At 70.8% G+C, this 115,343-nt stretch carries 81 protein-coding genes and 2 pseudogenes (2 of these 83 cut by a window edge); 47 read left to right on the forward strand and 36 right to left on the reverse strand.

The features are described 5' to 3' along the window. A protein-coding gene (locus WME98_RS24200; protein WP_437953407.1) for a hypothetical protein crosses the window boundary here: on the reverse strand, positions 1-161 show its 5' end (the start). The gene continues 1,288 nt to the left of window position 1, outside the view; only the first 161 of its 1,449 coding nucleotides appear in the window; it begins with the start codon at positions 159-161; its stop codon lies off the left edge, out of view. A gap of 215 nt (positions 162-376) precedes the next feature. Then, positions 377-1,489: a hypothetical protein gene (locus WME98_RS24205; protein ID WP_437953408.1), complete on the reverse strand. Its 1,113-nt coding sequence runs from the start codon at positions 1,487-1,489 to the stop codon at positions 377-379. Positions 1,490-1,710: 221 nt separating this feature from the next. Here WME98_RS24205 and WME98_RS24210 point away from each other — a divergent pair, with 221 nt between their 5' ends. From WME98_RS24210 to WME98_RS24225, 4 genes are all read left to right on the forward strand, one after another. Continuing rightward, positions 1,711-2,778: an RNA polymerase sigma factor gene (locus WME98_RS24210; protein WP_437953409.1), complete on the forward strand. Its 1,068-nt coding sequence runs from the start codon at positions 1,711-1,713 to the stop codon at positions 2,776-2,778. 119 nt (positions 2,779-2,897) lie between these two features. Continuing rightward, positions 2,898-3,791, forward strand: a complete 894-nt coding sequence (locus tag WME98_RS24215; protein ID WP_437953411.1) for a helix-turn-helix transcriptional regulator — start codon at positions 2,898-2,900, stop codon at positions 3,789-3,791. Continuing rightward, positions 3,784-4,416, forward strand: a complete 633-nt coding sequence (locus tag WME98_RS24220) for an RNA polymerase sigma factor (RefSeq protein ID WP_437953412.1) — start codon at positions 3,784-3,786, stop codon at positions 4,414-4,416. Before WME98_RS24215 ends, WME98_RS24220 begins: the two co-directional genes overlap by 8 nt. A 174-nt stretch (positions 4,417-4,590) precedes the next feature. After that, positions 4,591-5,070 (forward strand): sigma-70 family RNA polymerase sigma factor, encoded by a 480-nt coding sequence (locus WME98_RS24225; protein WP_437953413.1) that lies wholly within the window; start codon positions 4,591-4,593, stop codon positions 5,068-5,070. Positions 5,071-6,085: 1,015 nt separating this feature from the next. Here WME98_RS24225 and WME98_RS24230 read toward each other — a convergent pair. Then, the gene (locus tag WME98_RS24230) at positions 6,086-6,382 is read right to left on the reverse strand and encodes a sigma factor-like helix-turn-helix DNA-binding protein (RefSeq protein WP_437953414.1); all 297 of its coding nucleotides are present in this window, start codon (positions 6,380-6,382) and stop codon (positions 6,086-6,088) included. Positions 6,383-6,537: 155 nt separating this feature from the next. Between WME98_RS24230 and WME98_RS24235 the strand changes: the two genes are divergently transcribed. The 3 genes and pseudogenes from WME98_RS24235 (at position 6,538) to istB (ending at position 10,427) form a co-directional block, all read left to right on the forward strand. Then, positions 6,538-7,830: a hypothetical protein gene (locus WME98_RS24235; RefSeq protein WP_437953415.1), complete on the forward strand. Its 1,293-nt coding sequence runs from the start codon at positions 6,538-6,540 to the stop codon at positions 7,828-7,830. Between the two features lie 292 nt (positions 7,831-8,122). After that, positions 8,123-9,655 (forward strand): annotated as a pseudogene (istA, locus tag WME98_RS24240) (IS21 family transposase); the annotation flags it as partial. 19 nt (positions 9,656-9,674) lie between these two features. Continuing rightward, positions 9,675-10,427 (forward strand): IS21-like element helper ATPase IstB, encoded by a 753-nt coding sequence (istB, locus tag WME98_RS24245; RefSeq protein ID WP_437953416.1) that lies wholly within the window; start codon positions 9,675-9,677, stop codon positions 10,425-10,427. A 239-nt stretch (positions 10,428-10,666) separates the two neighbouring features. On the opposite strand, the gene WME98_RS24250 is transcribed toward istB, so the two are convergent. Both WME98_RS24250 and WME98_RS24255 read right to left on the reverse strand, forming a co-directional pair. Further along, on the reverse strand, positions 10,667-14,617 hold the full coding sequence (locus WME98_RS24250; protein WP_437953417.1) for an NACHT domain-containing protein: 3,951 nt from the start codon (positions 14,615-14,617) through the stop codon (positions 10,667-10,669). A gap of 725 nt (positions 14,618-15,342) precedes the next feature. Beyond that, complete coding sequence (locus tag WME98_RS24255; protein WP_437953418.1) at positions 15,343-15,819, reverse strand: hypothetical protein; 477 nt, start codon at positions 15,817-15,819, stop codon at positions 15,343-15,345. Positions 15,820-15,870: 51 nt separating this feature from the next. Between WME98_RS24255 and istA (WME98_RS24260) the strand changes: the two genes are divergently transcribed. Together istA (WME98_RS24260) and WME98_RS24265 are read left to right on the forward strand one after the other, a co-directional pair. Further along, positions 15,871-17,358: an IS21 family transposase gene (istA, locus tag WME98_RS24260; protein WP_437953419.1), complete on the forward strand. Its 1,488-nt coding sequence runs from the start codon at positions 15,871-15,873 to the stop codon at positions 17,356-17,358. Then, entirely contained in the window at positions 17,355-18,116 is a 762-nt protein-coding gene (locus WME98_RS24265; RefSeq protein WP_437953420.1) for an ATP-binding protein, read from the forward strand. Before istA (WME98_RS24260) ends, WME98_RS24265 begins: the two co-directional genes overlap by 4 nt. Positions 18,117-19,098: 982 nt before the next feature. Here the strand turns inward: WME98_RS24265 and WME98_RS24270 are convergent. Then, complete coding sequence (locus tag WME98_RS24270; RefSeq protein WP_437953421.1) at positions 19,099-25,044, reverse strand: AAA family ATPase; 5,946 nt, start codon at positions 25,042-25,044, stop codon at positions 19,099-19,101. Positions 25,045-25,942: 898 nt separating this feature from the next. Here WME98_RS24270 and WME98_RS24275 point away from each other — a divergent pair. After that, positions 25,943-26,194 (forward strand): MerR family transcriptional regulator, encoded by a 252-nt coding sequence (locus WME98_RS24275; protein WP_437953422.1) that lies wholly within the window; start codon positions 25,943-25,945, stop codon positions 26,192-26,194. 74 nt (positions 26,195-26,268) lie between these two features. Next, positions 26,269-26,478, forward strand: a complete 210-nt coding sequence (locus WME98_RS24280) for a hypothetical protein (RefSeq protein WP_437953423.1) — start codon at positions 26,269-26,271, stop codon at positions 26,476-26,478. 464 nt (positions 26,479-26,942) lie between these two features. Here the strand turns inward: WME98_RS24280 and WME98_RS24285 are convergent, their stop codons facing one another. Beyond that, entirely contained in the window at positions 26,943-27,221 is a 279-nt protein-coding gene (locus WME98_RS24285) for a hypothetical protein (RefSeq protein WP_437953424.1), read from the reverse strand. A 244-nt stretch (positions 27,222-27,465) separates the two neighbouring features. Here WME98_RS24285 and WME98_RS24290 point away from each other — a divergent pair, with 244 nt between their 5' ends. The 5 genes from WME98_RS24290 (at position 27,466) to WME98_RS24310 (ending at position 34,333) form a co-directional block, all read left to right on the forward strand. Beyond that, positions 27,466-27,681, forward strand: coding sequence for an addiction module protein (locus tag WME98_RS24290; RefSeq protein ID WP_437953425.1), 216 nt, complete (start codon positions 27,466-27,468; stop codon positions 27,679-27,681). A 249-nt stretch (positions 27,682-27,930) separates the two neighbouring features. Beyond that, the gene (locus tag WME98_RS24295) at positions 27,931-29,076 is read left to right on the forward strand and encodes a hypothetical protein (RefSeq protein ID WP_437953426.1); all 1,146 of its coding nucleotides are present in this window, start codon (positions 27,931-27,933) and stop codon (positions 29,074-29,076) included. Further along, entirely contained in the window at positions 29,073-31,289 is a 2,217-nt protein-coding gene (locus WME98_RS24300; RefSeq protein WP_437953427.1) for an ATP-binding protein, read from the forward strand. Before WME98_RS24295 ends, WME98_RS24300 begins: the two co-directional genes overlap by 4 nt. After that, complete coding sequence (locus WME98_RS24305) at positions 31,286-33,808, forward strand: helicase HerA-like domain-containing protein (RefSeq protein ID WP_437953428.1); 2,523 nt, start codon at positions 31,286-31,288, stop codon at positions 33,806-33,808. The genes WME98_RS24300 and WME98_RS24305 overlap by 4 nt, the downstream gene beginning before the upstream one ends. Before the next feature lie 42 nt (positions 33,809-33,850). Beyond that, a complete protein-coding gene (locus WME98_RS24310; RefSeq protein ID WP_437953429.1) occupies positions 33,851-34,333 on the forward strand; it encodes a PspA/IM30 family protein in 483 nt (160 codons plus the stop codon). A gap of 468 nt (positions 34,334-34,801) precedes the next feature. Here the strand turns inward: WME98_RS24310 and WME98_RS24315 are convergent, their stop codons facing one another. The 5 genes from WME98_RS24315 to WME98_RS24335 all read right to left on the reverse strand — a co-directional run bounded on the left by WME98_RS24315 (position 34,802) and on the right by WME98_RS24335 (position 42,256). After that, on the reverse strand, positions 34,802-36,238 hold the full coding sequence (locus WME98_RS24315) for a hypothetical protein (protein ID WP_437953430.1): 1,437 nt from the start codon (positions 36,236-36,238) through the stop codon (positions 34,802-34,804). A 221-nt stretch (positions 36,239-36,459) separates the two neighbouring features. Next, positions 36,460-37,440 carry an ABC transporter substrate-binding protein gene (locus WME98_RS24320; protein WP_437953431.1) on the reverse strand — a complete coding sequence of 327 codons (981 nt, stop codon included), beginning with the start codon at positions 37,438-37,440 and terminating at the stop codon, positions 36,460-36,462. Positions 37,441-37,600: 160 nt separating this feature from the next. After that, positions 37,601-39,682 carry a methionine--tRNA ligase gene (metG, locus tag WME98_RS24325; RefSeq protein WP_437953432.1) on the reverse strand — a complete coding sequence of 694 codons (2,082 nt, stop codon included), beginning with the start codon at positions 39,680-39,682 and terminating at the stop codon, positions 37,601-37,603. 209 nt (positions 39,683-39,891) lie between these two features. Beyond that, the gene (locus tag WME98_RS24330; protein WP_437953433.1) at positions 39,892-40,755 is read right to left on the reverse strand and encodes a DUF6209 family protein; all 864 of its coding nucleotides are present in this window, start codon (positions 40,753-40,755) and stop codon (positions 39,892-39,894) included. Positions 40,756-40,846: 91 nt separating this feature from the next. Further along, positions 40,847-42,256, reverse strand: a complete 1,410-nt coding sequence (locus tag WME98_RS24335) for a serine/threonine protein kinase (RefSeq protein ID WP_437953434.1) — start codon at positions 42,254-42,256, stop codon at positions 40,847-40,849. A gap of 238 nt (positions 42,257-42,494) precedes the next feature. Between WME98_RS24335 and WME98_RS24340 the strand changes: the two genes are divergently transcribed. The 9 genes and pseudogenes from WME98_RS24340 (at position 42,495) to WME98_RS24380 (ending at position 54,729) form a co-directional block, all read left to right on the forward strand. Beyond that, positions 42,495-43,385, forward strand: coding sequence for a hypothetical protein (locus WME98_RS24340; protein ID WP_437953435.1), 891 nt, complete (start codon positions 42,495-42,497; stop codon positions 43,383-43,385). 8 nt (positions 43,386-43,393) lie between these two features. Next, a complete protein-coding gene (locus tag WME98_RS24345) occupies positions 43,394-47,401 on the forward strand; it encodes a serine/threonine-protein kinase (protein WP_437953436.1) in 4,008 nt (1,335 codons plus the stop codon). A gap of 234 nt (positions 47,402-47,635) precedes the next feature. Continuing rightward, the gene (locus WME98_RS24350; RefSeq protein ID WP_437953437.1) at positions 47,636-48,892 is read left to right on the forward strand and encodes a carotenoid oxygenase family protein; all 1,257 of its coding nucleotides are present in this window, start codon (positions 47,636-47,638) and stop codon (positions 48,890-48,892) included. Positions 48,893-49,229: 337 nt separating this feature from the next. Then, complete coding sequence (locus WME98_RS24355) at positions 49,230-50,417, forward strand: hypothetical protein (protein WP_437953438.1); 1,188 nt, start codon at positions 49,230-49,232, stop codon at positions 50,415-50,417. Beyond that, positions 50,414-51,517, forward strand: a complete 1,104-nt coding sequence (locus tag WME98_RS24360; protein WP_437953439.1) for a metallophosphoesterase family protein — start codon at positions 50,414-50,416, stop codon at positions 51,515-51,517. Before WME98_RS24355 ends, WME98_RS24360 begins: the two co-directional genes overlap by 4 nt. Positions 51,518-51,617: 100 nt before the next feature. Next, positions 51,618-52,754, forward strand: a complete 1,137-nt coding sequence (locus tag WME98_RS24365) for a trans-sulfuration enzyme family protein (RefSeq protein WP_437953440.1) — start codon at positions 51,618-51,620, stop codon at positions 52,752-52,754. A 173-nt stretch (positions 52,755-52,927) separates the two neighbouring features. Next, a pseudogene (locus WME98_RS24370) lies at positions 52,928-53,546 on the forward strand (alcohol dehydrogenase catalytic domain-containing protein). Positions 53,547-53,665: 119 nt separating this feature from the next. Continuing rightward, positions 53,666-54,064, forward strand: a complete 399-nt coding sequence (locus WME98_RS24375) for a hypothetical protein (protein WP_061624030.1) — start codon at positions 53,666-53,668, stop codon at positions 54,062-54,064. 260 nt (positions 54,065-54,324) lie between these two features. After that, complete coding sequence (locus tag WME98_RS24380) at positions 54,325-54,729, forward strand: hypothetical protein (RefSeq protein WP_437953441.1); 405 nt, start codon at positions 54,325-54,327, stop codon at positions 54,727-54,729. Positions 54,730-54,774: 45 nt separating this feature from the next. Here the strand turns inward: WME98_RS24380 and WME98_RS24385 are convergent, their stop codons facing one another. The 6 genes from WME98_RS24385 to WME98_RS24410 form a co-directional block, all read right to left on the reverse strand. Then, on the reverse strand, positions 54,775-56,688 hold the full coding sequence (locus WME98_RS24385; RefSeq protein ID WP_437953442.1) for a hypothetical protein: 1,914 nt from the start codon (positions 56,686-56,688) through the stop codon (positions 54,775-54,777). 81 nt (positions 56,689-56,769) lie between these two features. Continuing rightward, a complete protein-coding gene (locus tag WME98_RS24390) occupies positions 56,770-57,858 on the reverse strand; it encodes a hypothetical protein (RefSeq protein WP_437953443.1) in 1,089 nt (362 codons plus the stop codon). 147 nt (positions 57,859-58,005) lie between these two features. Further along, positions 58,006-58,959 (reverse strand): STAS domain-containing protein, encoded by a 954-nt coding sequence (locus tag WME98_RS24395; protein ID WP_437953444.1) that lies wholly within the window; start codon positions 58,957-58,959, stop codon positions 58,006-58,008. 429 nt (positions 58,960-59,388) lie between these two features. Further along, positions 59,389-59,976, reverse strand: a complete 588-nt coding sequence (locus WME98_RS24400; protein WP_437953445.1) for a hypothetical protein — start codon at positions 59,974-59,976, stop codon at positions 59,389-59,391. Between the two features lies 1 nt (position 59,977). Further along, positions 59,978-60,232: a YdeI/OmpD-associated family protein gene (locus WME98_RS24405; protein WP_437953446.1), complete on the reverse strand. Its 255-nt coding sequence runs from the start codon at positions 60,230-60,232 to the stop codon at positions 59,978-59,980. 241 nt (positions 60,233-60,473) lie between these two features. Continuing rightward, positions 60,474-60,917: a hypothetical protein gene (locus WME98_RS24410; RefSeq protein ID WP_437335348.1), complete on the reverse strand. Its 444-nt coding sequence runs from the start codon at positions 60,915-60,917 to the stop codon at positions 60,474-60,476. Between the two features lie 360 nt (positions 60,918-61,277). Between WME98_RS24410 and WME98_RS24415 the strand changes: the two genes are divergently transcribed. The 4 genes from WME98_RS24415 to WME98_RS24430 are packed head-to-tail and all read left to right on the forward strand — an operon-like array spanning position 61,278 to position 64,397. Next, on the forward strand, positions 61,278-62,198 hold the full coding sequence (locus WME98_RS24415; RefSeq protein ID WP_437953447.1) for a hypothetical protein: 921 nt from the start codon (positions 61,278-61,280) through the stop codon (positions 62,196-62,198). Positions 62,199-62,200: 2 nt separating this feature from the next. Then, complete coding sequence (locus WME98_RS24420) at positions 62,201-62,974, forward strand: hypothetical protein (RefSeq protein WP_437953448.1); 774 nt, start codon at positions 62,201-62,203, stop codon at positions 62,972-62,974. After that, entirely contained in the window at positions 62,971-63,873 is a 903-nt protein-coding gene (locus tag WME98_RS24425; protein WP_437953449.1) for a DUF692 domain-containing protein, read from the forward strand. Before WME98_RS24420 ends, WME98_RS24425 begins: the two co-directional genes overlap by 4 nt. Beyond that, positions 63,870-64,397, forward strand: a complete 528-nt coding sequence (locus WME98_RS24430) for a hypothetical protein (protein ID WP_437953450.1) — start codon at positions 63,870-63,872, stop codon at positions 64,395-64,397. Before WME98_RS24425 ends, WME98_RS24430 begins: the two co-directional genes overlap by 4 nt. Before the next feature lie 78 nt (positions 64,398-64,475). On the opposite strand, the gene WME98_RS24435 is transcribed toward WME98_RS24430, so the two are convergent. Together WME98_RS24435 and WME98_RS24440 are read right to left on the reverse strand one after the other, a co-directional pair. Then, complete coding sequence (locus WME98_RS24435; protein ID WP_437953451.1) at positions 64,476-65,024, reverse strand: hypothetical protein; 549 nt, start codon at positions 65,022-65,024, stop codon at positions 64,476-64,478. A gap of 675 nt (positions 65,025-65,699) precedes the next feature. Beyond that, a complete protein-coding gene (locus WME98_RS24440) occupies positions 65,700-66,233 on the reverse strand; it encodes a hypothetical protein (protein ID WP_437953452.1) in 534 nt (177 codons plus the stop codon). Positions 66,234-66,518: 285 nt separating this feature from the next. On the opposite strand from WME98_RS24440, the gene WME98_RS24445 reads away from it, so the two are divergent. Then, complete coding sequence (locus WME98_RS24445) at positions 66,519-68,498, forward strand: hypothetical protein (protein WP_437953453.1); 1,980 nt, start codon at positions 66,519-66,521, stop codon at positions 68,496-68,498. A gap of 168 nt (positions 68,499-68,666) precedes the next feature. Here WME98_RS24445 and WME98_RS24450 read toward each other — a convergent pair whose 3' ends face one another. Then, a complete protein-coding gene (locus WME98_RS24450) occupies positions 68,667-69,293 on the reverse strand; it encodes a TetR/AcrR family transcriptional regulator (protein WP_437953454.1) in 627 nt (208 codons plus the stop codon). A 68-nt stretch (positions 69,294-69,361) separates the two neighbouring features. On the opposite strand from WME98_RS24450, the gene WME98_RS24455 reads away from it, so the two are divergent. After that, complete coding sequence (locus tag WME98_RS24455) at positions 69,362-70,798, forward strand: FAD-dependent monooxygenase (protein ID WP_437953455.1); 1,437 nt, start codon at positions 69,362-69,364, stop codon at positions 70,796-70,798. A gap of 241 nt (positions 70,799-71,039) precedes the next feature. Here WME98_RS24455 and WME98_RS24460 read toward each other — a convergent pair whose 3' ends face one another. Beyond that, positions 71,040-71,435 carry a hypothetical protein gene (locus WME98_RS24460; RefSeq protein ID WP_437953456.1) on the reverse strand — a complete coding sequence of 132 codons (396 nt, stop codon included), beginning with the start codon at positions 71,433-71,435 and terminating at the stop codon, positions 71,040-71,042. After that, positions 71,371-71,994, reverse strand: coding sequence for a discoidin domain-containing protein (locus tag WME98_RS24465; protein ID WP_437953457.1), 624 nt, complete (start codon positions 71,992-71,994; stop codon positions 71,371-71,373). Before WME98_RS24465 ends, WME98_RS24460 begins: the two co-directional genes overlap by 65 nt. A 452-nt stretch (positions 71,995-72,446) precedes the next feature. On the opposite strand from WME98_RS24465, the gene WME98_RS24470 reads away from it, so the two are divergent. Both WME98_RS24470 and WME98_RS24475 read left to right on the forward strand, forming a co-directional pair. Further along, a complete protein-coding gene (locus tag WME98_RS24470) occupies positions 72,447-73,280 on the forward strand; it encodes a GNAT family N-acetyltransferase (RefSeq protein ID WP_437953458.1) in 834 nt (277 codons plus the stop codon). A gap of 19 nt (positions 73,281-73,299) precedes the next feature. Further along, positions 73,300-73,596, forward strand: a complete 297-nt coding sequence (locus tag WME98_RS24475; protein WP_437953459.1) for a hypothetical protein — start codon at positions 73,300-73,302, stop codon at positions 73,594-73,596. Between the two features lie 29 nt (positions 73,597-73,625). Here WME98_RS24475 and WME98_RS24480 read toward each other — a convergent pair whose 3' ends face one another. Further along, the gene (locus WME98_RS24480) at positions 73,626-74,447 is read right to left on the reverse strand and encodes an IS630 family transposase (RefSeq protein WP_437948501.1); all 822 of its coding nucleotides are present in this window, start codon (positions 74,445-74,447) and stop codon (positions 73,626-73,628) included. A 378-nt stretch (positions 74,448-74,825) separates the two neighbouring features. Between WME98_RS24480 and WME98_RS24485 the strand changes: the two genes are divergently transcribed. Then, positions 74,826-76,466 (forward strand): amino acid adenylation domain-containing protein, encoded by a 1,641-nt coding sequence (locus tag WME98_RS24485; RefSeq protein ID WP_437953460.1) that lies wholly within the window; start codon positions 74,826-74,828, stop codon positions 76,464-76,466. After that, positions 76,450-77,730 (forward strand): aminotransferase class I/II-fold pyridoxal phosphate-dependent enzyme, encoded by a 1,281-nt coding sequence (locus WME98_RS24490; protein ID WP_437953461.1) that lies wholly within the window; start codon positions 76,450-76,452, stop codon positions 77,728-77,730. Before WME98_RS24485 ends, WME98_RS24490 begins: the two co-directional genes overlap by 17 nt. 57 nt (positions 77,731-77,787) lie before the next feature. Here the strand turns inward: WME98_RS24490 and WME98_RS24495 are convergent, their stop codons facing one another. Continuing rightward, entirely contained in the window at positions 77,788-78,768 is a 981-nt protein-coding gene (locus tag WME98_RS24495; RefSeq protein ID WP_437953462.1) for an SGNH/GDSL hydrolase family protein, read from the reverse strand. A 383-nt stretch (positions 78,769-79,151) separates the two neighbouring features. Between WME98_RS24495 and WME98_RS24500 the strand changes: the two genes are divergently transcribed. Continuing rightward, positions 79,152-79,946 (forward strand): helix-turn-helix domain-containing protein, encoded by a 795-nt coding sequence (locus WME98_RS24500; RefSeq protein ID WP_437953463.1) that lies wholly within the window; start codon positions 79,152-79,154, stop codon positions 79,944-79,946. A gap of 208 nt (positions 79,947-80,154) precedes the next feature. Further along, complete coding sequence (locus tag WME98_RS24505; protein WP_437953464.1) at positions 80,155-80,769, forward strand: NAD(P)H-dependent oxidoreductase; 615 nt, start codon at positions 80,155-80,157, stop codon at positions 80,767-80,769. 60 nt (positions 80,770-80,829) lie between these two features. Here WME98_RS24505 and WME98_RS24510 read toward each other — a convergent pair whose 3' ends face one another. Beyond that, positions 80,830-81,840 (reverse strand): hypothetical protein, encoded by a 1,011-nt coding sequence (locus WME98_RS24510; protein ID WP_437953465.1) that lies wholly within the window; start codon positions 81,838-81,840, stop codon positions 80,830-80,832. A 218-nt stretch (positions 81,841-82,058) separates the two neighbouring features. Here WME98_RS24510 and WME98_RS24515 point away from each other — a divergent pair, with 218 nt between their 5' ends. After that, a complete protein-coding gene (locus WME98_RS24515; RefSeq protein ID WP_437953466.1) occupies positions 82,059-84,032 on the forward strand; it encodes an FG-GAP-like repeat-containing protein in 1,974 nt (657 codons plus the stop codon). 187 nt (positions 84,033-84,219) lie between these two features. Here the strand turns inward: WME98_RS24515 and WME98_RS24520 are convergent, their stop codons facing one another. Further along, positions 84,220-84,882, reverse strand: a complete 663-nt coding sequence (locus WME98_RS24520) for a lamin tail domain-containing protein (protein ID WP_437953467.1) — start codon at positions 84,880-84,882, stop codon at positions 84,220-84,222. Between the two features lie 307 nt (positions 84,883-85,189). Here WME98_RS24520 and WME98_RS24525 point away from each other — a divergent pair, with 307 nt between their 5' ends. Continuing rightward, positions 85,190-86,350, forward strand: coding sequence for a hypothetical protein (locus WME98_RS24525; protein WP_437953468.1), 1,161 nt, complete (start codon positions 85,190-85,192; stop codon positions 86,348-86,350). Between the two features lie 68 nt (positions 86,351-86,418). After that, positions 86,419-86,859 carry a hypothetical protein gene (locus WME98_RS24530; RefSeq protein ID WP_437953469.1) on the forward strand — a complete coding sequence of 147 codons (441 nt, stop codon included), beginning with the start codon at positions 86,419-86,421 and terminating at the stop codon, positions 86,857-86,859. A gap of 57 nt (positions 86,860-86,916) precedes the next feature. Here WME98_RS24530 and WME98_RS24535 read toward each other — a convergent pair whose 3' ends face one another. Both WME98_RS24535 and WME98_RS24540 read right to left on the reverse strand, forming a co-directional pair. Continuing rightward, positions 86,917-90,273, reverse strand: a complete 3,357-nt coding sequence (locus WME98_RS24535) for a carbamoyltransferase N-terminal domain-containing protein (RefSeq protein WP_437953470.1) — start codon at positions 90,271-90,273, stop codon at positions 86,917-86,919. A gap of 504 nt (positions 90,274-90,777) precedes the next feature. Continuing rightward, positions 90,778-92,886: a radical SAM protein gene (locus tag WME98_RS24540; protein ID WP_437953471.1), complete on the reverse strand. Its 2,109-nt coding sequence runs from the start codon at positions 92,884-92,886 to the stop codon at positions 90,778-90,780. Between the two features lie 406 nt (positions 92,887-93,292). On the opposite strand from WME98_RS24540, the gene WME98_RS24545 reads away from it, so the two are divergent. Next, the gene (locus WME98_RS24545) at positions 93,293-94,543 is read left to right on the forward strand and encodes a glycosyltransferase family 4 protein (protein WP_437953472.1); all 1,251 of its coding nucleotides are present in this window, start codon (positions 93,293-93,295) and stop codon (positions 94,541-94,543) included. A 40-nt stretch (positions 94,544-94,583) separates the two neighbouring features. On the opposite strand, the gene WME98_RS24550 is transcribed toward WME98_RS24545, so the two are convergent. After that, positions 94,584-94,799, reverse strand: a complete 216-nt coding sequence (locus WME98_RS24550; protein WP_437953473.1) for a hypothetical protein — start codon at positions 94,797-94,799, stop codon at positions 94,584-94,586. A gap of 322 nt (positions 94,800-95,121) precedes the next feature. Between WME98_RS24550 and WME98_RS24555 the strand changes: the two genes are divergently transcribed. Together WME98_RS24555 and WME98_RS24560 are read left to right on the forward strand one after the other, a co-directional pair. Continuing rightward, complete coding sequence (locus WME98_RS24555; RefSeq protein WP_437953474.1) at positions 95,122-96,963, forward strand: vanadium-dependent haloperoxidase; 1,842 nt, start codon at positions 95,122-95,124, stop codon at positions 96,961-96,963. 212 nt (positions 96,964-97,175) lie between these two features. Next, complete coding sequence (locus WME98_RS24560; protein ID WP_437953475.1) at positions 97,176-99,833, forward strand: ATP-binding protein; 2,658 nt, start codon at positions 97,176-97,178, stop codon at positions 99,831-99,833. A gap of 33 nt (positions 99,834-99,866) precedes the next feature. On the opposite strand, the gene WME98_RS24565 is transcribed toward WME98_RS24560, so the two are convergent. The 5 genes from WME98_RS24565 to WME98_RS24585 form a co-directional block, all read right to left on the reverse strand. Beyond that, positions 99,867-101,291 carry a M20 family metallopeptidase gene (locus WME98_RS24565; RefSeq protein WP_437953476.1) on the reverse strand — a complete coding sequence of 475 codons (1,425 nt, stop codon included), beginning with the start codon at positions 101,289-101,291 and terminating at the stop codon, positions 99,867-99,869. A gap of 214 nt (positions 101,292-101,505) precedes the next feature. After that, the gene (locus tag WME98_RS24570; RefSeq protein WP_437953477.1) at positions 101,506-102,708 is read right to left on the reverse strand and encodes a lanthionine synthetase C family protein; all 1,203 of its coding nucleotides are present in this window, start codon (positions 102,706-102,708) and stop codon (positions 101,506-101,508) included. 182 nt (positions 102,709-102,890) lie between these two features. Next, positions 102,891-103,514 carry a hypothetical protein gene (locus tag WME98_RS24575; protein WP_437953478.1) on the reverse strand — a complete coding sequence of 208 codons (624 nt, stop codon included), beginning with the start codon at positions 103,512-103,514 and terminating at the stop codon, positions 102,891-102,893. A 150-nt stretch (positions 103,515-103,664) separates the two neighbouring features. After that, on the reverse strand, positions 103,665-104,948 hold the full coding sequence (locus WME98_RS24580; RefSeq protein WP_437953479.1) for a hypothetical protein: 1,284 nt from the start codon (positions 104,946-104,948) through the stop codon (positions 103,665-103,667). Further along, the gene (locus WME98_RS24585; protein ID WP_437953480.1) at positions 104,945-105,607 is read right to left on the reverse strand and encodes an RNA polymerase sigma factor; all 663 of its coding nucleotides are present in this window, start codon (positions 105,605-105,607) and stop codon (positions 104,945-104,947) included. Before WME98_RS24585 ends, WME98_RS24580 begins: the two co-directional genes overlap by 4 nt. Before the next feature lie 316 nt (positions 105,608-105,923). Here WME98_RS24585 and WME98_RS24590 point away from each other — a divergent pair, with 316 nt between their 5' ends. Then, complete coding sequence (locus tag WME98_RS24590; protein WP_437953481.1) at positions 105,924-106,817, forward strand: STAS domain-containing protein; 894 nt, start codon at positions 105,924-105,926, stop codon at positions 106,815-106,817. 133 nt (positions 106,818-106,950) lie between these two features. Here the strand turns inward: WME98_RS24590 and WME98_RS24595 are convergent, their stop codons facing one another. Further along, entirely contained in the window at positions 106,951-107,814 is an 864-nt protein-coding gene (locus WME98_RS24595; protein ID WP_437953482.1) for a sialidase family protein, read from the reverse strand. Between the two features lie 740 nt (positions 107,815-108,554). On the opposite strand from WME98_RS24595, the gene WME98_RS24600 reads away from it, so the two are divergent. The 3 genes from WME98_RS24600 to WME98_RS24610 form a co-directional block, all read left to right on the forward strand. Further along, positions 108,555-111,554, forward strand: coding sequence for a PEP/pyruvate-binding domain-containing protein (locus WME98_RS24600; protein ID WP_437953483.1), 3,000 nt, complete (start codon positions 108,555-108,557; stop codon positions 111,552-111,554). A gap of 524 nt (positions 111,555-112,078) precedes the next feature. Beyond that, positions 112,079-112,420 (forward strand): hypothetical protein, encoded by a 342-nt coding sequence (locus tag WME98_RS24605; protein WP_437335383.1) that lies wholly within the window; start codon positions 112,079-112,081, stop codon positions 112,418-112,420. Positions 112,421-112,588: 168 nt separating this feature from the next. Further along, a protein-coding gene (locus WME98_RS24610) for an ATP-binding protein (protein ID WP_437953484.1) crosses the window boundary here: on the forward strand, positions 112,589-115,343 show its 5' portion. 611 nt of this gene lie beyond the right edge of the window; the window shows 2,755 of its 3,366 coding nt (coding positions 1-2,755); its start codon is at positions 112,589-112,591; its stop codon lies beyond the right edge, outside the window.

A 115,343-nucleotide genomic window follows, 5' to 3' on the forward strand; every position in this document is an offset into this window, starting at 1 on the left:
GCGAACTCCCCGCCGCACGCGTACACGCGCCGGGTCGCTGCCTCGCCGTGGCCTCGCCCGTGCGCGGCGAGCCCGATCGCGTGTTGCAGGGTCTTCACCGGAGCGTCCTTCGTTCCGGGGTGGTTGTCGTCGCCGTGCTCGCTGACGAACACCCCGCACATGTCGAGCGCTGCCGCCGACGCCGGGCTGCCATCACAAGGAGATGGCTTTGGAGGAGAGATCTCGCACAGATAGCCCTCTGCACAGCTCTCGGAATAGCAGCCGGAGACGCCGGCGACGCCCGTTGAGCTCAACGCAAGGAGTGCGAGGCAACGCGCAATCCCGCGATATCGACCATCAGAACCACCACCCATGAGCTGCCCTCCGCCCCTCCGCCTCACCACGAGCCCCAAAGGCTCAGTCCCGCTTGCTCGGTGGTCGCCACTGGCGCAGCGCGGAGGCCCCCCGCTGCCGGCTTGGTCCTGAAGAGCGCGATCTCGGTGAAAAAGGATGCGGCTGTCGCTATGCCGAACACGGCGCTCGTCGCCAGTGACACCTTGCCGAGGGTGGCGAGCAGATTCCGCTCCTTGATCTGGCCATGGATGTCGGCGCAGGCCGCGGGCGCGCTCGGCTCCCGGCACGTCGACGACGTCCACCCCTGCGCGCGACGCCGGACATCCCCCTCGCGAAGATTGCCATGCACGACATTGGCCCGCAGGAGAAAGATCGCGCCTGCCGCCGCCGTCGCCGTCGCCACGGCGATGCCGCCGACTCGCACCTTTCCTGGCCAAGAAGCCGACGGCGCCGGAGCCTGCGTGGAGGTCCTCGTCGCCTGCGCGTCCGTGGCCGCTTTCTTCGCCGGGGCCCCCAGTTCGGCCTCGCCCGTACTCCTCACCGCGGCGCGCGGTAACTCTATCGTCATCCTCGGCTCCGTCCCCGCCTGCGCGTCCAGCGTCTGGAAGCCTTCCTCACGGCCCGGTGCTCTGGCCCGCACCATGTGCATGCCAGGCTCGAAGAACAGTGTGTAGGTTCGCCTGGGTCGGCCGATGAGCTTGCCATCAACGAGCACCTCAGCATCCGGCGGATCCACCGACAGATAGAGCGTCGCGACGAACGGAACGGCCTTAGCCAGTCCATCGGCGAATCTTTTTTGCTGCTCAGGAGAGAGCGCCTTGCGCCGCTCAAGGCTCCAAGCCAGGTGCTCCGCCGCGTCACGGAACTTGCGCAGCTTGAGCTCGCAGAGGCCCAGCTCGCCAGCGATCTCAGCGGATTCTCTCTCTGTGACAGATGTCGAATCGATCGCCTCGAAGGCCGCCTTGTAGGCGGCGTGTGCCTCGGTCCACCGTCCCTTTGCCTGAGCGCTCCGGGCGCGGCGAAGATGGTCCTTTACAATCGAACCGTCGCTTGGTGCGGGTGCCGGATTGCGGTCCTCCGCACGGACCGGGTGCGTAGTGGCGGTGGCGACGCCAAGCATCAGGCATATCCAGAGCGATTGCGCAACGATACGCATGCATGAACGGTACTTACGCCAGCCGCGCGGCGTCAACGGCTAGGAAAACGTCGTGATGTGAACGGTTGGACGACAAAATCCCGTCGGACGGCGGAATGTGGCCATCTACGATTTATGAGCATGTGCGTCAATGTCGCATATGTCGCACACTGTGCGGCCGGCGCTGGCGCCGCCGTGCGTTTTTTTGAAGCCCTCCAGGCGACTCAGGTGTTTTACCGGTTATGGGCGAGCCAGCCTTGAGTCCCACCGGCTTCGAGTTCCTCCGGCGCCTCGCGCGGCGTTTCGGTGTCCCTGCGCGAGATGCCGAGGACCTTGCGCAGGACGCCTTGCTGCGGGCACTGGAAGCCGATCAGCGGATCGATCTCGGGGAGGCTCGAGCCTCCTACGGTGCCACCATCGTCCTGAACCAGGCGCGGAACCACGTCCGGAACGCACGCCGTCGGGGGGAGGTCCTGACCTCGTTCGACGACCACGAGCTTCGGGCGGAGGGCCCGACGCCGGAAGAGGTGCTCCGCAGGCAGCAGCGGGAGGCGCTCATCCGCTACCTGATCAACCAGGTCGACCCCAAGTACCGCGACGTCTTGATCAAGCACGGGATCGAGGAGGTGCCGCTCGTCGAGATCGCCTCCGAGCTGGGGCTCAACCCGAAGACGGTGAGGACGCAGTATCGCCGAGCGCTCGAGGACCTCGCCGCGGCCGTGGAACGCTGGAGGGCGCGGCAACGCTCGCGCGGATGGGACGACGCTGCATGCGTCCCGTTCGCCTTCGATCTGCGCGGCCGCGACGGGTGGGTGAGCAAGCTGGGCCGCCTGGGCTTCAAGCTCGTGGTGCAGGGGGCGGTCGTCGTGCTGACCGGCGCCGTCATCGCGACGTTCCCCGACTCGTTCAGCCCGGAGTCGTGGTTGGGGTCGGCGGTGGTGCGCGCTCCTGCGCCCGCACTGGCCGTGGAGGAGATCGCGCAGCCACCGGCTCAACTCCCGATGCGCGCGCCGGCCGCGACGGCCGAGAGAGCGGCGCTGGAGTTCGCGCAGCCGGATGAAAATGGAGACGCACGCGTACCAGCTCCGTCAGGCGCGCCGGCTCGTCGTACCTCGCTGCACGCCCGCGCCGTATTCCCAGCCGTCAGCGAGCGCGAGCGGAGCCTCATCGACCAGGCCCGCAGAGCCATCGAGGCCCACAGCGCAGTCGCAGATGCCGAGGCGCGACAATTGCTCGAGACGCATGCGCGGGAGTTCCCGCAAGGGCAGCTCGCCGCGGAGCGCGAAGGGCTCCTGATACAGATTCGCTGAATCGTCGGCTGTCCGTCGACGGCGAAGCAATTGGTGAGGACGGTGCTGTCGTCGGGCGGCACAAGGCCGAGATCCGCCTTACGCCGGACAGGATTGCTCACGTCGAGGAGGAGAAACTCATGGAGGACATGCTAACTGCGATGTGGCTCGTCTCGCCGCTCGGGCTCGCGATGATATGCTGCGTCGCGATCGGTTTCGCGGTCACGGCGCGCGAAGCGCTGGGACGCGAGCGCGGGCTTCGCGAGGCGCGCGAGCATGCGCACGATGACGAGACGTCGGCCCTGATCGATGCGAAGGAGCAGGCAGCGGAGGAGCGGGACCGATACCGGCGCCTTCTGGACTGTCACGTCGACGCGCTCGCCGAGCAGACAGACGCGCGCGCGCGCCCGGTACCCTGGCCCGGCAGGGTCCTCGAGTCGCTCTGCGCGACGATTCCTTCGTGGGAGCGAAAGCTGGCCGAGTGCACAGGGCTGGAACCGGGGGAAGTGGAGCGACTGCTGCGGAGCGACCTGTCGATAACGCCCGGCCTCGCGCGGAAGCTGGAGGCCTTCACCGGCGCGCCGGCGCGGTACTGGGAGCGCCTCTGGCGGCTGCACGACGACTACCGGACGGAAGCCGAGGAGACCGTCGTGATCCAGGTCGGCGAGCCCATCACCAGGCGCGAGAGCTCAGCGCGTCCCGCGTCGTCACCGGCGCCGAGCTCGGTGCCGCCGACGCCGCCCACGATACCCCCTCGCGCGCTCGACATTCCTCCGCCCGTGGTGCCGTCTCCCGAGCTTGCGGACAGGAGCCCGCGGGCGAAGCTCCCGCCGCCTCCGCAGCCGCGGCGTCGTTCGCCGCTTCCTGTCCGCGGCGCCACCGGGGCAGAGCTCGCCCTTCGCGCTGCCACGCTGACGAGCTTCCCGCTACAGCGCGACGAAGGGGGGGCGAGCTCGGCAATCGCGTCCGATTGGGAGGAAGCGGAGCGCTCTCCGCTGAACACGACACTTCCGGGAGTAGGGAGTTATGGGTGAGCGCATCCGTGCCTCGCATTCGGTGGACGTGGGCAAGCGACCGGAGGTGCGCAGTTCATTCGATGCCATCGTGCAGCACAGGTCCATGATCATGGACAGCCTGCGCCGGCTCAAGGTTCCAGAGTGCGACCGCGCAGACGTGTTGCAGGACATCCTGCTCTCTGCATGGAGGACCGTCGAGGCAGGGGGATTCCATGCGCCCGAGCACCTGTCGATGAAGGATGCTTTGAGACGCTGGCTGCATGTGGTCGCTTGGCATCACACGACACACTACAGGGCGAACCAGGAACGGTGGGAGAGAGGTCGCGATTCGTATACGCGTTCGGCGATGGATGGCCACGCGCCGCCGCCGTCTGCACAGGTGGAGGCGCGGCTCGACCTCCGCCACTTGGATCGGATAGATCCTGCGCTGCGCGACACCGTGGTGGACGCCGCTCTGGGACGCACCGCGGAGGAGATAGCGGCCGAGCGTGGTCAGAACCCCAACACGATCCAGGGGCGCCTGGCGCGCGGTAGAGATCAACTCCGGAGGGCGCTGCGCTTGAACGATGCCCCGACGCTGCTCGCCCTAAGGAGCAGGCTGGCCAGGATGGCACCGCTCCGGCCGCTGAAGAGCTACAGCTGACGCCTCCGTTTGGTAGCGGACCATCTGGGGGGAGGACCAGACCGATGCCGCACAGATGCGCTGGCGAGCCACGATCATAGGACGGGAGATTGCCCCGGGGGGCGTGAATCTATGTGTCGTCCGCCGAATGAAGACGAGCGCGCTGCCGCGCGTGCGCGCCTGTTTTGCCCGACGATGGTTCGTGCCGTGCTACGCTGGCTGGAGAGGCTAGGGGTCCCACGGTGCCATCGTGGCGACGTCGCAGGTCAAGTTTGGCTCACCGCCTGGGAGAGCTGGACCAGGTTCGATCCGAAGCGCGGCAGGCCGGAACGCTGGTTGAACGCGATCACCGTACACGTTGCCTCGCACTACCACGAGCGTGCGCAGCTCCGGAGGGAGGAGTTGGTCGACTTGATCGAGGTGCTCGATCCGGCGCCGGACGTTGCTGCTTTGATGGAGTGCGACATCATCAGGAACAGCGCCATCGACGCGGTGAACGAGCTCGATCCGGAGCTGCGATTTGTGCTCGTAGCACACGATCTAAACGGAGTCCCTATGGCCAAGGTGGCCAAAGACGAAGGGCTACCTCTCTCTACGCTCTACAAGCGACGCACAAAGGCCATCAGCGCGCTACGTGACGCCGTCAGGCTTCGTGAGGCCAGGCAAATAGTTTAGATTTGTTAAGATTTCCGCGGAGCGGTTCCTTGACGTGAGCGAGCCCCGCGCCGCCCTCCTCGCGGGGTCGGAGCGGGGTTCGCCCGCGATCCGCTTGGCCGGTCCGCGCGATCCGATGGGGCGGTCTGTGACAGCTCGCCCATGCACCCAACGGCAGATCTTGTTTCATGTTCGTCAGAGAGTGACTTCCAGGATAAGGGTGCTCTCCGACTCGTTCTTTCGGCTTAGCGACTGGGGAGCTCAGCGTTCCAATCTGGAATCGGGAAAGCCGTCAGCTCGGAGTCCACGCTTGAACGGTCTACTGGCCAGTGTGGAATTGCTGTACTATCTTCGACTCATGTTGCGCGGCGGCAGTGAAGGGCCGTCTGGCAAGGCGTACGCCCCGTCCGATCTCATGCCGAACGTGTAGTACGCCGGTAGAAGTTGGCGTCCCATTGCGTACCACCTGCCAGCGTCTTCGAACATGGCCTTGACGATCGGACCGAAGTCCAGGTTTAAGCGATGCACGCGCGTGCCAGCCTGTTCGTTTACCGTGACGTTTGGCAGCCGCACTGCGAGCCCTTCCTCGCCGTCGCGCCGCGGAGGCAGACCTGGAACACCTGCCGCGCGACACTCCGCGATCGACGCCTCCTTCCACCCAAGGTTCACCACTAAGTACCGGCCAGAAGGCAGTTCAGGAAGTGCCATCCACTCTTCGACTGTCGTAGGCAGCTTGACCATATAGCGGTAACTACCACACCGCCGCCGGTGGGAGAAGCTGGCGGTTGGGACCGAAGGGCGCGGGTATCGGTGATCCTTGCGTCCCGCGTCCGAACGGTGAGGACGTGAGGAGATCTAGTGCCGACGCGGCGTATCCGAGGCCGCGTCTGGGCGAAGCTCCGCCTTGACGCCGCGGCCACGCGCGGGAGGTTCCTCCGCCGCGCCACTGCGCGCGGATGATCCGCTCGCGTTCTCGGTTCTGCGCGTAGAGCGAGACCTGGGCGGGATCTGTGCTCTGCGGGACACGACGTCAGATTCAACGACCCCAGCGCGCGAGCACGGCGGCGAGGCGCCTGCGCCCACGTCGCAGCCGCGTGAAGGCGGTCCCGACCGGCACCCCCAGGACGCGGGCAACCTCCGTCACAGCCTCGCCGGTCCCGACGAGGACGAGCACCGCGCGCTCTCGGGGTCCACCAGCCGCAGCACCTCCAGAACGGGGCGAGCCTCGCCGGGACCATGAGGGAAGGCTCCTCGCCCGTGACGAGTGGCAGCGGATCGGCGACGGGCGACCTCCCTGCGGCGGTACGTCTTCTCGTGGTCCGAAGACCCGCATGCGCCTGCACTGCCGCTCGTTGTATGCTCTCGCGACATGAAAGCAGCCCGGCGTAAGGGTAGAGGGCGGCCACTGCTCAGTACGTACGCCGATACGGGCCCCTGCGACGGCTTCGGTGCGCTGCGCCAATTACAGCAGGGGCGGAATACCAGACGATGAAGCGAAGCGACAAGAAGCGACGGACGCGAGCGCTACCAGCGGCCGAGTTGCGGCTCCCGAAGGCCCTCTACACGAGCGGCTGGAGCGAGATCGTCGAGCTCTGGCACAAGAAGGCGGCGCCGGAGCCCCCGGGCACGCTTGAGGCCGTGCGGATGGCGATGGCCATTGAGGGACTACGCACCGCGGAGGCGCTGGTGATCTCCCCGGCCGTCTGCAACCACGTCTACGGTGAGAACGTCGTGCTCTGCCGCCTCATTGATGGGTTCGGGATCGCGGGCGTCGAGCAACTCCTTGAGGAGGGCGCGCTTCAGTTCCTCTTGTGGAGGCCGATGATCCTCTACTGGAACAAGGGTCAGCTGATCGACGCGCAGATCGACCCGTTGACGTCCGGCAACTTCGAGACCCCGGCCCACAGTGATCCTCAGGCGTCCGTCGAGATGGGGCTTAAGGGCGGCTGGCTCGACCAGGCTTGGCCAAAGGTCGAGCGACTGGCGAAACTAGCGATCGAGCGCACGCACCTGCCTGCGCAGAACGTGTCCCACGACGCCGTGGCCGCGGTGCGCGTAGCCTACGACAGCGGGGCGCTGCGTCGGCACGGCTTCGACCCGAGTCGCCCGCGATGGGAGCTCGACGACGACGAGCGCGCGCGGCTTGTACGGATCGCGGAGGACATCGCGAAAGGCGTGGTGCTGTACGATTGCGAGTTCGACTTCCACGAGAGCGGCGCGAGTTGGGAGCAACTCTTGCGCTTCCGCGAGATCGTTCGGGCGCCGAACGCTGCACGGGCGGTAGAACGCGGTCTGATGCTCGAAGGCGTGCCGAGCGTTCCGGCACTCATCACAAGCGGCGCGATAGGAATAAAAGAAATCGCGAAGCTCCGCAACCACCCTGCAACACAGGAGCTCCGCAAGTGGCTCTGGTCTCAGCCCGACCCGCGCGACGCAGAGTCGGTCGCCCGCGCGTGGCTCTCGCAGATGACGACGACGCCGCTCAAGGACCGCAAGTGGTTCAAGGCGGTGCGGTTGACGACGTTCAGCGTTCTTGGCGGAGTGCTCGGCGCCGTCGTCGGCGGTCCGCCTGCTATCCTCGCGGGGACGGCCGTCGGCACCGGGCTGAACCAAGCGCTCGGCATGCTCGACAGCTACGGCCTCGAGAAGCTGCTGACGCGACCGGGGCCGCGGCGGTTCGCGGAGCTCGTGCGTGCGCAGGCCGCGCAGCACGCCCAAGGCAGGCAGACTGGCAATCGGAAAGCGCGTCGCGCGACCGCGGCGAAAGCAGGCCGTCAGTAACCTGTCGGACAAGGCACCTTGTGAACGCGGTGTCCGCGACGTTGTTGCGTATTCCGGGCTGACGTGACGGCCGATTCCGAGAGCACGTGACGGCTCGTTCCGACGGGACGTGACGGGGCGTTCCGGGCCACCCGACGGGGGGTTCCGACACACCCGACGGCTCGTTCCGACGCACGTGACGGGCCGTTCCGAGGGACGTGACGGGCCGTTCCGACGGGGGTGACGGCCCGCAGGCGGCGCTCGCGGTCGCAGCCTCATCGCGTACATGGGCGCGATGTCGGAGCGGCTATCGATGCGGAAGGTTCGAGAGATTTTGAGGCTCAAGTTTGAGTGCAAGCGCAGCCGAGCGGAGATCGCGGCGGCGGCCTGCGTCGGCGAGAGCACGGTCAGCGGCTACCTGGCGCGCGCGGAGAAGGCGGGGCTGACGTGGGAGGTCGCCCGAGAGATGACCGAGGCCGAGATCGAGTCGCGGCTGTTCCGCGACGTCGGTCGCAACGAGCCGCCCGCGCGCGTGCCGATCGACTTCTCCTGGGTGCACCGCGAGCTGTCGAAGCCGTGCGTAACGCTGCAGACGCTCTGGCTCGAGTACCGCGAAGCGAGCGCAGCACAGGCTCCGCTGAAGCCCTACGAGTACAGCCGGTTCTGCGACCTGTACGCGGGCTGGAAGAAGAAGCTCGGCGTCGTGATGCGTCAGGTTCACCGCGCCGGCGAGAAGGTCTTCATCGACTACTCGGGCAGGAAGCCGCACCTCGTCGATCGGACGACCGGCGAGGTGATCGAGGTCGAGCTGTTCGTCGCGGTGCTCGGCGCGAGCAACTACACATACGCCGAGGCGACGCGCTCGCAGAAGCTCGCCGACTTCGTCGGGTCGACGGTGCGGATGTTCGAGTACTTCGGTGGCGTGCCCGAGGTGCTCGTCCCGGACCAGCTCCGCAGCGCGGTCTCCGGGCCGGATCGGTACGAGCCGGACATCAACCCGACCTACCTCGAGATGGCGCGCCACTACGGCGTGACGGTGATCCCGGCTCGGCCCCGGAAGCCGCGCGACAAGGCGAAGGTCGAGGGCGGCGTGCTCATCGCGCAGCGCTGGATCCTCGCCTCGCTGCGACACCGGACCTTCTTCAGCCTCGCCGAGCTCAACGAGGCGATCGCGTCGCTGCTCGAGCGGCTGAATGCGCGGCCGTTCCAGCGGCTCGACGGCTGCCGGCGCACGGCGTTCGAGACCATCGACAAGCCCGTGATGCGGCCGCTGCCGGCGCGGCGGTACGAGCTCGCCGACTGGAAGCACGCCAAGGTCAACATCGACTACTGCGTCTGCTACGACGACCGGCTCTACAGCGTGCCGTACACGCTGGTCGGTGCGCGCGTCGAGATCCGAGCGACGGCCTCGGTCGTGGAGCTGTTCCATGACAGCGTGCGCGTCGCGTCGCACGCGCGCAGCTACGGCCGGAAGGGGTCGGCCGTGATCGTCGACGAGCATCGCCCCAGAGCCCATCGCGACTACGGCAAGTGGCCGCCGGAGCGCGTGGTGGCATGGGCCGAGACGATCGGCCCGAACGTCGGCGAGCTCGCGCGTGCGGTCATGCGCCACCGCACCCACCCGGAGACGGGCTACCGGACGTGCCTGGGCGTGATCCGGCTCGCGGACAAGTACGGTCGCGAGCGCGTCGACGCTGCGTGCGCGCGTGCGCTCCGCATCGGCAGCCCCACCGCCAAGAGCGTGACCGCGATCCTGAGGAACGGCCTCGACCGCGCGCCGCTGGTCGAGCCGCCGCCCCGGGGGGCGCTGGCTCACGAGAACATCCGCGGTGCTGAGTACTTCGACAAGGAGGAGAGGAGTGATCTTGGAAGAGACGATTCAGAAGCTGGTCGAGATGAAGCTGAACGCGATGGCGGTGCTGTTGAGAGAGAGGGCGGCAGCGCCGTCGACGGAGCCGCTCTCCACTGAGGAGGTGATCGGGCTGCTCGTCGACCGCGAGTGGACGGCGCGTGAGAACAAGCGACTCCATCGCCTGCTGAAGGATGCGCGGGTGCCGGGTGGCGCGTGTATGGAGGACTTCTCCTGCGAGGCAGGGCGCGGCGTGGACAGGCCCTTCGCTCGGGTGCTGGGCTCCTGCCAGTGGGTCCGCGCGAAGCAGAACGTGATCGTGCTGGGAGCGACCGGAGCCGGGAAGAGCTTCCTCGGCGGCGCGCTCGCGCAGGCCGCCTGCAGGCAGGGCTTCCGCGCCCTCGTCATCCGCACCCCGCGCCTGCTCCAGCAGCTCGCGGTCGCGCGTGCCGACGGGACCTACGCGAACGCCCTCGCGCGCCTCGCCAAGGTCGCCGTGCTGGTCCTCGACGACTTCCTGCTCGCACCCATGACCGACGTCGAGAGGCGCGATCTGCTCGAGGTCCTCGAGGATAGATATGACAGGTCGTCAACGGTGATCACTTCGCAGATCCCGACGAAAAGTTGGCATCAAGCCATCGGAGAGGCGAGTATTGCCGACGCGATCTGCGACCGCGTCGTCCACAACGCGCACCTGGTGACGCTCCGCGGCGGGTCGATGCGGAAGAAGAAGGCGGTGGCTCCCGAGGTGACCGAGACGAAGACCTGACCGCGCTCGTCGCTGCGCTCCGGTCCACGTCACGCCGGACTGGGCCGTCGCGTCGCTCCGGAACGAGCCGTCACGTCCGTCGGAATACGCAACGTTGTCCCTGATGTCTGCTCCTGCACATCGGTCGCGCGACTGGATACATCGGAGGAGTTTCCTCCTCGTGAGGTGAGCGAGGCACCGTTGATGCGCGGGCGGTGGGCGCCACTACATCGATGGGACGCGCGGTGGTCACAGGCGGCTCAGGAGCCGCGGGAGCGGCGCGTCGACGCCCCCTCACGCGGCTGGGAGGCCCGCGTGGTCTTCGACGCTGCCCGAGTCTTCCCGGCAACTCGGGTAGCGCCTTCGCGCGCCTTCGTCTTGGGCGTACGGCGCTCGCGCTCGTCCTTAAGTACCTTCCGCTGGCCACGCCAGCGCGTGGTCATGTCGAGCACGTAGGACGCGAGCGTGACTTGGCGCTTCTCCCCCACACTTCGCCGCCTCTCTTCGAGCGCCGCCGCAAAAGCCGCCTTGTCGCTCCAGGCAGCGGGGTAGTCGTACCGATCGCACTTGAACCAGAGGACGATGAACGCGCCGTGGCGCGCCCCGGTCGGGAGCATGTACTTCTCGACGAGCTGCTCTTCTAGGCGATCGATCAGCTCGCGCTCTCCGTAGCCTTCGTGTGCGACCTTCAGCTCCAGGACGACGCGGAACGGCGGACCTTCGCCCATGGGGCGCTGGATCAACAGATCGCAGTAGCCCTCTCGGATCGGAATTTCGTCGTCGATGGTGGCAACAAGCCCGGCGCTCTGGAGCTCCTTCCTTAACAGGGGCCAGAGGACGTTCTGGCAGTCCGTCTCCTGTTTCGGGCGCTGGTCGTTCCAGAAGCCTGCGACCGCCTCGGCGCGCTTCTCGAATCCTTCGGCCAGGCGGTCGAGGGCGTCGCAGGTCCACTCGAAGAGGTCGCGCTCGGTGTGCACAGCGCCGACGCGCTCTCGATTGATGAAGTCGAGCAGGTCTCCGGCCGACCAAGCCGACATCGACAGGCGGCTCTCGACGTCCTCGCTGACGTGGCTCAGCCAGCGGGCATCCACGTAGTCGGCGGCTGCGCGCAGGCGCGCCAGCTCGCTGATAGTGCATGCGCGATCGATGGCCTCCATGATGCGGAGGAGGAACGCTTGCAGCGAGTCCGACCGAGGCCAGCGGCTCGTAGTCGGGGTCGCTCGAACGAGGGCGTACCAATCGGCGAGCATGCGCACGGCGTTCGCCGAGGCGCCGGCAGCGGCCGACATGAAGAACGACGCACCGCCTTTCTGCGAATGGCATCTTGGAAAGAGAATGTCGTCATCCAGCAGCGGGACGCGTCCTTGCGAGATCCGCTCCTCCAACTCGGACCAGGCCCAGGCGTCGCCAGCCTCCAGCAGGAGGAGCAACGTCAAAAAAGTGACGGCGTTGTGATGACGCGGGTCCATCTCATCGCTGCGGATGACCTCGCGACGATAGTGCTGTTTCAGCGCCCCTTCATACCCGGAGGGCTTGAAGCGCTCCAGATAGGACACCATCTCGTGATCTCCAAGGGGCCGGACGTCTCCTCGCTCCAGCCGCTCCAGGCATCGGTGCACATAGAGATCGCTTCCGAGATCGCGCAGGTAGGTGAGCACGGTGCCGGGCATGAAGAAGTAGTCCTCGCCTTCGAGGATGTGGAAGATACATCGGCGCCATAGATCCGGGTCGGCCTCCCGCAAGTCGTCGAGGACCACGGCCCGATTCTGACCGCTACCGCTGGATAGGAGCTTTCGACATATATTTTTGATCTTCGTTCGCTCGTTCGCATTGGCTCGAACCACCTTCGCGAGCTGTGCTCGCCATTCGAGCAACTTTTGCTCCGATGACCGCGTGACATGCTGCGGGATCAACCGGAAGTGTGACGAAAACGCGGGCGCACGAGAGCGAGCAAGGCTTACGGCCTCCGCGGTTCGGTGATCCTCCAGCCATCGATAGATCGCATGAAACAAAAAACTATCCTGAGCTTCTGTGAGCCCATCGCAGGAGCCCGGCAGCAGCTCGACCAGGGCATCGCCGGCCGCATCGGCGAGCCTCGACGATACCTTGTAGACCTCGAACGAGGCGCTCCCCGTCGAAAGGGATTGCATCGCATGATCCCACACGCGGCGAAGTAAGGCCGGGTTTGCTTGAAGAAGCCGGCTCGCGGTCGCGTCACCGAACTCGGAGCCGTAGTCTGCCTGAGACCAGTCCTTTAGGATCAGGTCTATAGGCACGTCGTAGAAGTCGATGTTCTGAGCGCATCGGTACAGTCCTTGGAGGGCGCGCCGCCACAAGTCGCCCATTCGCTCCTGAACGGAGGGCATGACGGAGAGCGCTTCTGTTAGCGCTTCGCGCGTGAGCCGCAAGCAGTAGCGGTAGATCTCTCCTTCCAGCGGACCGTGAGTCGTCGTATCTCTTCTTCCGCGGCGAATCTTCGAGAAGTAATCAGCAGGCGAGGGCGCCTCCACGAGAGCATACGCCTCGAGAGCCGTGGCGCGGATGTCATCGGAGTCGTCGTCGAACAAGCCGTGCAGCCGACGCACCGACGCAATGTCCCTCGTCGCGGCGACCACCCGGAGCGCTCTGTTTCGTACGTTGACGTTCTGCGTCGTGTCGAGCGCGAGTTTCACCATGATCGGGTTCAGATCCAGTGCCCCACCCCACGTTTCCGCGACGGCCACGCCCCAATCTCGCGCTCGGGGATCATCGCTGCTCAGGTAAGGTGCGAGCAACGCGGCAACATCATGCGGCCGGAACTTTCGAAGAGCATCTTGAGGCGATCGACCATGAGGTCGCACGCCGGCCCAGGGGATGAGATCCTGGGCTATGCCCCGATCGATGATCTTCTTCGCCAGGGTGTCACGCACCTCTTGAGGTAGAGCCGCGGGCTCTGCGAGGCCTGCAATGAGAGGCTCGTCTTCAAGCAGATGGTCACGGTAGCGGTCATTGCGCTCCGCCAGCGCCATCGCGACGCCCCGAAGATTGACATGCACGCGATCCGGGCCGTCCGCCGGGACGCGCAGGAGTTGCCGCTGCTTGCGCAACGGCATCTCGTTCAGCGCTTCGGCGGTTAGGTGCTCGCGATAGAGCTGGTGCGCGAATCGGCATCGCCCGTCCTGCTGCACGAAGAGGGGCTGCTGGACCAGCGCACTCACCGCCTCCGCCGACGGTCGGTGCCGGTGCTCTCCGAGAGAGCGCGAGTCGTCCAGCCAGTCGACGATCTCTTGCTCGGAGAACTCCGCGTTGACGAAGGTTGCAAGACAGGCGACCTGGGTGGCCAGGAACCGGAGTTGCTCAATGGAAGGCCCGAGGGCACGCGCCACATCCTTCGGCTTCCGTCGGAGCATTTCCATCAAGCGCTGGTCGACGCAGATCCTCCTGGAAGGAGGGAGCGGACGGCCGGCGGCGAACTCGCGGGCCAGGTAGAAGCCGTCGAAGGGCGTCTCCAGCAGCCCTTCAATCCCGCGCTCGTAGCACTGTTCCCTGAAGCGACGCAGCTCTGCGGCGTTGGGCACGATCTGCGCGTATGCTGCGTTGTCGAGGCGGTCCGCGCCGTAGGTGACGAATCCCTCGTCGACCAGCCAGCGCGGATCGTACGCCACGCGCCGGCAGGTCACGCTCACATGGGCAAGCGTGGCCGCATGCGTGCCGAAGAAGTGTTCGACGTCGACGATGCGCCCAGCGTCCGGCCGTGCCTCATCAAGGGCGTCGAGGAAGAGCGCGCATCCGGCGGAGTGCTCCTGCCGTGCGCGCCGGAAGAGCCCGCCGCTCTTGCGGTCCAGCACCTCTTCGATCGGCGTCTGCGAGCTGAGCAGCTTCAACCACTCACCGAAGAGAGGAAGCGGCGCCGTCTCGTCGGCGAGAAACCGCTCCGCAGCCTGCTCGAACGCGAACTGGAGAATGCGGCTCTTGCCTGCCCCGGAATTCCCGAGCAGTACGAGCCGCCTCTCGCGGTGCAGTTCGTCGTCCGGCAGCACGCCCAACGCCCGGGCCCTGTCACGATCATGCGGCCACCAGAGGAGTGGGTTGCTGCTGCCGTACTCGTCCACGGGACGCTGCTCCTTGAGCACCAACCGGCGGACATAAGGCTCCCGGAGCCTGACAAGTTCGCGTCGCACCTCGGCCAGGCGATCACGCACGAACTGCCGGGCGTTGTTTAGGAAGGTCATGACCGCGTCGGGGATCCCGGATCCAGTCGAGCACCGAAGGAGCGCCCACGCTTCCCTTGTCCAGTACCTGATGCCACGGACGTGTCGAAGAGCTTGTCCATATGCCTGCCTGCCGCATGTTACTCGTCGCGATGCGCCGGCCGGAAGCGTCTTCTGAGGACGAGCGATCCGCCAAGTGCCGCCCGCTGCGGGGCAAAACGCTGCCAGCGGGCGTCGATCGCGTTCCGTGGTGCGGCGAGGGGCCGGCTACGATCGACGATCGCCGCAGAAGGTGCGCCGATCAGCCGTCCACCATCGACGACCGTTGAACCCGGGGCGACACTCGCCGCCCCTCCGCCGACGATCGCTCGACCACCGCCCACAATCGCCTGTCGCCGACGCGCGCGCCTTCGCGGGCGGCGTGCCGAAGCGAGTCGGTGGGATCTCAAGTGGAAACTCAGGCATGGCGGCGCCAAGGCGGAGCGCGGCGCCGTGACCTGGGACGCCGAGCAAGGTGATGGATCCGACGGGCGCTGCGTGTCGGTGATCGTCGCGTCCCGCGTCGGATCGGTGAAGACTGCGGCCCCGTGAGCGCCGGCGTTCGCCGTTCACCGCCGGCCCCCGCACCGATCTGGGCCGCGCTCGCCCGCGCGGCGTAGACGTAGCGCCCGCCGAAAAGTCGAAGGCCCGAGGGCTGCCACCCTCGGGCCTTCTGGAGCTCCGCCTACCGGAGTCCCCCACCTTCATCACAAGCCGGGCTCCACGTCCAGAAAACGGCGGCAGGGAGCCCGTTGCCGTCGTCCGCCTACCGCCTCGCCCTCTGCACCCGCTGCCGCGTCCAGCTTCGCCTCTGCCGTCGCTGTGATTGAGGCCAGCGTCTCTGCCTCGACTGCCGCCCGCTCCAGCGTCGTGAGTCGCTGCGCCGCGCCGGCGCCGCCTACCGCACCCGGCCTCGCGCTCGCCGCCTCCAGGCCGCTCGTCAGGCCCGCTACCGCGAGCGGCAGCGGCAGCGGCAGCGGGACAAGTTCTCCGCGCAGAAAGTGACGCATCACGAGGTGACGCAAGCCGCGGCCGCGTCGACGTCCCAACTCGCGCCGGAGCTCTCCTCCGGCCGAAAGGACGACGATGACGATCGAATCCGAGATGTCGGCCGCTGCTCGCTCTGCAAAGCGCAGCTTCCGCCCTGGGCCATGCGCGAGCGGCGCGCTCGGCCAGCTGTTCAACCACGCGCTCCCCGCGTTCCACGAGGGCCTCCGCGGTGACGGGAGGCGGCGGTGATCGCAAAAGAAAAGGAGGCCGAGATCCTGCGCCTCTACCACGGCGAGAAATGGCCCGTCGGCACCATCGCCGGCCAGCTTGGGCTGCACCACACCACCGTGCAACGCGTGCTCGGGCAAGCGGGCGTCGACCCGAAGGTCGTCGCGCCGCGCCCGTCCATGGTCGACCCATTCGTGCCCTTTATCGTCGAGCAGCTCGGCAAGTATCCCTCGCTGCGCTCCAGTCGCCTCTTCGTCATGCTGAGGGAGCGCGGCTATCCGGGCGGTCCCGATCATCTGCGCCGGGTGATCGGCCGTCTGCGCCCCAAGAAGCCGGCAGAGGCATTCCAGCGGCTCCGCACGCTGCCTGGCGAGCAAGCGCAGGTCGACTGGGCGCACTTCGGCAAGTTGCCCGTCGGCCGGGCGCTTCGCCCGCTCTGGGCCTTCGTCATGGTGCTCAGCTACTCGCGGCGGCTCTTCCTGCGCTTCTTTCCCGGCGCGGCGATGCCCTTCTTCGTGCGCGGGCACGTCGAGGCGTTCGCCGACTTCGGCGGCGTCCCGCGCGTGCTGCTCTACGATAACCTCAAGAGCGCCGTCGTCGAGCGCCACGGCGACGCGATTCGGTTCCACCCCACGCTGCTGGCCCTCTCGGCGCATTACCGCTTCGAGCCGCGCCCCGTCGCCGTCGCCCGCGGTAACGAGAAGGGCCGCGTCGAGCGCGCCATCCGCTACGTACGCGAGGCCTTCTTCGAGGCCCGGAGCTACGCCGACCTCGACGACCTTAACCGACAAGCGGCCGAGTGGACCAGCTCCGCGGCGCTCGATCGCTCCTGGGTCGAGGACCGCGCCTGCACCGTGCGCCAGGCCTTCGACGACGAGCGCGGCATGCTGCTGCGACACCCCGACACGCCGTTTCCGGCCCACGAGCGCGTCGAGGTCGAGATCGGAAAGACGCCCTACGCGCGCTTCGATCTCAACGACTACTCGGTCCCCCACGACCGGACGCGCCGCACGCTCGTCGTCCTCGCTGACCTCGATCAGGTGCGCATTGCTGACGGCAACGAGGTCGTCGCGACCCACGTCCGCTCGTGGGACCGCGGCCAGCAGATCGAGCAGCCCGAGCACCTCCAGCGCCTCGTCGACGAGAAGCGCCGCGCCCGCGAGCACCGCGGCCTCGATCGTCTCGCTCGCGCGGCCCGCAGCAGCCAGGCCTTCCTCCGCATCGTCGCCGAGCGCGGCGACAACATCGGAAGCGCGATCGCCCGGCTCCTGCAACTGCTCGACACCGTCGGCGCCGCCGAGCTCGAAGAGGCCCTCGTCGAGGTGCTCGAGCGCGACACGATCCACGTCGGTGCCGTCCGCCAGGTGCTCGACCGCCGCCGCTTCGAGCGCTGCCTGCCGCCCCCCGTCTCGATCCCCGTCGCCCGCGGCCAGCACGCCGACCTCGTCGTCAGGCCACACTCCCTCGCTACCTACGACGCCCTGAAGAAGGACCCGACGCCATGACCGATCTCACACCCACCGAGACCAAGGACCGACTCAAGAGCCTCGGCCTCTTTGGCCTGCTCGCCTGCTGGGAGCAGCTCGCCGACAAGCCCTGGCTTCGCGAGGTGCTCGCCATCGAGGAGCGCGAGCGCCACAAGCGCAGCCTCGAACGCCGCCTCAAAAATTCCCGCGTCGCCGCTTTCAAGCCCATGACCGACTTCGACTGGTCTTGGCCCAAGAAGATCGACCGCGAGGCCGTCGACGACCTCTTCGGCCTCGGCTTCCTCACCACCGGCCACAACGCCGTGCTCGTCGGTCCCAACGGCGTCGGCAAGACCATGATCCTCAAGAACCTCGCCCACCAGGCCGTCGTCCGTGGCCACACGGTCCGCTTCTCGACCGCGAGCGACATGCTCGCCGACCTCGCCGCGCAAGAGTCCTCGGCCGCGCTCGCGCGCCGGCTCCGCCGATACACGATCCCCACGCTTCTCTGCATCGACGAAGTCGGCTACCTCTCCTACGATAGCCGCTACGCAGACCTGCTCTTCGAGGTCGTCACCCGGCGCTACGACGCGCAGAAGCCGCTGCTGCTCAGCACGAACAAGGCCTTCGCCGACTGGGACCAGGTCTTTCCGCACGCCGCGTGCGTCGTCACGCTCGTCGACCGGCTCGTGCACCGCGCCGAGGTGATCGAGATCGAGGCCGAGAGCTACCGGCTCAAGGAGGCCAAGGAGCTGAGCGCCACCCGCAGCAAGCAGCGCCGCGCCAAGAAGCACTGAGCGGCCTCTTCACCGGTGAACTTCACCGGCATCTGACGCGGACTTCACCGGCATCCGGCGTGCTCTTCACCGGCATCGGGTGCGGATTTCACCGGTGAACTTCACCGAATTACCGCGGGTCGCCGCGATCATCTACACTGCGCGCCCGCGGCTCATCGGCCGAACGTTAACGCTCGGGTGCTGCGCCGGTCAGCACGACGCGCCGGAGCTCCGCCCGTGGCCGGCATCGTGCCTGGGGTGTGTCGATTCGTTCGGGCTAGCGGATGGCCGCGATGAGGCGCGAGCAGGCGTGCCTTGTGTCCCCTGCCCGGTGTGTGCTCCGCGTTACCTTCGAGTGAACCGACTCCGCTCGTGGGTGGTCCTGCCATCGGTGCGGGCTCGCCGCCATCGACGGACGCCGCGGGCCCGACGAGCAGCCGGCCGATCGCCTCGTGGACGACATGAGCCGCGACGTGATCCCCGAGGGCGACCGCGCGGCTGAGGGCGCTAGCGAGCGAGGCGACCACAGCGGCGCGCGGCGACGGGTCGGTCCGCGCGAGCTCTCCGATCCCGGGGCTCGCCGGTTGGGCCCACGTTGGGTCCATGCCCCGACGATGAGGGTGCGATCCATCGTCACGCTCTCCCCAAATTCCGGAGGAGCCGACGGATTTCCATGGAGCTGAAGAGCGCTCCGCGCAAAGCTCAATGAGCTCGATTGGTTCCGACTGAGGCTAGACCGCGCGAGCTTTCGGCGTGGCCCAATGCGGGCCCAACTGCGCTGTAGAAATAAGAATCATTACTGGCGAGGTGGCGACCGTGTGGAGGAAACTAATCTATCGTGACTAGCAATAATATGAGCCAGGTTTCTCTCCTCCCCCAGGGTCATCGAATTTCCCGGATGGGACGGTCTTTCAGCAATGCCTTATTGGGTATCCTTCCTTCCCGCGACCCGCCGTGATCAACTCATTCTCCACACCGATTCGTGAATTCTCGGTCCTGCTGGTCAATACTTTGGAGGTATCCAAGGTTCGGGCCACACGAATCGACTGCCACCGATGACCCAGGTTCCGACCACTTGCGGCTCGCCAAACCGCTCCTTGTGTTCCTCGCCACGCGTAATCGATAGTGTCGCTAACCAACAGAGCGTCGCCCCAGCGGCGAGCTGGGGTTCCAGCCATTCTCGACGGACCAGCAGTTCTCCGCCTACTCTAGAGTTCGCCCCGATATAGCGCCGTTCGCGCAGTTCGTCGTTCCAGTAGCGATAGCGAGCAACCCGCCGCTCGCCGAGCGTGACGCTCACCTGATCCGGCTCGATGTTGATGGTGGGCGATCCTGGCAGGAGCCATGTCGCGGGCATGTAAAGGCCACGGGCTTGGAGATCTGGCATAAGCCAAGCGTGGGCGTCAGGCTGAAGCCACCACGCCAGGGGAGCAACCATCCAGTCGCGGATCAGGAAAGCATATTCCTCGAATGTCATGTAGGTTCCCGGCAACGACAACCGGGGCGGAATCGGTTGACAGCCTACCCACAGCATCTCCTCCATCTCCTCTTGAAGCGGCTTCATCGACCCGTGGGCCGATTGAAGAAATGACCTGATCGTCAAATTCGCTCGGAAGTGCGGTCGGTTTCCGACCGGTCCGGCCGCGAACAGCAGAATCTCCCTTTCGTCGGGGTCCCGCTTCTCCAGGTGATTCCTTATCGCCCAACCAACCTCCTCACACAGCGCGTTCAGCTCATCTGCCTCGCCCGGGTCCCCCGGCCACCAATCTGGGCGCTCCGCCGGCCGGACAGCCCATAGCGCAGGGTCAGCCATGGCTGCGACCCGCCGGGCGTGAATCTCGGCTAGATCAACTTCGAGGGCCGCCTCGTCGATCGACCAGTGCAGCGCCCGCAAGTACGCGGAACGGAGCAACATCGAGAGTCGATCATTAATTGCCAGCACCGGCTCGTCAATACCACCTCGATAGTGATGGTCGAAGTACGCGTTCGCTCGAAGCGACAGGCATTGCTGGCGGGCGAGCACGACCGCCTCCCACTCCCACTGACGCGAGAACTCAATGCCATACTTGTTCAACTCGTTGGCCCAGCGCAAGAAAACGGGTGCGAGGTGCGCCTTCACAGTATACGCGAAGTCGTCGATGCCCGCGAAGCCAGCTGCCGGACCCCCCGAATGCCGCTTGCGGAACGTGTATGTTGCCGCGAGCGCCTCTCCATCGTCCCTGAACTCGCGTAGCAGCAGGTCTGCACCGACGGACGGCACCAACTTGGCCTGGCGTGCGATGGCCACGCAGGCACCTGGCGACATGCCGTGCGCGGTGCGCGCAAGGTGCAGCACCATCAGAAGTGTGCACGAGCGAAGTTCGACGTGTTCCGTTGCGTGCCAATCCAGCAACGCCGTCATCGTGGCATCGGAGGTATCCGCGTTGGCCAAAAGCCCGGCCAGCGACGCGCCGGCTCGCTCCTGCACCATTCTTGACGGGCAGTCGAGACGGTCTACGAGCAACCGCAGAGCCACCGGAAGCTCAGGCCGATCGGGAGTCAAGGCCGGAGCGGGAAGCGGCATGTTTGCCGCCAGCCCCGCCCCCCAGCGAACCGCTGCGTCGAGAACGTCGTCCACTCGATCCGCTTCTCCAACCATTGGGAGAAACCGGACCATGCGCTCGATGCTCCAACGAGGGGCTCCCCCCGCCGCTCCCCATCGCGGGCGAGACGTTGCGGCAATGAACTCGAGCCATTGGTCCCTGAATCGAGAACGAAGGAACTTCCAGATCCACTCCACGTCGCTCAGCGGGTAGATATGCCAGATCCAGCCGTACACGACCTCATGGTAGGCAATCAGCCAATCCCACGCGGCTCGTCGACCTGAGCGCTCGACGGCCAGTTCGACCACCGATCTCGCGGTCTGTTTCTCATGCGGGTAGCCGTGCGTCGCTCGGTAAGTCGTCAGGGCAGCAAGCAATCCGTCGGGGTCCTTAGAGCGCCAATGAGTCGTCCAGGCAGCCAGGTGCTCATCCCCGTAGATGCGCGCGTCCCGTAATTCGCCTACGAACTCAGGCAGCCGTTCTGGCGGATAGTCCTCAACCAAGTGTGGGTTCTTATCACTGCCCTCGCTCGAGTATTCCGACCGAGCGTCCGACTGCTTCGGAGGGATCGCCTGCCGACCGCAGTAGGCCAAGGTGCTGGCGAGCACCGACCTAGCCTCGATGTCGTCACTGTCCGCGCGTTCCTGCAATGCCGTCAGTGCCTCCTCGTGAACCAGCGTGCTCGCGAGTGCCCTCTCGTACACAGTCTTCAGCGGAGCGGACTTTGCGAGATCGGTAAAGCAGGACTCGACGATCCAGTGGTGATGCTCTCGCTGGAGAGCTCTAAGGTACGGCGGGAGCGCATTGGGCGCGATTTCGCGGACAACCCCGGCGAGTTTACGCGTGAGATACCTCGTCTCATCACCGTCCGTGATCTCGCCCACTACTTGAATAATGGGAGAGATCGAGCGTAGGCGCGCCAGGGAACGAGCCTTGCTCGCGTCGGGGGCAGCGAGGATCGCCGCGAGCACATCGAACAGGGTGATATCCTTGTGGTATCCGTGTCCCAGGAGGTTCGTTGCGGCGAGGCGCGCCAGAGCGTGCACCTCATCCGATGACCCGTTATGTAACTGGCAGAACTGCGCGAGAGATGCATATTCCGCAGCCCTCGTGTGAAGGTAGTCCCTGCTCCCCTCCAAGCGGGCTCGCTCGCGGTCCATTAGAAGGCGCCCAGCCTGGAAATCGCCCATCGTGAGCCGCCGCGTCACCCGGTCCTCAATCCAGATCCGCTCCCAAGTCCAAGCGCCATCGATCGCTGCCATCACCACGTCGCGCGTCAGTGAGGGCCTGCCGGTTTCGCCGATGTGAAGTTCCTCGAGGTCCTGCGCAATGGCAACCGCTATCCGCGCTACTGCTCCTCGCCTTACGAGGTGATCGTTGTAGTCGTTTGGCTTCACCTCGGGCGGCTTGATCATCGCAAGCCGTGCAACAAGCCATGCACCCCCCACGGCCTCGTCGCCCTTCTTGGAGGCAGCGGCATCGGCTGCGAGGTTGCGCAATACGGAAAGGAAGTTCCGGACCGCGGAAGCGCGGATGTCCAGCCCGACGGCTTCGGCCGGTTCGCCGCCCTCTGCCGCGCAGGCGAGGCAAGAGAAAAAGTAGGAACGTGCCAGTTCGATGAATGTGTTCTCGTCGCGGCCGAAGCGAACCTGCGAGACTGGCAGGAACGATACTTCTCGGGGCGTATCGTGCAGCGGCTCCGGACCTCCTCGACCCCACAAGCGAGCGCACCGGAACAGCCCGGACCGACGCGCTTCGGAGTCCTCAAGCCATCGGCTTGGATCGAAGCCGTCTCTGCAGGCAAGCCGAACGATCTCGTCAACGGCTTCGAATGACACTTGGTCTGCGTGATTCGCCAGAAACCGCAGCTCCTCACGGATGGCGGATGTAGTGTCTCCGATAACGCAGAGCCGAGCGAGTGCCCGCGCATAGGGGCCGCGCGAGCACCAGCTGGGTAGATCGTGGTGTTCCGATACGTGGCGCTGATACGCTCCTTCGGACGGAGTCGTTAGGCTCGCGGCGATCAGGGATGGCAGGCATTCTTCCAGCGACGCGAAGCGGTCGCCCGTCTGGTCGGTTCGCCGCGCAGCGGTATTCCATCGCTCACTGCACTCCCGGAGTAGTTCCCGACAGATCCCATTCTGCCCCACCGAGAATGCCACCTCCGCGACAGCCTCGATTTCCTCCTCGGTTGCGCGCGCTTTGCGCGAAAGAAACAGGTTCAATTCAAGCTCGCGGTTGCGTGGATCACGATTGTGGAGCGCCAGCCACAACAGACTCGATAGGACGCCTTCAGCGCTGCCCGCTTCTTCAAGATACGCGTCGATATAGTGGCGTTCCGTCGCCACTCCGAGGTGGCGTGCCCGAAGTGCAGCCCATCCACTCGCGGCCACCACATCCGCGATTTCCGTTCGGCTCCGGCCCGCCGCAAGGGAATCCACACACCAGTCCAACGTCGCTGACGAGATGAGTGGCGCGGTTTCTCCGTTCTTGGCGCGCTCTTCCCACTCGTGCCTCCACCGCCAGTACTCGGGTGCGCGATTGGTGAGCCAATCCACGACTTGGGGTCGAAGCGATTGTGCGGCGGTCTGGTGGTCGGGCAACGCTTGGACGAAAGCCAGAAGGCTCTCGTGGAACGCGGTTACGCCGGCTCGCGAGTTGCCGAGGACGTGTCGGATGGTTCGTTCCGCCTGCTCAAGTCGAACAAGGTCGGCCTGCGGAGCCAAACATCGCACCAGGCCGTCGCGGGGCCACGCCCAGTGGAAACCGGCAAGCAGATGGAGGAGCTGATGTCCCTCCGGACTGATATCCTCCCAGAGTGCCCGGTAGTAGGTCGCGACGCTGCTGTTGGGATCAAAATTCGGCAACGCCCGCACTTGGTCCGGGCGAACCGTGGCGCCGCCCTGTCGGGCCGCGCTCAGAGTGTAGTGCAGGACCAGCGGATGCCCGCCGCTCACATCGCGGAAGGCGTCTGCCAATTCGTCGAGCACCCGGTAGGCGTGCTCTCTATCTTTGGGTAGTCCGAGTTCGTGCTCGTGGTATTTGAGCCACTCATGAACCCCTTCTCCATCGAGAACCGAAACCTCTAGCCATCGATCGCGGGAGCACAAGTCGCGGAGCTTCCGTGGAATTCGAGCGATGTCGATATCCTGGGTACCTACTACGACGACAACACCATCCGGTGCGGGCAGGAGAAGGTCGAACAGCTGCCGAAGTCCTTCCTCGCTGCCGGTGTCACGCCACACATGGTCGAGGCCGTCCACGATGACCACGAGCGGGGCCATGCCTGCACGCTCGCGGCCCGCCGCCATGAGGAACTCACGCAGCGTTCCTGGTAATGGGTTTTGGCAATCGGCGGTTCGTATGAGTTTTTCGTACGAGGAACGAAGCTGTCCGATGATGGCGTCTGCGGCCGTCTTCCAGTCCGTCCGGAGCGGGGTCGCGTCCGTCGTGGACAGGAAGTAATGATGGCGCACAACGGGTACGTCCGCGTGACGGAGGTGGCCCACAAGCCAGCTCAGGTAGGTGCTCTTGCCGGTTCCGGGGCGGCCGGTCACGACGAGAAGGCTCTCACCGCCCGCTCGGAGCCGCGGCTCTACCACCCTGTCACTCCAGACTTTGGGAGCGACGTAGTCTTCCGGCACAAGGAAGCCCTGTGGAATCGGGGAGGGAAGGTGCCAGAGGGCCGCCGCGCGCAGATCCGCCAGGGTGATTGTCCCGTCGGATGTGGGCTCGTCTTTGCGGTTGATCCAGCGACGGATCTTTTCCATCAGGCTCGACCAGCCTTCCGCGGTACCGCCAAGACGCTGGAATCGTTGCCGAAGGGCGGTGTCGAGCGCTTCGAACGACCGCTCCTTAAAGAAGAAGTGGAACGATGCGAAGAACGAGGAAGCGGCAGCCGGCCCCCCCAGTTGCGCTGAGATGGTGGCCTGCAGAGAGGCTGACAGCCCATTGAAGTCCACGAGACCGGAATCCGATAGGTGGGCTCGGATAGCGGCGCTCGCAGCGCGGTTGGTGAGGAGCGCAGCCTCGCTCACCGCAATGCCCGAGGCAACCACGTTGTCGAACGACGTCTTCCACTTCTGGAGCAGGGAAGGTTTCGGCCCTTTCTTCCCTCTCTCCTGCTCGGTCAGATGGTCCCACTCCCACTCGACGGCGGCGTCGGTGCCGAACTTCACCTGTAACAACCGGCGGGTCCCATCGGTGCGCTCCGCCTGAATGTCATCGAGCGAACCGTCCATGGTCTCCAGGCGGACCCAGTGGTAGGCGTCCTGCTGCTCGAGCCATTCGATAAGCACCTCTGCCGACTGGAGGTCCTGATACTGGTCGCCCGTTCGACGTGCGCCGGATGCGGTGTAAGAGGTCACGCGTCCCTCGCCCAGTCCAGGCACACGTGCTCGACCTGCTCGATCACCGTCAATACGTGGCCATCGCTCCATGATATTGGCACAGCCGAGCCGAACTCGGCGTGCTTATTGGCTGGCTTGGTGGCATGCCGAGTTTCCTCGCAAGCACAGATCCGTGAAATTGTGGTTCTATACGGCAAGGGCGCCTCCCTATGACTGTTGAAACGTTGCTGTTTCCAAGGCTGGCAGTATCGGCGACTCGAACATTCTCGTCAGGATTCGGAGACCATGAGTACTACGAGAAATGACGAAGTTTCCAGTTCAGTGACGGCGTTTGTTCGTCGGCGACCACCCACAGACGGATGCTGCAACGAGGTTCAGTATGTGTCAATGGCGATCCAGCCATCCGTCCATCGATGGGGCCATGCGACCCGCGCAGCTTGATCACGAGGGTGCATGTGGAGCTGCGCCGGGCGGGCATGGCGCCGGAACTGATCTCGACCGAGTACCCGCAGGCGGTCGTCGAAGCTCACCCCCGCGAGCGCACACCAGAGCTGCCGCCCCGCTCGCATCCGGCACCCGCCTTCCACACGGATAGAGCTCACGGAATGGGGTGGAACGGCATGGCCGTGCGAGCCTCGGGCATGCCTCGTCCAGCGACAGCAGCGGCGGGCACACCCGGAGGGGCCTGGGCTCCCCGGCCCCTCGCAAGCCTAGTACCTCTGACCCATCGGTTCGCTTCAAGCACCGCGTACAGCTGGCACGGAAGGCCGTCTCGATCGCCACATGGATCGAGGCGGAGAACGCGAAGGGGTACACCTGTGCGTGCGGGTGCGATAAGCCCATCCGGGTGCTGCGCCAGCACCATTGGGAGGGCATATCCCGCTACCTTCGCGCACACCACCCCATGGCGATGCCCATGGAGACGCACCGGCTGAAGGAAGCGGGGCTCCTCACCTCGGCGGTCGTCACCAAGGAGCTCGGCCTCAGCGCCACGACGCTCCGTCGCCTTGAAGGGAAGCTCTTCGAACCCGTGCCGAGGCAGGGGAAGCGCCAGATGCGGGTCTTCACCTCTGAGCAGGTGGAGGTCCTTCGGGAGGCGCTCTGGGAGAAGACCCGGCTCGGCTCGAAGCCCGAGCTCGTTGGACTGTCGAGGTGGCGCGTCGGCTAGGTGCAATGCCGGTCAGTTAGCTAAAGAACGAGGCCACGAACGGCTGGGAGCCGCTCGGCCATCCTACGGTCGACATGGACGCCAGCCTGGTCTGCGAAGAGACGCCGAGCTTCTCCGTGTTCGCGGTGATGATGTGCGACGACGCTGATGGCGACGGAGTGTGCGACGTCGAAGACAACTGTCCCGGCACAGCTAACGGCGATCAGCAGGACCGCGACGGCGGCGCCATCGGGAGCGCCTGCGACGACGAGGAAGAGACGGCGTGCTCGGGCGATGACTGCTGATCAGGCGCCGGTAGTGCCGGAGGAGCCGATGGCACCGGAGGGAACGAGCCGACAGGAGCGGGAGACGACGCGGCTGCGGGCTCCAGCGGGAATACGATGGTTCCCGAGGACGGAGCCCATCCCATCCACGTCGATGAGGCCGGCTGCCAGTGCCGGTTCGCCTCGGCGCCGCCGGCGCAGGGGCCGAGCTCGCTCCGTGGTGCGATGGGAGCCGCCTTGAGCAGCCTGCTCCCCGCGGGGCGCCGCTCGAAGCGTCGCACCGCCCGCCCATCGCCATAGGCGTGGCCCCTTGCGGCTCCCGCCGGGGTCGACGATGCTGGACGCGGGCGCCGCTGGCCCGCGACGCGCGTGGGCGCGGGAGGACGCCCGACGAGGGCGTCTTCGCCTGCGTTGGAGACGGAGGCCCGCCGTTCAGCGCGCGTCGGCGTCGCGAGCGGCGGGCTCGACATCCGGCCCAAGCTTGCTCACCCCGCCGGTATCGCCGACAGCCCGAGAAGCCGACCGATCGCCTCGTGGACGACACGGGCCGCGTCCTCATCGCCGAGGGCGACGGCACGGCTCAGGGTGCCGGCGAGCGAGGCGACCACGGCGGCCCGAGGCGACGGGTCGCCTGACGCCAGCTCTCCAAGCCCAGGCACCGGCAATTGGGCCTGGGTTGGGTCGATGCCTTCCGAACGGGTGCGATCGGTGATCTGGTGCCCCCAAAATCCCGGGTGAAGCGACGGATCGCGACGGTTCGGCACCGGAAATTCGTTCCTCCAACAAAAGATGCGTGACACCCGTCTCCCAGTGGACGTGCCTCTAGCAAAAGATGGGCGGTACCCGTCTCTGCGCTGGAGAGGCCTTCCTCCGACCCCACGATCCCTGGCCAGCACTTCCCGCCAGCGCTCTGGTGCAAGCCTCACCCGCGTTGCGGCGGGGGCCCTCGACGCCCCGGCCAGGCTCGCGTGTGCTGGCATTCCGGCCCCGCTGGTGCAGGATCCACCCATGGACAAGCCCACGCTCGATCTGCCCAAGCTCACCGCCGATGAGAAGCTCGAGCTGAGCGATGACCTTTGGCGAAGCCTTTCCTCGGACGACCTTCCGCTGAGCTCCGAGCTTCGTGCTGAGCTCGACCGCCGCCTGGACCGCCTCGAGCGCGAGGGCCCCCTCGGTCTCCCCTGGGAGGACGTCCGAGCCGAGATGACCACCCGCGAGTCGTGAGCCGCGTCGTCTTCCTCGCCGCTGGAGACTGATCGGATCCTCCCGAGCCAGCGACCCGCGAGACGCTCGCCTTCCGCCGCCGCGCCGCGGCGCGGAGCCTCTTCCCATAGCTGGACGCCCGGGTAATCTCGGACGCTCGGGAGGTGGGCCACGAACACGAACAGCGCATCGAGCCCGCGCGCGCGGGCGACGACCACGAAGTCCACGGCAGCCAGGAAGAGCAGCGCCGAGAAGCCGAAGAAGGCTGCCGTGCCCCGCACGGCCGCAGCGTCGAAGAAGGCTGCCGCGCCCCGCACGGCCGCAGCGTCGAAGAAGGCTGCCGCGCCCCGCACGGCCGCAGCGTCGAAGAAGGCGCCCGCGAGGCAGAAATCTACGGCGAGCAAGAAAGCTCCGCCGCCCTCGCCCCTGCCGAAGCTCCTCGGCATCCTCGAGTCCCAGAAGCAACTCGGCGGCGCGTCGTACCCCCCGACGATCGCGCGGCTCGCGGAGCTGGCCGGTGACAAGCCCACGGCGACCATCAAGGCGCTGATCACCGAGGAGGCGAAGGCGCGCGTGCTGCTTTCTCGCGACGCGGAAGGTAGGAAGAAGCCGGCGCCCGGCACCACGCTCGTGCTGCTCGCGGACGACCTCCAGGCCGTCGCGCAGTCCGACCGGCTCCTGGAGGTGCAGCTCCAGTCGGCGCGCAAGCCCGATGCGCCGGCGGTCGATCTAGCGCAGCTCCCCAAGGGCCTCCTGCCTGCCCTGGGCCGCGCGTTCAAGGCGGCGCTCGATCAGCGCCTCGCCGAGCGCCGGATTCCCCGGACCATCGGCGCCTTGACCGGCAAGAAGCCGCTGTTCTTCTTCCTCGCCGACGCCGTCCTTCCGGCTGCCGACTCGCCCGCGCGCCCCGCCACGGCCCCGACCGACGGCGCTCCCCGCCCCACGGCCCCTCGCGGCGCCCGCACAGCGCCTGCCGAGCCCGCCGACGCGGCGCCCACCGACGCCCCCGCCAACGGCGTCCCCGCCGCCTCGCTTGCCGGCACCCCCGCCGCCTCCCTTGCCGGCGCCCCCGCGGCCTCCCTTGCCGGCGCCCCCGCCGCCTCCCTTGCCGGCGCCCCCGCCGCCGCCCCCACCCCCTCCGCCCCCTTCGCCGACCGCTTCGACGCCGCCTTCACCGCCCTCGACCGCCACGCCGGCGGCCACAACTACGTCACCCTCCGCGCCCTCCGCGCCGCGCTCCCCGACGTCCCGCGCGCCACCTTCGACGCCGAGCTCGCCGCCCTCCGGCGCCAGCGCCGCTACTCGCTCGACCCCTCCGACGGCCGCCACCACCAGATGGCCGAGGCCGAGCGCGAGGCCGGCATCCTCGAAGCCGGCAACCTGCTCGTCTACGTCGCGCGGAGGCACGACGCATGAGCGCCGAGGAGCCCACGTTCGAGCGCTTCCTCCAGGCGCTCCGAGGCACCAACCCGTTCCGCAGCCACCGCATCACCGACGTCGGGGGCGGCGAGGCCACGGTCGAGTCGATCCACAAGAACGCCTTCACCAAGCTCACGCGCGTCGTGCAGGACGCCGCCAAGGAGCCGACAAGCATCGGCGCCCTGCTCATCGGCGCGCCCGGCGTCGGCAAGAGCCACCTGCTCGCGCGCCTCTTCCAGTGGGCCGGCGAAGACAAGGCCACCGTCGTCTACCTGCACAACATCCTCGCCTCGCCCGAGCGGATGCTCCGGTACGTGCTCAACGCGACCGTCAGCGACCTCGCGGGCCACCGCGGGAGCGACTACACGCAGTCGCGCCTCTACACCATCCTCAACCGCGCCCTCATCCGGACCGGCGCGTTCAAGGGCCGCAAGATGATGACCGGCCCCAAGGAGATCGAGGCGCGCAAAGAGGCGCTCGCCCGCCTCGGCGCCAAGATCGACCCCCAGAACGCCGTCATCCCCGTGCTCAACGCGTTCCTCACCGGGACGTCGCACGCGAGCCTCGGCGACCCGAGCGCCGAGAAGCGCGCCCTGGCCGCCGTGCTCTGGCTCTCCGGCGAGACGCTCGGGCCCGACGAGGCGCGCCTGCTCGACCAGACGCGCCTGCTCGATCAGGCCGCCGGCGACGAAGGCCTCTCCCTCCCGGACGACGCCGCGGTGGAGCGCGTCCTCCACGTCCTCTCCCACCTGTGCGCGCTCGCCGAGCTCCCGCTCGTGCTCTGCCTCGACCAGGTCGACAACCTCGATCCGGACGCCGTGCGCGCCCTGATGTCGTACGCCCACGCGCTGCTCGACCGGGCCAAGCACCTCGTCGTGATCGTCTCCGGCGTGAAGCAGTCCATGCTCTCCCTGCGCACCGGCGAGGTGATCCCGGCCGCCGCGTGGGACCGGATCGCCGAGCGGATCCTCGAGCTGCACATGATCTCGCCCGAGGAGGCCCGCGCCATCCTCGCGGGGCGGCTCGACGCCGCGCTCTCCGGCTTCGAGGAGAAGGAGATCGAGGAGGTCATCGCCGCCCGCAAGCGCGATCGGCTCTTCCCGCTCGGCAGCGAGTGGCTCGAGCGGCGCCTCGACGGCGTGCAGGAGCTCCGGCCGCGCGACGCGATCCTCTGGGCGCGCGACCGCTGGGAAGCGCAGCAGGACCGGCTCGCGGCCGTCGGCGGCAAGCGCTGGCTCAAGGAGTGGCCCGGCCCCGAGGACGGCGGAACGAAGCCGCCGCCGCCGAAGCTCGAGGACGTCATCGACGCCGAGGTGAGAAAGAAGGTCGAGGAGGGCAAGAACCGCCGCCGGCTGCAGCAAGCGTCGCTGCCGCCCGACGAGGACAACCTCGCGAGCCTGACGCAGCGCCTGCTCTCCAGGTGCGCCGGCAAGGCCAACGCGACGCTCCTCGGCATCGAGCACCTCACCGCAAAGAAGCGGGGCAAGGCCCCGGCGTATCACCTCCTCGCCAAGGAGAGGCGCGCCGACGGCGTGATCGTGACCACGGGCGTGACGTTCCTCTGCGCGCCGAGCGGGCACGGCGCGCGGACGCCGCTCCAGCGCATGGCCGAGGACACGAAGCACACGGACAAGCGCATCCTGGTCACCGACGAGGAGCGCCGGCCGCTGCGGCTCGGCGGCGCCGGCAAGGCCGCGTACGACGCGCTCGGCAAGCTGGGCCGCCAGCGCTTCCTCCACCTCCACCTCGACTTCGCCGGGCACGCGGAGCTCGACTCGCTGGTGGGGCTCCTCGGCGCCGCGAAGAGCCAGGACCTCGAGATCGAGCACCCGCGCGGGCAGTACCGCAAGGTGACCGAGGACGAGGTGATCGCGTCCTTCCAGCGCCAGAGCCTGCTGCTCGCGCACCCGCTGCTGCGCGAGCTACTCACCGAGGAGATCGTCAAGGGCGGCACGGACTCGGTGCCGCCCCCGCCGTGGGATCCGCAGCAGACGCGCGAGCACGTCATGGCCGAGCTGTCGTGGCGCCTCGGCCTGATGGCCAAGGAGCTCGCGCAGATCTTCGCGGGCCGGAAGAAGGTCCCGGAGAAGCGCTTCCCGGAGGTCTGGTCGCACATCAAGAAGACGGCGCAGGCGCTCCACGACGAGGGGCTCGTCCACGCGACGGCCACCGACGACGACCTCTTCGTCCAGCTCCGGGGCAGGAAATGAGGCTCGTCCACGTCAACGTGACCCAGCTCCGCGTCGCGGCGACGTGCCCGAGGCTCCACTGGTTCGACACGCGCGCCACGGCCGAGCGGCAGGACGGGCGAAAGGTGGTGAGCCGCATCTGGCGCAAGGGCGGGGAGGCGCCCGGCTGCGGCGCGCTGTTCCACACCGCGGTGGAGCGCTTCAACGCCGCCGCCGCGAGCTCGGACGAGGTGCTGGCCGCGCTCGAGGGCGCCCGCGACGCCGCGGCCCTCCAGCAGGCGCTGATGCGCTGGTTCAACGCGAGCTGCCTCGACCTGGACGCCTTCGCGGCGCGCCCGGTGCCGCTGCGGCTGGGCTTCATCGCCGCGGTCCAGGTCTACATGGACGAGCTCGCGCGCCTCGCGGTGCACGCCCGGGCGGCGGGCCTGCCGGCCGCGGAGCTCAGGAGCCAGCTGTTCGGGGACTCGCGCAAGCGGGTCGACGTGACGTTCCACGTGGGGGAGGACGTCCACGTCCACGTGACCGGGGCGATCGACTACGTGTACTTCGATCCGCGGCTCGGGAAGCACCGCATCGTCGACTACAAGCTCACGCCGGCGACCTCTCCCAACAGCGATCTGTTCCAGGTCTTCACGTACGCGCTGATGCACCACCACCAGCACGGCACGAAGCCGGACGTGGCGGTGTTCTACCTCCACCCGACCCGCAGCGTGCGGGAGGCGCGCTGGGAGGAGGTCGAGGCGAAGCGCGGCAAGATCCACGAGCTCATCGCCAGCATGGTGGCCTGGTCCGACCACGCGCTCGGCGCCGGGGGGCTCTCGCCGCCGGGCGACCGCACCTACTGCGACGGCTGCAAGCACGAGCGCTCCGGGGCCTGCGTCGCAGAGCTCGGCCACAAGGACAGGGGCGCGTGGGACCGGCGCTGGGCGGCGCTCGAGGCGACGCGCGGCGAGGCGCCGGAGGAGGGCGCGCGCGTCGCGGCCGGCGCGCCGCTCGAAGACGAGCCGATGGTGGAGGACGATCCCGAGCTGGAAGAGGCGTTGGCGGTCGTGAAGCCGGCCGGCGAGCGCCCGAGGCCGGCGCCGGGCCGAGGGAAAAAGGCGCCGGCGGAGGCGCCGCCGGGCGGCGCGCGCTCGACGCCGGCGGAGGCGCCGCCGGGCCGTGGGAAGGCGCCGCCGAGCGGTGAGCGCTCGACGCCCACGGCGCTCGACGCGGGAGCAGGGCCGCCGGCGGCGCGCACCGCGGACGTCGCCGGCATGCTCCTCGGATTCGACGACGGCGGCTCGCCCGTCTGCATGGATCCCGCGGTGCTGCGGACGCACGTCTCGGTGGTCGGCGCGGCGGGCAGCGGCAAGACGTGGATGGCCAAGATCATCGCGGAGGAGGCGCTGCGGGCCGGCGTCCCCGTCCTCGCGATCGACCCGCAGGGCGATCTCGTCCAGATGATGGAAGCGCGCCCGCGCTCCGACGTGCCGCCGGCGCTGCTCCGCGCGTGGGAGGAGCTCCAGGAGCGCATGGAGCCGCGCATCCTCACCCCGGGGTCCTCGCACGGCCAGCGGCTCTGCCTCGACCCCCTGAGGCTCCCGAGCGCGAGCGAGCTGTCGCACATCGCGAACCCCGCGCTCCGCGCCGAGGAGGAGGAGGGATTGCTCGTGGCGGTGGCGGCCAACCTCGTCAGCCTGTGCGCGTGCGGCGGTGAGGAGGAGTCGCAGCGCACGTTCCTCTACCAGGTGCTGCAGCGCCTGCCGCGCGCGGCGCCGGTCCGGCTGAGGGACATCGTGGCCGCCGTCACCGCCCCCGAGGACCTGGGCATCGACGAGGTGGACAGCCTGATCCGCAAGTCCGAGCGCGAGCGGCTCGCGCGCCGGCTCAACACCTTTGTGCAGGGCCCGTCCGCGCGGCTGTTCTCGGGAGGGACGCGCCTCGACTTCACCGAGCTGCTCCGGCCCTCGAGGCCGGGGCGCGTCCCGCTCAACATCGTTTACCTGAACGCGCTCAGCAACGACGACGAGAAGCACTTCTTCCTCGCGGCCCTCGCGACGGAGCTGTACCGGTGGATGATCACGACCGTGGACGCGACCTCCGGCGGCGTGAACCTGCTCTTTTACATCGACGAGGCGCGCGACTGGATCCCGGCCGGCGGCAGCAAGCCGCCCGCGAAGCAGCCGCTCATCCGGCTCTTCACCCAGGGCCGGAAGTACGGCGTCGGTTGTTTGCTATGCACCCAGAGCCCTCGCTCGGTGGATTACAACGTGTTCGGCAACACGAGCACGAAGCTCGTCGGACGGCTGGAGGCGGCCCAGGACGTGGAGCGGGTGAGCGACTGGTTCACGATCGAGGGCGGGGCCCCTCCCTGGGTCGCCGCGCGCAAGGGGGCGCCGAAGGGGAGCTTCGTCGCGCGCTGGCCCGACATGCCCGCGGCGCTCGCGGGCCGCGCGTTCAAGGGGCGAACGCTGTTCACGCGCCACGCCGGCGCGTGGTCGCCCGACCGCGTGGAGCGGGCCGTCACCGAGGCGGGGCTCCGCGGCCCGGGCGGGTGACGCGCCCGGCGTTTGCGGGGGTCTCGAGGCTGCTGGGTCGAGATGGCTTCCCAAGGTGAGAAGTTCGCCGAGCTCGCCGAGCGAATCGAACGCGAGCTGAAGCGCATGAATGATGCTGCGGCCGCCGCTGCTCGGCTCGGCCCCGCGCGGGCACGGGAAACGGCGATTCCCTGGTTCGCCCGCGTCCTTTCGAGATTGCGACGTCGTTCGAAGGAACCACCGAACGCCGGGGATGAGGAAGCTCGCCGGTTCGACGAGGTGGAACGCCGCCTGGAATCCCTCGAGAAGTACGGCGCGGCGCTGGCGCGAGAGGCTGAACAGCATGCCGCGAACGCCGGTGAGTGGGAGCGACGCGCGGAGCTCGCGGTCCTGGCGGGCGATGATGATCTCGCGCGCGATGCGCTCTCGCGGCAGCGCGAGGCGCTCCACCGCGCATCGTCGCTCGAGCGGCAAGCCGCGACGATCTCGGCGGCGATGGCCGAGTACACGTCCGCTCTCGCCGCCCTCAAGGCATCCTCGCGTTGAGGGGGGTGTGACAGACACCGCGATCCGGGCCAGCTCTGCCCGCCTGCGCGAACTCGGGGCCCGCGGCGAGTAGCCCCGCGCCACCCGCGTTCGAGTCGTCGATCGTGGGAAGGCTGCTTACGGCTGGACTCTCCTCCGTCCTCCGTCCTCCGTCCTCCGTCCTCCGTCCTCCGTCCTCCGTCCTCCGTCCTCCGTCCTCCGTCCTCCGTCTTTCGTCTTTCGTCTTTGCTCTTCCGTGCGCGTGCGCGTGCGCGATTCCCGGAATCAGCGCGCACGCGCACGAAAGACGCGCACGAAGACGGGGGATGGGGGACGGGGGACGGGGACGGTGTCTCAGCCCCAGCCGAGAACCGCTCTAAGCCCGCTCCGCTCCGATCGGCCCACGCCGCTCTCGTCGCCATCGCCTCTTTCGTCAGCGATGGATCTGGTAACGGGCGCCGCGCAGACGGTCACGTTCGAAGCGAAGCCTCAAGGCTGCTGCTTCTTCTTCTTCCACTTCTTCTTCGGCTTCGGCGGCGGCTTCGTCTTCTTCGGGTCCTTGGGCGCCCACGGCACGCGCGTGTCGATCGGCAGGATGTCCTCGTGCGGCAGCGCGCGCTCGCCCTCGCGCTTCACCGCGAACGACGCCGAGACCACGTTGATCCTGTGCGCCCCGACATCCGACAGATCCCCCTTCATGCGGAGCCCGATAGGGATGCAGAAGAGCCGCTTTCTCTCTTCCTCATCCATGTCGGCCGCCGCCGCCGCCCCGCCGCCCAGGCCGCGCCGGTCGCCGAGCATGTTCGGGTTCTCCATCGCTTGCTGGAGCTGCTCGAGCACCTCCTCGGCGCACACGAGCTCCGGCTTGGGCTTCTTCTTGCTGCCGGACGGATACTGCACCTTGGACTGGACCTTGACCGTCACGGTCACCGGCTGCCGGTCGGGCCCCATCTGCAGCGCGCTCCCCGCGAGCGCGCCCTTGGCCGCGTCCACGATGCGATCCCACGTGGGGCCGTCTCCGGCCGTCGCGCTCACCAGCCGGACGCCGAGGACCTGGCCGTCGGCGCCGAGCTTCACCTCGAACGTCGCGCGCGCGTCGAGCGGCGCGGCCGAGGCGCGCACCGTGTCCGCCAGGGTGCTCGCCACCACACCCGCGGCCGGGACGCTGATCCCAACGCTCTTGTCCTTGCTGTGCAGCGTCTCGTTCAGCACCTTGCCCGCGATCGCCGGATCCAGCGGCTGGGCGCGCGGGGCTGCCGTCGGCGCCGCGCGCGGCGCGTCGGGGCCGGGGAGGAGGCCGGGCACGCTCCAGAGGGGCGTCCCGATCCCGGGCGCGAGCGCGACGCCCCCGCCCGCCGCGGGGGGCGGGCCGCCGTACTCGCCGCCGGGCGGCGCCGCCGCCGGAGGGCGCGGCGCCTCGGCCACGGGCCCGGGCGCCTCGGCGGGCGCCGGCGACTCGGCCACTGGCCCGGGTGCCCCAGCCGCAGGCGCGGCGGCCTCGGCCGCGGGCGCCGCGGCCTCCGGCGGCGCGGAGTCCGGCACGGCGCCCTCCGGCGCCGCGGCTTCCGGCGCCTCCTTCGGCTCGGCGGCGGGCGCGGCCGGAGCCGGCCTCGCGCGCTCGGTCGAGGCGACCTTGGCGGCCGCGGCGCCCGGCGCCGGCGCCGGCGTCTTCTCCGCCGGAGCGGCCTTGCCGACCTCGCCGGCCTCTTCCGACGCGCTCGCGACCGCCTCGCCTCCGGCCGGCGCCGCCGCGGCGCCCCGCGGCGCCGGCGGCTCGAGCTCGATGTCGATGCCGTCGACGGCCGCCTGCGGCCCGGCCGGGGCCGCGGGGGGCCGCTCGGGCGTCGGCGCCGCGAGGATCGCGAGGTGCGCCGCGACCGCCATGGCCAGGGCCACGGCCTCGCGTCCCCGCAACGAGATGCTCACCGCCTCCTCGATGCAAGGCGACTACGCATCGAGCGAAGCTAGCATGTCCCCCGGCGCGCGGACCGGCTTCCCCCTGCGTCCCCCGCCCGCCGCCGCGAGAAGCACGATTGCGGCGGCGGCCACGCCGGGCGGCTGCCGGCGGCTGCAGGGACCGGCATCCGCCGGTGGCGACGTCATCGGCTAGATAGGTAAGTCATATTACGAAGCCGCGCGCCCTGCCTTCAGCCCCTCACCGCGCCCTCTGCCCTCGACGGCCCTTCACCCCGAGGCCCCGGAGCGCCGCCGGCCCGAGCGGCCCCGTCCTCGGGCAGCTTCATGGTCTGGTTCACCTCGGGGACGACCTGGAGCAGGCGCTTGAAGAGCGTCCCGTCCGCCTTCTTCTCGACCACGGTCAGGTACGAGTCGGAGATGGCGTTGCGGTTCTTGTCGAGCTTCACCTTGCCGCTCGGCGCCTCGAACTCGAGCTTGCCCAGGGCGTCCTTGAGCTTCTGCTGGCCGTTCGAGAGGTCGCCGCCGGCCTGCTTCAGGGCGAGCAGGGCCGCCTTCATGTTCGTGGAATACGAGTGGAGGGTGCCCGAGGGGAACTTGTAGGCGTCGGGGAACTTGGCCCGGTACGCCTTGACGAACGCCTGCCACCCCTCGCTCGGGTTGTCGTCCGCGATCGGCACCCCGGAGATGGTCCCGACGAGGTGCTCGGCGATATCCCCCTTCGAGTCGAGGACCATCTGGTCGACCGTGCTCGAGCCGCCGATGAGCGGCGCCTTCCCGCCGAACTGCTTGTATTGCTTGAGGAACGTCAGGGCGTCGGCGCCGCCGAGCGCCACGTCGATGGCGTCGATGTCCTTCGGCAGCGACGAGATCACGGAGCTATAGTCCTTGGTCCCGAGCGGCACCCACAGCTTCTTCGGCACGCGCCCGCCCACGTGGCAGAACTCGGCCATGAACCCGCCCACCAGGGTGTACGGGTACGAGCAATCCTCGGCGAGGGTCGCGACCCGCTTGTAGCCCTTCTCGTTGAAGGCGTAGCTCCCGACGCCGGTCATCCACTGCGCGCCGTCGGGCGAGAACCGATAGAAGTTCGGCGCCTGGTCGCGGAGCGTGATGTCCTGCGCCGCGGCGCTGCCGTTGACGAACACCCGCTCCGGGTGTCTCTTCGCGAGATCGCGGACGGCGAGCCCCTCGTCCCCCGACAGCGGGCCCACGATGAAGTCGACCTTCTCCTGCTCGATGAGCTTGCGGGCGGCGTCCCGGGCGACTGTTTGGAACGGACGGGTGCGGGCTGGTCGGAACGCCGCGGCGGTGACGCCGGGGCGTTTGCCGTGTGCCGGTAATGCAGTAAATGTTACAAGTTGGATCGTGGCTTCAGAGCACCGGCGTGCCCGGCGCCGCGTCCTCGACCGTGATGGTGCGGACTCGCCCGTCGACCTCGGCGGTGAGCAGCATGCCCTCGGACACGAGCCCTTTGCCGAAGTCGCGCGGCGGCAGGTTGCAGAGGACGACGACCCGCTTGCCGACCAGCTCTTCCGGGGCGTAGCTCGCGGCGATGCCCGAGATGATGCGCCGGGGCGCGCCGTCGCCGGTATCGACCCGCAGATCGAGCAATCGGTCCTTCTTCTTCACGCGCTCGGCGCTCGCGACCACGCCGATCCGGAGGTCCAGCCGGGCGAAGTCGTCGAACGGCACGGGGCCCTTGCCCTGGCGCGCCGGCTGGGCGGCCGCCCCGGCGCCGCCGTTCGCCTCGGGCGCGGCCTTGACCTCCGGCGTTGCCTTCGCCTCGGGCGCGGCCTTGGCCCCGGGCGCGGCCTTTGTCGCCTCGGCGTCCGCCGGCGGCGGGGCGAACCGGGCGAGCAGCTCGGCCTCTTTCTCCTTCTCGAGGCGCGGGAAGATCGGCGAGCCCTTGCGGAGCTTCTCGCCGGGCGCTCGGGCGGCGGGGAGCAGCGGCCACTGGTCGTTGCCCGGCTCGGGCGCGAGCGGCTGTAGCCCGAGCTGGTCGCGCATCCTGGCCGCCACCACCGGCATCACGGGCGAGATCATCACGCTGATCGCGCCGAGCTGCTCGACCAGGGTCGCGACGATCGTCCCGAGGCGCCGCGGATCGGTCTTCTTGGCCACCCACGGAGCGGCCTTGTCGATGTAGAGGTTCGCCGCCGCGATCACCGTCCAGATCGCGTCGAGCGCGCGCGTCGGCTGGTGCGCGTCGAACGCCGCCGCCGCGGCCGCCGAGGCCTGCTGCTGCGCGGCGAGGAGCTCCTCCTCGAGCGGGCCGAGCTCCCCCTTCTCGGGGACCTCGTCGGCGAACGGGAGCACCCGGTTCAGCAGGTTGCCGAGCGCGTTGCCGAGCTCCGAGCCGTACCGGGCCAGGAGGTCCTGGATGCTGAAATCGCCGTCGTGACCGAACGAGATCGCGCGCATGAGGCAATAGCGCACCACGTCCACCCCGACCGGCGGCGCGCCGGCCGCCGCGCCCGCGCCGCCGGGGAGGGCCGCCGCCGCCTCGGAGAGGGCCTCCGCCACCTCGACGGGGCTGATGGTGTTGCGGAGCGTCTTCGACATCTTCTGGCCGCTGTAGGTGAGGAACCCGTGGGCGAACACCTGGCGCGGCAGCTCGGCCTCGCCGTAGCCGGCCGAGAGCAGGAACGCGGGCCAGTAGACGGCGTGGAAGCGGAGGATGTCCTTGCCGACGAGGTGCACGTCGGCCGGCCAGAAGCGCGTGTTGTCCTCGGGCTCCTTGAGCGCGGTGAGGTAGTTCGCCAGCGCGTCGAACCACACGTACATGACGTGCTTCGGGTCGCCGGGGACGGGGATGCCCCACTGGAACGTGGTGCGGGAGACCGACAGATCCTGGAGCCCCTCGCGCACGAAGCTCGTCACCTCGTTCAGGCGGCTCGCCGGCTGCACGAAGGTGGGGTTGCGCCGGTAGTAGTCGAGCAGCGCGTCTCCATACTTGGAGAGGCGGAAGAAGTAGCTCTCTTCCTTGACGCTCTCGACGGGCCGGTGGTGCAGCGGGCAGACGTTGCCGGGCTGCTTCAGGTCCTTCTCGGTATAATACGCCTCGCACCCGACGCAGTAGAGCCCCTCGTAGTGGCCGAGGTAGATGTCCCCGCGCGCCTGGATGCGGCGCCACAGCTCTTGCACGGCCTTCTTGTGGCGAGGCTCGCTCGTGCGGATGAAGTCGTCCGGAGCGCAGCCGAGCTTGGGCCACGTGGCGCGGAAGGCCGCGGAGATCTCGTCGGCGTGGACGCCCGGCGCGAGGCCGCGCGCCTCGGCGGCGCGCTGGATCTTGAGGCCGTGCTCGTCCGTGCCGGTGAGCATGCGGCTCTCGTGGCCGCGCACCCGGTGATAGCGGCACAGCACGTCCGCGGCGATCGTCGTGTAGGCGGTGCCGAGGTGCGGGACGTCGTTGATGTAATAGATGGGCGTCGTGACGTAGAAGCGGCTCGCCATGGGAGCGCTCTCTTACCACGGGGCGCTCTCCCGCGGCGAGCGCCGCGCCGCGGCGCGGCGCGGACGTCTGGGGCGCGCGGGCCCTCGAAGGAGCGGCGCGCCCGGGGCGCGTTCGAGGAGCCAGAGGGCCCCTCATCGAGGCGCGGGAGGACCCCACGGCGGCCTGCGCCGTGGCGCGTCGCGCTCGCTGCGCGCGCGCAGGGCGCCTCTCAGATCAGCGCGTCTTCAGGGAGCTCCGCCTGGTGCAGGATGGCATCGGTGAACACCTGGCCGTCGAGCTCATAGTACAAGCGAAACTGCACCTTGCGCGCGTCCGGCCGCGGCGACACCGACCCTGGCGTCGCCGTGGATCCCTGGAAGATCTTGCCCGTGAAGATATACTGCTGGACCGGGCCGAACCCGGCATAGGCCAGCGGGAACGTCTCGGCGTGGATGAGCGCGTCGCCGCCGTCGAACACGTGGACATCGATCCACGCGTTGGCGCCCCAGGCCGTGTGGCTGACCCACGCGACGAGGTTGAGGTTCGTCTGGATGTCCTTCCCGACGCTCGGCCCGTCGGCGGGCCTCGGGAACGCGTTGATCTTCGAGACCTGGGCGGTCTGCACGTTCGCGATGTCGGCCCGCGCCTGCGCCCCCGCGCGGTAGACGACCGGCTGCGCCGGGCTCCGCGGCGGCGGGCCGCCGACGTCGAACCAGTAGTTTTCCCCGAAGCGGCTGTCCCACGCGTCGCAGCGACGGCTGGTCTGGGAGAAATGGTGAAACCACAGCTCCACGCCCGTGGCGTCGTCGGGCACCGCGAGCTCCAGCGGCGCGGCCCGGTGCGCGACCACGGGCCCGGGCGGCCTCCCCTCGGCCCGCACCTCCTCGACGACGCTCCCCTGCACGATCTCGCCGCGGGGGTGGAAGCGGACGTAGGCGACGATGTCGCCGATCTTGGCGCCGCGCCAGGTCGTGAAGCAGCGCGATAGGCGGCTCATGTCGTATTCGATCCTGAGCGCTCCTCGGCGCTCGATCTCGCCCTGCTGCGCGTGGATCCAGTCGGGGAAGAACTGGAGAACAGCGGCCTTCGTCATGGGATCCTCCTCGGATCGAGAGGTACAGAGGACCGGGACGGGGACGCAAGCGCGGCGCGGTCATCGCGGGTCATCGCCGGTCATCGCGCGGTCATCGTACGGGCGTGGGCTCCGCCGGGTCGTTGCTCGTCATGCCCGCGGTCGCGCTCGGCGTCGCGAACACGCCGTTCACCTCGTCCGCCGGCGCCCACTGACCAGCGTTCATCAGCGCGCCCCCCGTGATCTCGGGCGGCGGCCCGGGGCGCGCCTGCACCTCGTCCGCGTGGACGCACACGTTGACGTGCACGCGCGGGTCCGCGTCGGGGCGCTGCGCCAGCGCCTCGTGGAGCGACGCGGCGGCGTCGAGCGCCATCCGCCGCGCCCGCCGCTCCTCGGCCGCGGTGGCCGGGAGGAGGCGCACGCCGAGCACCTCGTTGCTGGTGAGCGACGCCAGGATGAAGCCCGCGCGCGAGAGCCGCGCCTCCGCGAGGTCGAGCACCTGCCCGATATCGGCGGCCAGCGCATCGTCGAGTTCGTCGGCGCCGCCGCGCGTCCGCACCTCCAGGTAAACCGCCACCGCCGCGTGCGTCGGATCAGGGCCGCCCGGCGAGACCGATGCCGGCCCGCCGATGGCGTCCCGGAGCGCGCTCATCAGCTCTTCGACCGAGCTGTAACGCCGCTCACGCATCTTCTCCATGCACCGCAGCACCACCGCGTCGAGCTCGAGAGGCAGCGGAACCCGCACGCTCGGGGGCAGCGGCGTCTCCTCCAGGTGCTTTCGCACCATCTCGTCCGTGTCGGTTGTGTGGAATGGTAATCTACCTACCAGCATGCGATGGAGAAGTACCCCGAGCGCATAGATATCGACCCGCGCATCGATGGGGCCGCCCAGGATCTGCTCAGGCGCCATGATCGATGGCGTCCCGGGCATACGTCCGGCGGTGGTGAGCCAGGTCGAGCTCTCCTCGGGGGCCATCATCTTGGCGATGCCGAAGTCGAGCAGCTTCACGGTGCGCGGCTGGCCCGAGCAGATGAAGATGTTGCTCGCCTTGACATCCCGGTGGATGATCCCTGCAGCGTGCGCCGCCCCGAGCGCGGCGCATACCGGCTCCATCAGCTCCAGCACGTCGCGGAGCCCGAGCCGCTTCTCGGCCTTGATGAGCGCGTCGAGCGTCTGGCCCTCGAGGTGCTCCATCGCGTAGAAGGGCCGGTGATCGTCGATCTCGCCGACCTCGTAGATCTCGACGATGTTCGGGTGGGAAATCCTGCGCAGGGCCTCGATCTCGCGCGCGAACCGGTCGAGCACGCGGGTGGAGTGGGCCACTGCCTCGTTCAGCACCTTGACAGCGGCCCGCTTCCCCGTGTGGAGGTGCCGCGCCGAAAACACGGCCCCGCAGCCGCCCTTGGCGATGAACTCCTCGAGGATGTACTCGCCGGCCATCGTGCCTGGCGGGAGCTCGCTGTGCGCGATAAGCCTTTCAGCATACAACAACGTCCTGGTTTCGTCATCTTCGTCCGTCATGTCGCCTCTTCGCGTGGTGCGTCGATATCTTACCACCTGCGCGTGCGTTGCGTGCTCCCAGCCGCCGACGCGGCGCTCGTTCGTGTTCGTTCAACCAAACGATATATTTTTGATCGAGCGACACGTTTTTTATTAACTTTTACGAAGCCATATACAGGGGCGTTTCCAAATGGTAACTTAAACTTTCCCATAGCTCGACCTCGCTTCGAAAACCCTGAGATGAAAGGGGGAGACGATCATGGAACTTTCCTGCGCGCGTCTCGCTGCATTGTTCGTCGTACCTCTGGTTACCACTGCCTGCATCGGTGCTGAGCTCGACTCCGACCCGGAAGCGCTGCTCGAGGAGGCGGAGGGCGCGCTCGAGGGCGACAACGGCTACCTCATCAACGCGCTGAGCCAGAACGCGCTGAGCCAGAACTCGCTGACATTGAACGCGCTGAGCCAGAACGCGCTGAGCCAGAACGCGCTGAGCCAGAACTCGCTGTCGGCCATCCGGGACCCGGGAACGAACGGCGCCATGGCGCGGGACCTCCTGCGCTACATCGTGAGCTGTGCGCTGCGCGCCGACCAGACGTTCTCGTTCTCATGGATCGACAGCGGCGGGGTCTCCCACCCGGAGGTCTACCGCGGCGAGCTCGGGTACGCGCACTGGTGGGCGACCACCCCCATCGGTCCCAACACATACGTTCAGCGTCAGATCACGGCCTGCCTCGCCGCGCGGATAAACTGGTACGGCGTCTCGGTGAGGATCTCCCTGCGCAACAACGAGATGTCCTCGTCCGCCGCGGAGCGTACGGCCTATCCGGTGAGAGAGGGCGCGTTCTGGGGCAACATGTTCGGCACGGTGGAGGCGCCCTTTCTGCGGGCCTGCTACTCACCAGCAGGCGTCACGCGCGCGCGCCAGCTGCAGCGCGACTGTGCGGCCGGCCACCTCAGCGTCGACCCGGGGACCGGGGCCACGACCGTTCAGCAGTGTGGTCCGATGACGATCGTGGGCTCCTGCGATACCATCTGCAACGGGACGGACACGGTGAACGGCTTCTACAGGGGGTGTCTCAGGAATCCTTCGGTCTCGCCGTGGGAGCGCATGGACGAGGTGATCACCACGTTCTTGCCGCCCGCCCCCTAGGAGCGTGAATGCGCTCGGAAGCCCTGCGAGGCGAGGAGCCGGAACGCGCGGCCCGTGAAGCGGGGCGCTGTCCGGCCTGCGGGCGGCGGAGCCAGGGCGCGTGCCCCGAGTGCACGCAGTCCGCTCGGCCGCCGTCCGGCCAGTCGTCGATCCCGCCGGACATCACGGAGATCGTCCCCGTCTCCTTGCCTCGCTTCCCGGGCTTCTGGACCCGGAGGACGCTGGGGCAGGGCGGCTTCGGCCTCGTCGTCGAGGCCGAGCCCGAGGGCGGCGGGGCGCGCGTGGCCATCAAGCTCGCGCGCGCGGACCGGCGCGGCGCGGCCCAGCGCCTCCGGGGTGAGGTCGACGCGCTCTCGTCGATCGGCGCCCCCCACGTGCCCGCCGTGCACGCGTGGGGCGTGCTGGACGACGGCTCGCCCTACGCGGTGATCGAGCACATCGCCGCGCCCACGCTCGCCGCCCGGCTCGCGGCGCGCCCCGCGCTGCAGCTCGAGGAGGCCGCCCGGCTCGGGCTCGCGACCCTCGCGACCCTCGAGGCCGTGCACGCCCGCGGCTACGTGCACTGCGACCTCAAGCCCGAGAACATCCTCGTCGATCAGCACAAGGCGACCCTCATCGACTTCGGCATCGCCCGCGTCGTGGGGCGGCGCTACGACGGGCAGGACGAGGACCTGGCCGTCGGCACGGCCGAGTACATGGCGCCGGAGCAGTCCGCCGGGTGGGCCGATCTCGACGCGCGCGCCGACATCTACGCGATGGGCGTCATCCTCTACGAGCTCTTCGCGGGCCGGCCCCCGTTCTGGGGGCCGCGCGCGGCGGTGCTGGAGGACCACCGGAGCCGCAGGCCGCCGCGCCTGTCGGCCAGCGCGGCCGTGCCGCGGGCGGTCGAGGAGGTGGTGCACCGCTGCCTGGCCAAGGAACGGAGCGAGCGGTTCGCGAGCGCGACCGAGCTCCGCGCCGCGCTGGAGCGCGCGCTCCGGGACGAGCGCACGGCGGGCGAGCGCGAGGCGCCGCGCTCCGTGGCCGGCATCGAGCGCCGCGTGATGGGGCTCCTGTTCTTCGAGAGCGCGTCCGATCGCGTCGCCGTGCAGCGCCGGCTCCGGGCGCTCGGGGGCGAGCTCGCGCACGCCTCGGGCGCGCGTTACGTGGGCGTCTTCGCCCAGGAGGGCGCGGCCAGCCCTGCCCGCCGCGCGCGGCGCGCGGCCGACGAGCTGCTGCGGCGCGGGGTGTGCGCGCGGGTGCTCATCGATCTCGCGCCGGTGTCCATCCAGGGGCGCGCGGACGGGACGCGGCGTCTCCTGAGCCCGCTCTTCTCGCGCGCCGAGCGGTGGCCAGCCGCCTCAGGGCCGACCGGGCCCTTCCTCACGCCCGAGGCGTCGGCCGCGCTCCCGGAGGCGCCGCACGCCCCGGCGGCCGACGAGCTGCCGCCGGGCATCGAGGACCAGTCGCGGGAGGCGACGCGGCCCGACGCGTTCGTCGGCCGCCGCGACATCCTCGATCAGCTGCTGCAGAGTGCCGAGGAGGCGCTCCGCCTGCGGCAGCCCACGGTCGTCTCCCTGACGGGCGGGCCCGGCCACGGCAAGAGCAGCCTCTTCGCCGAGCTCGTCAGGCGGCTCCGGGAGCGCCTGCCGCACGCCCACATCATCGATCTCCGGGGGCACGAGCCGACGAGCGCCGCCTCGGACACGACGCTGCACGAGCTCGTGCGCGAGGCGCTCGGCGTGCCCGAGGAGCCCCCGGAGAGCGGCGTCCGCGCGGCGCTCGCCGAGCGGCTCGGCCCCGCGGTCGGCGAGGAGCTTTGCTCCGGGCTCGCGATGGCGCTCGGGTGGGTGGACGAGCAGACGGGCGTCGAGATCTTCCCGGAGCTCGAGGCGCTCCGGGCCGCGCCCGGCGCGCTGCACTCGGCGCGCGTGCGGGCCGCGGGCGAGTGCCTGCGCCGGAGCGCGGCCGCGGCGCCCGTGCTCGTCGTCCTCGACGACGCGCACTACGCCCGCGACGCGACGCTCGCGGCGCTCGAGTACGCGGCGCTCGCGGACGAGGCCACGCCGCTGTGGATCTGCGCGATGGGGCGCCCGGCGTTCGCCGAGGCGAACCCTTCCTGGGGCGAGCGCGCCGCCCGGCGCGAGGCGCTGCGGCTCGAGCCGCTGGACGACGAGAGCGCGCGGGCGCTGTGCCGGCGGCTGCTCCTGCCCGCGCGGGACGTGCCGGAGCCGGCGATCGATCGCCTGCTCGAGCGCTCCCAGCGGGTGCCGCTGATCCTCGTGGAGCTCGTGCACGGGCTCAAGCGCGAGGGGATCCTGCGCCGGCACCGGCGGGGCGACGCGTGGTACCTGGCGACGGACGAGCTCGACAGCCTGCCTGCCTTGCCGGAGCTCGATCCGCTGGCGCAGGCGGAGATCGAGGCGCTCGGGCCGGCGCTCGGGTCGCACGCGCGGCTCGTCTCGCTGCTGGGCGCCGACGTGTCGATCGACGAGATCGCGGGCGTGCTGCGCCAGCTGGATCTCCGCGGCGACGGCGCGGCGTTCCCGCTCGACGCGCGCGTCGGGACCGAGCGGCTGCTGAGGGCGGGCGTGCTGGTCGACGAGCGGAAGGGCCGGCTACGCTTCCGGCACGCGATGGTGCGGGAGGCCGTCGCGCAGGACGTCGCCGAGGCCGAGCGGCGGCGGATCCACCTGGCCGCGTACGAGCACCACCGCGAGGCGGCGCACGAGGGCCGGGACCAGCGGCGGCACAAGATCGCGCACCACGCGGCCGAGGCGGGGCTCGCCACGGTCGCGGAGGAGGTCTACCTGGAGCTCGCCGAGCGGGCGCGGGCGCGCCACGCCTACGTGGAGGCGGAGCTCTACTACAGCCGGGCGCTCGCGCAGCCGGCCCCGGAGCGCGGGGCGCGGCGGAGGGCGGCGTACCGGGGCCGCGGGCTCATGCGCTACCGGCTGGGCCGCTACCACGACGCGCTCGGGGATCTCGATCGCGCGCGCGCGATGGCGGTCGAGGAGGGCGACGTGACCGAGCAGGTCGAGATCCTGCTCGACGAGGCCACGGCGCTCGACTGGATGGATGACTACGGGCGGTCGAAGCAGCGGGTGGAGGAGGCGGGGGCGCTCGCTCCGGGCGAGTTGCCGCCGGCGCTCGCGGCGCGCCTGTCGATGGCGGTGGCGCGCTCGCTCCACCGCGACAGCCGGGAGGAGGAGTCGGCGCAGCAGTTCGAGCGCGCGGCGGCGCAGGCCGAAGGGCTGGGCGACGACGGCTACGAGACGCTGGTGGTGTCGCTGCTCCTGCTGGGCTTCATCTACCCGGGGCTGGGCAAGCTGGACGAGGCACGCGCGGTGCTAGATCGGGCGATCCACATGTGCGAGGAGCGCGGCGATCTCCTGCACCTCGGGCCCGCGATCAACAACCGGGCGATGCTCCGCGCGTGCCTCGGGGACAACGAGGGGATGGTCCTGGACCTGTGCCGTTCTCTCTCCATCTCGCGCGAGCTGGGGCTCGGCACCATGGAGGTCGTGGGGGAGTTCAACCTGGGCGAGTACCTCTACCTGATGGGCGACCTGGACGCGGCCATGCCGCACGTGGAGCGGGTCGTGTCGCTGGAGCGCCAGCTGCGCGGGGAGGAGGCGCGGCCGGTGGTGCATCTCCTCCTGGCGAGGCTGCTCCTCCATCGCGGCGAAGAGAGCAGGGCGCGCGAGATCATCGAGGCGATCCGGGCGCAGCAGGCGAAGGCCGCGGCGGCGGGGCGCGAGGATGCGGCGATGGCGCCCGCGGAAGAGGTGCTCTGGTCGATGATCGACCTGGCGACGCGGGACGCGAGCGACGAGGCGTGGGACGAGCTCGAGGAGCGGTCGGCCCGCCACTCGGTGGGGCAGGAGCAGATCGAGGTGATCGAGGCGCGGGCGCGCGCTCTCGCTCGGCGCGGCCGCCACGAGGACGCGAAGGCGGCGCTCGAGAGGGCGATCGAGGCGGCGGGGAGGATCCCGAACGTGATGCGGGAGCGGCTCGAGCGGCAGCGAGGGGCCTAGTTCCGCGCGTTCAGATATCCCCCCAGAGATCTCCCGCCGCGGGCTCCTGGTGCGTGGGACTCGTCGAGCGCCGGTTGCGCCCCGCCTCGCGGCTGCTACCGTGGTCCGCGGGTGCGCAGGGGCGCCCATCCCGCCGAGAAGAAGCCTTCACCCTGCACGCGCGACGAACGCGGGTGTCCCATTGCGATGTCCTCCGGCCGAGGGGAGCGGGTACGGCCACGACGAGGAGAGCGCATGACTGGACCCAGTTCGCCCGAGACCCTGCCCTTTCACCTGACCGGCAACTTCGCCCCGGTGCCCGACGAGATCGCCGTTCACGACCTCGACGTGACGGGGACCCTGCCGCCGGAGCTGGCGGGCACCTACGTCCGCAATGGGCCCAACCCGAGGAACGGCCCCTCGCCCACCTGGTTTCTCGGCCAGGGCATGTTGCACGGGGTTCGCATCGAGGGCGGTCGGGCCCGCTGGTACCGGAACCGCTGGATCGACGCGCCCACGACGTCGAACACGAACATCGTCCGTCACGCGGGAAGGCTGCTGGCCCTGGTCGAGACGGCGCCTCCGGTCGTCGTCACCCGCGAGCTCGCGACCGTCGGCGCGTTCGACTTCGCGGGCGGCCTGACCCGCGGCATGACCGCGCATCCGAAGATCTGCCCCTCGACCGGAGAGCTGCTGTTCTTCGCCTACGGCCTGCAGGCGCCGTTCGTCACGTACTACCGCGCGAATGCGTCGGGTGAGCTGGTGCAATCGGAGCCGATCGAGGTCGGGAGCCCCACCTACATGCACGACTTCGCGATCACGCGACGTTACGCGGTCTTCCTCGATCTCCCCGTGCTGTTCCATGGCTGGCGTACTCCCGTGCCGATCCAGTGGAGCGACGACTACGGCGCGCGCATCGGCGTGCTGCCGCGCGACGGCCGGGGCGACCAGGTGCGCTGGTTCCCGATCGCGCCTTGCAGCGTCGTTCACACCGCCAACGCCTACGAGGAAGGCGGGACGATCGTGCTCGACGTCATGCGCGCCTCGACGCTGGACGCGCCCTCACGGCTCCATCGCTACACCGTGGATCTCGAGGAGGGCGTCGTCCATGAGGGCGCGCTCGACGCGCTGCACGCCGAGTTCCCGCGCATCGACGACCGCCGCACGGGGGCGGCGCACCGGTACGTGTACGCCCTCGAGCTCCGCAACCTGGTGAACGGCATTCCGACCCATACCGCGCTCCGCAAGTACGATGTCGCCACCGGCCGCTCCACGGTCCATGACTTCGGGCCCGATCGCTTCCCCGGCGAGTGCGTCTTCGTCCCCAGGACGCCCGGCTCCGACGAGGACGACGGCTATGCCATCGGCTATGTCTACGATCGCAGACGGAACGCGAGCGACCTCGTCGTGCTCGATGCGGCCGACTTCGCGGCGCCCGCGCTCGCCACCATCGCGCTGCCCAGGCGCGTTCCCTTCGGGATCCACGGGAGCTGGTTCCCGGATCTCGGCTGAGCCGGTCCCGAGTTAGGTCGCGCGCCTCGCCCCGGCGCCGCCGGTCTCACCGGCGCTCTGAGCGGTCCGCCGGAGGCGCGGACGACGTGGTTGTCAACTTGAATCTATAACCGCGCACGCAGGGCTCGTATGCGATACGGGCGCTGCGCGTCGTGCTGGTCGAAGAGTCGCTGATGCCGCGCCGTCCGCTCCGCGGGCGCGAGCAGCCCGATGTGCTCGTCGTCCTGAGGACACGCGGTCGACCCTGGCCGAGGAGCGACGTCGTGGCCGGGGTGCTGTCGATGCGTGCAAAGTCCGAGCGACCGTGCCACGGTAGGCCTCCGCCGCGCAAAGCTCGATGCTGAGGACCCCGCGTACGACAGGCCACCTCCTCGCCCTGTTGCTCCTCCTCGTCGCCGCGCCGACCCAGGCCGGGGAGGGCAAGGGCGCGCCGGGCTCCCCGGCCGTGCCCGCGCCGAGCGGAGCGCCTGCGGCCGCCGCGCCGAGCGGAGCGCCCGCGGCCGCCGCGCCGGCGAGGGAACACGTCTCCACCGGGCGGCGCGCCCTCGCCGCGGCCGGCGCGGTGGTCCCCGGGGTCGTCGCGCACGGCACCGGGCACTTCCTCCTGGGCGAGGCGCGCACGGGCTGGATCCTCCTGGGGCTCGAGGGCGCAGGGGCCGGGCTCGCCGTGGGCGGCCTCGCGGGCGCGGCGGTCTCCGGGGCCTCGCGGCGCGTCATCGCCCCCATCGTGCTCACCACCGTGACGGGCGCAGGCCTGTTCGGGATCTCCCTCCTCGCGGACCTCTATGGCGTGCTCGCCCCGGAGGGCGGCACCGGCAGCCCTCCTCGGTCGCTGCCCTGGGTCGAGACGCAGCTCGGCGTAGCCTACGTGTACGACCCCACGTTCGCCTACCGCACGTTCCTCGTGTCGGGCATGGATCTGCGCCTGAGCTCGCTCCGCCTCTCGGGCTCAGGCTGGTTTTCCCTGAACGACGACAACGCCCGCCTCCGCGCCGAGGCCGCGTACCGCTTCCTCGGCCCCCGCACGCCGGAAAGCCCGCGCGCGGCCGACGGCTCGTTCCTCGAGCTCGAGGGCGCGATCACCCATCATCGCTACACCTCCGACGACTTCTCGATCACCACCGGCGAGGTCACCCTCCAGGGCCGGCTCGACCTCGCCCACATCGGGCGCACGCTCCGGGGCTCGTTCGCGGAGATGGGGTGGGGGATCGCGGTCGAGGGCTACCGCTACGGCCGCCGCCCGCTCGAGGGGAACGAGCTCTTGATTCCCCATTTCGCCTTCGGCATGTACCTCGGGCACGCCGGATATCCGCGCGGCGAGGCCAAGGTGGTTTACGACCACCGGCACGACGGGTATGCCGGCGGCGCGAAGATCCCCGGCCTCGGCAGCGGCGTCCCGGGCCACCTCGGCCTCGAGGGCCGGCTCTACGCCTCGCCGCGCTGGGGCCTGCTCGCCGACGTGGAGGCCGGCTCCGCGTACGTCGGGCGCCTGTCGCTGCTCTTCCGCCCTGGAGACTCGCCATGATCCCGAGACACGCTCTCCTCGCGCTGCTCGCCCTCACCGCGCCGCTCACCCTCTCTTGCCTCGACGTCGCCGAGGGCCGCGCGCGCCGCGACCTGGAGGTGGGGAAGGCCTCGCGGGGCCAGGCGCGCGTCGCCGTGGACGAGGGGCTCGCGGCGATCCGCCGCCTCGAGCCGGGCGCGCTCTCGCTCTGGGCGAGCGCGCCCGCGCTCTCGGTGCGCCTTACCGACGAGGCGGGCGGGCCGTGGACGATCACGATCGAGAACATGCTCGCCGACGCCGAGCTCTCGGCCCGCGTCGGCGACGAGCGCGTGCCCGTGGAGCTCGTCGAGGCGCCGCATCCGACCCAGCGTACCTTCCGCCTCTCCCTGCCGCCCGGCGCCGAGGCGGCGCTCTCGCTGCGCCCGCCGGACGAGGCGCGGCTCGAGCCGTGGCGGTTCGCGGTGTTCGCCGACGTCCAGGAGAAGATCGACAGCGTTCAGGACATCTACGCGAAGATGAACGAGGCGGAGGGGGTCCGCTTCGCGCTCATCAGCGGCGATCTCACCTCGCGCGGCTCGCCCGAGCAGCTCGAGCGGTTCCAGCGCGAGATGAAGACGCTGCGTTTCCCGTGCTATGCGACGCTCGGCAACCACGAGCTCGGCACGCGGGACGACCTGTATCACGAGTGGTTCGGCCGGGGGAACTTCAGCTTCGCGTTCCGGGGCGTGCAGTTCACGATGCTCGACTCGGCGAGCGCGACGATCGATCCGCTCGCGTACGGGTGGCTCGACGGCTGGCTCGCCGAGGGGCGGGAGCGCTTGCACGTGGTCACGATGCACCTCGCGCCCCTCGACCCGGTGGGCTCGCGCAACGGCGCGTTCGCGAGCCGCGCCGAGGCGAACAAGCTGCTCACGATGCTCGCGGACGGGCGCGTGGATCTCACGTTCTACGGCCACATCCACTCGTTCTATGCGTTCGAGAACGCGGGGATCCCGGCGTACATCTCGGGCGGCGGCGGCGCGATCCCCGAGCGGCTCGACGGCATCGGGCGACACTTCCTCACGGTGGACGTCGAGCCTCCCGGGAAGGTCGCGCAGGTCGCGGTCGTGCGCGTGGACTGAGTCGGATCGCCTCGCAGTCCATGGCCCGCCGCGTCGATGCGCCGCGAGGCCATCGACCGGCGCGGGCGCGAGCGCCGGCGCCCGCGCTATCCTCGGCCCCATGACCTCTCCCGAGACGCTCGCCGCGCAGGCGCGCCACTTCATCGACGACGCCACCGGCGCGGTCGTGCCGCCGCTCCACGCGAGCACGACGTACGCGCGCGACGAGGGCTATCGCCTGCCCGCCGCCCACGAGTACACGCGCGACGACAACCCGACGTACCGCGCGCCCGAGGCGCTGCTCGCCGCCCTCGAGCGCGGCGCCGACGCGCGCCTGTTCGCGTCGGGTATGGCCGCCGCGACCACGGCCGTGCAGGCGCTCGTGCGGCCCGGCGCGCGCCTCGTCGCCTCGCGCGCGATGTACCACGGCCTCCGCCTCTGGATGACCGAGTGGTGCGCGACGTGGAACGTCGATCTCGAGCTCGTCGACGCGACCGACCTCGACGCGCTCCGCGCGGCCGTCCAGCGCGGCCCGACCTCCCTCGTCTGGATCGAGACGCCCGCGAACCCCACCTGGGACGTCGTCGACATCGCGGCCGCGGCCGAGATCGCCCGCGCGCGCGGCGCGCGGCTCGCCGTCGACTCGACCGTCGCCACGCCCGTCCACACGCAGCCGCTCGACCTTGGCGCCGACCTCGTGATGCACGCCGCCACCAAGGCGCTCAACGGCCACAGCGACGTCCTCGCGGGCGCGCTCGTGGCCGCGCGCGACGACGAGGCGTGGCAGCGCATCCGCCACCTCCGCCACGTGCAGGGCGCGGTCCCCGGCCCGTTCGAGGCGTGGCTCCTCCTGCGGGGCATGCGGACGCTCTTCGTGCGCGTCGGCCGGGCGAGCGCCACCGCCTTGGAGCTCGCCCGCCGCCTCGCGGCCCACGCCGGCGTCGAGCGGGTGCTGTACCCGGGGCTCGAGTCCCACCCCGGTCACGCGGCGGCAGCGCGGCAGATGCAGGGCGGGTTCGGGTCGATGCTCTCCATCCTCGTGCGCGGCGGCGCCGAGGACGCGCTCCGCGTCGCCGGCCGCGTGAAGGTCTTTCTCCGCGCGACCTCCCTCGGCGGCGTCGAGAGCCTGATCGAGCACCGGGCGACCGTGGAGGGCCCGCGGACGCTGGCGCCCCCGAACCTGCTCCGGCTCTCGATCGGCCTCGAGTCGCTCGACGACCTCTGGACCGATCTCGACGAGGCGCTCCGGGCGCGCTGACGGCCGCCGACGGCGCGGCGACGGCCGCGGGGTGAGCTCGGCCGTCGCGTCGGCGTCATTGATGAACTGCATTCACAGATCTTCGTCTCCGCGGGCCGATTGTGCGCTGCGGCCGCCGGGTGCACCTTGCGATGCGTGACGGGGACCTCTGCCGGTCCCCGCGAGGAGAAGCCATGCGCGCCGTAGGACTCCACCGTTACCTCCCGATCGATCACCCCGAGAGCCTGCTCGACGTCGAGCTTCCGGAGCCGGAGCCGGGGCCGCGCGACCTGCGCGTGCGGGTGCGCGCGGTCGCCGTGAACCCGGTCGACGTGAAGGTCCGCTCGCCGAAGCCCCGGGTCGAGGACGCGCCGCGCGTGCTCGGTTGGGACGCCGCCGGCGTCGTCGAGGCGGTCGGCGCGGAGGTCACCGCCTTCCGCCCGGGGGACCGCGTGTACTACGCGGGGAGCATCGCGCGGCCCGGCAGCAACGCCGAGGTGCACCTCGTCGACGAGCGCATCGCCGGGCCGATGCCGCGGACGCTCGGGTTCGCCGACGCGGCGGCGCTTGATGTCGAAGAGCGCGAGCTTCTCGTGGGAGCTGATGTTCACGCGGTCGCTCCACGGCACCCCGGACATGGTCGCGCAGCGGGAGATCCTCACGCGCGTGGCGGCGTGGGTGGACGCGGGGCGCCTCCGCTCGACGCGCCGCGAGCACCTCGGCCGGATCGACGCGGCGAACCTGCGCGCCGCGCACGCGCGCCTGGAGTCGGGGCAGACCGTGGGGAAGGTCGTGCTGGAGGGGTGGGGCTGACCGCGCGGCGCGCCGGGCCGCGCGCGGCCGACGGCGCGGGCGAGCTCGGCCGGCCCCGGCGGCGCCGCGCGCCCGCGGCGAGGCGGTGCGATCCCGGGGCGCTGCTACGCTGAAGGGGCATGTCCGAGCCCGCGTGGAAGAAGCTCGTCGATCAGCTCAAGGACCAGGGGCACAAGAGCCCGTACCTCGACCGCCTCCGGCAGCGCCTGCCCGCGGCCGCCCCGTCGGATCTCGCCGGCGAGATCCTCAGGGAGATGGCCTCGGCGCTCGGGAGGTCCGAGGACAAGATCAACGTCGCGCTGCTCGAGCTCGAGCTGCAGGGCAAGGCGCTCGATGAGCTCGCCCGCGGCCAGGGCGCCGACGCGCGGGAGCGGGCGGCGATGATCGCGGCCTACAACCGGCAGCGGGAGGTGGCCGCGCAGGCGCTCTGGGAGCTGCGCGTGCACCGGGAGGCGCTCGGGTTCCGGCGGAACGACGACCTCGCCGCGATGTACCCGATCCCGCCGAAGCGGGCGTAGCGTCTCCTGTCACAGGGTGTCACCGGACACCCCTGTGACAGTGTGTCACCCGCAGAGATCCGCGGAGAGGGCGCATCGGCGAGCCGGCCGTGCGGAGCGCGGGCGTCTCGGCGCCTCCGCGGCAGGCGGCGCGCGGCCGCGAGACGGCTCGATCTCCGGGGATCGGCGCGATCTCTCGCCTGGCCTGCCGGTTGCTGAGCCTGCCCCCGCGAGCGCGCCGTCGCGGTGAATCGACGGCCGCAACCAGAGGAGGACTCACCATGAAGCTCGATCGACGTGTGCTCATCCGCCGGACCTTGATCGCCGCCGCCGCCGTGTTGCCCATCGCCGCCGCGGTCGCCGCGAGCGTGCCGAAAGACGCCGTGGCCGGGTGCCAGATCACGGTGCGCGTGCACAACTCCGGCAGCCAGCCGTTCGCGGTCGACTGGGACGAGAGCAAGGTGAAGGCGAGAGGCGGCACGTGGGACAAGCTCGCGAAGAGCTCGTCCGAGCAGGTCGACCCCGGTGAGACGAAATCGATCGTCTATGGGGCGCTCTTCAACTGCGGAGCGAATCGCCGGTACCAGATCCACACGACCCGGGGCGGCGACGAGGAGACGACCTACTTCCCAAGCCCCGACGGCTGGACGACCGACCAGACGCCGACGATCAACGTGTCGATGTGAGCCCGCGGCGAGCGCTGCGCGGGCTTCGCCCGAGGCGGCCTGGCGTCAGCGCGAGCCGAGCGCGATCGCGTCCTGGATCGCGGTCATGGGCAGCCGCACGCGGGCGGTGACGCGGGCCGCGCCGGAGCCGAGCACCTCGGAGGTGACCGCGACCGGGATCGCGACCTCGCCGCGCGCCGGCAGCGTCGCGAGCCCGGCGAGCTGCTCGGCGGCTTCATCCAGCGCCTCCTTCGTGTCGCCGGTCGCCCCCAGCAACGTGAGGCCCGCCAGCGAGAAGAGCCCGCCGGCCAGCGCCCCGGGCTGTCGCAGCGCCTCCAGGCCCGGCGCCGCGCCGAGCGTGCGCTCGTCGCGCCCCGGGTCGGTCGCGGCGCGCAGCCGGGCCACCACGGCGGCGTCCTCATCGCCGATCCCGAACCACGTCCGCTGGCCGGCGGGCACGACGTAGAGGTGCGTCGTGCGCGGGGCGTTCGCGGGCGGGGCGCCCTTCGTGAGCGGCGTAGAGCGCAGCTCGACGTGCAGCGTCCCCGCGGGCAGCGTGGCGGGCGCTCGGACGATCACGGACGTGGTGCGCTCGTTGTCCTCGTCCTTGCTCGCGCGGGCCTCCGGCGCGCCCGCGGCGCCCGGCGCGCCTGCGCCCCCCGCTGCCTTCGCGCTCGCCTTGAGCTTGTCCAGCTCCTCGCTGAGCAGCAGCAGCTCCTTCACCCCCGGGATCCAGGTCTGGGCCGGCTCCTCGACCGCGACCAGGATCCACGGGTGCAGCGCGCGGCGCGCGGCCTTCTGCGAGCGCGCCGCGCCCTTGCCGCTCCGGTAAGCCGCGAGCGCCCGCTCCGCCGCCGCGCGATCTCCGCCCGCGCCCATCACCAAGGAGCCTCCCGTGAGCACCATCGTGTCGAAGCGCTGGAGCAGCCGATCGAGCACCGCCGCGTCGTAGCCGTCGTCCACCGAGTCGTCGCGCACCGCCCGGAAGAGGGCCTCGCGCAGCGGGGTGAGCTCCGCGCGCGACGCGCCCTGGGTGTAGAACGCGACGGCCGTGTCGCTCGGCAGGCGCAGGAAGGCCGGCGGGGGGGCGGCGTCCGGCGCCACGGCCGGCGCGAGGGCCAGCGTGAGCGGCGAGCGCCGGCTCGCGAAGCGCAGGCTGACGCCGACGTCGACCTCCGCGTGGCCCCACCGGAGGTCCATGCTCATGCTCTCGAGGTCGCGCATGAGCGCGTCGCCGAGCTCCCGGCCCAGCGCCCCCGTGTGGCCGTCGTCATCGGCGCCGTCCTCGCTCTTCATCACCTCGCGGATCGCCCACTCCAGCACCTCGATCCGCGCGTCGGCGTCGACCGGCTGCGGGCCGACGACCTCCACGAGGTAACGCGCGGCCGCGTCGATGTCCTTCGCGTCCTGGGCGCAGAGCAGGCGCGCGCTGCCCCTGCGCGCGCCGGGCTCGAAGGCGCAGAGGTGGGGCGGCGTCTCCTCGTCGGGGTCGGCGTCGCGCGCGCGCTCGACGCGCAGCATGCCCCGGTGCTCCTTGAGCACGAAGCGCTCGTGCAGCCGCGGCACCTCCTGCTCCGCGACCGGCAGGGAGACCACGACGCGCGACTCCGTCTCCGTGATGCCGAACCAGGCGACGTCGATCGGCCTGTCCAGATCGACCACCTCGGCGAGCGCGGGACCCAGCGCGTGCTCGAGCAGCATCTCGGGCCTCATCGTGCCCGCGCTCCACAGGAGCGGGCCGAGCGGCGTGCTCGCCAGAAACCGCGTGAGGTGGCTCCAGGTCCGCTGCGGGTCGGCGATCCGCAGCACGGAGGAGAGCCCCTCCGGCGCGGTCGCGGGCTGCGCCGCCGCGAGGGCGGGCGCGGCGCGCGCCGGGGGCGGCGCCGGAGGCAGCGGCGCGACGGGGCCGTGCTGGGGAGCCGGAGCGCCGGCGCACGCGGCGACGAGGGCGATCGGCAGCAGGAGGGCGGCTCGCTTCATGGAGACCCGGATCGTCGCGCCCGAACGGCCCGCATGGCAAGCGGCCTCGGCAAGAGCAGGCGCCTGACGGCCCGCGAGGGCTCATTTCGGGAGCTTCATCACCGTGCCGGCGGCGCTGTTCGTCCAGTAGACGCTCGTGGCGTCCACCGCGATGCCGAGCGGATGATCTTGCCCTGTCGCGAGCGTCGTGATGTCGCCGCCTCCGACAGGCACCTTCTTCACGGTCCCGTCATCGTTCGTCCAGTAGACGCTCTCGGCGTCGATCGCGAGCTTCCGCGGGTTGCGCTGCCCGTCCGCGAGCGCGAAGGGGCCGCCACCATCGAGCGTGGCCTTCATGACGGTGCCTCCGTCGTTGGTCCAGTAGACGAAGGCGGCGTCCACGGCGATGTCCTTGGGCTTCGTCTGCCCTTCTGCCAGCGTGACGACGTCGCCGCCCTCGATCGGCACCTTCATCACGGTGCCCCCTTCGTTCACCCAGTAGACGTGGGTCGCGTCCACCGCGACGCCGAGGGGCGACTCCTGCGCTGTCGCGAGCGCGACGGCGTCGCCGCCCTGGACCGACACCTTCATGACGGTGCCCTGGTCGGCGCTCGTCCAGTAGACGTTCGCGGCGTCGGCCGCGATGCCCATGGGGTACGTCTGCCCATCGGCGAGGATCTCGAGATCGCCCTCGATCGACGACTTCATGATGATCTCTGTGCCGGAGTCCGAGAAGTAGACCGTACCGCCGTGGACCGCGACGCTCCGGGGAGAGAAGGGGGGATCCCCCGAGACGAAGACGGAGGCATTGCCGCCGCCGGCCGGCACCATCATCACCGTGCGAGCGACGGCATCGGCCCAGTAAGCGTTGGTGTCGTCGACCGCGATGTCCACCGGCTCGGTTCCGCCCGACGCCAGGAGGAGCGGCTCGCAGCGCCCCTGCGCGCACGCCTCTCCGAGGCAGTAATGGTCGCAAGCGCCGCAGTGCTCCGGATCGGAGCGCAAATCCACGCAGAGACCGGAGCAGGAGACCTCACCCTCGTCGCAGCCGGGCAGGTCGACCCCGCCGCTCCCACCCCCGCCGGAGGTCCCCGCGCTCGTGGCAGAGGAGCCATCCGGCGTGAATTCTCGAGGCTCGGGGGCACACGCGACAACCAGAGTCAGCAGGCTCAGCATGAGGAAGCGGTTCATGGCGCGCATTGTACACGGAACGCGGACGCCGTCCGGCCCGCCCGCCGGCGGGCGCGGCGCCGCGACGACTCCACGGTTGCCGGCGCGCGGGCGCCGCGGGATGGACGCAAAATAACCAACGAGATCGAACGGTTGTGCGTCGCGATGCTACCTCGCGCCCAGGGCCGCCGCGATGCCGGAGCGCAGGGTGCTGAAGGTGGCGATGCCGCGCAGATCGATGCCGAGCTGCACGAGGACTTGGGCCATGGCCGGCTGAATCCCGGTGATCAGCACGCGGGCCCCGAGCAGTCGCACGGACTGCGCGGCGCGGATCATCGCGTTCGCCGCCTGCGTGTCGATCGTCTCCACGCCGGTCACGTCCAGGATCACCGTGGAGGCGCCTTCCTTCGCGACCCCGTGGAGCAGCCCTTCCATGATCTGCTCGGAGCGCCGGGTGTCGATGGGCCCGACGAGGGGCATGGCGAGCACGCCGGGCGCGAGGGGCAGGAGCGGCGTGCCGAGGGCGCGGATCGTCTCCTGCTGCGCCGCGATGAGCTCGGCGCTCCGCCGCAGCTCCGCGGCCCTGGCCTCGGCGGCCTGACGCGCCCGCACCTGCTCGGTCAGCTCGACGCTGAAATGGCACACCCCGACGATCGCGCCCGCCCCGTCGCGAACAGGCGCGTACACGACGTTGAACCAACGTTGCTCGTCGCGGCCGGTCGTGGGGTCGCGGACCGCCACCGGGAGCTCGCTGGCGATGAAGGGATTGCCCGTGCGATAGACATGGTTGAAGAGGTCGAGGAGCCCCTGCTCCTTGGCCTCCGGCGCGACCTCGACAAGCGGCCTGCCCAGGAACTCGCGGCCCGGCAGGGCCGCGCAGTAGGCCGGGTTCACGAAGGTATACGTGAAGTCGTCGCCCTGCCACATGGCGGTGGATGCCGGCGACTGGTTCAGCACCTCGACCAGGCCCTGGTACCCCGCCCGCGCCTCGTCCAGCGCCGCCCGCGCCGCTGCCAGCGCGGCCTGCGCCTCGGCCAGCGCGCTCTCCAGCGCGCCTATCTGCTGGCGCGCCGCGGCGAGGTCGGAGGTGGACGCGTCACCATGAACCACCTCTCCGTTCATTCGTTCTCCCTCAGCGGACCGATGTCAGGTCCTCGTTCCACGATTCACCAGCGCTCGATGTGTCGTGCGCTACAAAGCGTGACGGCGCGCTCCGGCGAAATATCGAGTCTATACCGCAGCAAGAGCTCAGCGTACAGGCTGAGGTGGCAAATCGGCGGGACACCGCGTCGGCGCGTCTGTGGTGCGTCGCGCGACACCGGCCTGCATGGCCAGACCTGCGCTATCCGCGGAGCAGCACGTGGCGACGATCCCGACGATCATGAAGAGCGCGCTCGTGAATCCGGAGGCGACGGACCTCGCGACCACCGCGATGTCGCCGGGGCCCGGGACCATGGCCAGCACGAGCATGGTGCCGAGCGATGCCACGATGTTGCCAGGGGTCGTGGGTCGCGTCCGGAGCAACGGAGAGGCGTCGCGAGGGCGCGCGCCTCAGCGCGCCGGCGCGGTGTCCTCGTCGTCGAGCGCCGGCCACGCCGGCCGGAGCGGGAGGACGAGCGCATCGAACGGAGCGGGCAGCGACACGGGGGCCCCCGCGTGCACGCAGAACTCCCGGCCAGGCCCGAGCACCATCTGGCGCATCCACAGACCGGCGCCCGCCTGGTCCAGGACCGGCGCGAGCTGGGCGAAGAGCTCACCGTAGGACATGCCGTCGGGCTTGCCGAACCAGTGGGCGTAGCCGGGCGCGCGCAGCGCTGCTCCGCCCCGCAGGCGGTACAGTCCCCCGGCCCCGCCGCTGGCCACGGCGGCGGCGGCGTCGTGCGGCGCCGAGCGGCTGGCCGAGACCGCGGCCTCGTTCAATGCGCCGAGCGCACCGAAATCTTGCACGAGGTACCAGTCCTCGTAGACGTCGCCGCCGCCGGCCGCCCAGGGAGCCCCGGAGAGCCCGACGCTGAACGACCGGACAAAGCCTGGCGACGGCGCTGCGGCGAGCGCCGCATGAAAGGCGCGCTGCCGGCCCTCGTAGTCCTTCGCGGCGGCCTGTGGCTGTCTCCAGTGCCAGAACACGTAGGCCAGCATCTCACCCCTTTTCCGAGGCTGGGTGTTTCATGTTCATGTAAACGCCGCCCGCCTCGAGCTCATCCAGCATCTGAAGAAGCCGCTTTTCCTTGGTCTCCTGGCGCTTCGCCTTGTCGATCCACCCGATGTAGTCGTTCTGCTGGTAGGCGGGGCGCTGCCGGTAAGCATCCATCAAGCCACGCTCGTCCAGCGCATTCTTGACGAAATCCGGCATCGGGTACCTGGGCCGCTTCAGGCCTGACGAATCGGCGCTCATGGCCTCATCGTTATACCGATGCCGGGCGTGGACGTGAAGGGCCCCGTCCGGTCCAGCGGCGCCTCCGGCGGCCCGGCGCCCGCGCGTCTGCGTGGGGGCGGTGCGCCGCCGCACGGCGCGTACGGAGACGCGCGTGTCGGCCGGTGGCGACGCCATCGGCTCGCGGTCGCGCGAGGGGCCGGCCGACCGGGGCGCGGCCGGCCCCTCCGGGGCGCGTGCGCGGGGACCGCACCCCCGACGCTCACGGGAGGCTGACGTTGATGCTCGTGAGGATCTGATTCTTCGGGAGCGAGCAGGTGACCAGGTATGATACGAACGGCCCCTTCATCGAGTCGGGCACCGTCACCGACTTCCATTGCGCTCCGGGCGCGATGCTGAAGTTGAGGTTGCCGACCTCGGTCCCATTCCAGTTGGTGGCCGTCACGGAGCAGAGGGTGGCCGGCCGGGTGGTGTCCCTGACGTTGACTTCGACCTCATTGATCTGCTCGCCGGTGGTGACGAGCGGGCAGGCCACGTTGACGCTTTGCAGCGCCTCGATGCCCATGGCCGGATAGTACACCCGATTGGCGTGCTCCGGGGCCTGGGCGCGGCAAACCCCGCCGTGATGGTTCTGGACCGCCGCGTCGGCGACGGCGGAAACGCTGAAGATGGTCCCCAGAAGTGCGATGCTGTGAATGGTCTTCATGATGTCTGTTCCTTGCTCCGTATCGCTCTCGTGCGACGCGCGGCTCGGTCAGCCTCTCGGTCAGCTCGTGCCGCCCGGGCGCCTCACCGTTCGTCGATGGGGGTTTATGCGAGGCACGAGCCGCGGCTGACATCCATCGAAGAGCACCGCAGAGCGCCGCCGCGGGGCCGATGCCCGAGCGACCCAGGGGCGGAGCCGCCCTCCGGCGGTCGGAGCGACGTTGGCCCCGCCGGTCGGCCGTTCCCCCTTCCGCGGCCGAGGCGACCCCGGCGAGGTCGTCGCCCCGGGGGACGCGGCCCTGGTGGGGCGATGGAACTTTCGATGCCGTGGCGCGTCTCAGCTCGCCGGAGGTTCCGCCCGATGCCCGGACGTCGTGGTCTCTTCCTTGTGCTGCCCCTTCTTGGCCCGGCGCCGCTCTCCGCCGGGTGTGCCCGGCCGATCGACGCCCCGGACGGCACCGCGTACGTGCTGCTCGATCCCGCGGCGCGCGCTCGCTGGACCGTGGAGAGCGACGGCTGGCGCGGCGCGCCGGTCCTGCCGGTCGCCCTCGACGCCGCGGAGCCGGCCCTGCTGCGCGGCCCGGGGGGCGCGGAGGTGCTCGAGCTGCGCGGGGGCATGCTCGCGCACGTGCGCGGCGGAGGCGGCGAGGTGCGCTGGCTCGCGGTGGGCGACGAGGCGCGCGACGACCGCCTGACCGTGCGCGCCAGCGAAGCGGCCGCGGCGGCGCTCGCGGCCCTCGTCGATGGGGAGATCACCGCGCGGCGCGACGGCCTGTGGACGCTCGCCGCGCCGGACCTGCTCGATCGCGGCTCCTTCCTCGAGCCGCCCGCGGGCGTGATCGAGGCCCTGCCCGACACGCCGCGCGATCGTGCCTCCTTCACGCCCTCGGCCTCGCAGGAGGCCCTCGACGCGCTCGCCGCGCCGGCCGCGGCCGCCGCCGGCAGCGCGGCCGGCGCGCAGGAGCCTGGCAGCGCGGAGGCGGAGCTGGTCGGCCTCTACGCCGCGGGGCTGCGGACGCTCCTCCTGGACGCCTCCGGCGGCTTCACGATCGAGGACGGCTGCACCGGCGCGGTGATCGCGACCGGCGAGTACGCGGCCGCGGGCGATCGCGTGACGCTGCGATCCCGCGGGGCGGCGCCGATCGTGCTGGGCCGGGATCGGGAGAGGCTGCTCCACCCGGACTGGGCGGAGTTCGCGCCGCTCGCGCCCGAGCCCTCGCGGCGCGCCGAGCCCGAGAGCGAGTTGATCGACGATGCCGGCGCGGTCGCCGGCGAGGAGTGACCATGAAGCGCAGGCATTTGCTGGGAGCGACTGCAGCTGGGCTCGCGGCCACCGCGTGGCCTGCGTTCCTCCGCGAGGCGTTCGGCGACGGCGCCGCGTGCGACGAGACGGGCAAGCCGGCGGCCGCCGCGGGGTCGCTGGTCCAGGTCTCGGCGGCGTTCCGCCGCGCCCGGCAGGCGAAACGAGCGCTGCTCGTCTTCGTCATCCCCGCCGACGACGGCGCCAAGTGGGAGCGCGGCCACGCGTTCGGCGAGCTGCTCAACTTCGGCGCGGACAGGGATATCGCCCCGCTCGCCGGCGTCGAGGTCGTCTGCGCGACCATGGCCGATCTGAAGAAGCTCGTGCCGAGCGCCGGCGACGGGGAGCCGCTCCTCGTGGTGGTCAGGACCGACAAGGTGCCCGTCGCCGCGACGCAGCTCGACGTCGCGCTCCCGATCTACGACCGGATGCGCCTCATGACCGAGAACCGGGAAGAGCTGCTGAAGCGCGACGACGCGATCGCGGCGAAGCGGATCGGCGCGCTCGGCGCGCTGCTCCGCAAGGGCCTCGGCGCCGGCGCGGACAACCTCGAGGCCCGGGCCGCGAGCGTGCGGGCGCGGCTCGTGAAGGCGCCGCCGGCGGGCGCGCGCTGGGCGATCGCCAGCGGATGCGGGACCGAGGTCGAGGGGGTCGACGAGACCGGGATGATGGCTTGCGGCATGGGGCATGTGCCCTCCAAGTCCAGGCGCTTCCTCTACTTCTTCGCGGTCGAGGGGCGAGGGGCACCCCCGCGTTGATCCCGGTCGGCCTCACGCTCCAGCCCGACGCGGCGTTCCTCGATCTGCTCGGCGAGGCGATCCTGCGCGACGCCGACTACTACGAGGTGGCGCCCGAGACGCTCTGGCGCGCGCCGGACGAGGCCGGGGCCGATCTCCAGGAGAACGGCTTTCACCGCCGCTTCGCCGAGCTCGCGCGCCGGTCGGATCGGCCGTTCGTCGCGCACGGCGTGGGCTTCTCGATCGGCGGCGGCTCGGCCGCGGACGCGGGCCGGCGCGCCCGGTGGCGCGCGGCCCTCCGGCGCGATCACGCGATCTTCCGCTTCCGCTGGTACACCGATCACCTCGGGGTCAGCGCGCCGGCCGGGCTCTCGGCCGGGCTGCCGCTCCCGCTGCCGATGAGCGCGCACAGCGCGGCCGTCGCCCGCCGCGCGCTCCGGGAGATGCAGGCCGTCGTGGAGGACGTCGGCGTCGAGAACAGCGTCAGCTACTTCGTGCTCGGCGATCCGCTGGAGGAGCCGCGCTTCCTCGGGCGCATCCTGAGAGCGCCGCGGACGCACCTGCTGCTCGATCTGCACAACGTCTTCACCATGGCGCAGAACTTCGGCTTCGATCCGGCGGAGTATGTGGCCCGGCTCGATCTTGCGCGGGTGATCGAGATCCACCTGTCCGGCGGCGGCCCGAGCGATCCGGGCTGGCTGCCTTCCGGCCGGGTGATGCGGCTCGACGGCCACGACGACGCGGTGCCGGAGCCGGTGTGGCGCCTCCTGGAAGAGGTCGCGCCGCGGTGCCCGAACCTGCGCGGGGTGACGCTGGAGCGCATGGAGGGCACGGTGCACGGCGCGGCCGACGCGGCCGCCGTGCGGGAGGAGCTGCGCCGCGCGCGGCGCGTGCTCGGCCGGCGCGGGAGGCGCAGGTGACGGGGCGCGCGGGCGGCGGGAGGGCAGGGGAGCGCGCGGCGGCGCGGCTGACCGGGGCGCAGGCGCACGCGCGTTACGAAGCGCTCGTGGCCCGCGCGATGACCGCCGAGGACCCCGTGGCCGCGCTCCGCGCCGCGGCCGGAGATCCGGCGCTCCCGCCCGCGCTCCGGCGGGCGCTGATCGCCGCGGACGAGGACGGCGTGCGGATGTCGGCGCTGCTCGTGGCGCGGCTCCGCTTCGAGCGGCTCCTGCGTGGATCGCCCGAGGCCGAGGCGTGGTTCGACCGCGATCCTGCGGAGTTCAGCGCCGCGTTCCGGCGCTACCACGCCGAGGTGCCGCCCACGGCCTTCTTCCCTCCGGGCGAGGCCGGCCTGTTCCGCCGCTGGATCGAGGCGCAACCCGGCGAGCAGGCCGACCCCGGGCACGGGCAGATGCAGCCCGCCTCGAATGCCGTCGTCCAGACGCTCGCGGGCGCAGCGGCGCCCGCTGGCCCTGCGAGCGACCCCCGATGGCGAGCTCGGTGAGCCGGTCTATCTACTATCTAAATAGCCGGAATTGCGCGATCGGACGAGGCACGCTTCCGGGCGTGCCTCGAGCGGCGCTCAGAAGTTCCAGCTAATCGAAGCATCGTCCACGTAGACCTGCTCCCACGCTCCCGGGCTCGTCCCCATCGTGACGCGCACCGTGATGTTCTTGGTGCACGCGTACGTATTGTTGACCGTGTACTTGACCCAAGCCGCAGTGCCCACGCCCGAGTACGGCGTCGAACCGATATAGGTCCAGGTTGCAGTGTCGATCATCTCGACCGAACCATGATTGGCAAAGCCGTTGCCCCGCAGCCAGACGCTGGCCGAGCACGACGTCGGGGTCACTGTCGTCGTAAACGCCTTGTAAAATTGCAGCCAATCGGACGAGCCGGCCGAGGGCGAATAGTACAAATAGGCTATCGTCGATGGCGAACGGGCCGAGCTCCAGCTGGTTAAGAATCCTCCGCCTTGAGCAGAATTGCTGGCCCAAAATCCCCAGCCGCCCGACTCCAGATCGTCACTGATGGTGACGGTGGCCGCCTTCGCGTCGTGCGCGCTGCCGAGCAAGCTGCCGATGAGCGCCAATGCTCCAAGCCCCACCCGAACGCCGTTCTTCGTGTTCATAACGATCGACATACTCGTGAGCCCTTCCATTTTGATTTTCTTTAGCCGTGGCGCGGACACGAAAACATAGAAATTTTGCCTGTGTCAAGCCTCGCGGAAATGGCGCCGGGCGAGCCGTCTTTCGCGCATCCGAATCTATGAGGGGACCCGACCGAGCCCGTCCTTGCGCCGGCGATGCTCGCGAGCCGCGTGGTCACGCGGGCGATTTTCTCCGCGAAGATGCGTTCCATACTCCGCGAGGACGTCGGATTTTTGTTGTTTGCCGCAAGCGCACGCAGTTCGAGCGGAAGCGACACGACCCACTGCCTGACAGGCGCGTTGGGCAAGATCCGATCGACGAGCGTCGCCGCCTCATTGCATAACCGGCGCGATGCGCAGGTGGGGCAGGGGCTTGTTCGCTACGTCGCGCTACGTCGAGTGGGCCGTGCTCATGAAAGCACGTTTCGATGCTTTGCGATGCCCGAGATGCGAACGGAAGATGCGCGCGCTTTCGACGAACACAGACCCTACGGTTTCCTATCCGCTGGCCGCGTCGCGGCATCGACCTGGCGCACGCCTACCGTGAGGATCCATGCACCGGATTCGTGATCTCGAGGAGCGACCGCACGAGCGGTGGATCCTCTGTCGAGAAGCGCAGCGAACGCGCGGGCCGCGACGTCGCGCGCCCCCCCGCGCTCACGGCGTCGTGACGGCCCCGCACGTCTGGCGCGCGAGCTGCTCTTGCGTGAGCGTCCGGAGCACGTCGGCCAGCGCGGCCACCCCGTCCGGAATCGGGACGCAGGCCGGCGCTTCCCCGCATTCGTACCCGACATCGACGACCGCGCCGTCGACCTGGATCCGGAACAAGCTCCCGTCCACGGGTCGCGCGTCTCTCCCGTACAGCACAGGCGCCGCCGCGAGCGCCGCGACGACATCGGGATGGCCGAGCGCATTCGCGACGTCGCCGGCGCTCACCCCCTCCTCGCAGGCTTCGAGCTCCTGCGAGCACGTCATCAGCAGCGTGTCGCCCCGGATCGCGCGCCGCTCGAACGAGAAGTCACGGCACGGCGAGAGCGCGCTGGTCTCCTCGTTCGGGGTGAACCCACCGAAGTATCCCCAGCGGATCGTGTCCTCCACGCAACCGCAGCCGTCCGAGCCGCCGCTCCCGTCGGAGCTCGACCCGTTGCTCCCGCTGGAGCTCGACCCGCCGTCCCCGGGCAAGCACCCCATGGCCCATCCCCCCAGAAGCCCGCTCGCCACAAGCAGCAATCCCCAATAATTCCGCATTTCAAAGCCTCCGGCTGCGGCCCCGGCAAGATCCGGACCGGGGCGTGCTGTGTCGACGAAGAGCCCGTTCGATCGCTAGGTCGTATGACATCGGCGCCCTGTCGGCCAGATCGTGCCGTCACCCCACGAGCCGGTGGAACGCGTCGACGACCCGTCGCTCCACGCTTCCGTGCGCCGCTGCTCGAACCGCGCTGCGCGCCGTCGCGCGCGCCGGTGTAGCCTGACCGCATGCGCGCCCGCCGCCTCCGCCACGCCCTCGCCTTCGCCGCGCTGGCGGCCGGCGCCGGCATCGCCGGGTGCTCGTGGCGGGCGTCCGAGCGCCCCTCCGCGCCGCGCCAGGACGCCGCGGGCGCGGCGGTGCAGCCGTCCGCCCCGCCGCCTCCCTCCGCCACCTCGGCCGCGGGCGAGCCGGCGCCCGGCGTTGCGCGGCAGGAGAGCGCGCCGGCGGGGCGGCCTCTCCTGCTCATCACGGATCGCGCGGCGCTCGCCGAGCTCGAGGCCGCGGGCCTCGACTTCGGCGCGGTGCTCACCGGAGCGCCGCGCGCGCCGGTCGCGCTCTCCGCGTTGTCCCGCACCCCCGAGCTCGCGTCGGTCGCCGGCGTGCTCGCGGAGGATCTGCGGCAGGTCCAGCGCGCCGATCCGAGGAGCGGGACGAGCGTCGCGCGCCACGCCCACCGCCTCTTCGACGAGCGGTGGCTCTCCGCGGAGGGCGCCCGCTTCGAGCTCATCGGCGTGGTGAACCGGATGGATCGCCGCCCGTTCCACGCCTCGGCCTGCGGCGAGACCCGCCTCGTGTACCGGCTGGCCTACGCCGCGAAGACCCCGGACGGCGCGACCGCCGCCTCGCGCCTCCCGATGACCGCGGCGTTCGAGCTCCTCGCCCCCGGCGGCGACGCGCCCTCGTGCCGCCGCCTCGCGCAGGCCTGGTCGCGCGCGGCGGAGCTCTCCGGCCCGGCGCTCGCCCGCTGGCTCACCTCGGCCGACGGCCCGCTCGCTCCCCCGGCCGTCGATCGCGCGAACCTCGCGCGGCTCGTGGTGAACCTGCAGAGCGTCCGCTGGCCGTCCACCGTGCGCCCGGACCTCGGCGGGCACGCGGAGTACGTGCTCCGCGCCTTCCGCTGGGACGCGCGCGCCGGTCGCTACGCGCCCCTCGCCCTCGAGAACACCCCCGACGTCGCCCGGATCGCCCGCGACCCGAAGCAGCGCGACCGGCTGCGCGCCTGGCTGTCGGCCCCCGAGAACCTCGCGCGCATCGACGAGGGGACCGCGCTCCTGCCCGTCGAGTTCCTCGCCACGAAGGCGCTGTCGGCCACGCCCCACGGGCTCGCGCGCCGCGCCAACCGGCCGTTCCGCGTCCTGTTCGAGCCCCGCGATTTCGGCGGCGTCGATTTCGGCGGCCTCACGCGCGTCCGCTCGCCGGAGGGGCTGCTCCGGCGGCTCGACCAGATGACCTGCCCCGGGTGCCACCAGAGCGGATCGATCGCCGGCTTCCACCTGCTCGGGCAGGAGCCTCCCGGCCGCGCCCTCGACGCGCTCGCCGCCGCCGAGTCGGCGCACCTCGCGGGCGATCTCCCGCGCCGGCAGGCGGTGGTCGAGGCCGTCGCCCGGGGCGCGGCGCCGGACCACGGCGTGCCGTATCCCGAGCGGGCCGACGGCGCCCGCGCCGGGTACGGCGCCCGCTGCGGGCTGGGCGATCCGAGCTTCGCGGACTGGACGTGCGCGGAGGGGCTCGTGTGCTCCGCGTACGACGCGCCGCGAGAGGACCGGACGACCGTCGGCGTCTGCCTGCCGGCGGCGCCGGAGGTCGGCGACCCCTGCCAGGTCGGCGCCGTCGTCCCCCACGCCGACCCGCACCGTGACCGCGCCGCGGCGGCGCAGCCCGGGGCGTGCCCCCCCGCCGCGGTGTGCAACACGAGCCCTGTCGGGTTCCCGGGCGGCATGTGCACCGGCAGCTGCGGCGCGCTCCCGGCGGAGGGCGTCTGCGGCGCCATCGCCGTGCTCGATCCGTTCAATCGCTGCCTCGCCGGCGGGACACCGTTCACCGAGTGCTTGAGCCGCCACGTCGCGCCCGCGGGCCTGCGCCGCTGCTCGAGCGAGGCGCCCTGCCGCGAGGACTACGTGTGCGCCAGGACGAGCTCGGGCGAGGGCGCCTGCATCCCGCCGTACTTCCTGTTCCAGCTCCGGGTCGACGGCCACGCGGTGCCGTGAGCCGCCCGGCGCCCGCCGCGCCGGGGCCGAGGAGGCAGCCCACCTGGGCACCGAGCCTCCGGCCGCGCGCCTCGCCTCCGGCGAGGGCAAAGCGCCGGCGCGATGGCAGCGGGGACAGGTCGCGCCGGTCAACGATGCATGACGCGCGAACCCCTGGATGGGGATGGGTCATCCGGTCGTCTGCCAGCTCGAGCTCGCCGCCATGCCGTGAGCGGCCGCAAAGCCGCGATCGATCAACGCGATGAACGCGGCGTTCGCCCTCTTCGCCGAGCCTCCGCGCTCGAACACGCGGATCGCCTCGCCGTACGCCGTGCGCCACGTCAGCACGACCATGCCGGCGACGAGCCGCGCGAGGCCATCGGGCTTCGGACCAGCGAGATCGATCGCGAGCCCCTCGACCACCTCGTCCCCGATTTCGCGGAGGCGCGCCTTGAGCGACGGGCTCGCCGCGACGACGCGCCACCAGCCGACCGTCTGGCTATCGACGCGCGCGAACGGGTGTTTCTGCTCGCACAGCCTGTCGACGAGGCCGCGGAGCGCGTCGATCGGCGACTGCCCTGGCGGCCTCTCGCCGATGGCCTCGCGCAGGAGCAGCTTCACCTCGTCCTCGCGATCGAAGAGGAGGTCTTCCTTGCGCGCGAAGTAGTTGAACACCGTCATCTTGGAGACATCGGCGGCGGCGGCGATCTCTTCGACCGTCACCGCGTCGAAGCCGCGCGCGAAGAACAGCTCCGTCGCGACGTCGGAGATCCGCTGCCTGGTCTCGCGCTTCTTCCTTTCGCGGAGCTCGCCCATGGATCGAATCTTAGACTAAGACAAAAATTATGCTTGCACAAATATTTACCGAGTATAAGTTTTGCGTCATGGCTCAGGACGTGGTCATCGTAGGCGCTGGTCCGGTCGGGCTCTTCCTCTCGATCGAGCTCGCGGTCGCGGGCGTGAAGCCGCTCGTCCTGGAGCGGCTCGTGGAGCCCGACCGCACGATAAAGGCCGCCGCGGTCGGCGCGGTGGCGGCCGAGGCGCTGGAACGACGCGGGCTCGCGGGCGCGCTCGACGACGAGCAGCGCGCCGCCATGGCGCTGATGATGCCGGCGCTGAAGGCCCGCTTCGGACCTGGACCGGTGAAGAAGCCGGGAGGCCATTTTTCTGGACTGTTCTTGATCGACCAGGGCCTCCAGCGCGACCCGGAGCGCCGCATGCGCCCCGTGCCGCAAGAGGCGCTCGAGAAGATCCTGATCGCGCGCGCGACGGAGCTCGGGATCGACATCCGTCGCGGCATCACGGTGGAAGGTCTCGAGCGGGACGACGACGGCGCGACCGTGCAGACGAGCGCGGGCCCGCTGCGCGCGAAGTACCTCGTCGGCTGCGACGGCGGCCGGAGCCGCGTCCGCAAGCTCGCCGGCTTCGAGTTCCCCGGCACGGATCCGACCATCACCGGCTATCAGGCTGTCGTCGAGCTCGATGCGCCCGAGAAGCTGCCGACGGGTTGGCACCGGACGCCGCGCGGCCTCGTCGCGTCCGGACCGACGCCGGGGCGCGTCTTCACGGCGGAGTTCAACGGGCCGCCGCCCCACCGCGATGCGCCGATCACGCGAGCCGAGGTCGAGGCGGCGATCCAGCGCGTGAGCGGCACCGACGTCAAGATCCTGTCGATGACGATGGCGACGCGCTGGACCGACAACGCGCGGCAAGCGACGACCTACCGGATGGGCCGCGTCTTTCTCGCCGGTGACGCCGCGCACGTCCACTCGCCCTTCGGCGGCCAGGGCCTGAACCTCGGCCTCGTCGACGCCGCGAACCTCGGTTGGAAGCTCGCCGCGGCGGTGAAGGGGCGCGAGCATCTCCTCGACTCGTACACCGCCGAGCGCCATCCCGTCGCCGCGCGCGTCCTCGAAAACACCCGCGCGCAAGTCGCGCTCATGCGTCCTGACCCGCTGACGAGCGCGCTCCGCGCCATCGTGAGCGACCTGATGAAGCTGCCCGCAGGCAATCGCTACTTCGGCGAGATGCTCACGGGCGTCGGCATTCGTTACGACCTCGGTGACGACGACCCGCTCGTCGGCACGCTCGCGAAGGACCAGCTCCTCACGCTCAAAGGCGGCAGCGAAGAGCGGCTCTACACGCTGATGGAGAACGGAGGCGGCCTCTTCATCTCGCCTTTGGAGCGGTCACTCCCGCAAGGCGTGCAAGTTGCACGCACCCAAGGCGGCCCGTCGATGCTCGTTCGCCCCGACGGCTGCATCGCGTGGACAGACGCGTCGTCGACGTCGCTCGACGACGCGCTCGCGCGCTGGTTCTGAATCAGAGCGACGCGCCCGTCGCCGCGCCGCCAGGCTCGAGGTCCCGAAGGGGCCATCTCCCGCGCCGGGATGAGATCGCGGGGTCGTAGGTGGGATGCGCTGACGTGCGCGTCTGTGGCAGGAGCTGCCGGCGCCCCCATCGGCTCCAGCGCTGCCGGTGCCAACGTGACAGCGGGTAGGACCTCCGTGGTTTTTTTAGGATCCCTGGCCGCACGCCTGGTCGGTGGAACCAGGCCAGGTGCTAGGGCGCGCCCGCGTGCGTCAGCGTCTCCCAGCCGATGTGGTTGCCGAACCGCGTGGAAGCGCTGCTCATCGCCCTCACCCGTGCGATGAGCGCCTCGGTCTTCGGCATGCTGATGCCGCGCCGGTTGTGGAACTCGTTGTACCCGATCTCCCAGCCCATCACCGCCGAGTGGCCGCCGGCGTTCTTGGAGAAGCTGCTGCAAGGCCAGCTCCGCGCCGGCATCCAGCCCGCGGGGGAGACCTCCACGCCGACCCGATTGCGCGTGTTGTCGAGGTACTGCAGCACGTAGTCGGCGTTCAACTCGAGCGACTCCCGCAGACGGTTCTCGTCATGCTCCGGGTCGTCGCCGTAGGCGCTGCGAGGGTCGCCCTGGATGCGGAGGGTCTCTGCCATGTTCGCGAGCGAGCTCATGCCCATCTGGGTATGCCCGAGGTCGCGGCAGGTCTCCTTCCTTGCTGACCAGGATGCCAGGATGTACGAAGGGGCTGGCGGGGGCCGCGCTGCCGGCGATCTGAAGCTCCGTCACGCTGGCGTAGTCGTTCACGGTGTTCCCGTTCACCGTGAGACGGACGTAACGCGCGTTGACGGGCTGGAATTCAGCCGGCTGGAGCGACGTGCTCGGCAGGCTCTTCCCCGAGACGAGCGGCGAGAAATTGCGACCGTCCGTGGACGTCGAGAGCGCGTAGTCATAGATGCGTCCATCGACTCCGCCGTTGTACCAACCCAGAGAGATGCCGCAGATGCTCTGCGTCGTGCCCAGGTCTGCGGTCACGTAGGCGCCCTTACCGCGGCCCGACCAGCGGGTGGCCAGGTTGCCATCCGCGACGTTCGCTGCCGGGTTCTCGGCCTGCGCGACGCTGGCGACGAGGCTCGCCGGCGTGAGGCGAACCGTGCAGCCCGGCGCCGCGAGCGATGATGGCTTCTGGTCGATGACCTGATCGCCGTCCGTCATCGAGCCCTCGCCAGCGCCCGTGTCGGCATCTCCAGCGCAGCCCAAGAGAACAAGCGCCAAGGCGACACACATTGTGGGAGCGGTAGTGCGTAAGCTCAAGGTATTCTCCTTCGGGCGGATTGTTGCCCGCCTCAAGACACAAGTGTGCGTAGTGATGCTACCAAGTAAGAGTGAAAGTCTCAAAGAGATAAGGTGCGATTTCTACTGGGAATGTCAAGCCCTGCCGCGCGATCGGCTCCGGATGACAGCCTCATGCTTTGCTTGCGCTTCCACCTTTCTTCAGGATAAAGGATGCATGTCAGTCGTGTGTTGGCCGTGAGATGGGCCGTTTCCGATTCCTGGATTGCGATCCAGACATGCGCAGCTCGTAACCGCCTGGACGAGGGATCTCCTATGAACGCAGCAGGGCACCGGACCTCGGTTGGCGTCCCCGAACGGCGCGCCGGCGTGACATGAGCGCCGCCGGCACCTCGCCCCGGAGCGCCTCGATCCACCGCCTCGTCCGCGCCAACAACGCGGTCTGGGCCGCGATGTACTATGACGAGCTGGTGGACACGGACGACTACCAGCTCACGTACATGGCCGACGCCGACGCGGGCTACTACAACTGCGCCCAGGCCGTGTCGCGCTCGGGCCCCGACGTCCTCGCGGCCGTCGAGGCTTTCTACGCGGCGCGCGGCCTGCCCCCCGCCGTCTACCTCGATCCCGAGAGCGCTCCCGGTCTGCGCGCCCAGCTCGCCGCGGCGGGGTATGCCGAGATCCCGGGCGAAGCCGAGAATTGCCACCTGCTCGACCTGCGCGGCCCCGCGCCCGACGGCTCCCCGCCCGAGGCCGCGCTCCGCCTCCCGGTCGAGCGCGTGCGGGCCGTCCGGCTCGCCGGACCGGACGACCCTCTCTTTCCCGCGTTCGTCGACGTCGACGGCACGTCCAACGAGCTGCCCGACGCGGTCCGGCGCAAGCTCGCGCAGAACCTCCGCGACCGGTGTCTCCCGGGCGTCGAGGTGCACTGCTTCCTCGCGCTGGTCGACGGCGTCCCGGCCTCGTCGCGCGTCGTCGGCTTCTGCGACGGCTGCGCCCTGTACGCCGAGGGCGGCACGCTCCCGGCCTACCGCCGGCTCGGGCTGTACGCGTTCCTGATGCTCCACGGCCTCGCGTTCGCGCGCGCGCGGGGCGCTCGCTTCGCGTTTCAGACGGCCGCCGCCAGCGCGCACTCGAACCCCGCGGTGCTGAAGCTGGGGTTTCAGCGGGTCTGCACCCGCTCGTACTGGCGGCGCTCGCTGGTGTAGAATCCGCCGGCGAGGCCGCATGAGCAGCATGCTTCTCGATACGACGGACGCTGCGGTCCTGCAGTTCTACGCGAGCAACGGGGGCGCGCAGAACGGGTACGCCGCGCTCGACACCTCGGTCACCGATCGCGGCGTGCTGTTCACCTCGGCCGAGGGCCTGCGCTCGTTCGCCTACGATCGCGGCCACCTCGAGCGGATGTTCGCCTCCGCCGGATACGCCCTCGCGCGCGCCTTCGCGATCGGGCCCATCGCCGCAGGATACATGTTTCGCCCGCGCGACTTTCGCGCGCCCACCGACGTTCGCGGCGAGCGCTAGTGGACTGTTCGATAAGTTTTTTAACATAATCACGCGGCATGCCGCTCAACCCAGCGGTGCATTTTCTGCCGCGTCCAGGACCACCTGAACGGGTGAGCGTAGAGCTGGTCGTACTCTCGCCAGCTCGCGTCCAGGTGCTCGACGAGCTGCTGGCGGCTGTTCCAGCTGCCGCGCTTCAGGTAGCGCTCGCTGAACGCGCGGAGCAGCAACTCAGCCTGGTTGAGCCACGAGGCGTGCGCTGGCGTCACGAGCACGCGGACGTGCGGGTAGAGGGTACGCAGCAGGGTGGTGGTCTCCTGTGCGACGTGGGACGGGGCTCCGTCCCAGATCAGGTGCACGCGTCGCGCATCGCAGCACTCGTGGAGTAACTCGGGCAGGATCGCGCGCAGGTGCTCGCTATCGTTCCGGTTGGGGCACCATCCGCGCATCTTGCCCGTGTGCACATCGAGGACCGCGGCGAAGTTCACCGTCCCGTGCCGGATGTACTCGAACTCCTGGTGCTCGGCCTGGCCGGGCCTCACGGGGCGCGTCGGTCGCCGGCGTTCGAGCACCTGGATGTTCGGCTTCTCGTCGAAGCAAAGTACAAGCTCGCCGCGCGCGGCTAGATCCGAGGCTCTTTCGTAGCACCACAGGATGCGCGTCACCCTCCTCTCGAAGTCGGCATCGATCGTGGGCGTCTTCCAGTACCGCGAACGGTGGGGTTGCAGATCGGCGGTACGCAGGATCAGCGAGACGGTCGAGTGCGCGATCTTCGGCACCAGCCCACGCTCAGCCGCCACCTTCGCCAGGCTGCGCGTCGACCAGTGCGTCATGTGCAGCCCGAGCCCTGCGGGCTCACAACAGGCGAGCATCTCGAGGCCGACGCGTTGCAGAGGGGGAAAAAGCCCGGGGCCGACCCTCGCGAGGGGCGTCCTCGACCGCCCGAACCCCCACCTTTTCGTACCGACGGCAGAGGTGCCAGATGCTCTCGCGCCTCTGCTCCACGTGCGTCGCCAGTTCCTCCACGACCGTCGCCGGGTCTGCCATGGCCAAGAGCACCCGAGCTCGGCGAGCCACGCGTTGCTCGGTCCGTCCATCGCGCACCAGCCGCTCCAGGTACGCCCGATCCTCCTGCGACAGCTCGATCTTCCTGGGTGGTCGTCCTCGCATGCCGAAGCTTACGCCACCCCGGGGAATATGTTAAAAAACTTATCGAACAGTCCACTAGCCGCCACAAGCACGAGGGAACGATGACCTACCTGCTGCACGAGGCGCTCGCCGGCGCCTTCCGGGACCACGCGACGCGCACGGCGATCCGCGAGGAGGGCGCCGACGTGACGTATGGCGCGCTCGAGGCGCTCGCCGCCAAGGTGGCGCGGCTGCTCTCCGCCGGCGCCCACGGCGGCGCCGGGCTGTGCCGGGACGCCGATCGCCTCGTGGGGCTCTCGGCCGCCGTCACCCGCGACTCGGTCGCGGCGGCGATCGGGATCCTCTCAGCCGGCCGCGCCTACGTGCCGCTCGACGTGCAGTCCCCGCCCGCGCGGCTCGCGGAGATCATCGCCGACGCGCGGCTGCGCGTGCTGCTCGTCGATCCGGTCGCCTATCCCGACTGGGAGCAGCTCGCCCGCTGCGAGGGCGTCGAGGCGCTGGTGCTCCTCGGCGCGGAGCCGCCGGCGTCCGCCGCCGCCCCGGCGGCCGCGCGGCTCGTCGCCTGGTCCGAGGTCCTCGCGCTCCCGCCCGCGGCGCCGCCGCGGCGGCCGATCCTGTCGGACGACCTCGCCTACATCCTTTACACCTCGGGCTCGACCGGCGTGCCCAAGGGCGTGATGCTCACGCACCGCAACGCGCGGACGTTCGTCGACTGGATGGCCGCGGAGTTCGAGATCGACCGCGACGATCGCGTCGCCTCGCGCGCGCCCTTGAACTTCGACCTCTCGGTGTTCGACGTGTTCAACACGCTCGCGGCCGGCGCGACGCTCCTGATCAAGGACCGGCGCAAGGCCCGCGAGGCGGGCAAGAGCTCGGCGCAGCGCCACCGCGAGTACGTCGCCATGCTGCGGGACGAGCGCGCGACGGTGCTTTACACGACGCCGTCGACGTTCGTGACCCTGCTCGAAAAGGGCGGGCTCGACGCCGCGGTGCCGCTGCGGGTGATCATGTACGCGGGCGAGCCCTTTCCGCCGGCGCTCCTGCGCAAGCTGATGGCCGCGCTGCCGCGCACGCGGGTGGCCAACATCTACGGTCCGACCGAGACCAACATCGTGACGTGTCACTGGGTCCGCGAGCCGCCCCAGGGCGACGCCCCGATCCCCATCGGGCGCGAGGTCGACGACACGGAGATCGAGGTGGTCGGCGAGGGCGGCCGGCGCTGCGCGCCTGGCGAGCCCGGCGAGCTGTGGGTGCGCGGCGGCACGGTCTGCGTCGGGTATTTCGGCAAGGACGAGCTGACCCGGGAACGGCGGGTCGAGAGCCCCTTTCACCCGTACCCGGCCCATTTCTGGCGCACCGGGGATTACGGGCGCCGCCTGCCCGACGGCACGCTGATCTACCATGGGCGCCTGGACAACATGGTGAAGACGCGCGGCCACCGGGTCGAGCTCGGCGACGTGGAGACCGCGCTGTCCGAGCACGCCGAGCTGGCGCAGGCCGTCGTCGTGCCCATCCCGCACCCGCGCTACGGCAGCACGCTGCACGCCTTCGTGCTCGCGCGCGAGGGCGCGACGCGGGTGCGACCCGAGGACGTGATGCGCTTCCTGGAGGGGCGGCTGCCGCATTACATGCTTCCGTGGGAGATCATCGTGGTGAGCGAATTCCCTTATACGTCCACCGGCAAGGTCGACCGTCAGCTCCTCATCCGCACACGGAGCGCCAGCGATGAACAACGTATTTGACGCGATCATCCGCGAGAACCTCCAGAGCCAGCGCGCGAGCATCCAGGAGGTGATGCAGCGGAGCCGGATGTTCGACGCCGACGCCGCGCAGATCGACGGCCGCATGATCCGCGTCGGCGAGCGCTGGATCGCGGACTTCGCGTCGTGCAATTACCTCGGCTTCGACCTGGACGAGGACATCATCGCTTCGGTCGAGCCCGCGCTCCGGGAGTGGGGCGTGCACCCGAGCTGGTGCCGCCTGGTGGCCAGCCCGCACCTCTACGCCCGCTGCGAGGAGGAGCTCGCGCGCCTCGTCGGCGCCGAGGACTTCTTGATCCTGCCCACCGTGACGCTGGTCCACGTGGGCGTGATCCCGGCGCTCATGGGCAAGGACGGGGTCATGTTCCTGGACAAATTCGCGCACATGACGATGTACCAGGCCGCCAAGATGGCCCGCGACAGCGGCTGCAAGCTCTTGAGCTTCCCGCAGGACGATTTCGGCAGGCTCGAGGAGCACCTGCGCGCGCACCGCGCCGCCACCAAGAAGCTCATCCTGGTCGACGGGGTGTACAGCATGACGGGCAAATACGTCGACCTGCCCCGGCTCGCGGCGCTCGCCAGGGAGCACGGCGCGGCGGTCTACGTCGACGACGCGCACGGCTTCGGGGTGGTCGGCGAGCGGCCCACCGCGGAGATGCCGTATGGATTCCGCGGCAACGGCGTCGTCCGGCACCACGGCCTCGGCTACGAGTCGGACGGCATCATGTACGTCGGCGGCTTCTCGAAGGCGTTCTCGTCGCTGGCCGCCGGCGTCGCGTGCAGCAGGACGACCAAGGCCTTCCTCAAGGCGTACGCCACGCCGTACGACCTCTCCGGGCCGTGCCCGACCGCGTCGCTCGCCACCCTGCTCGCCGCGATCCACGTGAACGCGGCGCGCGGCGACGAGCTCCGCCGCCGCCTCTACCGGCTGACCAGGCTCGCGGTCGACGGGCTGCGCGCGCTCGGGTTCCACGTCGACAACGACAATTACTTCCCCATCGTGAGCGTGTGGTGCGGGGACAACGAGCGGCTGATCGAGGCGTCGCGCATCCTGTTCGACGCTGGCGTGCTCCTGACCCTCGGGCCCTACCCGATGATCCCGAGGGGCAAGGAGGAGCTGCGGATCACCATCACCTCGGCCAACACCGAGGAGCAGGTGCACGAGCACCTGCTCCAGGGCTTTGCGCGCGTGCGCGACTACCTCACGCGCACCGGCGCGCCGCTGCGCCCCGCCGAGGCCGGTTGATCGACCGCGCCCCTCGACCCTGGGAGCGCGCCGCCCACCCCTCGACCCCAGGCAGGCTCACCTCAGGTAGCCTTCGATCGCCTCGTACCAGACGCGCGCCATCCGGGCGTAACCCGCCTGATTGGGGTGGACGGTGTCGCCGAGCTCGGACGTGGGGAAACCCGTGAACTGATCGGCGAAGACGATGTGCGCGCCCGCGGCGGCCCGCTCCTCGACCATCGGGGGGATGGTGGCGTTGAACGTATTGACCGCGTTCGCGGCGGCCGGCAGAGGGATGATGTTGCTCACGACGATCAGCGCGTCGGGCGCCTCGGCGATGAGCTCGTCCAGGAGAGCGGCAAGGCGGGTGTTGGCGCCGTTCGCGCCTTGCACCATGTCATTCGTGCCCGCGTGGAGCAGCACGATGTGCGGCATCTCGTTGAGCGCCGGGCTCGGCACGCGACCGGCGATCTGCTGGATGGTTTGCCCGCTGATCCCCTCGTGGTTGCGGGGGAACGTCACGCCGTCGACCATCGCGGGGCCGTTCTTCTGCTGCGTGCCAGTGAAGGTGATCTCGTGGTCGTCCTGCAAGGCCAGGCGGAAGAGCTCGACCCGGTACCCGCCGTCGAAGCCGAGACCGAAGGTGATCGAGTCCCCGAGGGGCAGGACCTTGCAGGGGCCCGTCGCGGGGCAAGGCTGGAACCCCGGATCGGGAGCGCCCCCACCGCCGCCCGAGCCGCCGGAGGTCGCGCTCGTGGAAGAGCTCGCGCCGCCCTCGCCGGCGCTGGTCGTCGCGCCGCTCCCCGTGGTCGCCCCCCCGCCGGATCCACCGGTTCCGGTCGCGCTGCCCGCCCCGCTCGTTGTCGACGCGCCGCTTCCGCTCGCCGGAGCGCCGCCGGAAGTGGCCGTTCCAGACCCGCCCGAGCCCGCGGACGACCCGTCAGAATCGCTGGAGCAGGCCAGTGAGCCGACGAAGAGGAGGCCCGCGAGGGGAATCGCGCGGGCGAGGGCGCCGAATGCACCACGGCGGACGAGAAGCGGAGACGTCGAAGGCGACATGTGAGCAGCGCTCCCGGTCGTAGGCGACCAAGTGGTGGAAAATTATGTTTATGGCCTATATTCGGCGGGCTCGGCGCATTGCCGCACCGCCCGCGCAGCCTCTGCGAGAAGTGGCGGAAGGGTACGAGGCGCTCGCAGCGATGTCGTTCAAATTCCCGGCGAAGGTTTTCAGGATCTCGACGTGCTGGGTCCGATCCGCTCGGCGCAAGCGAGCAGAGCTGCGCGCTGGCGGCGCGGCCCGCGCACGAAGGGCTTGACCGCTGTGTTCCTCGATGCCGACGATGCTCCGGGCGACCCCGAGCATGACCGCGAAGCTTCCAGCAAAGTACGGAGTGGCGCTCACCGGATCGGACTGGGTGGGGCTGCCTCTGCGGATCGGGCACGTGCCCGAAAGCGGCCGGTTCGAGGCGCTCTCCAACGAATCGGATGCGGTCCTGGTCTGGACGGGAGGCCCCTCGCAGGTGCACATTTGCTTCGCGGACCCGACCTCGGGAGAGGTCCGGGAGCACTCCTTCGAGCGGCTCTCGGGCATGATGGACCTCTTGCCGCGGAGGACCAGGCTCCACAGCGTCGAGTGGCGGGGGCGGCCGTCCGTGTGCACGGCCGTGAACTTCCCCGAAGCATCGATGTTGGCCCTCTGCTCGTCTCCGTCCCCCGGCCTGGTTCCGGAGCGGGGCCCGCAGTTCGGCCTGGTCGACGCCCACGTGGTCGATCTGGTCCTCCGGCTCCAGGCGCAGGCCGAGGGGCAGGAGTACCTGGGAGCCGTGTACGTCCAGTCGCTCTCCCTGGCGCTGGCCTCCTATCTCTCGGCGCGGTACGGCGCGGGGGCGAAGGCGGAGAGCTCGCTGCGCAGCACGAGCCTCTCGATCAGCCAGCGCACCAAGATCGAGAAATTCGTGGACAGCGAGCTCTCCTCGAACTTCGGGCTTGTCGACCTGGCGGGGATGGCGGGCTACTCGCCCGACCATTTCTCGCGCCTGTTCAAGCACGCCTTTCGCCAGACTCCCTATCAGTACGTGCTCTCGCGCCGCGTCGAGCGGGCGATGACCATGCTCCGGGACGAGCGGCTGTCCATCGCCGAGATCGCTCTGGCTTGCGGCTTCTCCAACCAGGGGCACCTGACGACGGCGTTCAAGCGCCGTACGGGGATGACGCCCGGCGCGTATCGAAAGAGGTGACGGGCCGCTCGGCGCCTCAGGGCACGGAGCTCGGACGACACGCAGCAGCTCGGCCGCGACGCGCGCGCGGTCGCGCCGATGAACGGATCGCGGGCAGCTCGCTGGCGCTCCAGCGAGGTCCGCCCCTGCCTTGACAAGGAAATCTACCAAAGGTAACTTACCAAGAGTAACACGCCTTCGCCCGTGATCGGCGAGCAGGAGGTTCTGCATGCACGCGCTCATCGTCGTCTCGCACCCCGAGGCCGGGTCGCTCACCCATGGCGTCGCCGCGCAGATCGCTGAGGAGGTGTCCCTGTCCGGCAATTCGTTCGAGATCGCGGACCTCGCGGCGGAAGCGTTCGATCCGAGGTTCACCGCGGCGGATCTCGCCGTCCACCGCAGGAAGGCGCCGCCGCCCGCCGACGTCGCCGCCGAGCAGGCGCGGATCGACCGCGCGGACGCCCTCGTGCTGGTCTATCCTGTCTACTGGTGGTCGATGCCGGGGCTCCTCAAGGGGTGGATCGATCGCGTGTTCTCCAACGGCTGGGCCTTCGACTTCGGCCTGGATACCGGGCTGGTGAAGAAGCTCGGCCGCCTCCGGGTGCACCTCGTCGCCATGGCCGGCAGCGACGCGCGGCTCTACGCGCGGCACGGCTATCTCGGCGCCATGAAGACGCAGATCGATCACGGGATCTTCGATTACTGCGGCGCGCGCGTCGCGACCTCCGAGCTCCTGTTCGACTCGGAGACGCGGGATCCGGCCGCTCATCTGGCCGCCGCGCGCGCCATCGGCCGCGATGTCTTCGAGGCCTCCAGGCGAATCGAGGCCACCGGGACGGCGTGAACGCGGAGGGCGCTGGGCCGGCGGCCTACCTACGGCGGGCGCCGGGGCCTCGGGCGGCGTTCAGGGCGCCTGGCAGGACACGCGGTGGATCGGCTCCTTTTTCCCCTCGCCGATCATCACGTAGTCCCAGCCGCCGGGCATCCACGCGATCGCCTCGGCCTGCTCCTCGTCGGCCGACGGCAGCATGCAGGGCGAGCCGGCCAGCGCCTGCGCCACCGTCTGATCCGGCGTCATCGGGTAGTAGAGCACGTGCGACGAGGTCCGCAGCAGCACCCCCGCGCCGTCCGGGTGCACGTCGCCGCCCGTGAAGCGCGCGCTCCCGGCGGGCGGCTGGATCGAGCCCGCGTGGACGAGCGTCGCCGGCGCGCCCGCGGCGGGGAGCGCCGGCAGCTCGTAGACCTCCGAGATGCCCTTGTTGACCTTCGTCACCACGGTGAGCGCCCCGGTGGTGGGGTGAACGAGCAGCGTCTCCGCGTCGTGGCTGCCGTCGGGGTACGAGATCACGAACACCTCGGCGGTCGAGGCGCGCGGCGCGCCTCCGAGCGCGTCCGGCTCTTGCACGCTGTAGACCGCGTAGCTGTCGCGCTCGCTGTCGTTGTCGCCGATGTCCGCGAGGAACAGGCAGCTGCCCCCGCCCGTGCGGCAGGGGCCGCGCGCGATGTCCTCCCAGTCGATCGCGGCCGCGCCGGCCACGTCCACCTGGGCCCGCAGCGCGCCGCCGAGCCCGATCGCGAAGAACCGGGGGTCGTCGCCGTGGTCGTTGTGCACGTAGAGCGCGTCCGGGTGCAGCGCGCTGGCGACCACGCCGGAGCACTCGTCGATGTCGCCCTCCGGGAGCGCGCCGACCCGCGCCACCCCGGCGCAACGAGGGCAGCCCGTGACCCGCACCTCCGGAGGCGGCGGATCCGAGGCTCCGCAGCCCGAAAGGAGCAGCGAGAGCGCGAGCGCTGGCGGCGCCGAGCGCCGCGCCAGGGCCCCTCTCGCAGGCCCGCCGCGCGGGCGGGGCGCCCGGAGGGGGCGCGGCGGCAGCAACGGGGCGCGGAGGATGTCGGTCGCGGGCATCGGTGACATGAGGTTCCCTGTGGGGTGATATTCTCGCATACTTCGCTGCCGCGCGACGCGGCGCGATCGGCGCCTGACCGGGAGGAGCCGCCGGGGGCGAGGCGGTCGGCCCGCGCCCGCGCGAGCCGACGTGACGAGGCAGCGCACGGCACGAGCCCGGCGGGGAGCACGAGCTCGTCAGCCCTGCGTCCCGCAAGGCCCGAAGCCCTCATGGTAGGCTGGATTTCATGAAATGTCCTGCTTTCATCCTCGCCGGCTTGCTCCCCCTGAGCTTGCCGAGCGTGTCGTTTGCCGCCGCGTGCGACTCGGTCTTCTTCGCGTCGAGCGCCACCGAGCTCGACCTTCCTCCCGGGGGGGAGAGGGTGCTCTTTGCGGACATGGACGGTAACGGCGCCTACGACTGGCTCGTGAGCCGTCCCTTCGAGCTCACGCTCCAGCTTCGCAACCGCGACGGCTCGCTGCTCACCAGCACGACGTACACGCACGACGTGGACCGCGAGCGGTCCATGCGGCAGTTCGCGGTCGCCGATGTCACCGGCGATGGCCAGCTCGATGTCGTTGTCAGGGACACCCAGCGCGTGTTCGTCCTCCAGCAGACGTCGGGCAACCTGACGCACCTCGGATACCTCGATGTCACGCCGAGCGATCCCGGATCGCAGCTGCTGCTCGCCGCCGGGAATTTCCTTAGCCCGAGCCAGGCGGACATCGTCGTCGAGACGGCCCCGAGCGAGATGCAGCTGTTCCACGCGTCGGAGGGAGTGTTCCGCGCGGTCCACACGCTGACCGACGTCGCCGCGCTCGATGAGTTCGTCACGCGCACGACCGAGATGGTCGCGCGGGACGTCGATGACGATGGTCTACAGGACTTGCTGTATCCGGCCGCGGGCGGCGTCGCCATCGCCCAGCGGACCGCCTCGGGGAGCTTCCAGCCGGTACATCGGCTGGCGATGGACGGAGGCTACCAGCTCGGGGCGTTCGGCGACTTCGACGGCAACGGTCTCCAGGATGTGGCCGTGATCGCGAGGGAGGAGGTTGCACCGGCGGACTACAAAATGCTGCTCCATACGTGGCTCCAGGCGCCCGCGGGGACCTTCACCCCGCTGGAGCCCGAGGAGAGGGCTCGCGGCAGCGGCCGGATGCTCACGGCCGATCTCTCGGGGGACGGCGCAGACGAGCTGGTCGTCGGCTCGTTCATCGGGCAGCTCGTCGAGCGGCAATGGACGTTCACCGAGCGCAATCGGTCGGAGTACGCGCCGGAAGCGCTGATCGACCTGACGGGCGACGGGTTGCTCGATCTCGTCAACTCCACCTACTACGACCCCTCCGTGGCCCCCGGCATGCGGACCGATCTCGCGATCGAGATCGTGGACGCGCCCGCCCTCGTCAGGTCGGGCGACGACCCCCGGCTGATGCTGTCGGTGACGAACCGGAGCTCAACACCGTCGCAGGGCATGACCCTCTCCGCAGACGGTGGAGAGAGCGGCCAGATCGAGCTGAGCTGCGGCGTCCCTGGCGAATGTTCCGTACCCGGGCTCGGCGCCGGGGAGAGCAGGCAATTCGTGGCGACCCTCAACGTCGGGGAGGGCGAGCACGTGGACCTGAGCGTCTCGGTGTGCAGCCGTCTGGTCGACGCCGACGCGAGCAACAACCGCGCGACGCTGCGGATCCCCATCGACAACGAGGTGCGCGCCGACCTGCACGGCGACGTGAGCATCGTGATCGAGGACTCGGACATCATGCTCATCGAGCATGTGTGGAACGACGGTCCCTCGACGGCGAGCCGCGTGCGCCTGGAGCAGGACCTGCCCGAGGGCATGGTCGGTGTCACCTGGACGTCGGACGAGGGGGTGGACTGCGCCGCGCAAGCGGGCAAGCTGTCTTGCGAGGTCGCGGAGATGCCGAAGTTCAATGGCTGGTCCATCACCGTGCGTGGCAAGCTCGATTATCGAGGGCAGCGGGTCGAGACGTGGGCGACCGTCACCAGCGACGCAAAGGACCCGGACGAGAGCAACAACAGGTTCGGTCGCGTCATACCGGAAGGCTTCCTCGGCGGGGTTCCGCGCACGCCGCCGGACGGCGATGGCTCGAGCGGCTGCGGCTGCCGCCTCGTGGCGTCCCCGTCCAGCGCCCCGCCCCAGGCCCTCTGGCTCGCGCTCGCGGCCGCCGCGGCCCTCGGGCTGCGGCGGATCCGCCGCAGCTGACGCCGCTCTCGCCGCTCCCTCCTGCGGCAGGTCTGGTAGCCCGATGCGGCGACCCAGGCGCGCCAACGGCGGATGAGCCGCCGAGCATCGCTGGCCGCGGACCGGACGCGGAGGTCCGCCCGCGCGAGGCCGCCGAGGAGCGGCGCAGAGGTCCGGCCATCGCTGGCCGGTCCTCCGGCGGGCGGCGCTAGGGCGCCGCGTTCGCCTCCCCCGGGGTCGGCGCGGTGACGGCGCCCTCGCCGGTCAGATCGGGCAGCCTGCCCCACGTCTCGCCGTCCGCTGCCGCCTCGATCGGATACTCGAGCTGGGCGAGCACCTGGTCGTTCGCCGAGATGAGGTGGACGGTCTCGCCCCTGGAGGCGCTGACCTTCCAGGTCGCATAGAAGCAGCTGCTCGGGCCGCCGTCCGGCAGACACGTGGTGTGGGGCCCGGGGCCGGCCTCGGCGGCCTGATCGCCGAGGACGAGCAGGTATGCCCCCGGGGCGAGCTGCGTGCCCTCGGGGAACCTGAGCGCGTCGGCCGTGTTGCACGCCCCGCTGTCGTCGGAGTCGCAGAGGCCGAGCCCGCTGAGATCGGCCGACCCCGGGCCGGGGTTGCCGAGCTCGATCCAGTCGCCGCCCTTGGCCGAGATCTCGTTCACCACGACGGTCGTCGACGTGGGCCCGCCGCCGGTCCCCGTCCCCGTTCCCCCTGACCCGCCGCCGCCGGAGCCGCTCGTGGCCCCGCTGGTGCCGCTCGAGGCCTGGGACGACGTGGCCGTCGTGGTGGCGTCCCCCGGCTCGTCGCTCGAACCGCAGCCTCCCGCGCAGAGCGCGGCAAGACAAAGCATGATGAATCGACCTTGTGCCATCGCGATGTTCTCCTCGGCGCACAGCACACGGCGGCCCCGGCGGTGCGTCAATGGGGCGGCGCGCGCGCGGCTCCCGGCCGCGGGTCCTCCTGCGCGTTCCAGCGCCGCGCTCGAGTCGGCGGGATCACCAGCGCGGCCGCGCTGCGCCGTCGCGGCGCAGCGCCGGTGGACGCGCCCGGCGCGCCATCGGCTCAGGGGGCAGCGCCGCGGAGGTGGGGTACCATGCCCGGCGCCGTGTTGCGGCGAGAGCGGTCCGAGAGCGGTCCACGCCGCTGCCAGCATGCTCTCTCGGGGTGAGGAGGACCAGATGCGACGATCGCTGGAGCTGATGTTGTGCCTGTCGATGGTGACCGCGCTCGAGGCCTGCGCGGACGACTCGAGCGGAGGGGAGGGGACGACCGGCACGGGAGGCACCGGAGCGGCGAGCGCGTCGGGCAGCGGCGCGGGCGGCGCCGGCGCGGGATCGCCCGCGCACGAGGGCGGCGGCCCGGCGGCGGGCAACCCCGACGGGAGCTGCGCCGTGCCGGCCGAGGCGCGGGCCGCCGACTCCTCGTCCCCGACCACGGTGATCGGCGACGGCACGCCGGAGAGCTGCACCTCGGAGGCCGTCGTCAGCGGCGTCGCGGCCGGCGGCATCATCACCTTCGACTGCGGCCCCGACCCGATCACCATCACGCTCGAGGAGACCGCGAAGATCTTCAACGACACCGGCCCCGAGATCGTGATCGACGGCGGGGGGCTCGTGACGCTGAGCGGCGGCGGAAAGCGGCGCATCCTCTACATGAACACCTGCGACGAGGCGCAGGTGTGGACGACGCCGAGCTGCGACAACCAGGATCACCCGCGGCTGACCGTCCAGAACCTCACCTTCATCGAGGGCGACTCGACCGACGATGACGACGAGGGCGGCGGCGCCATCTTCGCGCAGGGCGGGCGCCTGAAGGTCGTCAACGCGCGCTTCTTCAACAACGCGTGCGACGCCACCGGCCCCGACGTCGGCGGCGCCGGGATCCGCGCCTTCATGCAATACAACGGGCTGCCGGTCCACGTGGTGAACAGCACCTTCGGCGGCGCGGAGGGTTACGGCAACGTGTGCGCGAACGGCGGCGGCATCAGCAGCATCGGCGTCTCGTGGACGGTCGTGAACAGCCTGTTCTCCCACAACCGCGCGATCGGGAACGGCGGCAACCCCGCCATGGCGGGGACGCCGGGCGGCGGCAGCGGCGGGGCCATCTACAACGACGGCGACACGATGACGCTCACGCTCTGCGGGACCCGGATCGAGCGGAACGAGGTGAGCGCCCACGGGAGCGCGATCTTCTTCGTGAGCAACGACCACACGGGGAACATCGTCATCGATCGGTCGGTGATCACCGAGAACATCGGCGGATCCTGGTACCCCACCTACCCGCAGATCTCGAACCACGACGACACGCCGATCGCGGTGACGGACTCGGTCATCCAGTGAGCCCCGCGGCCCGCGCGCGGGCCGCTTCTCCGGCGGCGTCCGGTGCCTTGGTGCATTATGCTGAAGGCATGCCCCTCAGCGACGACGTCCCCGAGTGGAAGGCGCTGCGAGACACCCTGCGCGATCTGGTCGCCCGCGCTGGAGCCGCCGCGGCGGCCGTGATCGACGAATCGAACAACATCTGGTGTGCCTGGCCGGTCGCGTCGACGGTCCCTCCGCTCGCCGCGCGCTTCGCCGAGCGGGAGCTCGCCGGACGTCCGGGGCCATCCCTCCGCCGAGGCGGGCGGCTCCGCGTCGCTCATCCCGCGGGTTCTCCTGACGATTCGTACATGGCGGAGTCGTTCGGAGGCATCTACGTGCTGGTGCTGTGGTTCAACGGCCCGTTCGACCCCGACTTCCAGCGGGCTCGCCTGCGGCGCGAGCTCCCCCGGATCGAGGCGCTGACGGTCGCGCTGCCGCCTCCGGACGGCCCGGACGCGACCGAGGGCGCCGCGAAACAGCGCGCCTGACGCGCCGCCCGCCGACCGGGCGCCTGGCCGAGCGAGGCCGGTTCGACGCCCGCGCGCTCAGAACATCACGTACATGGTGTCGGACACGACCTCCCGCTGCGCGCGGTGAGGCACGCGGCCGACGATGCGAACGCCCTTTGCGATGACGGGGGCCAGGGCGCGCGCGAGCTCGGGTGAGCTCCAGCCGCTCGTGATCGCGCGCCCGAAGGCGTCCGGCTGCGCTGGGCGCCTCTCCAGGACGCGCGGATAGATGGTCGCCGGGTCCATCCGCTCCCACCGGCCATCCGCCGGAGAGAGCGTGGCCGCCCCTGCCTCGGCGAGCCCTCCCGCGATGTCCACGAGCGCAGGCAGGAAGTCGCGGTCGAAGAGGCGCTCGAGCGGCCGTGTCAGCTGCTCGGGCGCCGGAGCCCCGACGGACGCCCACTCGTCGTATGCGCCGCCCTCCTCCGGCCACGGCGGCTGCTGCTCCTTGAGGAACAGATGATCCTCGATGAAGAGGGCGTCCATGTCGGTCCGCATGAAGCAGCGGTAGGCGTCGTAGGGCGTATTGACGATCGGCTCGCCGCGCACGTTGAACGACGTGTTGACGATCACCGGGCAACCCGTCTTGTCGGCGAACGCGTCGATCACGGCCCGGTAGGTGGGGTGCGCCTCGCGGGTCACGGTCTGCACCCTGGCCGAATAGTCGACGTGGGTCACCGCCGGCACATCGCTGCGGGGCGCCCGGACGACCTCGAGCAGATCCTCGGAGCTGCCGCGGGAGAACGGCTTGCGCTTGTCCTCCACGAGCGGCGCGACGAGCAACATGAACGGGCTCTCGCCCGCGCAGTCGAAGTACTCGCTGGCTCGCTCGGCCAGAACCGATGGCGCGAACGGTCGAAACGACTCGCGGTACTTGATCTTCCGGTTGAGCGTGACCTGCATCTCGCTGCTGCGCGCGTCGCCCAGGATCGAGCGCGCGCCGAGCGCGCGCGGGCCGAACTCTGCGCGCCCGCTGAAATGCCCGACGACCCGACCCGAGGCCAGGAGCTCGGCGACGCGGGCAGCCCGGCTGGACGGATCGAGGCGCTCGCACGGAAGGCCGTGGGTCTGCGCGAAGGCCTCGACCTCACTGGGCGAGAACGCCGGCCCGAGATAGGAGCCGCGCTGCGCGGAGCCGGGCGAGCTCGCGGGGCGCCGCGGCTGTCCGAAGTAGCTGTGGGAGGCGTCGAGCGCTGCCCCGAGCGCGCCCCCCGCGTCCCCGGCGGCGGGCTGGATCCAGATCTCGTCGAACGGCCCTTCCCGCAAGATGCGCCCGTTGGCCACGCAGTTGAGCGCCACCCCGCCGGCCATGCACAGCTTGGAGGCCGAGGTCAGACGATGCGCGTGCGCCGCCATCTTGAGGACCGCCTCCTCGATCACGACCTGCACGGAGCGAGCCAGATCCATCTCTCGGCGCGTGATGCGCGCGGCGGGGTCTCTCGCCGGCCCGTCGAAGAGCGCCGCGAACCTCGCGTTCGTGATGGTGTCTTCCCCGAAGAAGGTGAAGTACTGAAGGTTCAGGCGGATCGAGCCGTCGTCGCGGATCTCGACCAGATTTTGAAGGATCCTGTCGACATAGCGCGGCTCGCCGTAGGGGGCCAGGCCCATCATCTTGTATTCGCCGCTGTTCACCTTGAAGCCGGTGAACTGCGTGAAGGCGGAGTAGAGCAGCCCGAGCGAGTGGGGGAACCGCATCTCCTGAAGGAGGCGCAGCTCGGAGCCTCTGCCGAGGCCGATGCTCGCGGTGCTCCACTCGCCGACGCCGTCGATGGTCAGGATCGCCGCCTCCTCGAACGGGGACGGGAAGAACGCGCTCGCGGCGTGCGAGCGGTGGTGCAGGTTCTCCAGCACGAGGCCTCTGTAGGCGAGCTCGTGCTCCAGCACCTCGGCGATCCGGAGCTTGGTGGACAGCCATGACGGGAGCATGGCCGCGCACTGGTCCCGCGCGGATCGGCCGGCCGCCGCGGCGCTCGAGAGGACGCGCTCGAAGGCGAGCGCGCTGTCATCGTAGTAGGCGATCGCGGCCAGATCCGTGAGATCGACGCTCGCCTCCTCCAGACAGAAGTTGATGGCCTGGCGCGGGAAACCTCGGTCGTTCTTGACCCGTGAAAACCGCTCTTCCTCGGCGGCCGCCACCACCTCGCCGTCGCGCACGATGCACGCCGCGGAATCATGGTAGAAGCACGAGATGCCGAGGATGTACTTCTCGCGCGGGCGGGCGTGCCGCGGCTGCGCGACGACGCCTCCGGCCGCCGGCGCGCTCCGCGCCGGGAGCAGGCCACGATCCTGGATGTGCCGCGCGAGGACCCTCGCGACCTGCTCGTGACCTTCCGGGCTGAAGTGCGGGTCGATGGGGAACGAGATGCGCTTGCGCTCGTCGAACGGGAGCCGCGCCAGCTCCCCGAGCAGGTCGAGGTGCTCGCAGCCGAGATCGCGCGCCGCGTCGGCGAAGAAGGCCTGATAGCTCGCCGCGCTCGGGATCTGGCAATAGTAGCGGACCGGGATCGGCATCAGGAGGACCGGACGAGGTCGAGCGGCCTCGACGAACCTGGCGATGATGGCTCGCAGGAGCCTGGACCCGTCCGACGTCGGCTGATCGTAGTGCGCCGAGCAGGGGCGAAAGCCGAGCATCCGCTGTATCCACGGCCGGAATGGCCTGATGTCGTCCCACGATCGCGGCGCGGCGAATCGAACGAGCTGATCGAACAGGGGCTGCCCCTGCAGCCGCTCCATCACGTCCGAGGCCGCCCGCGTGATGGGGGTCATGTTGGCCGGCTCGACGGGGACGCCGCGCAGCTGGCTGTACAGCATGGCCAGCCCGGGCATGCTGGGGAAGTGGTGCTCCCACGCCAGCCCCGCGTCCGGCCTGTCTCGCGGCACCGGCTGATGGCGAACCGCGAGCTCGCCATCGACGAGCTCGAAATAGGGCTTTGGCACCAGGAGCTTGCGTCCGGTGGCGCTGTCGACCGAAACGCGGTGCGTCGAGAGCACGCGCTCGACGTTGTCGATGTACACGGCGAGGACGATCAGGTCGGCCTCGACCCCGGCGGCGAGCTCCTCGAGGATGAGGGTCTGTTGGTCCGTGCCCGACCCGGAGAGCCCGTAATTGTAGACCTCCGCGGAGAGGAGGCGGCCGAGGTGCTCGGTGTACCGCTCGTGGTTTTCGCAGCCGTCGCCGGCGGTCATCGAGTCCCCGAACACGAGTATCCGCGGCTTGCCCTGCCGCTGCGGCGCGTAGTCGACATCGGCGCGGAAGCCCTGCGCGTTGGTGCGGACCAGATAGCCGCCGCGTTCATGCGGGATGCGCGCCTTCTGGTTGGGGACGTACAGGTGGCCGATCCGAGGGTGATACGAGACGAGCATCCGGTGGGTCTGTTGAGCGAGAAGAAACATGGCCTTGCCCTTCGGGGTGCTGGCACCTGTGCTGGCGCTGGCGTTGCCCGGCTCGTGCTGCGGCCCTGCTGGAGGCGAAGGAATCGTGCTGATCCGCTCGCCGCGGGCGGCGTGGTGGACGTAGGCGCTCCCCGCGCCAGACGCCTCCGATGCGCGGGCGGGTCGCGACATTCACGGACCGCGGCAGCGGGTGACCGGCGGGCCGAGCGGAGCTCGAGTCGTCCGCTCCTGCGCCCGGTCGGCCGCCGGGTCATGGCTCGCGCGTGTCCCCTGTGGCGGAATTGTGTCCGTTATGGCGGAAAATGTCGGCGGTCGCTGATCATCGCCGCGGTTCGATCTGGAACACGTCCCGGGCCGGCGTGTGGTTGTTCTCCTCCGGGACCTGCGACGTCGGCGTCGCCCGGCGAGATCACCGGGTAATGGTCCAGATACGCCGGCTCGCTCGCGCCCGGCAGCGGCGACACGAAGCCGCGATGCAGAGGCGAGCGCGCGAGCGACAGCGTGCTACTTCGTCCGCGCGGCCTTCTGCGCCCGCGCAAGGTCGTCCTCCAGGCGCGCGATCACGGCGACGATGCGGTCACGCGGCGCGGCGTTGAGCCACATCTCCAGCCCGTGGCTGCGCGCGAAGTCGACGAGCGCGGGCAGTACGCGACCCGGCTCTGCGGTGCTCACCGTGGCGAAGGGGTGGCTCCACCCCTTGTCGGTCGCGAGCTCGTCCTCCGCGGTCAGATAAGGCCGCAACGCCACCTTGAGCGCCGCGGGCGTCATGCACGCCGTATTCTCCTGGGAACGCCGCTGGAACGTGGCGGAGAGTCGGACCGGGCCGCCGTCCATCCACTCCGCGGCTCCGCCGGCGCGCTGGATCTGGAAGCCGTAGCGCGTCGGGATCCGCGCCGACGTGGCGATGAGGTAGCGGTCCGCGATCACCGCCCTGCCGTCGAGCGAATCGGCCACGGAGGCGGCCTTTGCGGCGTCCGGGAACGAGGCCCAGAGTCGCGCGCGGTCGGCGCTCGGGGGGCGGGCGGCGAGCCATTGAGGCCAGCGGGCGTCACCGGGGAGCGGGGCCAGCTCGGCGGCCAGATGGGCGCCGTGCCGCTCGGCGATCGCCGCGAGCTGCGCGATGGTGCCGTGGAGCGCTCCCAGATCCGGCGCCCCGGCGGAGAGCGACTCGTGGCGGACCGGGACGGGGCCGTACAGGTCGAGGCCGCGCCTCTCGAGGACGGCGACGTCGTCCACCGCCAGCGCGATCTCCGCCGCCTCCAGCGAGGCCGCGTCCTCGAACCGCAAACCCGCCACGATCTCCACCGGATCGTGCTCGTGGACGCCGGAATACACCGCTCGTCCGCCCCGCTTCCACAGGAGCGCTCGCAGCGAAGGGAAGTCGTCGTCCACGGCCATGCCGGTGTGCACCATCACGCTCCCCCCGACGCGCGCGATCGAGTCCGGCGCCACCTCTCCGCCCTCCAGGCGGATCCCCTCGCGCTCCAGGAGCGATCGCCACTCTTTCCCGAACGGCTCGCCCGGCGTCCATCCCGGCAAGAGATCGTCGATGTAGCGGCGCGCGTCGTCGAGCTCCTCGAAGCGCCCGACGAGCACGCAGTCGCCGCTGTTGTTGCCGGAGAACCCCTGCCAGATGCGGATACCGTCGGAGAGCGGCGGCTTGCGCCGCGCGGGCCGGGCGCAGCCCGGGAGCGGCGCGGGCCCGAGGAGCCGCGCGCGCTCGGCAGACCAGGCGGCGAGCACGTCGTCCGCCGACCGGACCGGCGCCCCCCGCTTCTGGAACGAACAGGCCTTGAGCGTGCGATCCGAGGTGATCGTCACGAAGTCGAGCCCGGCCCCACAATCGCCGTCCACCCCCTCGAAGAGGCGCGGCACGGGCTCCAGCCGGTCCCCGAAGCAGACCGACAGCCGCGCGCGAACAGGGCTGTCCGCGATGATCTCGGCGAGGCGCCGCTCGCCCTCCGGGCCGAGGTGGTTGTCCGGGTCGAGCCCTACATACCGCAGCAGCGCCACGTCGCGGCACCCGAGCTGGGCGAGCCGCTCGAGGAGCGCAGGCAGCGAGGGGAGCAGCGCGGGCGTCGCGAGCACGTTCACGCCGAACGTCACGCCCGCGGCCGCGAGCAGCTCCAGCCGGTCCTCCCAGGGCGTGTCTGGGTACACCGAGACGCGGATCTCCCCGACGTGCGGCGCGAGCGCGCGGAGCCTCCGCTCCGTGAGCAGCGTGCCGTTCGTGGTGAAATGGAGAGCGAGCGCGGTCCGTTCGGCGAGGCGCGCCAAGAGCTCGTCGAAGCCGGCGAATGCGAGGGGCTCTCCTCCGCCGAACGCCACCTCGAGGAGGCCGCGGCGCGCGAGGCCCGAGAGCACGTCGAACGCCCCGTCCACCGTCCACTCGCTCCCCGCTTCCAGGTCCCGCGAGCAGAACGAGCACGCGAGGTTGCACCGGTTGGTGATGCCGAACAGCGCGACGCGCGGGGCCCGCCGCGTCAACCGGCGCGTCTCGGCGCCGTCCCAGCGCACGTTCGTCCCCGTCCGCGGGTGGAACCAGAGGAGCGCCCCGTCGAGCGCGTGGGGCCGGAGCTCATCGCGTGACGGCAGGGGGATCGCGTCTTCCATGGCGCGAAGGATACTCCGTTTTGCAGATTTGTGTACGACCGGGGCGCACGCGCTCGTCAGCGCACCGGCCTCGATGAGCCGCATTCGTTCCAGTCGTGATCAAGCGCGCTCGCGACGGCGCGCCAACTCCATCCTTTCCTATTGACCGTGGAGCGGGTACCGTTCAAGAATTAGCGACACTCGCGGACGCTGGGCTCTTTGCGTGCCTCGTTCGCCCTCGTGCGTTCGAACAAACCATGTCGCTCGGCGTTCGAGCTCGTCTGTTCTGGGTGACAGGCGAGCCACCCCGTACGCAACGTACGTGGTCGCCTCGGCAGGCGCGGCCGGAGCACGCGGCTCTTCACGAAAGGTACGAGAACTCCCGTCGAGGTGCCTGTCGCCTCGGACGGTCGGAACGGAGGGGCGCATGAGGCGGCTGCGCGTCTTGCTCATCACCAAGGTCTTTCCCAATGCGATGCAACCGGAAGAGGCGCCGTTCAACCGGCACCAGTTCGCCGCTCTGTCGCGGTATTGCGACGTGGAGGTCCTGGCGACGATCCCCTGGTTCCCCGGCGCCGCGCGGTTCTCGAAGTGGCCGATCGCCACGGGAGCGCCAAGAGAGGAGGTGATCGACGGGCTGCCGGTCAGGCACCCGCGCTTCCTCTACGTCCCTCGCATCGCGCAGGGGTTGAACGGTGCCCTGTACGCCGGCTCCCTCGTCCCGGAGGTCGCCCTGCGATGCACTACGCCAGACGTCATCGTCGGGGCGTTCGCGTACCCGGACGGCTGCGCGGCCGTGTGCCTCGGCCGGCTCTTGCGGATCCCGACGGTCATCAAGGTGCATGGCACGGACATCGACGTCTTGCCGAGCCGGCGCGCGGTGGCGCGATCGCTGCGCTGGGGGCTCCAGCGCGCGGCGAGGATCGTGGCCGTCAGCCACGAGCTCGCCGCTGGGGTCGAGGCGCTCGGCGTCCCGCGCGAGCGTATCGATGTCGTCATGAACGGTGTTCACTCGCACGTCTTCCGTCCGCAGGACCGCGTTGATGCGCGGCGTCGCCTCGGTCGCGCCCCGGAGCGCCGGACGATCCTCTTCGTCGGACAGCTCGTCCGAGACAAGGGCATCTTCGAGTTGATCGAGGTCTTCCAGGGTCTCGCCTCCGCGCACGCGGATCTGGATCTGGTGCTCGTGGGCGACGGCGCCGAGATGAAGGCGTGCAGAGCGGCAGCCGAACGGCTCGGCGGTCGGCTCACGGTGATCGGCGCTCGCCCGCACCACGAGATCGCCGACTGGATGGCGGCCTGTGACGTGCTGGCGCTGCCGAGCCGCCATGAAGGCACCCCGAACGTCGTGATCGAGGCGCTCGCGAGCGGGAGGCGCGTGGTGGCGACGAGCGTCGGCGGGATCCCCGGCCTCCTCCACAGCGAGGCGCTCGGAGAGCTCGTCCCGCCCAAGGACCAGGCGGCGCTGGCCGCGGCGCTCGCGCGCGCCGCCTACGAGCCCTATGACGCGGCGCGGGTCGCCGCCATCTCTGGCTGGCGCGACTGGGACCATAGCGCGCGGAGGCTGTGTGAGGTGCTCGAGAGCGTCGCGCGTCCGCGCCGCGAGCAGAGCGCGCCTGCGCGCGAAGACGACCAGGACTCTGCCTCCCGCTCGCACCTCTCAGGAGCCGTGCTGTAGCGCGCGCCGGGCGCCTCGCGCCGGCAGCAGCCGCGCGAGCTCACGTCACCCCGATCGTCCCTCGACGGCGCGGGTTCAGCGCCTCGCACCCGAGCGCGCCAGAAAGCCGGTCTTCCGGCTCGGGAGGGAGCGGCGCGTCCTCCGGGTGGAGATCGCGATAGAGCTCCAGGACCCCAGCGAGATCCCGCGCCTCGGCCGTACGCACGACGCCGTCCAGCATCGCGGAGCCCGCCCCCTCCTCGCCGCGCTGTCGCATGCGCGCCCGATACCATCGCGCCCCGGACGACAGAAGCCCGCAGGTGCGCCGCAAAACAAAGTCCTTGCTCGACGCCATCCGTTATAGTAGACGTTGCATCCTATAAAACGGATGTGAGGACGGAGACCGCTGCCTGTCCCCTCCTGGTCTCGTCAGCGCTCGGAGCGCGCGCCGCCGGAAGCCCGTCTTCTGCATTCACCCTCTCCGCTTCCTGGACGAGACGCCTCCACCCGAGCTCACGGGCCGGATCTCACGGGCGCTCGGCCGCGGACGCCGCGGCGAGCGGACGCCGACCTCCATGCAACGAACGGAGCTGAACGCCATGACCATCGATTCTCACGATCGCGATCCCCGGAGCGATGCTTCGACGCCCGACGCCGCGAGCCCCGAGGGCGCCGCGAAGGGACCGAGGGCCGACAAGGCGGCTGGCCGGCGCGCCTTCATGGGCGTCGCCGGCTCGCTCGCGGTGGGCGGCGTCCTCGCCGGGAGCCCCGGCGTCGCGCAAGCGGCGCGGGGCAGAGGTATCGACGACCTGCTCGACGGGATCGGGTCGCTGCGCCGCGATCCGCGCGTCTCGCCGCTCGATCACGAGCTCCGCCTGCGCGCGCTGCGCGTGCGCGTGGAGGCCGCGGTCGACCAGTTCGAGGAACCCATCGCGCCTCACCCGGACAACGGCGACGAGGAGCGCTATCCCAACAAGATCGGGACGGACACGCGCGGCCTGCCCCACGACGCGCGAGGCGAGGTGGATCGGGCCGCGTACCGCGTCGCCGCGCGCGCCCACGCGTCGCGCGAATGGGACGATTTCGAGGCCATCCCGCTCGCCGGCACCCGCAAGCTGGTCAGTCCGATCGGCACGCTCGCCGTCAGCCTGATCGGCACGACCCCGGCCCAGATCGGCGTGCCCCCGGCCCCCGCGCTGGCGAGCGCGGAGAAGGCCGCCGAGGCGGTCGAGGTCTACTGGAAGGCGCTGCTGCGGGACGTGCCGTTCGAGAGCTACGCCGACAGCAGCGACGTGGCCGACGCGATCGCGGAGATCGATCGCCTCTCGGGCTACACCGGCCCCCGGGCCGGCGGCCGCGTCACGCTGGAGACGCTGTTCCGCGGCAGCGTCACCTACGCCGATCCCCGGGATCGCTCGGGCAGGACGGCCAAGCACGTGGTTCCTCCCGGCGTGCTCGACGGCCCCTACATCTCGCAGTTCCTCCTGCGCGACATCCCCTATGGCCCGCAGGTGCTCCAGGGCGCGTTCCGCACGGCGCTGCCGGGCAACGACTTCCAGACCGATTACAACGAGTGGCTCGCGGTGCAGAACGGGCTCAGCCCCACCCGGTCGATCGCGTACGACCCGGTGCGCCGCTACCTCTCGACGGGGCGCGATCTCGCGGAGTACGTGCACGGCGGCGCGGCCAGCTTCTGGGGCGCGGCGCTGCTCCTCGGCGCGGCGCGCAGCGCGAACCCGAGCGTGCCGGGGGGCATCGCGGCGCCCCTGAGCCCCACGAACCCCTACCTCACGTCGGAGACGCAGGCGTCGGCCGCCGCGACCTTCTCGCTCGCCTACCTGCAGGGCCTGCTCCCCTTCGGGACGTCGCGCGCGATCCGCGCCGCCTACTGGCAGAAGTGGTTCGTGCACCGCAGCATCCGCCCCGAGGGGTACGGCGGGCTGGTCCACCAGCGCCTCGCGAACGGGCGCGAGTACCCGCTGCACGACGACATCCTCGGCTCGCTGGCGGTCGAGCTGACGTTCGACACGTTCGGGAGCTACCTCTTGCCGCAAGCCTTCCCGGAGGGCGCCCCGCTCCACGGGTCGTACCCGGGCGGCGCCGCCGCCATCGCCGGGGTCAACGTGACGCTCCTGAAGGCGTTCTTCGACGAGGACCACGTCATCGAGGATCCGTTCGTCCCCGATCCGGCCGACCCGACACGGCTCGTCCCCTACAGCGGGCCGCCCCTGACCGTGGGCGGTGAGCTGAACAAGCTGGCGACCAACGCCTCCTTCGGGCGCAACTGGGCGGGCATCCACTGGCGCACGGACGCCGCGGCGTCGCTGGCGCTCGGCGAGGCGGTGGCGATCAGCCTGCTCCGCGACGAGCGCCGGACCTTCCGCGAGCCGTTCGACGGGTTCACGTTCACCCGGTTCGACGGCACGCGAATCACGATCTGAGCCGGCCTCACCGCCGTGGGCGCGGCCCGCGGCCTCCCAGGCCGATGGTTTGCGCCGCGCCCGCGGCGTGAGATAGGATGCTCGCCGGGTCTCAGGTCCATCCCCGGCGGCACGCGGAGCGGGCATACTGCAGGGGAGGTCGCGCGGCGGTCGCCGGTCGGGGGCGCCGCGCGGGCAGCCACGGAAAGCTCCGCCCGTCGTCACGCCTTCCTATGCCGGATCCGAAAGATAGAAAGCGCACGCCGCCGTTCCTGCCGGGGCCGCAGCAAGAGCAGCTCTTACGGCACATCATATCGACGTTTCCTTACAGCATCTGGTGGAAGGACCGCGACTGCGTCTACCTCGGCACCAACGAGATGAGCGCCCGGGGAGCGGGGCTGAGCCGCGCCGAGGACATCATCGGCCTCACCGACTACGACCTGCCCTGGACCCGCGAGGAGGCCGAGCACTACATCCGCCTCGACAAGGCCGTCATGGAGTCCGGCGAGCCGATGCTGAACATCGAGGAGACCCAGCGCCAGGCCGACGGCAGCACCCGCTACCTGCTCACGTGCAAGGTGCCGCTCAAGGACGAGCGCGGCGAGGTGTTCGGCATCCTCGGCTCCTGGACCGACATCACCGACCGCAAGCTCACCGAGATGGCGCTCGCCCGCGCCAAGGACGAGGCGGAGCGCGCCAAGGACGAGGCGGAGCGCGCCAAGGACGAGGCGGAGCGCGCCAAGGACGAGGCGGAGCGCGCCAACAACGCCAAGAGCGACTTCCTCGCCACGGTGAGCCACGAGCTGCGCACGCCCCTCACCCTGATCCTGTCCCCCCTGGAGCGGCTCCTCGAGGCCCAGCACGCGGCCCTGCCGGGCGACGTGCGCGACGAGCTGGAGCTCATCCGCCGCAACACGGCGCGGCTCCTCAACGTGGTGAGCGACCTGCTCGACTTCTCCAAGGCGGAGGCGGCGCGCATGGAGGTCGACTGGGAGCCGGTGGATGCTCACCGGTTCACCGCGCTGATGCTGAACGACATCCGGCCGAGCGCGGTGGCCCGCGGCCGCACCCTGTCGATGAGCGGCGACGCGCTCGGCGTGGTCCTCCTGGACCGCTACAAGTACGAGCGCATCCTGCTCAACCTCATCAGCAACGCGCTGAAGTTCTCTCACCCGGGGGGGCACGTCGAGGTCTCCCTGCGCGCGCTCGACGACGCCTCGTTCGAGCTCAGCGTGCGCGACGAGGGGATCGGCATCCCGCGGGACGAGCTCGGCAAGCTGTTCTCGAAGTTCACCCAGGTCGACGGCTCGGTGAAGCGGAGGTACGAGGGCACGGGGCTCGGGCTCTCGCTGGTCAAGCAGTTCGCGGAGCTCATGCGCGGCGCCGTCGCCATCGAGAGCGAGCTCGGCCGGGGGACGACGGTCCGCGTGCGCCTGCCCCGGTCGGCCGAGGACGGCGGGCCCGAGAGCGACGAGCCGAGGTCGCGCAGCGAGAACAGCGCCGCGCAGACGCGGCGCTGGCTGAGCTCGCTGCCGCCCGTGGGCGCCGCGCCCGAGGGCCAGGGGCTGGAGGCGGACGCCGGGGCGCCGCGCGCCGCGCGCACGTCGAGCCGCCCGCCGGGGGCCCCGCGCGCCGCGCGGCCGGCCGCGGAGGCGGAGAGGCCGCTGCTCTTGCTCGTCGACGACAACCCGGACATGCGGCAGTTCATGCGCGCGCTGCTGTCGCCGAGCTACCGCCTCCTCGAGGCGCAGAACGGCATCGAGGCGCAGGAGCTCATCGAGCGCTCGCCCCCGCAGGTCATCGTCTCCGACGTGATGATGCCGCGGATGTCGGGGATCGAGCTCACCGCCTGGCTGAAGGCGCACCCCGTGCTGCGCCACGTGCCGGTCATCCTGGTCACGGCGCGCGCGGACGACGAGGCGATCGCGTCGGGGCTCGACGGGGGCGCCGACGAGTACCTGGTGAAGCCGTTCTCTCCGCGGGAGCTCCTCGCGCGCGTGCGGTCGATGGTGCGGCTCTACCGGTCGTACCAGCAGCTCGGCGCGGAGCAGGCCGAGATCGCGCGGCACTCGGGCATGGCGCAGGTCGCGATGGACGTCCTCCACAGCGCGGGCAACACGCTGAGCAGCGCCGGGGTCACGGCCGATCTGGTGCGGGATCGCCTCGCGAGGTCGCGGCTGCCGCGGCTCTCGAGGGCCCTCGGCGAGCTGCTCGCGGGCGGCGGTGCGGACCTCGCGGGGCCGGCGGACGAGCCGCGCAGCGAGAGCCTGCGCCGCTACGTGGAGCTGGCGCTCGCCGCCCTGGAGCAGGAGCAGGCGGAGACGGTGGCGGACGTCGAGCGCCTGCGCGAGCAGCTCGACGTCATCCGCGACGCCATCCGCGCGCAGGAGCGGTACGCGTACAGGAACGCGTACCGCACGGAGCGGCTCTCCGTGAGCGAGGTGATCCACGAGGCGCTGCACGCGCACGGGGTGGCGCTCGTGAACGCGCGCGTCGCGCTGCAGCTCGATCTGCGGCCGGTCGACGACGTCGTGGCGAACCGCCACGACCTCCTGACCATCCTCTACAACCTGCTCGACAACGCGCGGGCGGCGCTCGGCGACGCGGAGGCGCGCGAGCCCTGGATCGAGATCTCGACGTGGCAGGACGGGGCCGAGGTGTGCTGCGCCGTGGAGGACAACGGGCCGGGCATCCCCGAGGCCGCGCGGATGCAGGTGTTTCAATACGGGTTCACGACCCGGGAGGGCGCGAACGGCATCGGGCTGCATTTCTCGGCGAACCGGATGAAGAGCTTCGGCGGGTCCATCCGGATCGAGGAGGGCCGCGAGGGCGGGGCCCGGGTCGTGCTCACGTTCGCGGCCGCCCCCGGCGCGGGCGCGCGCGGCCGCTGAGCGCGCCGCGGCGCCGAGCCCGCCGCGGGCCGCTCAGCGCGGCCGCGCGGCGTGGTCGGCGATCACGCTCGCCACGCAGCAGGTCAGCTTCTTCCCCATGCCGAGGTGCAGGAACTCGTTCGGTCCGTGCGCGTTCGATTGCGGCCCGAGCACGCCGGTGATGAGGAACTGCGCCTCGGGGAACTTCTCCCCCAGCATCGCCATGAAGGGGATCGTCCCGCCCTCGCCGATCCCCATCGCCGGCCGGCCGAAGAACGCCTGCGACGCCTTGCGCACCGCCGCCTCCAGCCAGGGCGCCGTCGCCGGCGCGTCCCAGCCGGGCGACGGCTCGCTCACGCGGAACCGGACCTCGGCGCCGTACGGCGGGTCCTGCTCCAGCGTCTGCTGCAGGGCCGCCGCCGCCTTCTTCGGGTCGACGCGCGGCGGGATGCGCATCGAGAGCTTCGCCCGCGTGAACGGGCGCAGCACGTTGCCCGCGCTGGCGATGGGCGGGAGGCCGTCGGCGCCGGTCACGGAGAGCGCGGGGCGCCAGGTGCGGTTCAGGAGGAGCTCGGCCACCTCGCCGGTCACCGGGCGCGCGCCCTGCACCCACGGCAGCTCGCTCACGACCGTCGCGCCCAGGACCTCGGCCGCGGCCCGCGCCTGCTCGACGCGCTCCCTCGGGATCTCGACGTGCAGCGCGTCCACGAGGACGCGCCCGGTCCGCTCGTCCTCGATGCGCGACAGGAGCTGCCGCAGGATCCGGAAGCTCGAGGGCACGACGCCGCTGCCCACGCCCGAGTGGATGCCGTCGCGCAGGATGCTCACCTCGAGCGTGCCCTGGAGGAGCCCGCGGAGCGACGTCGTGGTCCAGAGCTGGTCGTAGTTGCCGCAGCCCGAGTCGAGGCACACGACGAGGCTCGGCTTGCCGATGCGGTCCGCGAGCGCGTCGATGTAGGCCGGCAGGTCCGGGCTGCCGCTCTCCTCGCAGCCCTCGATGAGCACCACGCAGCGCGCGTGCGGGACCCGCTGCTCGTGCAGGAGGCGCAGCGCGGCGAGCGACGCGAAGCCGGAGTAGCCGTCGTCCGCGCCGCCGCGGCCGTAGAGCCGGTCGCCCTCGCGCACCGGCTCCCAGGGGCCGAGCCCCTGCCGCCAGCCCGTCATCTCGGGCTGCTTGTCGAGGTGGCCGTAGAGGAGCACCGTGTCGTCGCCCCTGCCCGGCACCTCCATCAGGATGACCGGCGTGCGGTTCTCGAGGCGCACGACCTCCACCGTGAGCCCGGGGATCGGCTGCGCCTTGCACCAGGCGGCGAGGAGCGACGCCGCCTTGTCCATGTGGCCGTTCTCGCGCCAGGCGGGGTCGAAGGCCGGCGACTTGTTGGGGATGCGGATGTAGTCGTGCAGCGCGGGGACGATCTCCTGCTCCCAGCAGCGCTCGCAGGACGCGACGGCTTCACTCTCGTCGAGCTTCGTCAGCATGGACCTCTCCAGGGTTGAGGACGGCGGTGATCTCCGGGGCCGACTCTACAGCGCCGGTGGGGCGGGTGTACCGCCGAGAGGGGAGGTCTGGCAGATCCTGCGCGCGGCGGCGCGGCGGCGTGGTGCACGGACAGGCGGACGGGCTCCGCGCCGCGCTTGGAGAGCCGCCGTCCGGGCGCGCCGGGCGAGCGTGGGCGCGCCGGGCGCGAGGCGCTCACCACAGGCTGTCGATCCCCGGCATGCCGCGGCTGCGCCCGTCGAGGCAGTCGAGCACATAGCAGGCGAGCCCGGCGTCGCCGGTCAACAGGCTGTAGCGCCACTGGCCGACCCGGTGGTGCTCGGCCTCCGACTGCGCGATGGCCCACGTGGCGAACGCGCGGGCGCGATCGAGCCAGGAGGCGTCCTGCGTGCGCCGGTAGATCTCGAGCAGGGCGGCGCCGTTGCCGTCGGTGCCGTGGCACAGGGCCACGCCCTTCGCCAGCGGCCCGGCGGCCACGATCGACCGCGCGCCCTTCAGGAGCAGCGGCAGCGCCTCGGGCAGCGCCGCGTGGCGCAGCGACGTGATGATCCCGGGCGCGCCGTGGCACCACTGCAAGAGCGGCTTCGACGGCGGCCCCGCGTGCGCGGGCCAGTTGGCGAGCTCGCCGTCGATCGTCGCCAGGCGGCCGAGCCCCTCGAGCGTCCGCGCGCGCAGCTGCGATCGCTGCTCCGGGCTCAGCAGGGCATGGGCGCGCCAGAGCGCGTAGAGGTTGCCGGCCCACCCGTGCGCGGCCCCGAGATAGCGGACCCGGCGGCCGTACAGGTCCTGCTCCCACAGCCAGACGCCGAGGGCCTCGTCGTGCGTCCAGCTCTCCCACAGCGCCGCCGCGCTGTCGCGGATCAGCGCTGCCCAGCGCTCGTCCCCGGTCGCCTCGTGCAGGAACAGCGCCGCGAGCATCGTCCCGGGCGCGCCCCACAGCGCCTCGCGCGCGGGGTTGTCGCGGTTGTCGCGGACGATCTCGGCCAGGCGATCGGCCTTGCGCGCGTCCGGTCGGGCCAGACAGCACACCGTCAGCAGGGCGCTCTCGCCGAGGAACCACGACGGCACGCGCTGGCCGTCGTCGGGCGAGCGGAGGTACTCCTCGAGCACCTCGTCGAAGATCTCCGGCAGGCTCATCGGCAACCTGCAGAAGCCCGCCACCGCCGCGCGGGCGAGGGCGAGCCAGACGCCGCACGCGCCGAGGTACAGGCCTTGGTACGGGCGGGGCGCCCCCGGGCCCGGGGCGCCCTCGGCGTCGCGCGGATGCACCGGCCAGCCGTGCCGGCCCCGGGCGGCCAGCGCGTCCGCGGCCCATCGCTCGAGCCACGCCCGCGCCCGCCCGGGGTCCCAGGGCTCGGGCGGCAGCGTGACGTGCCGTGTCGGATCGTAGAGGGTCATGCGGCCTCGGGCGCCGCGACGGCGCGGCGGCCCGGCCGAGGATAGCAGCGAAGCGGAGCGCGACACGCGGGACGGCGGCCGGGATCGCGAGCGCGGCCGCCGTGCTCCCTCGCCTGCGCGACCCCCGTCATCGGTGAGGCTTCATCGCGCGGAGCGCCGAGGGGGAGGGACGCGACCGCGGCTCAGGGACAGCAGGTGAAGAGCGCGCTGGTGACCCAGGCCTCGGGGCAGAGCAGCACGCCTGTGCCGTAGCCGATGTGGAAGAGCTGCTGGCCGGTCTCCGCGCACAGGGTGGTGGCCTCTTCATCGAGCGTCTGCGCGGGCTGGCACACGTCGCCGTGGTCGATCTTGCTCGTCCAGCACGCGGGCGAGGGCAGGGGCTCCGCCGCCGGGCAGCACTCGTAGAAGGCCCTGGCCGTCGTGACGCCGGTGCAGCCAGGGCTGTCCCTCTCGTAGTCGAACATGGCGAGGTCCGCGCCCTGGTTCCTGCACGTGATGTAGGCCTGATCCTTCAGCTCGACGCCGTAAACGCACGTGAGCCCGTCCCCCAGCTCGCCGCCCCAGCACGTCTCCGGCGGAGGAGGGGGAGGCGGAAGCGGCGCCGGCGCGGAGCTGCCGGACGGCGGGGGAGGCGGCAGCTTGTCGTCATCGCAGCTCGATCCGTGATCGGCGTCGGCGCTCTCCACGCCCGCCGAGACCGTATCGCTGTCAGGGGCCGGAAGCTCGGGGCTGATGCAGCCTGTGCCGGCGAGGAGGCTGGGAATCGATAGGGTGAACAAGAGACCCATCGTGCAGAAAGAACGCATGGTATCCTCCGTCAAGCCCGGCTCTGGCCGGGCAGCGTCGACGCGCGCGCCGCCGGAGCTCCGGTCGCCGCGCTCTCTTCGTCGTTCCGCGCTCTATCAACCGCGGCCGGGCTGCCGGTTTCCTCCGTCAGGCCATCTTGCGACCGCGGCTCAGGGGCAGCAGGTGAAGAGCGCGCTGGTGACCCAGGCCTCGGGGCAGAGCAGCACGCCTGTGCCGTACCCGATGTGGAAGAGCTGCTGGCCGGTCTCCGCGCACAGGGCGCTGGCCTCTTCATCGAGCGTCTGCAGGGGCTGGCACGCGTCGCCGTGATCGATCTTGCTCGTCCAGCACGCGGGCGAGGGCAGGGGCTCCGCGGCCGGGCAGCACTCGTAGAAGGCCCTGGCCGTCGTGACGCCGGTGCAGCCAGGGCTGTCCCTCTCGTAATCGAACATGGTGAGGTCCGCGCCCTGGTTCCTGCACGTGATGTAGGCCTGATCCTTCAGCTCGACGCCGTGAACGCACGCGAGCCCGTCCCCCAGCTCGCCGCGCCAGCACTCGGTCGGCTCGCCGTGGGCGCACGTGTGCTCGATACGGCCATAGCCGCCGGCTCCGCACGGATCGAGCAGCCTGACCTCGCCGAGGGCGAGGCCCTGCGCGCCGCAGCTCGCCTCGGCCTCGCGCCACAAGGCCTCCGCCGTCCGGCAGCTCGTTTCCTCGTGCGGGGGCTTCGGCTCCGCTGCTGCAGATTCGTCCGGGCCCGCGGCGCTGCTCTCGTCGCCGTGCTCCCCGTCTTGTCCGGCCGCCTCCGCAGGGGCGGCTGCGCCGCCGGAGCTGCGGTGCCACGAGGGGGGCTGTCCGCGCGACGCGTGCGGGGACAGACCTCTCTCCGGCGCGTCGACCCATCCCCGGCTCGACGGGAGCGCGACGGCCGGCGGCTGGGTACGCGCGCGTGGCGGCGGGGGCGGGACGCGGTCGACGGGGAGCTCGCTGCGGCGCCGCCCCGAAGGCGCCTCGCGCAGGTCCGGCGGCGCCGCGGAGCTGTGCGGCGGAGGGGGCGAGGTCCTCGGCGACGGGGCGATCGGGCGGGACGGGCCTCGGAGGAGCGGGGCGTGGATCCGGGGCGGCGCCGCCTCGTGGTTGTCGGCGGGCGTGCGCTCGGGGAGCCCGCCGTCTCCGTCAGGGCGATCGCCGGTGATGCCGACCGCCGGATCGGCGGGGCTGCGCGTGGAGACCTCGGGGGGCGCGGGGCGCTGGACGGTGGCGCCGAAGACGACCGCGGCCGCGCCGGCGGCGACCGCGAGCACGAGCGGGCGTCCCACGCGCCCGACGAGCGAAGGGCGCCCCCCGCGCAGCCGCGCGAGGGCGCGCGCCTTTCGTAGGGGCGGCGGCGTCGCCGCCGCGAGCCGCTCGTCCACCTCGCGCAGCAACGCGAGCAGGTCACGGTCTCGCGTCATGGCTTCACCTCCCATCCGGCGTCGCGGAGCCGCGCGACCGCCCTCTGAATCAGCTTGCACACGTACCCTTTGGAGTGGCCGAGGACGCTCCCGATCTCCTCCTGCTCCTTGCCGTCGAGATAGAACATCGAGAACGCGACTTGCTCCTTGGGAGGCAGCTTGCCCAGCGCCTCGAACGCCCGGCGAAGATCGTCGCGCGCGATGGTCACGTCTTCCAGCGCCGGGCGCGGATCGGCCTGGTCCTGCCCGAGCAGCCAGCGGATGGGCGGGAGGGCGAGGAACCGGTCCCGCCGCAGTCGGTTCAGACATCGATTCGAGGTCGCCCGGTACAGCCATCCTTCGAGGTTGTCTCGATCGCTCAGCGTCGCGAGCGCCTTCATCAGGTCGAGGAACACGTCCTGCGTCACGTCCTCTGCCCAGGCCACGTTGCCGTGGCCGTAACGGAGGGCGAGGCGGTACACCAGGCGATGGTGGCGGCGGTACAGCGCCTCGAGCTCCAGCGCCGCCGCGCCCGAGGTCCGCGCCGTGGCCGGGGTACCCGGCGGCGGCGCCGGACCGACGCGCTCGGTCGGGTCGTCCCGCTCGTCGTCGCCCGGATGGGAGAGCATCTCTTCGGTCCGGGCCTGTGGGCCGAGCTGAGATCGCGCGGCGAGGTTCATGGGAGCCTCCGCGCGAGGGACCCGTCCGCCGCGACGCACCATGAGCCGACCACGAGCTCCGCCATCTCGCCCTCACCACAACCGAGCTCGCCATCGGTTTCCTCTCCGCGCGCCGGCGGCGACGATCGCGCAGCCGGACCTGGGCGCGCTCGCGGCGCGCGCCCCCTCGCGGAGCGCGCGCCCGGGTCGCGGCGGTCCGATGCGCGTCGAGCGCCGGCCGCCGCCGCCCTCCTCGGCAGCGCACGCGCTGCGCCGCTCCGATCGCCCTGCGACGTGCTTCTTTGATATACAGGGCGGAATAGGACCGGGGGAACGGATGGCATTTGAGGCGGATTGCAGCGGTATCGTCGCGGAGAACCAGCAGCTGAGGCAGCGCGTCCGGGAGCTGGAGCAGGTCGAGGAGGAGCGGGATCACATCCGGGAGGCGCTGCGCCGGAGCGAGGAGCATGTGCGCCTCTTCGTTACCTACACCCCGGCCGCGGTGGCCATGTTCGATCGGGACATGCGCTACATCCTGGCCAGCAGCCGATGGTTGGCGGATTACGGCTTGAAAGAGCGAGAGATCATCGGCCGGAGCCATTATGAGCTCTTCCCCGACATCCCCGAGCACTGGAGGGCGGTCCACCGGCGGTGTCTCGTGGGGGCCTCGGAAGGCAATGATGGGGAGGCCTTCCCGCGGAGCGACGGGCACGTCGACTGGGTGCACTGGAAGATCTTCCCGTGGCACACGACGAGCGGCGAGATCGGCGGGATCATGCTGTTCACGGAGGTGGTCACCGAGCGAAAGCGGCTCGAGGATACGCTCCGGATGCAGGCGAAGACGCTCCAGGAGCTGTCGACGCCCATCGTGCCCATCAGCCAGGGCGTCCTCGTGCTGCCGCTCGTGGGCGTGCTGGACGCGGCGCGGGCGCAGCAGATCATGGAGAACCTGCTGGGCAAGGTGGTCGAGCGGCAGGCGCGGGTGGCGATCATCGATGTCACGGGTGTGCCGCACATCGACACGGCCTCGGCCGCCGGCCTCCTGCAGGTGGCGCGGGCGGTCCGGCTGCTCGGGGCGCAGGTCGTCCTGACGGGCATCCGACCCGAGGTGTCCCGGGCCATCGTCGGCCTCGACATCGAGCTCGGCGGCGTCGTGGTCCGACGCGATCTGCAGAGCGGGATCGCGTTCGCGAACGCGGCGGGCTCGGCGGCGGCGTCGCCGGCGGCTTGACGCTGCCTGCCGAGGGGGCTGCTGCTCGCTCACCGCTCGGGGGCGGAAGGATGCGAGAAGTCCTCGCGGTAGCTGCCCTGCTCGATCACGAGCGCGTCGAGGAGGGGGCGGGCCGCCGGACGCCGCCTGCGGCTCACAGGTACACGACGATGTGCGCGACGTTGAGGTGGTGCTTCGGATCGGTCCCGGTCCAGCCGATCATCAGCTTGTCCCCGAGCCACGCGAGCGACGGCACCGCCGCGCTGGTATCCTCGAAGGTCGCCTTGCTTCCCCACGTCCGGCCACCGTCGCGCGACGCCATCATGTTGAGGTGTCGCTGCGCGTCGCGCCCGGTCCATGCCATGTAGGTGACGTTATCGCTGGCAGGCGCGAAGACCGGGGCGAGATCGCTCGACTCCCCGAGCGTCACCTTGTTGCCGAAGCTGCGGCCGTCCTTCGATTGCAGGATGTTGAGGCTCCGGTTCGCGTCCGTGCCGCTCCAGCCGAGGTAGATCGTGCCGTTCATGAACGCCAGCGAGGGCGCGGCGCCGCTGGTCTCGCCGAGGGTCACCTTGTCGGAGAACTGGCGGCCGTTCGTCGAGGAGACGACGTTCAAGCGGCCGTCCGTCCCCGTCCAGGCGAGGTAGAGCGTGCCGTTGCCGTAGGCGAGGGCCGGCGCGGCGTTGCTTGTCTCTCCGAGCGTGACCTTGGTCGCGGGCGGGAAGGTCCGCCCGCCGTCGGACGAAGCGATGACGTTCAGGTGGTGCGGGTCGTCGGTGCCGGTCCACGCCACGTAAAGCGCCGCGCCCCCCGACGCGACGGCCGGCTGCCCGATGGACGTCTCAGGCAGGGTCACCTTGCCGCTGATGGAACGGCCGTCCTTGCTCTGAGCCACGTTGACGTGGTGCTCCTGGTCCGTCCCCGTCCACGCGACGAGCAAGGGCGAGGCGCCGCCGAGCGTCGTCCCGCCGAGCGCCGTGTCATCGAGAGTAACCTTTTGCTGAAGCGTGATATTCATGTCGAGCTCCTGTCTGTGTTCGTGAGTTGCCGCCGTCGCTGACATCACCGCGTTTCGCGGATTGCAAGCGCATGAGATGACTCGCCTCATCGGGCATGTGGCATCGTCGGATGCGTCGACCGATGAGGAGCGCTTCCGCGAGGCTGTGACTCAGCGGCGTCGAGGTTGGGTCCTTTGCCGGGCCTCGATGCCCGCTGCGATGACCCTGAGACGCTTCATTGCAGTGCTCGTGCCACGCGCGCGAGCAAGGAGAGCCGCGGCGAAAGCAGCGTTTGCGGCGCTCGGGACGGCCCCCGAGCGCTCGCGGGCCTGCGCGCGCCGGCAACGATTTGCCGGCAACAAGCAAGTACTTGCCAGGTTGCCGGCGAGAGCACCCTGGCCATCGACGGGTCCAGGACAGGCCGCGAAGCAGGCCTGCTGAAAGCGCCCCCGGGACGGATGCGCCCCTGATCGATCGAGACCTCGGCCAATCAGGCACCTCCCGCGTTTTTCCCGTGCAGACCTCCGGGGCGGCTCGCCCTGCGCGCGGGCCCTGGCCCTGGCGGCGCGGGCCCTGGCACAACGCGGCGCACGGGACGCTGTGCCAAGCGTATAAGTGTATGAAATCTATGGTTTTCTTCGCCCTGCCAGGCGCCCGCCGGCGTGGCATACGGCATGCTGGCGGGGCGGGTATGACGGCGAGCTCATCCCACGATCGCCGCCCGCGTCGCGCGCTTCGTGCGCGCGCGGGGGCGGGCCTGTTGACGTTGGCCACCTTCGTCGGTTGTTCGGGCGAGACGCCCGCTCCGCCGCCGGAGCAGACGTCGACGAGCTGCGACTTCGTGCTTCCGGCGGGCGGCGCGCCCGCGCCGAGCGGCGATCTGCGCATCAACGAGGTGATGACCGGCAACGACGGCGCGTGGGTCGATGAGATCGGCGAGACCGACGATTTCATCGAGCTCGTGAACATCGGCGATCGCGCGCTCGATCTCGGGGAATACGCCCTGGGGGAGAAGCTCGGCGAGGCGACGCGGTTGCCGCAGCAGACGCTGGGGCCGGGCGAGACGGCGCTCTTCTGGGCCGACGACGCGCCCGAGCAGGGCCCGCGGCACCTGCCGTTCAAGCTCTCGAGCTCGGGCGCGCGCGTGCTGCTCTGGGCGCCGTCGTGCGCGCTCGCCGACGCGATGGACGTGCCGGAGCTGCCGCGCTCCGAGAGCTACGCGCGCTTGCCCGACGGGACGGGCGAGCCGTCGATCTGCCGCTACGCCACGCCCGAGCGCGAGAACGGCGAGAGCTGCGATCCGCCGGAGCCGCCGAGCCTCGGCGACAACGTCAACTTCGCGCCTTACCCGTGGCCCGAGCCGTTCCCGGCCATCGCCGGGCCGCTCGTCATCTCGGAGCTGTCGCTGCGGCCCGCGGGGTTCGTCGAGGTGCTGAACGCGAGCGACGAGGCCGTGGCGCTCGACGGCTTCGCGCTGCGCCTGTCGGCGCTCGCCCCGGGGCAGGCGCTGCCCGGCGACGGCGCGGGCGCGCCGCTCGCGTGGCCGACGCCGTCCGCCACGCTCGCGCCCGGGGAGCGCGTGAGCGTCCCGGTGAGCGCGGCCGACACCGCCGAGATCGAGGCTTCGCCGGACTTCGAGGGCGTGGTGACGCTGTGGCAGGCCGGCCGGCCGGAGCCGAGCGATCGGATCGACTTCATGGCGTGGCCCGAGGGGGCGTCGCTGGCCCGCGTGCCCGACGCCACCGGCGCGCCGCGCTTCTGCGAGGCGGCGAGCCCCGGCGCGGCGAACGAGGGCTGCGCCGAGCTGTCCAGCCGCCCGCTCGCGAGCGGGCGCGCGCGCCGGCTCGAGACCGCCGGCGATTTCGACGCGCTGTCCAAAGGTGGCACCGAGGTCGGCGAGGCCGGCGTGAAGTTCGTTGTCGACATGGCCGCGAACGACACCGTGCACCTCCTGAGCACGGAGAAGTGGGCGCTCCACTACACCTTCATCCGCGAGCAGATCCAGCGGGAGCCGCACCTCGATCGCTGTGATCCCGCGCAAGCCGCGGAGTTCAACACCGGCTGGGGGCTGTTCAGCCAGTCCGAGTACTTCCGCGTCGAGGGGCGTCGCTTCCTCCTCGGCACGCTGGTGCAGCACACGAACGGCGCCAAGACCGTCGAGTTCGCCCCCGGCGACAAGATCGTCGGCGCGCAGATGCGGCGCGCGTTCTTCGCGGCGATGAAGGCGGTGCCCGACCCGGAGGCGTGGTCGATCCGGCCCACCGAGGCGCGGCAGATCGCCGAGGCGCGCGCGATCGAGGGGACCGCGCCGCTGGTCGGGCCGAACGCGCCGTACCGGGGGCTCACCTACCAGCCGCTCAACCCGGCCGAGGGGTTCGGCACGCTGACGTTCGTCCCGGGGCGCGAGCTGGAGACGGCGGAGCTCGGCCCGAACGTGATCGTGGTGACGGACGACGTGCCGAACGAGACGGCGTTCATGGGCGGCCTCATCACCGAGGCGTTCCAGACGCCGCTCTCGCACGTGAACGTGCTGGCGCGCGGCCGGGGGACGCCGAACATGGCCCTGCGCCGCGCGCGGGAGGACGAGCGCCTGAAGGGCCTGTTCGGCAAGCTGGTGCGGCTCGAGGTGCGCGCGACGGACTTCGACCTCCGCGAGGCGACCGCGCAGGAGGCCGACGCCTACTGGGAGGCGCGCAAGCCGAAGGGCGAGCGGCTCTCGCCGGCGCTCGACGTCTCCGTGCGCGGCGTCGTGTCGCTCGACGCCGCGAATTACGCGATGAGCGACAGCATCGGGTCCAAGGCGGCGGGCATGGCCGAGCTGTACCGCGTGAGCGGCGTGGGGGCGTATTGCCCGCCCGACCTGATTCCGCTGTACGTGCCGCCCGCGGCGTTCGCGATCCCGTTCTCGCATTACATGGATCATTTCGAGGCGAGCGGCGCGGCGGAGCTCCTGGCCGAGCTCGAGCAGGACCCCGAGTTCCGCGCGGACCCGCGCGCGCACGCCGAGGGGCTGGCCGAGGTGCGCGCGCGGATGCTGGAGCACCCGGTGGATCCCGCGCTCTTGAGCGAGGTCGAGGCCGCAATCAAGCGGCGCTTCGGCGGCGACCGCGTGCGGCTGCGCAGCAGCAGCAACACCGAGGATCTGGCGACCTTCAACGGCGCGGGGCTGCACACGTCGACGAGCAGCGATCTGGAGGCGGAGTCGAGCTCCATCGAGGACGCGCTGCGGACGGTGTGGTCGAGCCTCTGGAACACGCGAGCCTACGACGAGCGCGAGTTCGGGCACGTCGAGCAGGCGCGCGCGGCGATGGCCGTGCTCGTGCACCAGGCCTGGCAATCGGAGCGCGCGCAGGGCGTGGCCATCAGCCGCAACGCGCTCGACGCCACCCGCGACAGCCAGTATTACATCAACGCGCAGATCGGGGAGGCGTCGGTCACCAACCCCGCGCCCGGCGTCACCAGCGACGAGATCGTGTACACGCCGCCGCCGCGCACGATCAAGGCGGAGTACCACGCTCGCTCGAGCCTGACGCGCGGGCGCGACGTGCTGTCGTTCCCGGAGGTCCAGCGGCTCGGCTGCGTGCTCGGGTCGATCCACGACCATTACCGGCCGCTGGTGGACCCGGAGGGGGAGAACCGGCTCTACGCGATGCAGATCGAGTGGAAGCTGATCGGCCCGGAGCGGCGGCTGCTGGTCAAGCAGGCGCGGCCCTACAGCTTCGGCGCGCTCGTGGCGCCGGGCGACTGCCGCGAATACTGAGACCGAGTTGCCCGAGCCCGCCCCGCGTTGAGGCGTGAGATCTCGTCGAGCCGCCCGGCGCCCGCGCGCGGCTCGTGCGAGACGCCTGCGCCAGCGGACCTCCCTCCTTCCGGAGAGCGCAGGGCCGCCGGACGTGACCGGACGCAATTCACCCGCCATGTGAAGAAATGCAAACCGATCGCGAGCCGTCGATCGCGCCGATGTCGTGTCCAGGGCAGACCGCCACGCCCCCTCTCCGGCAACGAACGTTCTTATGCGTTCTGCTATCCTCGCGAGAAGTCAATGATATCTATCGACGGTCCATCGATGTATTGATGAGCCTGTTGCCGCTATGCGGCCTGCGACGCCTCAGGCTGAGTCTGCCGTGTGACCGCTCGTGGCTTCATGTCGCGCTCTGCCTTAACCAAATCTTATCAATGCTTCGTCTTGCACGTTGAACGAGGCTCTTCTATGTTCGCGGCGTCGCAGGCGCGACGCGCGCATTCCGCGCCCTGGACGACGGCCTGCGATACAGGAGCTATGTCATGAAGATGCGACGAGCGTTCGCGGCCTTTGGCATCATTGCTGCTGTGGGCATCACCGGGTGCGTGGGCTCCGAAGAGCCTGCGGAGCCGGAGATCGTCCGCCTGGACCCGAGCGAGGCCGCAGAGAACCCGCTCGGCAGCTGGAGCGGGCCCTCCTCTGGTCCTGCCGCAGAAGCGCAGTCGGTCGGCGAGACCTCAGATTCCGCCGCATACTGTTGGGTGTGGCTCGACTACTGCGTCGATCCGCGTACCGGGACGGGGACCTGCCACGATAACGGCGGCTGTAGCTGGGAGCAGTTCATCGATGCGTGCATTAGCCTGTACGAAGACATCTGCATCTGAGCGTAGCGGGGAGTCCCGCCGCGCGTCTTGAGACCGCTCCCAGCTCGGGTGCGCGCGCCGGCACCGCCGGCGAAGGCCGGCGCGCGCCCGGCGCTGGCAGGCGTTCCCCTGGGTCGCCCGCGCCCGATGCCGGGCCGGCGCGCGCCCGCCCGGTGGTAAGGTGGGCGCGTGGTCCTGCGTCCGGCAGCCTGGGTGGGTCGCGACCGAGAGCTGAACCTGCTCGACGACCTGCTCGGCGCGGCGCTCGCCGGCCGCGGATCGAGCGCCCTCGTGGCCGGCGAGGCCGGCATCGGCAAGACGCGCCTGCTCGAGGAGCTCGCCGAGCGCGCGCGGGCGCGCGGCTTCGCGGTCGCGTGGGGGCGCGGTTGGGAGCTCGGCCAGGCGCCGAGCTTCTGGCCCTGGCTCGAGATCCTGCGCGCGCTGCTCGGGCGGCCGCGGGCGCCCGCGGCGTTCGCCGGCCGGCTGCGCGGGCTCTTGCTCGAGCTCGCGCCCGGGGAGCCCGCGCGCGGCGCGGACGTGTTCCAGCTCTACGACGCGGTCGCCTGCCACCTCGCGGCGCACGCGCGCGAGGAGCCGATCGCGCTCTTCTTCGACGATCTCCACGCCGTCGACCCCTCGTCGCTCGAGCTCATGGAGTTCGTCGCGCGGGGCCTGCGCGCCGAGCGCGTCGCGCTCTTCGGCAGCCGGCGCGACGTCGACGGCCGCCGGCCGGAGGTCGACGGCCGCCGGCCGGAGATCGAGCGGCGCCTCTCGCGGCTCGCGCGGCTCTGCGAGCACCTCGGGCTCGAGCGCCTGTCCGAGGGCGACGTGAGGGTCTGGATCCAGCAGACCACGGGCGACGACGACCCGGGCGCGGCGCGCCGGATCCACGCGGCCAGCGACGGCAACCCGCTCTTCGTGAGCGAGCTCCTGCGGCTGCCCGCGCCCGCCGCGCGGCGCTCCTCCGCCGACCTGCCGGGCACGCTGCGCGCGCTCGTCGGCGAGCGCCTCGCCGCCCTCGAGGCGGGCCACCGCGAGGCGCTGCGCGCCGCGGCGCTGGTCGGGCGCGAGTTCGGGCTGCCCCTCGTGGCGGCCCTGCTCGAGCGGCCCGCCGCGGAGCTCGAGGCCGCGGCGCACGAGGCGTGCGCCCTCGGCGTGCTCGCGCCGGTGAGCCCGGGCCGTTACCGCTTCTCGCACGCCCTCGTGGCCGAGACGCTGGTGCAGGAGCTGCCCCCGGCGCGGCGAGCGCTCCTCCACCAGCGCGCCGCCGAGGCCCTGGAGGCCCGCCACGAGGGCGACCCGTCCGCGCCCCTCCACGAGATCGCGCGCCACTGGCTCGAGGCGGGCGTCGCGTCGGCGCCGCGGGCCGCGCGCGCCGCCGAGCGCGCCGCGCGCCTCGCCATGGCGCGCCTCGCGTTCGCGGACGCCGCCGCGCTCTACGAGCGGGCGCTCGCGGCCGAGGCCCTCGCCTCGCCCGTCGATCCGGCGCGGCAGGGGGAGCTGCTCGTCGCGCACGTCGAGGCGCTGGCGCGCGCCGAGCAGCGAGCGAGCGCCGAGGCCGCGTGCGAAAGGGCCGTCGCGCTCGCGCGGGCCCGCGGGGACGGCGCGCTGCTCGCGCGGGCCGCGCTCGCGCTCGGCGCGGAGAGCCGCGCCGGCGCCGCCGATCGCGAGGTCGCGCGCCTGCTCGCCGAGGCGCTCTCGCTCTTGCCGCCGGGCGACAGCCCGCTCGCGGCCCGGGTCAGCGCGCGGCTCGCCAGCGCGCGCCAGCCCGAGCTCGACCCGCGAGGGCCGATGGACCTCGCCCGGAGCGCCATCGCCATGGCGCGGCGCTTCGACGATCCGGGGCTCTCGCTCTCGGTCATCCACGCCGCGCTCGGCGCCCTGATGGACTTCGCGCCGCCCGGGGAGCGCGCCGGCCTGAACGCCGAGGCGCTCGAGCTCGCGGTCTCGCTCGGCGACGGCCCGCGCGCGCTGCTCGCGGCGCAGCGCCTCGCCTTCGATCGCGCCGAGCTGCTCGACGCGGGCGGCTTCGAGGGCGCGCTCGGCCGCTGCGAGGCGCTCGCGCGCGAGCTCGGCCAGCCGCGCTACGGCTGGGTGCCCGCCATGTTCCGGTCGATGCGCGCCGAGTGGCAGGGGGACCTCGAGCGCGCCCTGCGCTGGGAGGACGAGGCGCGCCGGATCCGCGATCAGGGCGCCGCGGAAGGCGCGAGGCTCGTCCCCTCCCGGCCGCTCGCGCGGGCGCTCGGGCGCTACGACCCCGAGCGCCTCGAGCGCTTCCTGGGCGAGCTCTCGAGCCGGGCGCCCGACAGCGCCGCCGTGCCCCTGTTCACGGCGCTGCTCGCGAGCTGGCGCGGCCAGGAGGGGCCCGCGCGCGCGGCGCTCGACGCGCTGTGCGCGCGCGGCTACGCGGGCTTCCTGCGGCGTCCCGAGCCCCCGCGCGGCGGCCCCGGGCCGGACGATCCGACCGTCGCCGGGTACATCCACATGCCGGAGCTGGCCGTCGAGATCGCGTGCGCGCTGGGGGACGCGCCCTGGGCGCGGGCGCTCTACGACGAGCTCGCCCCGTCCGCCGGCACGGCGTTCGTGCTGACCACGACCGCGTTCTCCCTGCACGGGCTGGTCGATCTCGCCCTGCTCAACCTGAGCGCCGCGCTGTCGCGCTGGGACGACGCCGAGCGGCACGCCCGCGCGGCCCTCGCCGCCGCCGAGCGGCTGGGCGCGCGGCCCCTCGCGGCGCGCGTCCACCACGATCACGCCCGCGTCGCGCTCGCGCGCCGGCGCACGGCGGGGGCCAGCGAGCGCGACGCGCTCGCGGCGAGCGCCCGGGAGCGGCTCGAGCGGGCCGCGGCCCTCGCGGGCGAGGTCGGCCTGAGCGCGCTCGAGGAGCGCTGCCGCCGGGCGCTCGCCGGGCTCGAGGGCGCGCCGGCCGCGCCGCCCGCGCCGC

The organism is Sorangium sp. So ce296, from assembly GCF_051529605.1.
Lineage (GTDB): Bacteria > Myxococcota_A > Polyangia > Polyangiales > Polyangiaceae > Sorangium > Sorangium cellulosum_D.

Coding starts and splice junctions, on each gene's coding strand:
- metG (WP_437953432.1), bottom strand. CDS start 39,682: ATGGCGAGCCGCTTCTACGTCACGACGCCCATCTATTACATCAACGAC.
- WME98_RS24505 (WP_437953464.1), top strand. CDS start 80,155: ATGCACGCGCTCATCGTCGTCTCGCACCCCGAGGCCGGGTCGCTCACC.
- WME98_RS24305 (WP_437953428.1), top strand. CDS start 31,286: ATGAGGCTCGTCCACGTCAACGTGACCCAGCTCCGCGTCGCGGCGACG.
- WME98_RS24540 (WP_437953471.1), bottom strand. CDS start 92,886: ATGGAAGACGCGATCCCCCTGCCGTCACGCGATGAGCTCCGGCCCCAC.
- WME98_RS24550 (WP_437953473.1), bottom strand. CDS start 94,799: ATGCGACAGCGCGGCGAGGAGGGGGCGGGCTCCGCGATGCTGGACGGC.
- WME98_RS24440 (WP_437953452.1), bottom strand. CDS start 66,233: ATGGGGTGCTTGCCCGGGGACGGCGGGTCGAGCTCCAGCGGGAGCAAC.
- WME98_RS24460 (WP_437953456.1), bottom strand. CDS start 71,435: ATGGCAGAGACCCTCCGCATCCAGGGCGACCCTCGCAGCGCCTACGGC.
- WME98_RS24300 (WP_437953427.1), top strand. CDS start 29,073: ATGAGCGCCGAGGAGCCCACGTTCGAGCGCTTCCTCCAGGCGCTCCGA.
- WME98_RS24590 (WP_437953481.1), top strand. CDS start 105,924: ATGGCATTTGAGGCGGATTGCAGCGGTATCGTCGCGGAGAACCAGCAG.
- WME98_RS24215 (WP_437953411.1), top strand. CDS start 2,898: ATGGAGGACATGCTAACTGCGATGTGGCTCGTCTCGCCGCTCGGGCTC.
- WME98_RS24220 (WP_437953412.1), top strand. CDS start 3,784: ATGGGTGAGCGCATCCGTGCCTCGCATTCGGTGGACGTGGGCAAGCGA.
- WME98_RS24575 (WP_437953478.1), bottom strand. CDS start 103,514: ATGCGTTCTTTCTGCACGATGGGTCTCTTGTTCACCCTATCGATTCCC.
- WME98_RS24485 (WP_437953460.1), top strand. CDS start 74,826: ATGACCTACCTGCTGCACGAGGCGCTCGCCGGCGCCTTCCGGGACCAC.
- WME98_RS24205 (WP_437953408.1), bottom strand. CDS start 1,489: ATGCGTATCGTTGCGCAATCGCTCTGGATATGCCTGATGCTTGGCGTC.
- WME98_RS24365 (WP_437953440.1), top strand. CDS start 51,618: ATGACCTCTCCCGAGACGCTCGCCGCGCAGGCGCGCCACTTCATCGAC.
- WME98_RS24405 (WP_437953446.1), bottom strand. CDS start 60,232: ATGAGCGCCGATTCGTCAGGCCTGAAGCGGCCCAGGTACCCGATGCCG.
- WME98_RS24475 (WP_437953459.1), top strand. CDS start 73,300: ATGAGCAGCATGCTTCTCGATACGACGGACGCTGCGGTCCTGCAGTTC.
- WME98_RS24310 (WP_437953429.1), top strand. CDS start 33,851: ATGGCTTCCCAAGGTGAGAAGTTCGCCGAGCTCGCCGAGCGAATCGAA.
- WME98_RS24555 (WP_437953474.1), top strand. CDS start 95,122: ATGACCATCGATTCTCACGATCGCGATCCCCGGAGCGATGCTTCGACG.
- WME98_RS24355 (WP_437953438.1), top strand. CDS start 49,230: ATGCTGAGGACCCCGCGTACGACAGGCCACCTCCTCGCCCTGTTGCTC.
- WME98_RS24390 (WP_437953443.1), bottom strand. CDS start 57,858: ATGAACCGCTTCCTCATGCTGAGCCTGCTGACTCTGGTTGTCGCGTGT.
- WME98_RS24525 (WP_437953468.1), top strand. CDS start 85,190: ATGCGACGATCGCTGGAGCTGATGTTGTGCCTGTCGATGGTGACCGCG.
- WME98_RS24380 (WP_437953441.1), top strand. CDS start 54,325: ATGAAGCTCGATCGACGTGTGCTCATCCGCCGGACCTTGATCGCCGCC.
- WME98_RS24225 (WP_437953413.1), top strand. CDS start 4,591: ATGGTTCGTGCCGTGCTACGCTGGCTGGAGAGGCTAGGGGTCCCACGG.
- WME98_RS24480 (WP_437948501.1), bottom strand. CDS start 74,447: ATGCTCGCCTGTTGTGAGCCCGCAGGGCTCGGGCTGCACATGACGCAC.
- WME98_RS24345 (WP_437953436.1), top strand. CDS start 43,394: ATGCGCTCGGAAGCCCTGCGAGGCGAGGAGCCGGAACGCGCGGCCCGT.
- WME98_RS24535 (WP_437953470.1), bottom strand. CDS start 90,273: ATGTTTCTTCTCGCTCAACAGACCCACCGGATGCTCGTCTCGTATCAC.
- WME98_RS24565 (WP_437953476.1), bottom strand. CDS start 101,291: ATGCTGACGAAGCTCGACGAGAGTGAAGCCGTCGCGTCCTGCGAGCGC.
- WME98_RS24515 (WP_437953466.1), top strand. CDS start 82,059: ATGAAATGTCCTGCTTTCATCCTCGCCGGCTTGCTCCCCCTGAGCTTG.
- WME98_RS24605 (WP_437335383.1), top strand. CDS start 112,079: ATGAAGATGCGACGAGCGTTCGCGGCCTTTGGCATCATTGCTGCTGTG.
- WME98_RS24290 (WP_437953425.1), top strand. CDS start 27,466: ATGGACAAGCCCACGCTCGATCTGCCCAAGCTCACCGCCGATGAGAAG.
- WME98_RS24360 (WP_437953439.1), top strand. CDS start 50,414: ATGATCCCGAGACACGCTCTCCTCGCGCTGCTCGCCCTCACCGCGCCG.
- WME98_RS24585 (WP_437953480.1), bottom strand. CDS start 105,607: ATGAACCTCGCCGCGCGATCTCAGCTCGGCCCACAGGCCCGGACCGAA.
- WME98_RS24595 (WP_437953482.1), bottom strand. CDS start 107,814: ATGAATATCACGCTTCAGCAAAAGGTTACTCTCGATGACACGGCGCTC.
- WME98_RS24510 (WP_437953465.1), bottom strand. CDS start 81,840: ATGTCACCGATGCCCGCGACCGACATCCTCCGCGCCCCGTTGCTGCCG.
- WME98_RS24490 (WP_437953461.1), top strand. CDS start 76,450: ATGAACAACGTATTTGACGCGATCATCCGCGAGAACCTCCAGAGCCAG.
- WME98_RS24455 (WP_437953455.1), top strand. CDS start 69,362: ATGGCTCAGGACGTGGTCATCGTAGGCGCTGGTCCGGTCGGGCTCTTC.
- WME98_RS24350 (WP_437953437.1), top strand. CDS start 47,636: ATGACTGGACCCAGTTCGCCCGAGACCCTGCCCTTTCACCTGACCGGC.
- WME98_RS24230 (WP_437953414.1), bottom strand. CDS start 6,382: ATGCGGGTCTTCGGACCACGAGAAGACGTACCGCCGCAGGGAGGTCGC.
- WME98_RS24400 (WP_437953445.1), bottom strand. CDS start 59,976: ATGCTGGCCTACGTGTTCTGGCACTGGAGACAGCCACAGGCCGCCGCG.
- WME98_RS24415 (WP_437953447.1), top strand. CDS start 61,278: ATGCCCGGACGTCGTGGTCTCTTCCTTGTGCTGCCCCTTCTTGGCCCG.
- WME98_RS24495 (WP_437953462.1), bottom strand. CDS start 78,768: ATGTCGCCTTCGACGTCTCCGCTTCTCGTCCGCCGTGGTGCATTCGGC.
- WME98_RS24545 (WP_437953472.1), top strand. CDS start 93,293: ATGAGGCGGCTGCGCGTCTTGCTCATCACCAAGGTCTTTCCCAATGCG.
- WME98_RS24570 (WP_437953477.1), bottom strand. CDS start 102,708: ATGACCCTCTACGATCCGACACGGCACGTCACGCTGCCGCCCGAGCCC.
- WME98_RS24560 (WP_437953475.1), top strand. CDS start 97,176: ATGCCGGATCCGAAAGATAGAAAGCGCACGCCGCCGTTCCTGCCGGGG.
- WME98_RS24265 (WP_437953420.1), top strand. CDS start 17,355: ATGACCGATCTCACACCCACCGAGACCAAGGACCGACTCAAGAGCCTC.
- WME98_RS24250 (WP_437953417.1), bottom strand. CDS start 14,617: ATGACCTTCCTAAACAACGCCCGGCAGTTCGTGCGTGATCGCCTGGCC.
- WME98_RS24385 (WP_437953442.1), bottom strand. CDS start 56,688: ATGAAGCGAGCCGCCCTCCTGCTGCCGATCGCCCTCGTCGCCGCGTGC.
- WME98_RS24580 (WP_437953479.1), bottom strand. CDS start 104,948: ATGACGCGAGACCGTGACCTGCTCGCGTTGCTGCGCGAGGTGGACGAG.
- WME98_RS24280 (WP_437953423.1), top strand. CDS start 26,269: ATGGACGCCAGCCTGGTCTGCGAAGAGACGCCGAGCTTCTCCGTGTTC.
- WME98_RS24275 (WP_437953422.1), top strand. CDS start 25,943: ATGGAGACGCACCGGCTGAAGGAAGCGGGGCTCCTCACCTCGGCGGTC.
- WME98_RS24450 (WP_437953454.1), bottom strand. CDS start 69,293: ATGGGCGAGCTCCGCGAAAGGAAGAAGCGCGAGACCAGGCAGCGGATC.
- WME98_RS24235 (WP_437953415.1), top strand. CDS start 6,538: ATGAAGCGAAGCGACAAGAAGCGACGGACGCGAGCGCTACCAGCGGCC.
- WME98_RS24335 (WP_437953434.1), bottom strand. CDS start 42,256: ATGACGGACGAAGATGACGAAACCAGGACGTTGTTGTATGCTGAAAGG.
- WME98_RS24530 (WP_437953469.1), top strand. CDS start 86,419: ATGCCCCTCAGCGACGACGTCCCCGAGTGGAAGGCGCTGCGAGACACC.
- WME98_RS24420 (WP_437953448.1), top strand. CDS start 62,201: ATGAAGCGCAGGCATTTGCTGGGAGCGACTGCAGCTGGGCTCGCGGCC.
- WME98_RS24520 (WP_437953467.1), bottom strand. CDS start 84,882: ATGGCACAAGGTCGATTCATCATGCTTTGTCTTGCCGCGCTCTGCGCG.
- WME98_RS24210 (WP_437953409.1), top strand. CDS start 1,711: ATGGGCGAGCCAGCCTTGAGTCCCACCGGCTTCGAGTTCCTCCGGCGC.
- WME98_RS24330 (WP_437953433.1), bottom strand. CDS start 40,755: ATGACGAAGGCCGCTGTTCTCCAGTTCTTCCCCGACTGGATCCACGCG.
- WME98_RS24470 (WP_437953458.1), top strand. CDS start 72,447: ATGAGCGCCGCCGGCACCTCGCCCCGGAGCGCCTCGATCCACCGCCTC.
- WME98_RS24435 (WP_437953451.1), bottom strand. CDS start 65,024: ATGAACACGAAGAACGGCGTTCGGGTGGGGCTTGGAGCATTGGCGCTC.
- WME98_RS24410 (WP_437335348.1), bottom strand. CDS start 60,917: ATGAAGACCATTCACAGCATCGCACTTCTGGGGACCATCTTCAGCGTT.
- WME98_RS24395 (WP_437953444.1), bottom strand. CDS start 58,959: ATGAACGGAGAGGTGGTTCATGGTGACGCGTCCACCTCCGACCTCGCC.
- WME98_RS24465 (WP_437953457.1), bottom strand. CDS start 71,994: ATGACGGACGGCGATCAGGTCATCGACCAGAAGCCATCATCGCTCGCG.
- WME98_RS24375 (WP_061624030.1), top strand. CDS start 53,666: ATGTCCGAGCCCGCGTGGAAGAAGCTCGTCGATCAGCTCAAGGACCAG.
- WME98_RS24445 (WP_437953453.1), top strand. CDS start 66,519: ATGCGCGCCCGCCGCCTCCGCCACGCCCTCGCCTTCGCCGCGCTGGCG.
- WME98_RS24340 (WP_437953435.1), top strand. CDS start 42,495: ATGGAACTTTCCTGCGCGCGTCTCGCTGCATTGTTCGTCGTACCTCTG.